Raw genomic sequence first — 115,343 nt, forward strand, 5'->3', positions numbered from 1 at the left:
CTGACGCCGGTAGAGTACCGACGCCAGTTTACCGCCTAGGGTCTTTTTTCAATGTCTACAAAATGGGGTCTTGACCACGCCGGGCTTGGTTCTTTTACAATAGTTATTGATTAATATAACGCTCAAATATTGCGCCAAAATCCTTCTGCTTGTATTGCTCGTGGGATTCTGTCATCCACTCGAAGGCTGACTGTCTGATGCCATTAAACTGTTCGACAAGATTGGCATCCAATTTGTTGGTTTGCCCCAACACGGAGGATGCGAGCTCCAGGCTTTGTTGTGCCTGCTGCAGCTTCAAATTATTCTCGTATGAGATTTCAGCGATTTTGAGCAAAGATTTATAAAGATCCTTAATTTCGCGAATATACTTTTTATGTACGTCAATGGAAAATGGCTGTTCGCCGATTTTGAATTTGATTTCCACGTCCAGGTCCACCGTTCCCGCCGTCTCCATGTACACCTCGCGGATTGGGTAATGCGCATACGGATAACGGGCCAGTACACGCTTCTTGCTGATCGCGCTTGTTCCATCCAGATGAATCAATGCCAGGTTGGTGAAGCAGTACTCGTCCGCCTTGGATTTGATGAGAAAATAAATTCGTTCATTGTCCTCGTGCATGACATAGTCATCCGCGTCCACCTTGTCATAGTCTTCCCGTCTGATGACCGAGCCGATATCGCTGAGTCCCAGCATATCCGCCGCCGCTTTTTTAAACATACCCTTCTCCCCCTCAAAATAACATGTATCGGTATGGATCAAATTACCACCCCATTATAACCCGTCAGTCTTTAGTCCTACAACGCAAAATTTCGACCAAAACAAGAAGACCGATGTCTCAATTCGACACCGGTCTCCTAGGCCCATTCAAGGGTCATTATTCCTTCCCGCACTGTATTCACATTCAAGCCTTTCACCGACCGGGTTCTTATCATCTGTACAATCTGGGGCAGCCAACCGAATGACAGAATTACACCGCCGATGAGCTGCAGCACGGCAAAAAACAAGAAGTGTTCCTCCCTTTTTTGCCCGCATATGCTGTAAGCGGCCTGGGGTTCCGGGAATTAATGTGCCTGCTTCTTCGTAAAGCTTCCACCGGACACGTCAGCCACATCCTCAACGGCGATAAAGGCTTTCGGATCGATATCACGTACGACGGTCTTCAGCGTGGATAATTCCACCCTACTCACGACACAGTAAATCACCTGAGTATCTTCTTTGGTGAAGCCGCCCCTGGCGTACAGGTAAGTGGTGCTTCGTCCCAGGCGGGCCATAATCGCTTCGGCCACCTCTTCATAATCGCTTGTAATAATGGTAACCGACTTGGATTCATCCAGACCTTCAACGACAATATCCATCACCTTCGAAGCGATATAGAAGGTGAAGATCGAATACATTGCCGCATCCCAGCCCAAAATGAAACCGGCAGCGATAAAAATGACCACATTGATGCCCAGAATGACCTGTCCCACGGATGCGTTCGTTCTCCGCGAAATCAGAATGGCCACAATTTCAGCACCGTCCGTCGTCCCTCCTGCCCGCAGCACCAGGCCGACGCCAATACCAAGCAGCAAAGCCCCGAAAAATACCGCCAAAAGGGGCTCCTTGGTAAAAGCCTCCACATGGTGCAGCAATGTAGTTGTAGTGGACAGCACGATGATCCCGTACAGCGCGGAAATGGCAAAGCCCTTGCCAACCTGCTTGAACCCAATCGCAAGAAACGGCAGGTTAATCACAAACAGAAATATCCCGAGAGGGAGGCTGGTCACATTCGTCAGCACCAATGAAATACCGGTAATACCGCCGTCAATGATTTGGTTCGGAACAAGAAACAGCTCCAGTGCCACGCCCGCCAGCACGGCACCTGCCGTAATATAGACGAATTTCAGCAATAAATCGACAGGTCTCATCTTTTTTTTGCGCGTTTTCCCCATGAATCCAATCCTCTCTATGTAGTGAATTACCTATAATTTTAATAGTTAGAAACTGTATAATCAAATGATTTCCTTTCAAAGCGGGGATCATGCAGACATTTTCCGACAGATTTACAGCAAAAAACGCAGCTCCTGTCACCAGAAGCTGCGTCGTACATACAGTTCATCTATATATTACAGTGCGGTTTCTGCCGCCTTCCTTTGCTTCATATAAAGCCTTGTCTGCGTACTCGAACAGCTGGTCAATTTCAGTCGAATGGTACGGAAAACCGGCGATTCCCAGCGAAATTGTAATAGGAATGCCAATGGGAGACTCCGACTTTGCCAGACCTTCCCGCAGCCGCTCAGCCATTGGGAAGCAATCCTCCGGCGAGCTCCCGGGGACCAGGATCACGAATTCCTCTCCTCCCCATCTGCTGCACAGATAGTCCGGCTGTACATAAGTCTGCATCGTCCTGGCGAAAAAGCGCAGCACCTCGTCCCCGGCCTGATGCCCGTAATTGTCGTTGATCACCTTGAATCTGTCGATATCGATCATGACGAGAGAGAAGGACTCCTGTTCTTCCATCCAATGCTCCAGAACAGGCCTCACGGATCTGCGATTCTGCAAGCCGGTCAGCGGGTCTATCATGGCAGTGTATGCCAATAGCTGATTCTGCCTCTGCATCTCATTTACCGAGGAGACAACCGCCCGGGTCAGGAGATCGGCTTCCCGGTTCCAATGCTTCTGGGGCGGAATTTCAAGCAGGGCTGTTCCGGAGGCAGCCTTATTCACCAAATTCGCCAGATTTACAAACGGAGCAGTAAGCCTGCGAGCCAAAAATACCGTGATCGCCATCACCAGCAGAAACGGTGTAATCATATAGAGCACCATTTTCGTGATCTGGCGTTTCTGCTGCTCTGCCACCATGCTGACCGGGGATTGGACAACAATCCCCCATTTATTTTCAGATACCGTCACATAACCGGCCAAGTAGGGATTGTTATAAGTATTGTCAACCAATCCCTGTCCGCTCTGTCCATGCTCCAGCTTCCGGACAACCTCATTCGTGCTGACATCTCTGCCTATTCGTGCCCTGTCGGGGTGGTACACAATTTTACCGCTTGGATCTACAACATAATAGTACGTTCCCGTTGTATCTATGCTGTTGTCGCCAAATATCTCGTGAATGACATTCTCTTCCTGCAAATAGATCGTCCCGCCGATAAATCCTATATATTGGCCCTTCTCATCGAAAACCGGCTCTGACATGAGAACAATCATACGGCCGGTTGAGCTCATATAAGGAGCGGACAGCTCCGGCTGCCGGGAAGTCAGCGCCTGCTTGACCGCCTGGGTGGTTGGCCGCTTTCCGATGACGTCCAGTGAAGATGGGGCAACACTCAATATGAAGCCCCGTTCATCCGCCCAAATAATAGAGTTGAAATAATTGCTGCTGACGTCCAGAAACTCCAGCTGGCTTTGGGCCTCCGCAATGTCCGATTTATCATGAATCTGGTCCGCGACGGCGGACAGACTAGCCCTCATAGTGGAGAACATTGTATCCATCGTGATGGCCATCCGCTCTGCAGACGAATAATTCATCGCCAGTGTTCTTTCATATAAAAGCTGCCGCTGGGATTGATACGAAGCCGTGACGGCAATGGCCATGATCAGAAGAAAGGAGAGAATGACGATACCGGGTAACAATTTCTTGAGTGATATTTTTCCTCGTGGTGTGTGAGCCAAGTATGCATCAACCTTTGATAGTTAAGTCTTGATCCTTCTTCTAGTATAATTCGAACTAATGTTCCTGAACAAGCATTTAAAGCCAGTTTCTCACCACATCTCGGCAAAAGGATAAACCTCGCTTCTCGTTGGCATTATAAAGGGCAGAGGTGATTGCGGGTGGAGCGGCTTCAGCATTGGCTGGATCGGATCATGCATAATTATGTACTTATTGTCGCTGCGGCGCTGATTTACTTTCTGATCAAAGTCGCCATCGGATATGCGGTATACAGGCAGTCTAACCGGAGGCTGGCCCGAATCGAGCAAAAAATAGACAAGCTGTATGATGACCAAAACCGTTGAGAAAGCAGATGAAAGGAGTACATTAATGCATCATGTTTTTGCAAAAGCTGTGGTTGACCATTCATTTATTGGCGGCGCTTGATCCGATACCGACTGCCGAGCCTTTCAATTCCCACGATAATATACATATTCGGATAGACCCTCTGCGCCATCAGCTGCTGTTATATTCCGACGACCAGCTTATCAAGAAATATCCCATTGCACTGGGCAAACCGAATACTCCCTCGCCTGTCGGAGAGTATACCGTGATCAATAAGTACAAAAACTGGGGCAAAGGCTTCGGTACAAGGTGGATCGGGTTGAGCGTTCCTTGGGGAATCTACGGTATTCATGGGACGAACCGGCCTGCCTCCATCGGGCACAACGCAAGCCACGGCTGCATCCGGATGCTTAACCGGAATGTGGAGGAGCTGTATGAATGGGTGAATGTCGGCACCAAGGTGAGCTTTGGAGGACATGTTCTCGGAAGAGCGCTGGAAAATCCGAGGCGGCTGGCCAAGGGCGACAGCGGCGGGGACGTGCAGCTCATTCAGTCCCGTCTGCGGAGCGCAGGATTTTACAACGGAGAGGTCAAAGGCAAATTCAACAGCTCCACCGAGGCCGCTCTCAAAGCCTATGAGCAGCAGAACGGACTTCCAGTGGACGGGGTTGCCGGCATCCAGGACTATCTTTCTCTGGGATTGATTGAATGACCTAGCCTTGATGATGATTTCATTGGTAGAATGAAATCATAAGGGGGCATTTTTCATGAAAACAATCGGATTAATCGGCGGTATGAGCTGGGAGTCCTCTGCTCTTTATTATCAAATCATCAACCAATGTGTAAAAGAAAAATTGGGCGGGCATCATTCTGCCAAAAGCTTGATGTATTCTGTCGATTTTCAGGAGATCAAAGAGCTGCAGCACCAGAACAGATGGGACGAGGCGGCTAATATCCTCATTCATGGGGCGAGAAGTCTGCAGGCAGGCGGAGCCGATTGCATCGTAATCTGTACCAATACAATGCATAAGCTGGCTGATGAGGTCAGCGAGGCCGTTGAGATTCCCCTTTTGCATATTGCGGAGCCTACGGCCCGTTTGATTGTTCAGGCAGGGATCAAGAAAGTGGCGCTGCTTGGCACCAGATTTACGATGGAGCAGGAATTTTATAAGGCCAAGCTGACAGAAGATTACGGTCTGCAGGTTCTTATTCCGAATGAGGCGGATCGCCAATCTGTACATGACATTATCTATAATGAGCTTTGCCTTGGGCAAGTCCGGGCGGAGTCCAAACAAGTGTATCTTGATATTATCGGCCGTCTTGTTCAGGAAGGAGCGGAAGCGGTTATTCTGGGCTGCACTGAAATTACTCTTTTAATTCAGCAGGCGGACTGCCCTATCCCGGTTTACGACACGACGCGTATTCATGCTGAAGCAGCCGTCGAGTTTGCTGTGGGTTAAGAACATGTCCAAATCGAAGCGGCTGATGGAATTAATGATGACGGTGAATCGAAAAAGAAAGTTTACCGTCAAGGAATTGGCTAACGAATTCGGGGTATCGGCGAGGACGATTCTGCGGGACCTGCAGGAGCTGAGCGAGCTGGGAGTTCCTTTATATTCGGAAGTGGGGCCTCACGGAGGCTATCAGGTGCTGAGGGAAAGAGTTCTGCCTCCCATCGCGTTTACAGAGCATGAGGCTGCCGCCATTTTTTTCGCTATCCATGCCCTTCGGCACTACGTGTCCCTCCCCTTTGAAACGGAATCCGCTTCTGTGCTGAGCAAGTTCTACAATTATATGTCCGGTGACATCAGGGACCGGATTGATCAAATGAAGAACCGGGTTGATTTCGTAACTCCGGCAAGACAGGCTGACTCACCCTTTTTGACGGTCCTGCTGGACGCCGCCATTGAGCAAAAGATCGTGCTTATAAATTATGAAGCAAAGGAAGGAAAGACCTGCCGAAAAATACAGCCCATCGGCATCTACGCCAACAATGGCTTATGGTATTGTCCTGCTTACTGCTTTCTGCGCAAAGATTTGCGTGTGTTCCGCTGCGACAAAGTCCAGTCCGCCGAGTACGATGATTCCGGCACGCAACCTGTGGATCTTCGGCATATTCACCTGGGCAACAGAGCGGTATTCGCACACTTGGCGGAAGAACGTGTAAGTATTTATGTGGAGCTAAGCAAAGAAGGAGTGCAGCGTGCTGAGACGGAAATGTGGTTGGCTTCCCTACTGCGTCTACGGGAGGACGGTGGGGGGTGGCTGGAGGGTGAGGTTCCGAAATCGGATATTCCTTATCTGGCCCGGTTATTTATTGGTTGGGGAAATGAAGCGACAGTAAAAGGTCCTCCGGAGCTTATCAAGTGCATGAAGCAGATGCTTGCTGAATTGCTGGCCAAATATGAAGCATTATAATAGCGCCAGCGGTGAACAAAAGGCTGCCCCTCAAGCAACATTACTTGAGGAACAGCCTTTTTTTAGACTTTACTCTTATGCTTTCTTTCTTCTTAGCAAATACAGTCCTGCCAGCAGAATAATGCCACCCGCGAGCAGATAGCCGTACACATGCTTGAGGGGCAGCCGTGCTGACCCTGTTGATCAGCTTCGCCTGAACCATAGATTTATGATGCAGCTCTTATTTGGGCTGATGTCAGGAAAACTGTTGGGCCATGTGCTGGACAAAAGCTTCTTCGCCGATCTCTTTCCTGAGATCCAAAAATGCTTTCGCATCTTCACCGACAACATATCTAAACTGGTTAGTTCCGTCTGTTGCCGCCTGGTAGATGGCCTCCGCAATCACTTCCGGTGAGGATATGTTATCAGCGCCAATTGCCGATTCCTGTAGTGCCTGCTGAGCTATTTCGGAGAATTTTTGATAATCTGTCAAAGACTCATCGGTTATGAGCTCGATAGATCTTCCGAAAAATTCCGTCTTGACCACACCGGGCTCAATCAATTTTAAGCGGATGTTTTGTGAAGCAAGTTCAAAGGATACGGCCTCCGTGAAGCCTTCGATTGCAAACTTCGTTGAGTGGTACAGGGATAATAAAGGAAACCCTATTCTTCCGCCCATCGAAGATATATTGAGGATTAATCCATTGTTCTTGGCTCTAAAATGAGGAAGAATAGCCTTGATCGCCGCCATCAGGCCAAAAACATTGACCTCAAACTGCTTTCGAATTTGCTCGTTTGAAGCCGCCTCGAAGATGCCCATAGCGCCATAACCGGCGTTATTTAAGAGGACATCGATGGTCCCAAACCGCTCTATTCCTGTTTTGATGGCTTCTTGAATGGTTTCTTCCTGCTGAACGTCGAGTCTGGTTACCAGGACATGATCAAGCAGTGTCAGTTCGGTTTCTTTTTCCGGTGAACGCATGGTAGCAATTACATTCCATCCCTGTTCAGCAAAATGCTTGGCCGCTGCTCTTCCAATTCCAGACGATGAACCCGTAATCATGATCGTTTTCATTCTTCATCCTCCTACAAATCATTGGTATTTTTTAAGAACGATAACAGCACAATGCCCGCCAAAACCAAATGAATTCGATATGCCAATATTCAGGTTTTTATTGTTTTCTTGCTTTGTAACCACGTTCAGCTTTATTTCCGGATCAAGATGATCAACGTTTATGGTAGGGGGAATGATGCCTTCTTCCAGGGTTTTCAATAGAGCGATGGCTTGCATTGCACCTGCGGCCCCCTGTGAATGACCTATAGTCGACTTATTTGCAACTACAGGTATTTTTGCAGTTCGCTCTTGAAACAAACGTTGTATAGCTATGGACTCGGAAATATCCCCTACTTTCGTACTCGTCGCATGGGCACTGATGATGTCAACCTCGTCGGTTGTTATACCCGCATCTGACAATGCGTTTTTCATCGCTAAAGATCCGCCCTTTCCTTCCGGATGGCTTGCCACGATATTATACGCATCAGAATTTGATCCATAACCAATGATTTCTCCAAGAATAGGGGCGCCTCTCTTTAATGCATGCTCCAAAGATTCCAGAATCAATATTCCTCCGCCTTCACTGATGACAAAACCGTCACGATCCTCAGCAAAAGGACGGCTGGCCAAAGCTGGTGTATCATTCCTGGTGGAGAGGGCTTTGGCGTTATTAAAGCTGGCAAGTATAAGTTGATTTATAAGAGCTTCACTGCCCCCTGCAAACATGACATCCGCATCATTTCTTTGGATGACCTTATAGGCAGCGCCTATCGCCATGGTTGCAGATGCACATGCGGTTACGAAGGCTAAGGAAGGGCCTAATGCGCCAAAACGAATGGAAATTTGTGATGCTGCCATATTGGATAACATCTTGGCCACCAAGTTGGGACTTACCCTTTTCGATCCACGCTTGTAAAGAAGATCAACATTTTCCAGTATGGTATCCATACCCCCTACAGCTGTCCCCACATATGCCCCTAAACGCTCATGATTGACTTTTTCTAATTGCAATTGGGATTGGGCATAGGCTTGTTCTGCGGCAGCTAACGCAAATTGGGTAAAGCGGTCCAGCGATCTGGCTTCTTTACGTCCCCAAAGCGCTTCGGCATCGAAATCTTTCACTTCACCAGCAATTCTGCTATCCAAATCTGATGCATCAAAAGATTCTATTGTTGAAATGCCCGATTTACCTTCAACTAAATTCCCCCAGAAACTTTCTACACTGTTACCTATCGGTGATACAATTCCCATCCCCGTAATGACGACTCTATTCATTTAATCACTACTTTCCGCCAAATAGTCATAAACAATCTCCGGCATGGATAACGCCAAATCCGTAACAATATGTGATGCGGATACAACCTCAAGCACAGGAAGATCTGCCATCGGGGCCAGCGCATGGGCAAACAATTGCAGCCTGGCCGGAGCCGTCCAGGCACCATGAATGGTCAGATCTTTGATCTGAGCACGCACCAATCGGCATACCTTCGGATTTCCATCATAGTTCGGCACAATTTTGAGCATAAACGTTGGCTGCATAATCTCTTGACGAGCCTTCTCCGGATCAAGAGGTTGGTGTTTATATCCCATTGTTGCCGTGGCCACACGTAAAGACCCGTAGTCTAACGTACCGACTAATGTATCCGAATCAATGTACAGTCTTGGAGAGCCCAGCTTTTTCGGGTATGCACTGATCTCCCGCCCGGAAGCGATCGCAGGATGATTATCCACGTACATGGCATGAAGATATTCGCCCTTCTCACCATTAAAGCTCACCGGTATCACCTGACCCGATTCTGTATAAGCCCCCAAACCGGTCACATCCGGCATATACATGATCTCAAATTTGACCAAAGGCTCGTCAATTTCAAGCGGCTCAGGGACCACACGTCTCAGAGCTTCCAGATCGGTACGATATAAAATGTTCAGATACTCCCGATTGCGAAAATAATAAGGCCCAACGGGAAAAGCAGGAGCCCCCAATGGAGTCGACATTTGCTTAAGCACATCACTTTTCTTCATCTTGTCATCACCTTTCCGCTTTTTTGATTTCCATAAAAATAATTGTCTGGTAATCTTCCACAAAAATATCAACATGTTCGATATCTTCTTTGGGAAGTTCCTCCAATAATTCTTGCATTTGATCCTCATTACGATAAATGAGCCACCAATCCATCACAGCTTCCATATAAGCGATCGTGGGAGAGCCCGGATGATAGTTAATGATTAACAAGCGGCCGCCTGGATTGAGCATCTGGAATAATTTATTCGTTAATCTTTTAGCAATTTTGTCTGAAAGATAATCATATACACCGAGGGAATATATAAAATCAAATGTGGGAAGAGGAACTTTGTTTCTGATGATGTCAACAACTGAGGCTTGGATCGTTTCTCCAAAGTCATTTATGGCTTCCGCAGCAACCGAAAGAGCCTCCTGATCCTGATCAATGGCGACAAATTTTCCAATCGTTTTGTTTTTTACCGCAGCACAATCTGATGTTTCTCTTAAATGACCACAAGCGACGGAGAGAATATAAGGATTCGCAACACGTTCTGATGTTTGATCAATCTTGCCGGAAAGAATACGTCTTCTTTCACGGTTAGCATTAATTGCATGAGCCATACGGTTTAAGTCATAATATAGAAAATCAGCAATCTCTGATTGTTCATTCTCGTAGGGTGACGATTCCAATTTTTCATAGTCATACTGCAAGTCCAGCATTATAGGATCACCTGCATAACCACGCGGTCTTTCAAATGCTCGACGGGATAGTGGTTCTTGCAAGAAAAAATGGCTTATGGAGTGCTGACGATATCGGGGGATAAACTGGGTCCAATCTTCTGTTGAGTACTGTCGACGTATGTTTCCTAATCCATCGTAAAGAGTACTTAATGCTTCAGAGTATTGGCCTTGATTAATCTTCATTTCAACATCTTCAAAAAACTCTTTTTCAATCGTCTGATCCATTAGTTTCCCTCCCTGGAAGACTTTTAACGATTGCGGCATTCCATTCAATTCGGCAGTAGAGCTTTATTTTCTCCTAATTTGAATAAACGTGTTTAAAGATATCCTCGGGGACTGGGTCCGGGGCAAGTTCCGCGTATTCCGCAGCCTCGTCGATTTCCCTGACGATTCGTTCATGAATTTCCTTCTCCGCATGTTCCTCCAATATCCCGGATTCCTTGAGATAACGGCTAAAGGATTCAAGAGAATCGTGCTTCTTTGCTTCCTCTATTTCCTTGCGGGGACGATATCCTTGATCATCGTCATCGCTTGAATAAGGAGCCTGGCGGCAGAGGTCGGCCTCGATCAGCGTAGGGCCCTCTCCTCTATTTGCTCTGTCGACTGCCTCTTTCGTGACCTTGTATACTTCCAGGGGATCGCTGCTGTTCACACGAATGCCAGGAAAGCCGTACCCTTTTGCCCGATCCACAACACTATCAGGTGCCGCCTGCTTCGAGGAGAGGACCGAAAGACCATGCTGGTTATGTTCGCAGAAAAAAATGACCGGAAGCTTGTGTCCTCCTGCAAAGTTCGCTGCTTCGTGAAACTCCCCCCGATGGCTGCCTCCATTTCCAAAAGCGGCTAACACTACAGGATGATCTCCCCGAATTTTGCCGGCCAAGGCGATTCCTACGGCATGCGGGACATGAGTAGCGGTGAGGCCGGAAGTCGAAAGAATACGATTTTTTTTACTGCCATAATGCCCGGGCATTTGCCGCCCGCTGCTGTTCGCAGCTTCGGCCTTGGCAAAAGCGGCAAGCATCAGTTCCTTTGCCGTCATGCCGAAAACGATGGCCATGCCCATATCCCGATCATACGGGCAGAGAAAATCTTTCGTTATATCCAGCGCATGCGCCGCCCCTACCTGTGCGGCTTCATGACCCAGACAAGGGTTGTGGAAAGGGATTTTCCCAGCCCGATGAAGCAACCCCAGCCGTTCGTCGACTTTCCGTGCCAGAGCCATATCCCGGTACATGATCAGAACCTGCTGATTCGACAAACCGAGCTGTTGATGCCTGTTCCCCGCCTTGAAATGCTCGTCTTCGGCTAACATCATGATCCCCTCCCCAACACTATTTTCAGAAGAAAATGGGTCTCATCCCGTTTTCGTCATTTTGCACAACACAAAAAACCTCCCATCTGACCATCATGAAATTTTCTAGAAGTGAATAGACGGAGGTTTCCGACGTATTCGGTAACTGGCTGACATAGAGGATTGTGGTACTTCCGCCTTAGTCCCTATAGCTTTGCGTCACCGCCTTTCAACGGGTTTGCCATTATCGTACAAAGTATAAAGTTGTAATATATTGTATATTATTGCATGATTCTTACTTTATGTGGAACAGGACCTTGCTACCATATTTTTCAACATTCGACAATGTACGAATTCCTGTGCGTTTTTCTGCGTTATGTAGAGACATATGCGTAAATAACGAATTCCATGGTACATTTGATTGGTTTATATTAGAATTTTTTGGGATTTTTTGCACGTTTATCTATGGTTTTTGGAATATGGTAGGAATTTTTCCTGCTCCAGAAACAGCAAGAAAGGCCTCTGACGGACCAGAGACCTTGTGACGTATCTGTGATTTGATTGATATCAAGAAAACTGCTGCGTGATATGTTGCACAAAAGCATCTTCGCCGATCTCTTTCCTGAGCTCCAATAACGCTTTCGCATCTTCTCCAACTACATATCTCAACTGCTTTGTACCGTCCGTCGCCGCCTGATAGATGATCTCCGCCACCAATTCCGGAGTGCATGCGCTGTCCGTCTTAATAATTGCCTCCACCAAGGGCTGAACCGATTCGGAGTATGCCCGATAGTCTGGCAAAGACTCAATGGACAATAAATCGAGAGATCTGCCAAAAAAGTCCGTTTTGACCACACCAGGCTCAATTAGTTTTAACCGGATATTTTGAGAAGCAAGCTCAAACGATAAAGTTTCCGTGAAGCCTTCAATCGCAAATTTAGTTGCATGATAAAGCGAAAATGAAGGCAGCCCCACTCTTCCAGACATCGAAGATAGATTGATGATTACTCCATTGTGATTAGCTCTAAAATGAGGAAGAATGGCCTTGGTCACCGCCATAAGGCCAAAGACATTGACCTCAAACTGCTTTCGGATTTGCTCGTCTGAAGCCGCCTCGAAGATCCCCAAGACTCCGTAACCTGCATTATTTAACAGGACATCGATTGTGCCAAAACGCTCCAGCCCTAACCTCACGGCTTCTTGAATCGTTTCCTGCTGCTCGACGTCGAGCCTCGTTACCAAAACATTTTCCAGAGGCGACAGTTCGGTTTCCCTTTCAGGTGAACGCATGGTAGCAATCACATTCCATCCCTGTTCAGCAAAATACCTGGCTGCAGCTTTTCCAATTCCAGACGATGAACCCGTAATCATAATTGTTTTCATGTTTTGCCCTCCTGCAAATCATTGGTGTGTTTTTTGGGAACGCTCGCAAAACAATGTCATCGAAAACCAAATCAACGGGCTTGCTATGAATCGTACAAAGTATAATGCTGCCATAATGATATTGGATGAGATCCCGTTTTTGAATAGGACATGACTACCAAGTTTTGGGTTGAGGAGAAACTGTCCCCTAAGCCATTCAAACTTGGGGACAGTCTGTTTTTCATCTTTCCGGTTAGGCTTTCTTTCTTCTGAGCAGGAACAGACCTGCAAGCAGAATGAGGCATCCGGCCAGCATATAACCGTACATATTCGTTGCGGTTGCCGGCAGCTTGCTGCCAGTGCCATCCCCGTTGCCGGAAGAACCTCCGCTCTCCGATTCACCCGATGTGCCGGATTGTCCTGTACCTCCAGCCCCACCCGATCCGCCGGATTGGCCGGAATCTATGGAACCGGAATCAGAATCGCCCCAGCCCGGGTTGTTCGGGTTGCCAGTGGAAGCGCCGTCGTTCGGTTCTCCTCCCGGTATGCCGGGATTGCTGCCGCTTCCGCCGCCAATGATGATGTCTTCAGATGGCGTATCCGAATCATCCAGATTATCCCCGCTTACTTCACCTACGTTGCGGATCGTTTGGCCGGGTTGTCCTGCGGCTAGTTTGACCTGGAATACAATCGTATGCCAATCCGTATCCGTAACGTCGCCGAACTGTCCGCTCACCATGCCATTGGCATAAGAGCCTTTGTCATTGTCCAGCGCATCGGTGACAGTCACGCCGTCCACCTTCAGCGAGCCTGGTACATACTCCAGTTCGTCACGCAGGGCATCCGAGATTTCCAGATTGGTCACGACACTGTCCTCGACGGTGTTGCGTGTGCGGATCGTATACTCAATCACATCGCCAACTTCGACGCTGCCTCCGTTCAGGTCTTTCGCCGATTTCTCGGACTCAAGCACCGGGGAAGCCGGTTCAACAGCATCATCATCTTGCGAACCTCCACCGCCGCCACCGCCTGAACCTCCGTTGCCCGGATTTTCAGTTGCAGGTGGGTTTACTGGTGGATTTACAGGAGGCACGATCGGTGGTACTGGTGGATCTACCGGTGGATCAACTGGCGGCTGCACAGGTGGCTCTACCGGCGGAATGACTACAGGCGCTTCTTCCTCAACGACAATTTTCTCCGTCGGCTCGCCTGGTTGCCCAATGTTGTCGCCGGTTACCAGCGCTGTATTTTGAATCACCTGGCCGTCGTAACCCATCTGGATGATGGCTTTAAACTCCAGCGTATGCCAGTTCATATCATCGACATTGCCGAATGAACCATACACTTCGCCGGAGACCGAATGACCAGCATCACTATCTTGCGTGTCCGTCACGGACATACCATCCACCTTCAGGCTGTCCGGTACGTACTCCAGTCCTTCCGGCAGCGTATCGGTAATCGTCAGATTTTCCAGATAGGTATCGTTCACCACTGCTCTTGTACGAATCGTATAAGCCACCGTGTCCCCGACTTCATACGTGGCCTTGCTTGCATCCACGTTCGTTACAGATTTCTCCGATTCAATCTGCGGGTTCCGCGGATAGACTTGTACTTCTTCTCTTGGTCTGCCCGGCGTCCCCACATTATCGCCACTCACCCGGGCGATATTGATCACATCTTTGCCTGCTTGTCCCGGCCGGACCACGGCTTTAAACTGAACGGTGTGCCAATTCGTATCCGAGATGCTGCCAAACTGGCCGACCACCTTGCCGCCGGCATAATAGCCCCTGTCGTCCCCTTCGCTGTCGCTGACGGACACGCCGTCCACACTCAGACTGCCCGGCACATATTCCAGTTCTGCCGGAACCTCGTCCGTAATCGTGAGGTTGCTCACCACACTATCCGCAATCGTGTTGCGGGTCTGAATCGTGTACAGCAGCGTATCTCCGACTTCAGCGTGCTGCGTATCCGTGTTGCCGGGTGCTTTAGCCTGAATCTCGGATGTTTTATCGGACTCCAGGACTGCAAAGCGCGGGTAAATTTCAACCGTCGTGTCCGGTCGATCCGGAGTCTCGACGTTATCCCCATCAACTGCGGCTATATTCGGAATATCCTTGCCCGCCTGGCCAGGCAATACCTTCACCTGGAATGTAACGGTGTGCAAGAGAGTATCCGTCACATCACCAAATTGGCCGACAATTTGGCCGCCGGCATAATGACCGCTGTCGTCTCCCGCGCTATCGCTGACGGAAATTCCATCTACGGTCAAACTGCCTGGCACATACTCCAGGCCTGCCGGAATCGTATCCGATATGGTGAGATTTCGCACCACGCCGTCTTCAATCGTGTTGCGGGTCTGGATCGTGTACAACAGCGTATCTCCCACTTCGGCGTGCTGCGCGTCCGTGTTGCCGGACGCTTTCTCCAGAAGGCTTGCCGTTTTGTTGGACTCCAATGCAACTCCACGCGGATAAATTTCGACAGTAGTGCCCGGTTGATCCGGAGTAGTGACATTGTCCCCGTCAACTGTCGCCGTATTCGGAATATCCTTGCCCGCTTGACCGGACAGCACCTTCACCCGGAAGGTAACGGTATGCCAGGCGGTATCCGTCACATCGCCAAATTGGCCGACAATTTTGCTGCCGTCATAATGACCGCTGTCGTCCCCTTCGCTATCGCTCACGGAAGCCCCATCCACGGTCAAACTGCCCGGCACATATTCCAGACCCGCGGGAATCACGTCGGAAATCGTGAGATTTTGCACCATACTGTCTTCAACCGTATTGCGGGTCTGAATCGTGTACTGCAGCGTATCTCCCGCTTCAGCATGTGCCGCGTCGGTGTTGCCGGGCGCTTTTTCTTGAAGCTCTGCCTTTTTATTGGATTCCAGAACGGCCACACGCGGATAAATTCCAACGGTCGTGCCCGGCTTATCCGGAGTATTGACATTGTCTCCGCTGACTGTCGCCGTATTCGGAATATCCTTGCCCGCTTGACCAGGCAGCACCTTCACCAGGAAGGTAACGCTGTGCCAGGCGGTATCCGTCACATCACCAAACTGGCCCGCGATCTGACCGCCAGCATAGTGACCGTTGTCATCCCCCTCACTATCCGTAACGGAAGTTCCATCTACACTCAGACTGCCCGGGATATACTCCAGTCCTGCGGGAATGGTATCCGAGATCGCAAGATTGGTCACCATGCTGTTATCGATGGTGTTCCGCGTCTGAATCGTGTACTGCAGCGTATCTCCTACTTCGGGATGTGCAGCGTCCGTGTTGCCAGGCGCTTTTTCCTGAATGACCGCCGTTTTGCTGGACACCAGATCGGCTGGGCGCGGATACACCTTGACGATGGTGCCCGGCTTGTCCGGAACCTCGACGTTATCTCCGCCGACTGCCGCCGTATTCAGAATGTCGTTACCCGCTTGGCCAGGCAGCACCTTCACCAGAAAAGTAACGCTGTGCCAGGCTGTGTCCGTCACATTGCCAAACAGGCCCTCGACCTGGCCCCCGGCATAATAACCGACATCGTCTCCTTCAGCATCTGTAACAGACGATCCATCCACACTCAGACTGCCAGGCACATATTCCAGCCCCGCCGGAATCGTATCCGAGATGGTAAGATTGCTAACCGCGCTGTTAACGACCGTGTTGCGGGTCTGAATCGTGTACTGCAGCGTATCTCCCACTTCGGGATGCGCAGCGTCCGTGTTGCCAGGAGCTTTTCCCTGAATAACTGCCGTTTTGCTGGATTCAAGCTCAGGGAAAAGTACCGGTGACACCGTTACATTGCTGTCCGTCTGTTCAGTCTGACCCGATAATAAATTGCCGTAGTGGATTTGAGCCTTATTGTGAATTTGCTTTACTGCATAATCCGAGAGCACTTTCACTTTGAATTGTACAGTAACGCCGTTAGGCAACTGGCTCGCATTGGGCAGGTCACCCAACCGGACGCTGATCTGGCTGCCGTTGAAATCACCCGCATCCGTATCCGCTGCATCCGTCAGTTTGGTGGTGGTTGAACCATTGATCAAGGCTATCGACCCGGGAACATATTCCGTGCCTACCGGAATGGCGTCGGTGAAGCTCGCATCCGCCGCAATGTCTCCGCCTTGATTTTTGACATTGACAGCATACGTTAATTCCGTACCTGCTGTTACATCTCCCGAGGGAGCAACCGTCTTATCTGCGGTTACACATGGCGCTGTCCCCAGGAAGATATCATCGAGAAAGTTTCCGTTCCCTATACTGCCGCTGGCCGTGCTAACCGCCTCAAAACCAAAACGTGTTACAGTTTGGCCTGCCGGAACGGTGTAGCTTCCCGTATAAGTCCCCCATGCATTTTTGCCATCCGACATTTGCCGCTGTACCACAGTATCATAAGGATTAGCCGTTGCCTTTCCAATGCGAAGCTGCATGGTGTCAACCCCGGAGCGCCCCATGTGGGACAAACGCCAGTAGATGGTTTGTCCGGGGACGGTCGCCACATCCTGGTACAGCATGCCGTTCTCAAAAGCATTTAATTCTGCCCATCGGTTGCCATCAGGCGGAGCAGGCCAGGTGTTGGCTCCTGGAGGCATATTCTGCGCCCAGTTCCAGACCTCAATGGTTTTTACTCCATTGTTGGCATCGTCCGTAGTCTTCCATGGTGTCATTTCGGACTCTTTGAAATAGATCCCCGAGGCATTATACGCGGTCCCTCTTGCCGCTCCTTCTTCAAAGCTGCCGTTACGCAACGCTACCGGAGCCGAACAGGGACTGCCCGCCGCCTCGGTTGAAGGGATGAATGCCGATGGCGTAACAGGCAATCCACTAAAGACGAGTAAAAACACGGAAAACGTAATAAAAAGACGCTTAAACAGGCTTGCTCGCCTAATGGAGCGGTTATTCTCCAACTCTCTTCCCCCCTATCGTTATTCTTCAGATGACTGTGCTTTACTAACAGGGAAGCCATTTTTCAGGTTTTGAGCACTTTAAAAATTATGTATTCACCCGATGATCTGTATGTCGATTCTGGCTGTCTTGCGGGTGCAAAGAACTACCTCCCTCCCGGCTAATTGTGCTCAAAACATGTAAGGTGTGTCCACACCTCTTCTGCCCGGCATGTTATTTCAATTTTTAACCAACCGGCAAACCAAGTATAATCTAGCAGTCAAATTTAGACAATATTTTCATATAATTGTATACGAAACGTATCCTGGTCCCATAAAAAAAGCCGCCCCTTAAGCAGCTCACTTGAGGGGCAGTCTCTTAAAGATACATTTTGGATAAATCCGGTGTCTGGAATCGGGAACTAATTCTTTCTGTTTCTTCGCATCAACATATAACCAGCCCCTGCTATGATGACTGCACCAACTGATGCTGAGAGTAAAACAGCATTTTCTGAGTTGTTTGATGCAGGAGGAGTATTCTTGGTGTCTGTTGTTGAGCCACCGGAAGGACGATCAGCAGGATCAATATCAGCATTTTCATTCGCTTCCGCTTCTGCCTGAGCAATAAGCATTTCTCTGAATTCATTTGCATTATACTCGGTGAATGGCTTTAAATTAGGTAAACTTATGCTTTCATCAAATGGTACTACCACATCCTTCCCATCAACATTTGTGACCAAAGCATACAGGCTTAATCTATTATCATAAATAACCTTGCTGTCATGATTAAAGCCTACCAGTTCTTTAGCTTTATGCAAATCATCAACAAAAGTGAAGTCATCTGAAGCTTTTGTTATTCCCTCTGCCTTAGTGTCAGTAAACACTACTCCCTTACTGCCACCGGTACCTTCAAGGGAAAATATGTACCCAGCAAAATCAAAAAAATCATCCTCATATACCGAGGATAGGGCACTAGGTTCAATGACGTAATATTTAACCCCGAGCCTCAGATCCACATCATTTGCCTCTTTCTCACTGGATATTTTAAAACTTTTACTTTCCACTAAAGATGGCTTGAACCTTTCCAAGTCTTTTCTAATTACATCCTCCACCTCTTGTGGGACTTGATCCGATGCATGTACAGCAACTGGAAACAGCAATATTGATACCAAAGCTAATCCGATTATTTTCTTAAACATGTTCTTTCCCACCTCTTTGCCATTCAATGTGGGCTAATTAGACTTTTTTGAAACATCCCCTCTTATTTACTTTTTTCAGAATGCAAGATGATTTTAACACGAAAAGATTGAGAGAGAAGAGAAACATTTGGAATTTATTTGTCAAAATCATAGGTCACGATGAAAATAGAAGGAATTTGCTTCACTACGGGAGTCCATCCGTTTGAAGTTTTAGACTTTAGCTACCGGGTACGAATTTCCTAAAAAAGAACAGCTGCCCCCAAGTAAATCCCCTTGAGAGGCAGCTGTTTTCGCTGTATTCTTTTAAGCTTTCTTTCTTCTCAGCAGGAACAGGCCTGCAAGCATAATGATGAGTCCAGCCAGCAAATAGCCATACATATTCGTTGCCGTTGCCGGCAGCTTGCTGCCATGGCCATCCCCGTTACCGGAGTTTCCTCCGTTCACCGAGTCACCCGAGTTGCCGGATTGTCCTGTGCCTCCAGCTCCCCCAGATCCGCCGGATTGGCCGGAATTTGTGGAACCGGAATCAGATCCTCCCCAGCCCGGGTTGTTCGTGCCGCCGTCAGAAGAACCATTGTTCGGTTCTCCCGGAACGCCGGAATTGCTGCCGCTTCCGCCACCAACCACGATGTCTTCAGATGGCGTATTCGAACCATCCAGGTTATCCCCGGTTACTTCGGCGGTGTTGCTGATCGTCTGGCCATTCTGACCAGCTACCAGCTTCGCCTGGAATACAACCGTATGCCAGTCGGTATCTGTTACGTCACCGAATTGACCGCTCACGGTGCCATTGACATAATGCCCTTTATCACTGTCTTGCGCATCGGTTACGGCAACGCCGTCCACCTTCAGCGTGCCTGGCACATATTGCAGTTCAGCGCGCAAGGCATCGGAAATTTCCAAATTCGTTACGACACTGTCCTCGATGGTGTTGCGTGTGCGAATCGTATACTCAATCACGTCGCCGACTTGAATCGTGCTGCCATTGAGGTCCTTCGCTACTTTCTCAGATTCCAGAACCGGAGTCGGGTCCTTGATCGTAATCTCTTCGCTTGGTTTATCCGGGGTCTTCACGTTATCCCCGTTAACCTCGCCGACATTCTTGATCTTGTCGCCTTTGTCTCCCTTGACAATCTTCGCTTCGAACACCACCGTATGCCAGTTGTTATCCGTTACGGTACCGAAGCTGCCTGTCACCTTGCCATCCACATACTTGCCTTTGTCGCTGTCATTGCTATCCGTTACGGACACGCCGTCTACTTTCAACGTCCCCGGTACGTATTCCAGCTCTTCCGGCAGATCGTCGGAAATGACCATGTTCGTTACACTGCTGTTCGAAATGGTGTTGCGGGAACGGATCGTATACTCGATCGTATCACCAACTTCGATGCTGCCTCCGTTCACATCCTTCGCCGATTTCTCGGATTCCAGCACTGGAGAGCGCGAATCGTCGTCGTCATCGTCGTGCGATCCACCGCCACCGCCGCCACCGCCTGAGCCTCCGTTACCCGGATCTTGTGGATCTGTAGGAGGATTTACCGGTGGAGTCGGTGGTACTTCAACCACAATCTTGTCGGTTGGTTCACCAGGTACTTTAACGTTGTCTCCGGTTACTTTCCCGGTATTCTGGATCGTCTTGCCGCCTTGTCCGTCCTGGATCACCGCCTTGAACTCCAGCGTATGCCAGTTCAGATCTTCAACATTGCCGAATGAACCATACACCTCACCGGAAACGGAATGTCCGGCATCCCCATCCTGCGCGTCCGACACAGACACGCCATCCACCTTCAAGCTGCCTGATACGTATTGCAGTCCTTCGGGCAAAGTATCCGTGATCGACAGATTTTCCAGATAGGTGTCGTTCACGACAGCTCTTGTACGAATCGTGTAAGAGATGGTGTCTCCCACTTCATACGTAGCCTTGCTTGCATCCACATTGGATGCAAACTTCTGTGATTCAATCTGCGGGTTCCGTGGATAGACCTGAACCTCTTCTCTTGGACGGTCCGGAGTATCCACATTGTCGCCCTCTACAGCAGCGATGTTGATAATATCCTTGCCGGCTTGTCCAGGTTTCACGATAGCTCGGAATTCAACCGTATGCATATTCGTATCCGTGACGTCCCCGAACTTGCCAGCAACCTCACCGCCGACATAATGACCGGCATCATCGTCTTCACTATCGGTAACAGACTTGCCATCCACAGTCAGACTACCCGGCACATATTCCAGCTCTGTCGGAACAACGTCTGAAATCGTGAGATTTTTCACCGTAGTACCCGGATTCATATTACGGGACTCAATGCTGTACAACAGCGTGTCTCCCACTTCAGGATGCTCTGCATCAGTATTCCCTGAGGCTTTATCCTGAATGGTTACCGTTTTATTGGATTCCAGCATAGGAAACGTAATCGGCGTTGTAGTTAGATTGGTTTCCTTCTGCTCTTTTTCTTCGGTCAATAAGTTTTCATAGCTGATTTGCGCCTTGTTGTTAACAGATTTCACCGCGTAATCATCCAGCACTTTCACCTTAAATTGCACAGTGACTCCATTACCCAACTTGTCGGTATTCGCCAGATTCCCGATCTTGATGTTGATCTGCTCTCCATCAAAATAGCCTTCATCGGTATCGTCCGCATCCGTCAGATTTTTGGCCGTGGAGCCATTATTCAGGACCATCGATCCAGGGATATATTCCGTTCCTGCAGGGATCGCATCCGTAATGGCCGCATCTGCCGCGACGTCCCCGCCTTCGTTCTTGACGTTAATTGTATACGTCAGCTCACTGCCGGCTTTCACCTCTCCAGGCGGGTCAACTGTCTTGTTGGAGGTTACGCACGGTTCTGTTCCGAGGAAGATATCATCGAGAAAGTTGCCATTTCCCAGACTTCCACTGGCTGTACTAACAGCCTCAAAACCAAATCTTGTTACCGTCTGTCCTGCCGGAACCGTATAAGTACCCGTATAAGTTCCCCATGCCGTGTTTCCGTCGCTCATTTGTTCTTGCACAACAGTGTCGTATGGATCAGCAGTAGCCGCTCCGATACGAAGCTGCATGGTGTCTACCCCTTGCCGTCCCATATGGGACAAGCGCCAATGGATGGTTTGTCCAGGCACTGTTGCTACATCCTGGTACAGCATACCGTTCTCAAAAGCATTCAATTCCGCCCATCTGTTGCCATTAGGTGGTGCAGGATAGGCTGTTTTTATTCCAGCAGGAAGATTTTCAGTCCAGTTCCAGATCTCAATGATCTTCTCACCAGTGGCATCGTCCGTCGTTTTCCATGAAGGAACCTCAGATTCCTTGAAATAGTAACCCGAATTATTGTACGCCGCCCCTCTGGCAGGCCCTTCTTCAAAGCTGCCGTTAAGCAGCGCCACCGGAGCCGAGCAAGGACTATCAGCCGCCTGGGTTGCAGGAGTGAAAGATGGTTGCGCAACAGGCAGAACGCCCAAGATTAGCATAAATACAGAAAATTGAATAAAAAGGCGCTTAAATACGCTTGTTCGCCGTGTGGAGCGGGTATTAACCAATTGTCTCCCCCCAAATTGTTGTTATTTCAGATCACAGGTGCCCGGTTCGACAGTGTCATTCCCTTCTCACCAGCACCGATTTTTCCGTTTTTTTACAAGTACCCGAGTTTATGTATACGCTTGATCTGGTTGTCCAGCGGGCAGAACCCATCCTCCCTCCAAACTCATTCTGAACTTGAGATTGCCGGTTATTACAGTCAACGTGTCCCCCCTCCTCCTCTCCGGCACTATATTTAAAATTTTTAACATCGTTTCACGCCTAGTATAATCTAGCATCCAAATATATACAATATTTTCGCCCAAACATGAGTAATTTGTCATAAGTCCCAGAACAATGCACCACCAGGGTATGACAATGACGAAACTCCTTTTCACACATACAAAACAAGAGCACACCTCGATTTAAAGGCTTGATACAGCGATTTTATGAGGAATGCTACTTTCTTCTCTGGATTTTCCTGTGGGGAGAGAGTAAGATCGTAATGTGAAATTATAGAAAATCTTAAGCACTTTCCGCGAATTCACATTTGCATATTTATACATATTCAGGAGGGAAGACGCATGCGTAAAGTCGCAGGTATTTTATTATCAGTAGCTGGAGCTGGCCTGCTGGCTGTCGGGGCCATGCAATATTTTCAGCATCAAGCCAACCTGAAGGGAGCGATGGCCGAAGCCAACGCGCTGGTCGGCCAGCCTGATATGAGTGTGGCAGAAGAGACACGTCTTACTAAAATATCCAGTCCCACTCCCCTGATCGATAGAAGTGAATTTAAGCCAAAGCAAAACGATGTGATCGGATTGCTCGAAATTCCGAAGCTGAACGAGAATCTGCCGATCATTGAAGGCACGGATGAGGAGATGCTTGCACGGGGAGTCGGTCATTATAGCGCTACGGTGTTTCCTTCGGATGACGAGCAGATTTTGCTGTCCGGACACCGGGACACGGTGTTCCGCAACTTCGGCAAGCTGGCGATCGGGGATCGTTTTATCGTCAAGCTGCCCTATGGTAGCTATGAATACGAGATCAAAAGCACGGATATTGTGGACAAAGACGATACTTCGGTGATTCGTAAAATGGGCAAAGAGGTGCTGGTGGTCTCCACCTGCTATCCGTTTCACTATGTAGGCAGTGCGCCTGAACGATACATTCTGTATGCTTATCCGGTCGATCATGTGAACTCCTGAATTATTAACCTGTATGGAAGGGGTGCTTCGAATGGATGAAGAATTGAATAAAAGAAGCGGAATCCCATTTGAAATTACAGCACAGACCGATCCTTTTTATAACCCGGCTAATATGAAAAGGCTAAAGGAATCCATACAGCAAATGGAGCAAGGGAAGATGGTGCGCAAGTCGATGAGCGAACTGGAGCCGGAAGCGAATGAGTAATTGCATGGGTCCTTACACCAAAAGATTCAGTTTCGGAAAGTCTTTTGCCGTATTATCGCGCTTTACCCCCCTCCCTACCAATTTCCTCATAGAAAGCTGAGCTAGGGTGAGGCTGTTTTTAAATAAACGACCTCAACCCGTGGCTGAAGTTTCTAGTATTACGAAGAAAAAGTATAGAAAGTAAATTCATGCCTGCACAATGTATTCAACCGCATTCTGTGCGCCCCACTCCACTAATCATAAGAAGTAATAGTACATATTACTTCTTATAGGCGGTGCCCTTCATTTCAAGATTGTACTCGTAATAATACAGCAACGGCCATTCAGTATGGTTGCGTGATACAGACCCTGTTGAGTTGATTAAGTTCATAAAACTCTGCGTGACGTATCGATATTAATCCCTATAGGGTATATTTTTGCGAAATACATTCTACAGTATCTTGGAATCATCATATTTTGTCTTTACAATGATTTTGAAAATGGATAGAAAAACAGCATTCAACTTTGCGTGCACGAATACCTACGGTTATCCTATCAGCCATATTTTCAGCAACTGTTCGGCTAGAGAATGAAGGTCCTGGAATCTCCTATTTTGTTACCATAAGGATTATAAAAAGTTTTTCCAAGGAGGAACAGATATGGTCAATGCATTGGAATCGATAGCAGAGCCACTGATTCGATTACGTTTAGAAGTACTCTACAGCGAGCTTCTGGAGGGGCACACAGACTATAAGCAGCTATCTGTTGAGGCGGACGAGCATTTTAGATCAATTCGTGAAGCTATTCCCGATCAACTACAGCATACGGTGTTTCAGTACGAAGATGCCCAAATTTCTCTTCAATCCATCTTAGAAAGAAGTATATACATACAAGGTTTCAAAGACGCTCTGCTGCTCTTTAATGAACTATATAATTCAGATATTTAAGGATCATAGGGTCCTCAACCAACCACGGCTTTTGGAGGATGGCTTCCATTGTGGGCATTCTTTGATGAATCAGCCATCCTTTAGCTTGCTCAGCACACAAAACCCTGCTGGCATAACCAGCAGGGTTTGCCATAACTATTTCTAAGCGCTTAGCAATTATTCCATTTTCCCTCTGAACCAGTTCCTGCTGCCCCCTTACCATCGACCTAAGCCCTGCACATATGTACAAGGCCACTTTTAGTTGAGAACGTATACAGGCCATCCGTTTTATATCTGACTTTTGATGAAGGATCGATGCAGAAAGCGAAAGTAATCTGCTACATATCTAAAACGACCTTCCTTTATCAAGTTATCGATGATGTCCCAATCTTGCTGCGGCATGGTTACGGTGTAGTGTCTTTTGATTCCTCTTTTTGGCTTGGGGCCGGGTTTCTTTCGATCCTTACCTCGGTTATCGACCTGACTTGCCAATCCTCTGACTTCCTTCTCCAAGTTGTTCAGTTGTTTATAAATACTGTGCAGTCTTAATTCATTTTCGAAGGTGATGTCAAGCAGTTCCCTCTCCTCCGTATGGTCATCATTTGCTCCCATTTCATCTTTGTTCATGTTAGTGAACACACGTTCCACCTCGATTTGGATTTGTCTCAGCCGCTTCAAATATTCCATACGCTCTTCTTGACTATTCATTTCGATCATCCTTCGATCTGGAAATTGCCCTAATCGCCATATGCTTTTCATGAAGTTATTAATGAGTTTAGAAGTAGCCATCCTTCAGAACCTTATAAACGTCTGAAGGATGGCAAAGTTGACTTCTATTAGGCTTCTACATTGACCGTAAGGTAGTTGAATTATAGTCGATTAAGCCAGCTTAACTACACTCACATTCAGGCTACCGAATCTTTGTTCTACTTGATTAGCATTCCTAATGTTCAAAGTACTTTGTGCGGGAGTGCTGGGGGTATTAAAAATCACCGTATTACTAAAACTCAGACCGGAGTTACTGGGCTGAGCGGAAAAGTGGCTTGCTACAGTTAATGGCTGATTGTTTAGTGCAAATTGTAGGACCACTCCTCCATTTGCCGGAGTGGCTGTCCCCGAATAACTGGCTAAATACGTTTGATTTGGTGCAAGGGAAATAGTCGGCGAGCTCTGCGTATGTCTGATAGCGCTCCCCCTAAGCACAGTATTGGGTCCTAATGGTATATACCCCCCTGATGGAACTAATTGGTTGGTTGAAAGGGTGTTCAAGCTATTCAACGTGACACCCGGCCCCTGAGGGCCAGTTACTCCTCTTGGACCGGCTGGGCCAGTGGCTCCTCTTGCACCAGCTGGGCCAGCCGCTCCCATCGGACCCGTTACACCCGCCGGGAAATCATGGTTTCTTATTGGACGTGTAGATTTTACGAAGAACAGGAATTCCTTGATCTGGAGCAGGTTTCTGCCATTTATGTAAACGTAATCAACAATTAGCTGAGCAATTCGGGAAAGGGCCTGCAAATAAGCTGCCCGGATGAGGCTGTTCTGAATGCTACTAGCCTCGATCCGGTGCTGATAGAACTTCCTAAACACGGCGAAAGAGGCACGGATTTCCTCTTTCGTACGGGGTTACTTTTGCTGGCTTTTGACAAATGACCGGTGCAGGAAGCGAAAGTAATCCGAGGTATATTTAAAATGGCCCGCCTGAATCATTCCATCGATTATGTCCCAGTCCTCTTGCGGCATGGTCAAGGTATAGTGTCTTTTCACTCCTTTGGGTTTGGGACCGGGTTTCTTTCGAGCTTCACCCAGGTTATCAGTCGGGTTTGCAAGCACTTCAACTTCCTTCTTCAACTCGCTTAATTGTTTATAAATACTTTGCAGTCTCAGTTCATTTTCAATGGTAAAATCTATGAACTTATCGGCCAATTCCTCCGTACGATCCTCCATGTCTCCCGCTTCATTTTTCTTCATTTGAATCAACATCCGTTCCACCACGCTTTGGATTTTATTCAACCGCTCCAAGTAGCCTTTATGTTCATTGTGATCCTTCATTCTGATCATCCTTTGACTTAAAAACCAAGCTCCCTTAATCACCGGGATGCAGTTCGTGAAGTATCCGAGGTTTATGGTTCTAATTTGTTGATGAGGGCCACCCTTCAGGCACGTTGATATGCCTGAGGAGTAGCCATCGGAATCACTACTGCCTGTAAGACAGCAATATGAACCAAGTTATCTCAACTTAATGACGTTTATAGCTGTTGAGCCAAAGTTAGCTGCTGTAGGACTATCATTCTTCAAATATAAGTTACCTCCGCTTGCTCCAGTACTAATAATGCCACTCCCTGCTAAAACCTGCGTTATACGATTACTCGTAGCTACGGCATTAGATCCTGGCACAGTAGTAACAGTTCCATTAACATTAAGAGCCAAAGCAGCTGCTACACCGCCTTGTGCATTGGCATTCGTCCTGTAGTCCACATAATACGTCTGATTCGCGGCCAGATTGATGGTCCCACGTGTGCCCTGTTGGATGGCAGTCCCATTTTGATTCACCCTCGTCGGAGCTGGAACAATAGCATTGGGAAGTGTTCCTGGAGGTGGAGTTCCAAAAACGCTCAAATAATTCTGCGTCACGCCCGGGCCCTGAGGGCCTGTTACACCCCTTGGGCCGGCTGGGCCAGCTGGGCCTCTTGCACCAGCTGGGCCGGTCGCTCCCCGTGTACCCGTTACACCCGCCGGGAAATCGTGGTTTCTTATTTGACGTGTGGGATTTACGAAGAACCGTAATTCCTTGATCTGACGCGGGTTTCCTGCACTTTTGCAACCGTTTTCTTAGAATGGTCAAAAACACTTGTGAAAGGGATAAGCCCCCTTGTCCCGGCAAAAAATATACAAGCCTGCGTGTAGTCCGTTACCTGCAGTTTTTTCTTGAGATCCCTATCATATGAATGGCACTGTTTTCCGATATTTGGTTATGAGTGCATGATTATTTCTAAAGAAACTTTTGTCTTTACGTTTACTGCTCAAGCCTTCTTTATGTATTCACTGTCTCGCTCTTATCTTGCGATTACTCTGATAGGCTACTACAAAATATGTACAAATTGTATCATTCTTTAAGCGCTGGCTAGCCTTATCCTGTGATGGCTTCGGTTCTGTTCGCATGATGTTCGTGACCAATAAAAAATGACGACGGCCCCATTGCTCCTGTTTCACCTTGCGGACCTGTTGCTCCATCTGGGCCCGTTGCTCCATCTGCTCCTGTTGCTCCATCTGGGCCTGTCGCTCCATCTGGACCCGTTGCCCCATCTGCTCCTGTTGCTCCGTCTGGACCCGTTGCTCCGTCTGGACCCGTTGCTCCATCTGGACCCGTTGCTCCATCTGGACCCGTTGCTCCGTCTGCTCCTGTTGCTCCATCTGGGCCTGTTGCTCCGTCTGGGCCTGTTGCGCCGGCGGCTCCTGTCTCACCTTTGGCTCCGGTTTCACCCGCTGGCCCCGTTGGTCCTGCTGGACCGGTAATGCCTACTACTACTCCAGTCGCTCCTGTCGGACCCACTGGACCGGTTGGTCCTCCTGCTGGTCCCGGCGGTCCTGGAGGACCGGTCGGCCCCACAAGATTGGTGGCGTCCAGAGCTGTTTCCAATTTGTTGCTCAGCACAAAGTCTTTATTGATCGTTTCCTGCAGCGTTTTGCGGATGCTGTCATTTACAGCCAATATATCGCTGATGGAAGCAACCGGTCCTGACACACCAGGCAAGGTTCCCAGTACATATTGAAGCTTCTCACCTTCAGCATTCAGAATGTGACTGAGTCCCAACTCCTCCATGGCTATCGAAGCTACGATTAAAGATATGGCGTCGTCTCTTGTGATGGTGATCGTTGGTGTAATGTTAGGCAGATTGGATTGAGACAATAACAATCTCTCCTTTCGTTTGGATTACTCCCAATCTATTCCCCACTGGGTTCCGGGGTGACGGGCATTGGCTTGTTTTCCGCGTTTTATCCCGAAATAGGCTCAAGTGGTCCGGCTACAACGTCTTTCACGATCTATTTATGCAGGAAGATGAAGGCGACGATGGCCAACTGAACGGCCATAGCCGTCGCGCGTCATCGCATATTGCCAATTGGATTTATACCGCCTAACCTAGCAACGTGGCATTGCTGACACTATTGCCTGGACTTGATCCTCAGATACACAAGTATAACCCTCTGGCCCAAGGATCAGGGTACAGTTGGGGTTAGGGACTGGAAAACATGTTGGACCGTTTGGAATGTCTACACATGGTACTGGACCATCATAATTGATTGGCAGACATTGCATAGGGCCGCCGCAAAGAGGAGGCATGTATTCTACACACGTTGGTCCTGTTGGGCCAATCGGGCTCTCGGAATGACACAAAGCCATTTCTAATTTGTTGCTGAGCACCCAGTCTTTCCTCGTCGTTTCTTTCAGGGTTTTGCGGATGCTGTCATTTACAGCTAACAAGTCACTAAGCGTCACTGCGGGCGCGGATACGCCTGGCAATGTGCCCAGCACGTACTGCAGCTTCTCTCCCTCGGCATTCAGAATATGGCTTAATCCCAACTCCTCCATCGCAATGGACGCAATGATCAGGGTGATCGCATCTTTTCTTGTGATGTCGATCGTTGGTGTAATGTTTGGCAAATTGGCTTGTGACAAAATCAACCACTCCTTTGTTTTGGGTGTGCGATAATCTATTCACCCATGTTATCTGCAGGTATGGACAATAGCTGAATGTTGAGAAAACTGGGCGCATACAAATAACCCCGATCCCTGCCGGACCGAGGCTGTTTAATAGTTTGACGTAAATCGTCACTCCAGAAAGCGTCAATAAACCAGTTCTTGTCCCGGTCCGGCATTATGTAATGACCGAAATGATCTCCTCAAGCTTGATCCAGCTGTAATCCTCATCTCCCCGGACCAGCTTGATCTCCCGGAGACCTGTGTTCACGTTGGTCACGATCCCGCGCAGCTCTTCATCATCAAAGGGATTGAATACAACCACGGTAATCGGCATGCGCCGGTTGTAGGATTCGATCAGCGTCTGCTCGATCCGCTGCATTTCCTGGTCATCCAGAACCGGCTTCCCCCTTCTCTCCTGCTCCCTCATATACGCCTGATACGCTTCCCTATGCTCGGGCAGCATCATGCGCGAACTCTCAAACAGCCCGTTGGCTTCGAGCTTCTTGCCCATGGTGTCATCCTCCTATGCCGAATGAATGATGGGAGTCCATGCCAGCACATTGCTTTCGCGGAAAGCGCGCGGCTCACCCGTCTGCAGACAAGTCGCCCGGATCAGGCCATTCTGAATGCTGTGAATCTCAATCCGGCGCTGCGACAGTTTTCCCGAACGATCCATATACACAATCTCCACGGTACGGCCAATGTATTTCGCTGGCAAGCTCCTCACCCTCTTAAGATGTTTGTTCTTATTATATACGAACACACGTTCTTTATCCAACGTAAATATTCGCCAATTGCACGGTTCCTCCGAAAAATATTGCTTCACAGCCGAATAATCCCAAATCGCATAGACCACACTAACACAAGAAAAAATGACAGGTGAGCCTATGCGAATCAAAGGGAAAGCCAAAAGATACCATGCTCTATCAGAGATGAGCAGCAGCGGAACGAACATCCAGACACACATCAGCCCGTGGATTCCATTATGGTGGTCGGCAGCGCTTCCCGGATTCGGCCATTTCTTATTAGGAATTAATTTAACGGCTTACGTGCTGGTGATCTTTGAATTTATAGTCAACTATATGGCGCATATCAATGATGCCATCTATTTCAGTATGCTTGGTGATTTTGAAGGAGCCAAACATGTGATCAACCTCCGCTGGTTTTTTGGATATATTGGCATTTACATGTTTGCGATGTATGACAGTTACCGGAGAGCGGTCGATCAGAACAAGCTGTTTTTATTAGCGTACAGATACACCCAGAATACATCCGCTTCAGAATTAACAAATCTGAACAGGAACTTCATGGATGTCACAAGTCCGGGTCTCGGTTTAATTTGGTCCTTTATTACTCCAGGGACAGGAGCCATCTTTGTGACCAGAACCCCGATCTTTATTTTTGCCATGACCTATTGGGGCATCACCGCTGTTTTTTCACATTGGTTTGAGGGAATTTATTATACGGCCATAGGAGACTTTGAACAGGCCAGGAATGTTTTGCAGCCCGCATGGTTTCTATTCATCCCCTCCATTATCACGTTCTCCATGTATTTCGGGTATCATGACACAGTAAAAGAGAACAAGGCATTCAAACTGTCTCAGGCCAGATATTTGAAGGACAATTATCAAAGCAAAGCATTTAAAAAACCTGTATAGAGGGGATCTCCAGGTGTACATTGTTGCAGCTTGCCAACATTCTTTATATGCAGAACTGCTTGTTTCGGAAATCGAGAATTATGGCATCCCCAGGGAGCAGATCGCTGCCATTCCGCTGGACAGAAGAAACGAGAAGCTCTTATTGTTCGATACCATGCATCATGCCGACGGCCACAGTATGATCGATCTTGCGCTGGTACTGGGAACCATCCTGATGCTGCTTGGCTCCATATATGGTTTTGTGCTGCCTTTTGGCCCTATTATTTGGGCGCTCATGGGATTGATTGTCGGGGGTGTGCTCGGATTTGCAATCAAATGGTTTTTTCTGAAACGAAGAGGCTATAAAATCAACGCCCGCAAAGGCAACACTGAATTAATCATCATGGTCAATTGCGACGCGGCCCAGGAGAAGGACATCGAAGAAATATGTTGGCATCATAACGCACTGGGTGTCGGAAAGCTGAACGATTAATCGATGACATAACAGGAAGCTGATGAATGGAGATTGAATAGTGACCGCACATCATGATCTCGAAAAAGCAAAGGAAATACTCAAGATCGTAAGCACGAATGATTGGCTGGCGCATTCACTGGGGACCTGGCAGTGGTGGCTCCTGCTGGTATCCAGCATTGTTCCATGGATCCTTTGGTGGAAATATGCCGATAAAGAACGGGGAAGAGAGCTTATCATCGTTGGCTTGATAACTATGGTAGTGACCGACACACTCGATAGTCTGGGCACTTTTTTTAACTTATGGGGGTATCCGATTAAAATAACTCCTGTAATTATACAGTACCTCCCAGCAGATTTTGCGGTTTTTCCCGTTACATTCATGTTTCTATGCCAATTTTATAGAAAATGGAGCACATTCCTGGCAGCAACGGTTGTGGTGGCAGCCATATTTTCATATGTTCTGGAGCCTTTGTTTGTATACATGCACACCTACTATTATAACGCTCCATGGAACCATACGTTAAGCTTCATTGGTTTTATCATCACCATAGCCATGATCCGGCTTGGTGCATACCAGCTGCTTAAACGGCTGAAATAATGCATGGTCAGGAATCGAACCAAAATCTTCGTATGATGAGGACAAAGACCCTGGCGTTTTAAGGCGTTGCCTGAATAATTTCAGTGTGGTAACATTACAATAGAAATAAGGGAGGCGCTACACTCCCCCAGGACAACGAGGTGTGCCTCATGGCGCGCGTTTGTTCTGTGGAACAGCAAAGCCCACCGAAGGCCACTCAACCTTTAGCGGTGGGTTTTGCGTTTGTTACGACGCACCAAGAGCTGTCACGGTGTCAATCACCTCCTTTACAGAAGGCTGCGCCGTGACTCCCACCCGTTGTCCAATCCAAATTATAGCACAAATAAGCCCTGGCTAGGTCCTGAGGCTTATATTTTTTTGTATAGTTATCCCCGTACCCAAAGCACTTCCTTATAAGCCAGATAATCTCTAATAATTTCTATTGGCCTCCCCCTATACATAGGATCCTTAGCGTAATTGAAGGCCTTCTTTATAGTCAGAAATACTATCGAAGGGACAAAGATCATGAAATATAAAGTAACTGATACTTATGTATATGTGCTTAATTATCCCGATGTATTATGTTTCCCAAGACCAGCAAAAGACTACGAAGATTTACAAGAACTAGTCAATAACTGTGAAACCTATCAGATAGCACATCCTGACGATTTTGAAGCTTTCGATCACAACGAAGTGACTACACCTTTAGCAGGAGGTAAATTCTATACTCAGGACTCTCTTAGCCCTGTCTTAAAGCTTGTTAATGAAAATAAAAGGTAAAGAACGCAAACATGCTCTGCTAGCGATCTGCCAGCAGAGCCTTGAAAGTTGATAAATATAATGAAATATTTCCTTCGAAAGCATGAATGTATCTTAGTCCGGGCAGCGGGCGATGAAGACGAATTCCAATCCAGGGCGATCCGGGGCATCCCGAATCTCTTCGACAAGCAAGTCAGCGCTAAATAAAGAGGCAATAATATCGGACTTGCTCCGGAACCTCAAAGTCGAATCCGAGGTCAGTACTGTCCCGTCTTTATGAAAAACGAATGTGTGACGGAACGAAACCAGTGGCAGCTGCACATCGAGAAGATCCACCCACGTCTCTATCTTTCCGATTTCAGGCGCTTCAATCACCTGATAAGACTCCTCACGGCTCCAGCCCTTCCAAGCTTCCTTCGAAGGGTCCCGAACCTCGAATACAAGCCTCCCGCCCGGTCGAATTGCACTACGGCACTGACGAAGTGTTGACATCCACTCTTCGTCCGTTACGAAGACTTGCGCGGCGTTTCCGGTCATTGTTATTAAATCCGCCTGTAATCCGACAAGCGCCTCGGCTGTGCCATGAATCCATGTGACCCGATCTGCAAACGCCTTGCGGCCTGCAACCTTGAGCGAAGCTGCGGCCGGATCGATTCCAATAACCTCCTTGCCAAGCGCCGCAAGGCGGCAGGCCAGATTACCGGTTCCACAACCGAGATCAATCACGGATTGAGCACCAAATTCGTCCGCCATTTTAATATACGGGTCAAGATCCGGACGTTCCGCCGAATCAAATAAATCGTAAACATCAGCAAGCCTCGGCTCTTCGAATAACCTGTCAGCCACTATGCTTCCTCCCTGATACCTTTTTATCCTTTCCGCACCTGTAAAGTTGCTTTATTATCAAAGAAGAAATTATACGTTTTCATCTTCATCACTCGCCCTCATAATTGGATAACTAAATGATAATTTGGGTAAAAGTAATTATCAACCATTTTTTAACATTATCCCCGCTCAGCGAACAGAAGCAGCCGCCAAGGAGCTGCAAAACCGCATTGCCTGAATAATATTGGTGTGGTAACATAACAATAGAAATAAGGGAGGCACTAACCCTCCCCCAGAACAACGAGGTGTGCCTCACAGCGCGCACTTGCTCTATCTAGCAGCAAAGCCCACCGAAGGCGGTCAACCTTTAGCGGTGGGTTTTGCGCTTGTTACGTCTTTTTCTGATCCATCGGTAAAGCTTACGAGAGCTAAACCATAGGCTTAGCAATGTCGCGATTACTTTCAAGACCATGTAAAACGCACCAAGAGCCGTCACGGTGTCAATCACCTCCTTTGCAGAAGGCTGCGCCGTGACTCCCACCCGTTGTCCAATCCAAATTATAGCATAAGCAAGCCTCGGGCAGGACCCGAGGCTTGTTTATGCTAACTCCGTCAATTATTAATCAGATTTCGTGTACTATTTATAGTTAACTTTTCCCTAAGTTTTTGGATTTCTAACTTACGATCAAACAATACCTCTGTATAGACTCCATCGTCGGAAATTAAACGCATTAATTTGTCTTCAAAATCAAAATAGTATGTAAACAGCACTTTACTTCCGTCATCTAAATGACATAGACATTCAACATTTAAGCCATCCAAACTCTTGTGAAAATTCACATACTCATAATTCGATAGTTTTGCATTTTCGATTAATTCCGAAGGAAAAAGTATATGGCCGTGTTCCAAATCATAAAGAGTTTTAAATGCCAAATGCATATTTCCCACAACCTTTCTATTTATGTTCAGAGTCAAGAATCTTCTTTACAAGTATGAAAAGATCCTCGATAAGATTTAATGCAGAGTCGTATTCCTCGGGAGACCATGTTGATCTGTCGCTAATACCGACTTGTTCATTTAGTCTATATTCGAGATAGGTTGCAAGCATACCTGCGTTGTTATTAACCTTCTTAGAAATCCATTTGTATTTACCAGTGAAAAGTTTAGATATACTTAACTGGGAACCGTCCATTGGAATATTATATTCCAAAATAATTTCTGGGACCATTTCTTTTTTTATTCTGTCGTCCAGATTTCTCATTTTTCTGAACAAGTATTTATCAGGCCGAAGAATTTTAGACGAGGGTGATCCCTCCTCTTCTCTTCTTACCATCTGTAGCAATGCTTCATCCGGTATGTTTGGCAACAACTCTTTAAGTTTTTTAAGCTTATCTGCTTCTATTTTTTGCCTTCTTTCTCGTTCTTTAAGAAGCTCAGTATCTATAAAACTATCTCGTTCAACTGAACCTTTTCCATCCTCAAAAACACTTCCAGTATGTTTTTCAATCTTTTTTTGAGAAACTCTGTCATTTAATAAAGGATCATCATCGCGAATGTACTTAATTACATCACTTTTTTCTTTCTCCTCTTTGTAAAATTTCCAAAGACTCTCAAGACCTAACTCTTTATGATGAACTACGCAAGCGATATTGTCTTCAGGAGTCTGTACCTCATCAGGATCAATTGCACGCAGAACCCTCCCGACAAATTGTTCGTAAGGGAGTTTGTGCCTAAATGGGCGAAAAATAGCGGCAATGGATAAATACTTATGATCGTATCCTTCGCCCAATTTAGCTACGTGGATGACTACCTGCACTTTATGATTTTCAATTGACCTAAGTCTAATGTTCAATTCTTCCTTCGGCAGCTTACTGTGAACCAATGCCACATCTTGTCCGTTTTTTTCATATAACCGTTGTAATTGTTCCGCATGCCAAATGCTACAAGCAACAGCAATTATTTTATGCGGTACTCCTGTAGACCTTTTTTCATTTAAAATTTTGATACTCTCTTCAACAACTCTTAAACTACATTCCTCCGAAAAAGCAACCGAACGAGTAATCCAATCCTCATCTTTCAAATTCATATCTCTGATCTGCTCTAAGGAAAAAAGTGTATTGTCATTTTTATCAATTGTAAAGAACAATTGATCAGGAACATAATGTATTCTTTCCAAGCTTTTAACGTAATTATTCGCCATAGCCTGACTTAAAGGGTACTTATAAACAAGTTGCCCCTCTATTTTTTCGCCATCTGTTCTCTCAGGAGTACCAGTCACCTTTATTACTTTTGTATTCGAAAAATAAGCAAGAGATGTTTCCCATGTATTGGCGGTAGAGTGGTGAGCTTCATCAATAATGATCATATCAAAAAAATTAGAGTCCACTCTTTTGATAAGGGCACTATCCAATCTTTCCTGTAGTTTATGTATATTAAGAATGACGATATTTGATTGTTCCAGTGCCCAGTCACTTGTCTTTGATTCGTACTCAATGACTGAGGGCAGCTCTTCAAATCGTTCAAAAATCTTTCTTGTCAGCCAAAAATTTTTAGGATGCTCAGGATCCAATGAGTCCAGAACAGCATCTTTGATTACCAACTGTGGAGTTATTATAAGCACTCGACCAAAAGAAATACCAAACGGTAATATTCCCATTAACCCCGTCTTACCAACACCTGTAGGTAAGACAATAATTGCATGGTTCCTTTCCTTATTCATAACAAAGTGCTCATACGTTCTTTGATAGGCGATAATCTGAGGTTCACGTAATTCTTCATTGGACTCGATGTTTGGAATCGATTCAATAAAATAATTAAGATTCAACATGAAACTACTCCCTTTGTCATATGTTTATACTAGAAGATTCGACAGATTGGGACTTTATACCTTTTTCACTGATAATAAATCTAAATTAAACCACACTGGATAAACTCGGCATATTGGAGTATTACGATCATTGAGAAACTCTTGCAAAGGCGATGCAGAAAAAGCACAACCTACAGTCCTTGCGTACAAGTGAACTCTCAATCGCTCTTTTTCTCAATATAGTAAGAATGTTGGAAAGATTCAAAAAGATAGAAAAGGAAAAAGCAAATTAAAATATACAAAGATTAGGTCTTGTTATCAAACGACTTTCGGGCGAATTCGTTATTATGATCTCATATGTCTCTTCTCCTAAAAACCTAGCATTCATCCAATCACTTGGCTCAACTAAAGGGTAGAAAACGAGAAAGCTCAGCTATTTAAAGAAAAAGCGCGGCCTCCGAAAACCAGGAAGCCGCGCCGTGCATAAATATGTAAGTATGCTGGTGAAGGGAATTGAACCCCCGACCTACGCATTACGAGTGCGTTGCTCTACCCCTGAGCTACACCAGCAGAGCCGATAACACCGGCTGACATGATCTGATTATACAACTCTGGACATAAAAATCAAGACGGTTTGATGCCATTATCAGAATATGCCAGTTTGTTGGCAACCGACTGCAGCTTCAGCACGCTGGACGATTCCTTGTCACGGCGGTCATCGATCTTGACGGATGTCGAGACACGCTTTGCCCCTGTCATGAAAGGGGCCTCATGAAGTGCCGCAATCGCGGTAAATACATCGTCCAAGGTGCCTTCGATGATCGTGCTCATAGAGGTAAGCTCATAGGAAATCCCCTTCTGCTGCTGCAGCACGCGCTGCATTTCCGCAACGTAGGTACTGAGACTGGTGCTGCCTGTCCCGATCGGGATGACCGTCACTTCCGCGATAGCCATGTTCCTGCCTCCTTCGATTTTCCGGCACTTGCCACAGCCGGCATGTTTTACATGTATTTTACCAGTCAGCCTCCCCCCAGTTCAAATACAGCAATCCAAAAAATATGCCTTTTCTCACCATACTCGTCCATAGGGCCTAATTACGTCGATTTATATCGTTGCCAAACTCTTTCCTTTGCGGAGAACTCGTTCCATGTGCTATAATCGAGCCTGTGTCATTTTCATTTTTTCGGTTTACAGATACAATATATTGGGTTAAAGTAGATAAGCAGCACCTAAATGTAGTACGGAAGCCAAAATTCGACACCCCCCTGAAGCAGAGCCTCTTTCCTGAAGCCAGGCGCTATTTGGGGTGGCTTGTGTCGACTGATTTATATACTTTCTCTCCGGATCGCTGCCGTTCGGCCCTGTAAAACCGTATTCCCTCCGGCCGTCCGGGGCATCCGCGGCACATCATCTACTGCAAGCAAGGCTTCCGCTCCCAGGTTATTTTTCATCATAAGCATCACCACTGCAGTTCTTCACAAACCGCAGACATCACTGTCCGATACCCGACCCAGTGATAAGAAAAATGAAAGTGAGGAATCTTCCATGCCACAACTCGTAGTTAAACCGAATAATCGTCAGCTTGCTTTTGACGAAATGCGGATTTCCGTTTATGCCGACCGTGTATTGCAGGGACTGAATAAGCTGGATAAGGACCGCCTCATCCGCGGTGTGAACTCCAAGCTGCGCCGGGACGAAGTGACAGGTGATGAAATCAGCAACGCGTTCATCATGTCCGCCCTTGAACTGGTGAGCAAGGATGAACCGGATTGGAAATATGCCGCCGCGCGTTCCCTGCTGACTTCGCTGTACAAGAAAGCGGCCAATAACCGCCGTTATAAATCCTATCCGGACGAGCCTTACGGGGCGTTTTACCCCCTGATTACCGAAATGGTGAAAAAGGGAATTTACCGCGAAGAGCTTCTGGAATGCTACACCAAAGAACAAATCGACGAGCTCGGGGAGCACATTGAACCGAAGAATGACCTCCTGTTCGATTACATAGGGTTATTAACCTTGTCCGAACGCTACCTTGCCAACGATTTCGACGGGAAGGTCATGGAACTGCCGCAGGAACGTTACATGGTCATCGCCATGTACCTGATGCACAAAGAACCTGCCGAGAAGCGTATGGAGCTCGTCAAGGAAGCCTACTGGGCGATGAGCAATATGTACATGACCGCTGCCACCCCTACGATGTCCAATGCAGGCAAAAAGGTGGCAGGTCAGCTCTCCAGCTGCTTCATTGATACGGTGGACGACTCTCTGGAAGGAATCTTCGATTCCAATACGGACGTGGCTCGCTTGAGCAAAATGGGCGGCGGTATCGGCGTGTACCTTGGTAAAGTCCGTGCCAGAGGCTCAGACATTCGCGGTCACAAAAATACCAGCTCAGGCGTCATCCCTTGGATCCGCCAGCTGAACAATACCGCCGTCAGCGTAGACCAGCTCGGTACGCGCAAAGGCGCCATCGCCGTATATCTGGATGTATTCCACAAGGATATTCTGGCCTTCCTGGACCTGAAGCTGAACAACGGTGACGAGCGCATGCGCGCGCATGACGTGTTCCACGGCGTGTGTCTGCCTGACCTGTTCATGGAGCGTGTGGAAGCACGCGGTGAGTGGAGCCTGTTCTGCCCTCACGAAGTGAAGAAAATCATGGGCTGGACCGACGAAAACGGCCGTCCGCTCGGGCTGGAAGATTTTTATGATGAAGAACAGGGCAAAGGCTCCTTCCGTGAAAAATACGAGGAGGCCGTCAATCATCCGCTGCTGCCACGCATTACGGTGCAGGCCATTGATATCATGAAGCGTGTCATGAAATCTCAGCTGGAGACAGGCACGCCTTACATGTTCTATCGCGATACGGTGAACCGTGCGAACCCGAACCGTGCTCATGGAATGGTTTACTCTTCCAACCTGTGCACAGAAATTATGCAGAACCAGTCGCCTACCGTGGTGGAGAAAGAAGAGCTTGTAACCAAGGACGGGCAAACCCGGATCGTCATCTCCAAAATCCCTGGTGATTTCGTAGTCTGCAACCTGAATTCCATCCACCTGGCACGCGCGGTGCCTGCCGGAGTGCTGGAGCGTCTGGTACCGATTCAGGTGCGTATGCTGGATAACGTCATTGACATCAACAACATTGAAGTGCTGCAAGCCCAATACACCAACAGCCAGTACCGTGCTGTAGGCCTGGGTACCTTCGGTCTGCACCATCTGCTTGCACTTGAGGGCATCCGCTGGGAATCCGATGAAGCGGTGGAATTTAACGATAACCTGTACGAGAAAATCAACTACCTTGCCGTCAAATCCAGCATGGAGCTGGCCAAGGAAAAAGGCCGCTACGCGAAGTTCGAAGGCTCCGATTGGGAGAACGGAAATTACTTCACGTCCCGTCATTACACGGACGGCACACGTGAAGGCAAGTTCGTAACGACTTCCGAGTGGCAGGAGCTTGCCGAACAGGTGAAAACGAATGGCGTCCGCAACGCCTGGCTGTTCGCGATCGCACCTAACGGATCGACCTCGATCATTGCCGGTTCGACCGCCAGCATTGATCCGCTGTATGAGCTGCTCTCTTATGAGGAGAAGACGACCTACAAGATTGCCAACCCTGCACCGGATCTGAACGAAAAAACGATCTGGTACTACAAAACGGCGTTCCTGGTGGATCAGCATGCCTCCATCAATATGGCTGCCGCCCGCCAGCGTCATATCGACCAGGGGCAGAGCTTTAACCTGTACGTCCGCCCGGATATCAAGGCTACCGAGTTCCTTGACCTGCATCTGCATGCATGGAAATCCGGCATGAAGTCGACGTATTATGTCCGCAGCCGCGCGTTGACGATTGAAGAGTGTGAAAGCTGTGCGTCATAAACCTAGCCTTTAGATCTTATAAAAGGATTTTTCGATCCCCCTAAATCCCCCTTAGCCAAGGGGGACCCCAGCGGGGCCTGCTGCCCCCTGGACCCCCGCAAATTTGGTGGAGGGAGCTATGACGCAGCATAAAGTTACTGTAGTGTAAGGAGCCGCGTTGTCGAGGCCTGTTTGCTTCGCAAATGTGGCCTCAACACGCTCTACCATGGCGCTTTTAGCAAAAAAGCAGAGTTTTGCTAAAAAAGATAATGCGACTCATAAAGACCTTACGTGTAAAGAGATCATACGTGCAGCAAACTATACGAGTAGCGAACTATATGGGCAGCGAACCATACGCTCAGACTAATAATGAGTAATCCGATTAAACGAGTAACAGACTTGAGTAATAGACATGAGCAAATAGAATCATACGAGCAATCGTTTTGAACATAAATGAAAGCCAGGCTCCCTCTTTCCTGTTTTCCCGCAACGTGAGAGGGGTTTGCTTTTTACGTTTCCTTTTTGAACTAAAAGCTTAAAGCTTTAACTATAAATCAAGCTTAATTAAAGGAGAGAGTCTCCCATGCAATTGCAAAAGATTTTTAACACGGAAGCCCCCAACCGCTCCACCCGTATCATTGAAGGTGAATGCTCCGGCATTTTGAACTGGAACGATATCCGCATGCCGCATATGTACAAGCTGTACAAGGTGCTGCTGCTCAACCACTGGATTGCGGACGAAATTCCGATGTCCAAGGATGCGTCGCAGTTCCCGCTTCTGGATGCGGAAGAACAGCGTACTTTTAAAATCAATATCGGGCTGCTGGCGGTGCTGGACTCCATGCAGACGATGTTTGTCGGCGATGTGAAACGTTACTTTACAGATTCGTCTCTGGAGGCGATTTCGGCCATTATCGGCCAGCAGGAGGTTGTTCATAACCAATCCTACTCGTACGTACTGTCCTCTCTTGTCTCCGAGCAGGAGCAGAAGGAGATCTTTGAATATTGGAAGCATGACCCTGTACTGCTGGAGCGTAATACGTTCATTTCGAAAATTTATCAGGAGTTCCGGGATAATCAGAATCCGCAAACCTTCTTCCAGGCTCTGGTTGCTGACCTGATTCTGGAGGGCATTTTCTTCTACAGCACGTTCGCCTTCTTCTACAACCTGGCGCGCGACCAGAAGATGATGGGGACCAGCCAAATGATTTCTTATATTCAGCGTGACGAAAACCAGCACTGCTATTTCTTCGCGGAAGTGTTCAAGCAGTTGCTCGCCGACTTCCCTGAGCTGAACACGAAAGAGAATATTGATTATGTCTACAAAACGATCGACCGTGCCGTGGAGCTTGAAACGAACTGGGCTCACTATACGCTGTCCGAAGTGCGCGGCATCGACCTGAACGAGCTGTCCGATTATATCAAATACATGGCCAACATGCGCCTGAGACTGCTCGGTCTGGACAAAGCCTATGAAGGCGTCGATGTGAACTGCATGCCTTGGATCAAACCGTTCTCGGATGAAGCCCTGAACGCGACCAAAACCGACTTCTTCGAAGCCAAATCCCGCAACTACGGCAAAGTCGGCGACGATAACGGGTTCGATGATCTGTAAGCCGGTTAAACTTTTATACGGTGAATGATATATCTGTTTAATCTTTTATGTTGTAAAACATCTCTGAAAAAGAACAAACTTACGGGCTCAAAAATCGGAACCCGGACTGGACAAAGGAATGATCCTTATCCGGTCCGGGTTGTTTTTTTGTAACAATGAAACTATTGCCTATGTATTTAATGTAAAAGATAACGAGTTGTTTCTTACCTGCATAGATTAATACTCCTACCCTACCGTGATTCATGAGTTAAGAAGTGTACTTACTAACCAGTTCCTCAAGCGCCTGCTTGACATTCCCCTGAAATAACCCGCCATGATAACAAATAAGCTCCTTGATATCGTATTCAAGCAAGAGCTGCACAGAGCGCACGGCCGCCTCCAAATCCAGGGTAAATTGAGGATTGGCAATCTCCAGCTTCCCCTGCTCAATGACCACGACATCGCCGCCAATCAAGGTTTCGCTTCCAGGCAGATACAACGAGATGTGACCAGGCATATGGCCGGGAGTATGAACAATCTGAACTCCTCCGCACCAGGAAAAAAGCTCATTGCTTTTTACAGTATAATCCACGGGGACAGGCTCAATGGATTCAAGCAAACGGATAAACTGCTCCGCTTGAGGCCTGGCCTCGGGGGGCAAAGATTCCAGCGTTGATTCTGCCTGCACAAGGCGCAGCGACCGGCGGGTCCCCTCCAGGTACGGCTTCTCCATCTCATGGGACACGATCTCAATGTGCGGATATCTCCGCTTGAGCCCGGCAAGCGCGCCAATATGATCCATGTCATGGTGGGTGACAATCAGTTTCGAAATGGATGCAAATGTTACACTATGCCTCGAGAGCGCCCCTTCCAGCAAAGGAACAAAATTCGGATAACCGCAATCGACCAGGATGAAATCATCCTCATCCTGAAGAAGCACCGGGGTAATCACCTGCTTTTGCCCCTCATGTTCAAACTCAATGTCAAGTAAACGATACATTTGCTTCACTCCGATTCTTGCTTAAACTGGGGTTTCTATTCTGGAAGTCATAATACCGCAGGAGCAGTAAAGCAAACAGTTAAAATATGGAATCTAATAATTTAATTCCCGAGCTGCTGCGATCCCGCCCCTTTCCACAGCCTCTATTATACTGTGTTGTGCTTCATCGGCTTAAAGTGTTATTTTAGAAATCATGGATACAGATGTAAGAAAAAGCGGCCCGGGAATTCCCCAGGCCACCCTGTCTCAGTCTATATATTATGATTGTCAATCCACACTTCCGGACCTTGACCCGAATCCACCCAGCCCAGGTTAATCGCTTCCCACAAATACAAGGAAGCCGCCGTTCCGTAAGGCACCCACAGGTGGCCGACCTGCTCCAGATATTTGCGCTGCCCATGCTCAGGCAGCCTGTGCAGCCATCGTGCAGCGCGCTGCAGTCCGGCATCACCCATGACGAGCACGTCCATCCGGCCCAGCGAGTGAATCAGGAACATGTCAGCCGTCCACCTTCCGATCCCTTTCACCGCTGTCAGCGCCACCAGCACCTCATCATTATCCATCCGCGGCAGCCGCTGCAAATCAAGCTCGCCGGAGGTGATCCGGCTGCTTAAATCATGCATATAGCTGATTTTGGTTGGCGAAACTCCAGCCCCCCTCAGCACTTCCGGATCCAGGCTCAGGACCTTGGCGGGCGTCAGAACGCCTGCCGCTTCCTTCAGCCGCGCACGTACCGTAACCGCCGCCTTGACCGAAATCTGCTGGCCGATGATAGAGCGGACCAACGCGTCAAAATAATCCGTCCGCAGCGGAATACGCAGCTCGCCAACAGCATTCATTAACGCTCCCATGCTTGGGTCGGACCCGGCTAGTTTCTGCAGCTGACGGTCCCCAGGGTTCAGGTGCAAACAGACCTGTTCATTCATCTTCTTTCTCCCTCCCGGACATGACCGTGACTCCCTCCATCTATCCTTCAGTTGGAGGACGGGCCACCATGATTCAATGCATATTCTCTCCCTGTTGATCATAGCATTTTTCACCAGGGTTGGCCTATAAGAATAGGCATTGCTCACGTTTCCTGGGCGTACGCATAGACTAGGAAGTAAACAGTTCACCCAGGAGGGACTTATGAATCCCGTATACCCAATTTACAAAAAAGAAACGGTCTGCAAGGAGCAGGTGTTCACCTTCCCTCCTCAGCAGCAGCCGCTCCCGGGCCTGGAAAGCCTCATGAATCCGCGCCCGATCAGCGAGAATCCCTCTTTGCACGGCAGTGGCAGGCTGCATGGCAAAACCGCCCTCATCACGGGAGGGGACAGCGGGATTGGTAAAGCTGCCGCTATCGCCTTTGCCAAAGAAGGGGCGGATGTAGCCATCGCTTATTTAAGCGAACGTTCCGATGCGGAGGAGACGAGACAGCGGATCGAGCAGCACGGGGGCCGCTGCCTGCTGATCGAAACGGATCTGCGGCACAAGGCCAACTGTATCCGGGCGGTTCAGGACACGATTCATACCTTCGGCAAGCTGGATATTCTTGTGAACAACCATGCCGTTCAATATGAAAAAAAGAGTATTATGGACATTTCGGAGGAGCAGCTTTACAACGTTTTTCAGACCAATATCATATCGTTCTTCTTTCTGATCCAGGGCGCGCTGCCTCATCTTGGTCCAGGCTCCTCCATAATCAATACCGCATCCGTTGTGGCTTATGAAGGCCACCCGGTTCTGATTGACTATTCCGCTACCAAAGGAGCGATTGTCACCCTGACACGAACGCTGGCACAATCACTTGCTCCGCAAAAAATCCGTGTAAACTGTGTAGCTCCGGGCCCGGTCTGGACCCCGCTCATTCCAGCATCCATGTCGCCATACAATGTCAGCACCTTCGGTGCGGATACCCCGCTTGGACGGGCTGCACAGCCTTATGAGCTGGCAGCTGCCTACGTATATCTGGCAAGCGATGAATCCTCCTATGTGACAGGAGAGGCGATCCATGTCAACGGCGGGTCTATGGTGACCACTTAAGGAGCAGCGCATGAATCAGGGGCGGCCGCCGGTATGCTGCAGCATTTCGATTTCGCGGAGCATGCGCGGCAGATCGGCAAGCGAATCCATGACCAGATGAGCCCCGGCTCGCTTCAGCAGATAGGCCGCTTCTTTGCGCTGGACCTCATAAGCCGCCTCCCCGGGTCCGATGCCTTCCATGCGGTCCATGAATCCGTCCAGCACGCCGATGGTCCAGACCCCTGCATTCCGTCCTTCCTGCATGTCGGCAAGCGTGTCGCCGACCTTGACCATATCGCTGAGCGGATATACCTGCATGCGGTGCGCATTTTCATAGACCATCCATGGAAAAGGCCGTCCGCTGCTGACTTCGCTGGGCGTCACCGTACAATCCAGCACATTATCCTCCAGCGAACGGCGCGGAACGCTGCCCAGCAAATCGCTGGTGAAGGCCGAGGTTGCTCCGGACTGGATGCGGCGATCGCGGATTTCCTGCAGCGCTTTGTCGAGACCGCTGCAGGGGGTGGAGGATTGCAGCAGGGAACGAAGCACGGGAACAAGCTCCGCATAGATATGATCAACGTCCGCGCGCCCCGGCTCGGTGCCGAAGCGGTCCATCCAGCTTGCCCGCACCTCCGAGAGCCGCAGCGTACCGGCGATATGCTCCCGGATCGTCAGCCCCAGGCCCCGCTTGATGTTCTGCTGACTGACGTCGACACCCATCCAGCGGAATAAATCCTTGATTCCCTGTGAGAGCCGGCGGCCTCCGGGATCCAGCAGCGCGCTTTCCAAATTGAATATGACAGCCTGTATCATGCTTGCCCCGCCTTTCATCGCTGTACGTAAATTCCTATGAAGACCATCCTACACAATAAATGTTAAAAGAAATGCAGGGAACGGTTAGCCTTCTGTAATCTTCACGTCCCGGCATTCCTGCTAACTTTTCGCCGGTATTCATTTAAAGTTACAGAATTTATAACTCAACTTTCGCAGAGGGCAAATCCAATTAAACCTGTGTAGCTGCCGGGTTTTAAAGAGGAATTCAAATCCCCTCCTTGCAAGTTTGCCGATTTCATGCTGCGAAAGTTAAGGCTTGACAGTCATACGCCCGTCGACCGTGGCAAGGCATACAAACTCGCTGTCCGGGAGCTTTGCACGATTATCCTATTGGATCAGGTAAAGAAAAACAAAAAACCGGGAACCAAAAATATACTTTAGGACGTTAAAGAAAACAACGGATCAGGTGAGGCACGAAAATGCCTGTTGTCACGCTATTCAGGACCATCGAATGGTCTATTATTTTTTGGATCGTTCCTTATGGAGAAGCAGATCGATTCGAGATGATGAGGCGATCTTAGGAGAAATCAGAGCGTTTAGGTGATGTGAAACTGACCGAGAGTCTGAGCGAAAGGGATAATCATACAAGGCTGTATAGAGAGACAAAACAGGGATCAGGCAACGGACACCAGACACCAGATACCAAACACTATACCTTATAGACACCCGTCTCACTCTGGATACTAGACTCTGAGCGGGAGTTGAGTTATAAGCAGGAGCTGAGCATTTTCTATAATCGCAAGAAAAAACTTTCGCCAAATGTGGCCTGTCTTCTTTGAATGTACGTCGATGGACGTTTTTCTTTAGTCTCAGGAGGAATCTTTGATGCGAAATATGAACAATAACCGGCCCAATCTGCCCTGGCGGATGGCCGTCGGCCACTATGCGCTGAGCAAGCTTGCCTGCGGCGGCCTTGCCTTTTCCCTGCTGAGTCTGCTCTCACTGCTGCTGCCGCGGCTGCAGATTCCGCTTGCGGCCCTGGCGGGACAGACCTACAACGACGGCTGGCCCATTCAGATCTGGGCCTATGGCTTCGGCCTGCCCGCCGCCCTGGCTGCGGATGCAGTTGCGGAAAGCCTGCACCTGCACATAAAGGATAAAAGCAAACAGGCCGCCCTGTATTTCACAACCGGGTACGGCCTGTTTCTGATGCTTGCTTATTATTCTATGCCCCGCTTCACTGGAATTTCCACGGCAGACGTGTGTGCAGGGATCATCGTTGCCGCTATTTACACGACCTGCCGGAGACGATGGATGCGGGAATCCTTTATCCCGATCATGTTCGCCTTTATCCTGCCCTTGATCTTCATGATCATAGGGCATCAATAATGTCACCGGCGATGACGGAAGCCGGGTTGTTCCGGCGGGCTGCAGCCCGCTCGCCGGCCTGGCCGTGCAGCCGCACGCCGAAGCATGCCGCCTGAGCGGCGTCCAGCCCCTGCGCCAGCAGGCCGGCGATGATGCCTGTCAACACATCGCCTGCTCCGCCGGTAGCCATCCCGGCGTGGCCCGTGGTGTTGACATAGGCGGCACCGTCCGGCGTAGCCACGACGGTGCGCGCGCCCTTCAGCACGAGCGTCACCCCGCACTCGTGCGCATAACGCAGCGCGCAGCCGATGCGGTCGCGCTGCACCTCAGGCGTCGGCACGCCCAGCAGCCGCGCCATCTCCCCCGGGTGGGGCGTCAGCACCACCGGTGCGCGGCCCGGCCGCGTCCAGTCCGCCGCATCTTCGGCGGCGGCCAGGATATTCAGAGCGTCCGCGTCCAGGACAAGCGGAAGCTCTGCCTCTTCCCACAGGCGGCGCAGCCAGCCGGTGTCCCCCGGGAAGCGGCCGAGGCCGGGCCCGACGGCCAGCACGTCCCGCTCCCGCGCGAGCCGCAGCAGCTCATCGGCCGAGCCGGCGTTCCACTCGCCGTCCGGCCCTTGTGCGGCGCCGGCGAGCATCAGCTCCGGCGCGGCGGCGATGACGCGCGGCATCAGCACCTCGGGCAGCGCCCAGGTAACGAGGCCGCAGCCGATGCGCAGTGCAGCGCGCGCGGTCATGAGGCCTGCGCCGCTCATACGCAGGCTCCCCGCCGCGACCAGCACGTGGCCATAGGTGCCCTTATGGCCGTCCGGGTCGCGCTGGCGGCTGACATCGACGCCAAGCGGACTGCGCAGTGTCTCCTCGGTCAGCAGCCGTACGGCGACGCCTTGCTCCGCAGCCAGCCGCTGCGGAATGCCGATGCGCCGCACAACTACGCTGCCGGCGGCTCCCGCGCCCGGATACTGGACAAGCCCCCGTTTCAGAAAGGCCAGGCAGACTGTAACCTGCGCCCGAATGCACGGGTCATGGACCTCGCCGGTATCCGCATCCAGCCCGCTCGGAATATCTGCAGCCACGATGGGCAGCCCGCTGTCATTGGCTGCGGCAATAAGGGCTGCGTAATTTGCGCGCGGGGCACCGCTTGTTCCCGTGCCCAGCAGAGCGTCAATGATGCCGGTGCAGCGGCTGAAGTCGACCGGATCGCGGCCGTACAGGCAGGCCGGTATACCGGACGCCGCAGCTGCATCGCGCTGAACCGCCGCTTCTCCGCTCAGCTCTTCAGGCGGGACGGCATAGATGATGGTGACGCGCAGCCCCGCATCCGTCAGGTGACGTGCTGCTACAAGCCCGTCTCCGCCGTTGTTGCCCTTGCCTGCAAGCACGTACCAGTGCTCACGGGAAGCACGTTCCTGTCCCAGGCTCTCTTCAGCCAGAATCATGCCGCCATGCTCTGGCTTGTCCCCTGCACCGGTCGCAGCTTGCGGCACGGTATTCTGCGCTGCCCCCAAACCGCACAGCTTCAGCACTTCCTCGGCGATAGCTTTCCCCGCGTTCTCCATCAGACTGATGGCGGGAATGCCCAACCTGTCGATCGTATACCGATCCAGCCGCCGCATTTCTTCCGCAGTTACGATCTCCATCTCAATACCTCCCCTTCCGGAAACCCTCTCCAGGATATGCACTCTCCATCAACCTTTCCGAAACACCCCCAATAAAGCAGACCTTAATAACCTACTGTGAACCGGGCGTTCACAAACTGCCCCTCCTCGATCTCATCCACCAGCGCGACGGCATAGTCTTCTACGGAAATCCGGCTGTGCCCTGTCTCATCCGTCACAAGCCAGTCCGTGCCGATCCGGAAACTGCCGGTGCGGCGGCCCGGTTCAATAATGCTTGCTGGACTGAAGTAGGTCCAGGCCACGTCGGAGCCCTGGTAGATGTCGAATGCGTCGGCATGGGCCAGCGCCAGAGTACGGATTTCCTCCGGAAACTCCTGCGTTTCCATCAGCCGCTCCCCGTTCTCCGTCTTCAGACTTCCGGCTCCACCCACCACGATCAGTCGTTCCACCCCGGCGCGGCGGACTCCTTCGATCAACGTGCGCGCCACCTCCAGCAGCTCCTCCTCCGCGCCGAATTTTGGCCCGTAGGCGCTGACCAGCACCTCATGCCCCCGGGCAGCGGATGCGATGGAATCCGGCCGCAAAATATCGGCCTCCACCACCTGCAGACGCTCATCCGTCTCCGTGATTTTTCCCGTATCCCTTACAGCTGCCGTCACCCGATGTCCGCGTCTCAAGGCCTCATGCATGATGGCCCGCCCAATCGTGCCTGTAGCTCCGAACAAAATGATTTTCTTCTCCATGCCGATCCCTCTTTTCTGATTGTCATTGTCTGAATGATTTCCGTGCAGCTACTGCGCCGCTATCTTATTACTTATCCGTAAGCCGTGTTCCTTAAACCACCCGTCCTACTCCCTGCCTTCTTCCATGCTCCATCCCGGCCGCCAGTACATGCCCACCGAGCCGGGGGCCGACAGCCGGAAGCCAAACTTTGCATACAGCCTGTCTGCCGGTACATCAGCAAGAAGAGTGGCAAAGCTTTCGGGAGGTGCCGCCTTCTTCAGATACTTCATAATTTCACTCATCACCAGACGCCCGTATCCTTTCCCCTGGCAGGATGGGCGCACCGCAATATCCGTTATATGAAAAAAACAGCCTCCATCCCCGATAACACGGCCCATGCCCACCAGCTCGCCATCGATGCGCAGGCTGACGGCAAACAGGCTGTTGGGCAGTCCGATGCCGGCTCCCTCCACACTCATCGGAGACAGGCCCGCAGCCTGCCTCAACTCCAAATATTCTTCAACCGTCGGTGTTTCATGCAAAACTTCCGGTTCCATTGTCATCGCTCCCTTTTTCCCGCAGCTCGGCGTGGCATATGTTCCAGGCCTTTAGGCTCTCAAATGATTACTTCTGGTGTCCGAGCGTATTGTAGCAAACCGTGGGCCCCCGTTCAAATCCTGCGGACCTGTTCAATTACAGCTTCCCCCACCAGAAGAAGGTGTAGACGAAACCCAGGCTTCCATCTAATATTAGGTTATTCAGGCTTTATGGCGTGTCAAATTTCATTAAAATAGAAGCTGTTTCATGACGGCTTACCTTGAAACCGCTGTAGTGGATATGTAATAGTGATCTATAGTATAGAAAGGAGGGGCTGTCGTTGACCCCCTTGGAACTAACCGCCTTTTTACCGGATCATCCGGCTGGCGTTCTGGCCTTGCTCACTGCTGCGGCTGGCATGGTATGGCTCTATATCCACAGTGCAGTGCAACTGCGTCTGTCCCGCAGACGGCGGCTGGACGAGCTTCAGGAATCCTTATATCTATATGGAAGACTTGCAGGGCCTCTTCATGCTGCCGTGCACGGACAGCAAGCGGAACACGGCGGGGATTCCGGGCTTGTGAAAGCCCTGCAGGAGTGCAAGTCCGCACCCTATCTGACCCCGTATTTGCAGGAAGAAATCCAGAACTGCCTTGACCGCAGGGACAGCTCCAGAATCTCGCTGCTTCATCGATCGCTGGAACGGGAAATGAACAAGCTGATTGAGGAACGGCGGCTGCTGCTCAAGGAGACTCACGCTCCCGGCTGGGGCTCGGCCCTGTGGAATTTACTGCGTCCGGCCGCTGCGCCTGCCGCCGTTACAGGCCTGGCGCTGCTGACCTGGCGGCTCGTAGCAGAGCTGCAATTGACCGGAACCCCCGCTCCCGGCATGACGCTTCCGATCGTATGGATGAGCTACCTATCCGGTCTGCTGGCCGTCATTTACGCATACCGGCTGTTATGCCTGCCGCGTCAGAACGGAATCGATGTGACGGCCTCCCGTCTGCCAGCCAGTGTGCTGTCCTTCCTGATCGCTGCTGCGGCGCTGTTTCAATGGATCGGCCCGCACGCCTCGCCTTATATTCTGGGTGCTCAGCTTGTCCTGCTTCTGAGCGGATTTACGTTCACCCGCGAGCGTCCGCGCAGCAAACGCCCGTATGCGGGGACCCCTGAGCAGCCAGGACAAGCCCTGCAAGCCTCTCAGACGGATGGGCTGAAAAACCAGGACGCGGATGCGGAGGCGCCAGAGACGTCGTCAACCACCTTGCACCGGTAATTCGGCATTCATTCACTAAGCGCTGCGTTCGTGAAGACGCGGCGCTTGTTTTTTCGCTTTGGATTGTGTCTGTACTGACAGAGGGTTATTATTTATGTAAATGTAAATGAATTATATAAAGTCAAACTATTATAGATGGAGGAAGTATGGAGCTCGATATTTCTGAAAAATCATTGCCCGTGTACGAGGCCCTGGCCAGCGAAGTGCGGTTGAACGTGATCCGGCTGCTGGCGGACTCGCCCATGAACATTCGCGAATTGGCTGAAGCTCTGGGGCTTAGCAGCGCCATCATGACCATGCATGTCAAAAAACTGGAGAAAGCTGCCCTCATTACAACCAAAATGCTGCCAGGCCGCGGAGGTGTGCAAAAGGTATGCTCGCTGGCCGTAGGCAGCATCCATATCACCCTGCCGCTGCATGAGCAGGACACCCGCCAGTTTCATCAGACCGAAATCTCTGTCGGCCATTATACGGATTTCGATATTGAACCGACCTGCGGCCTGGCCACTGTGGAGAAAATCATCGGCGAGTTTGACGAGCCCCGTTATTTCCTGGATTCGGAGCGGGTGAACGCCAAAATTTTATGGTTCGGCCAGGGACATATTGAGTATAAAATCCCCAACTTCCTGCTGGCCAGCCAAAAGCCGGAGGAGCTCGAAATCACCATGGAGCTGTCCTCGGAGGCGCCTTCCACCAACGACAACTGGCCGTCGGATATCTCCTTTTATCTGAACGATGTCAAGCTGGGAGTCTGGACCAGTCCGGGAGATTTCGGGGACAACCGGGGCAAGTATACGCCGTCCTGGTGGCCGGATGTCATCAACCAATACGGGCTGCTCAAGCGGCTGCGGGTGACTGCGGACGGAACTTATATGGACGGCAACCGTATCTCGGATATAACCCTGGATGAAGTGGTGATTGCCCGCAAACAGTGGAAATTCCGCATTGCCGTAAGCGAGGACGCAGAGCACATCGGTGGAGTGACCCTGTTCGGTACAGGCTTCGGCAACTATAACCAGGATATTGTGTTCCGCCTATACTACACGAACATCGACAGCAGCAGCAGAACAGGCCAGGGTAACAACCATTAGTGAAACAAAAGACCATAAAAAAGGCGTATTATCAGCAGCAGAACTTTTGGTAATGACGCCTTTTTTTGAATTGCAAGTCCGTGCCCCTACCTCGCAGGCTTTTGCACAGGCTCTATGCATACCGGGCTTGGAATCTCCAGTACAAATCCCGTGTGCTGCAACCGGCCGCTGTCGCCGTCGATGGCGAAGGAAACGAGATTGCCGCCGTCCTGGTTGGCGGCGATCAGATACCCGCCTGGCAGCAGATTGAAATTGCGCGGTGTGGCGCCCAAGGTCTCCGTCCAATCGATCACCTCAAGCTTCCCGCTGTCCTGGTCGATCCGGAATGCGGCGATGCTGTTATGCCCACGGTTGGAGACATACAGATAACGACCGCATGGCGTCACACGGATATCCGCAGCCGTATTGTCCTGAACAGCCGCTCCTTCCGGCAAAGTAGACAGATGCTGCAACGGCTGAAGCTCGCCGGTCTGCTCGTTATAAATAAACGCCGTAACCGTATTATTCAGCTCATTGGATACATAAGCAAATTTATTGGTCGGATGGAATACCAGGTGGCGGGGGCCTGATCCAGGCGGAAGATGAGCTTCACGATGCGTCACCAGCTTTCCTTCCTCCAGGCGATAGACGACAACCTGATCCAGGCCCAGATCGCATATCATGACATATTGCCCGCTCGGATCTGGCACGATGGAATGGGGATGCGGGCCTTCCTGCCGGTCCTTGCGGATACCTGAGCCGCTATGCTTCACCTGGGCCAGCAAATTCCCAAGCCCTATGTCCGGCAAAATGCCATATACGACGGCATTGCCGCCTGAATAGTTGGTGGCCAGCACATAACAGCCGTCCGAGGTCACGGAAACATAACAGGGATCGGCTCCTTCCGTCGCGCGGCGGTCCAGCATATGCAGCTCACCCGTCCCGGCATCCACTGCATAAGCATATAAATGCCCCTCTGACGTTTCACTCACCGCATACAACCGGGAGCCATCAGGACTCAGCCTCACAAATGACGGTCTCTCGATCCCATCAGTCCCGTTTACAATTCTCATCTCGCCGCTGCTCCCGTCAAGGGCGCACAGATATATCCCTGTGTCCGTGCGGGAGGCGTATGTACCTGTGTAGAAAAAATACTCCTGCTTCTGCTCCATTTTTATCGTCGCCCCTCTCCAATTTCTGCATTTTCCATCCTTCATTATTACCCATGTTGACATGGAAATAAGACCGCTTTTTAATACAGACCTGCAAAAGTAGCAAAAAAAGGCGGTCCTTCTCTCCGAAGAAGCCGCCTTTCTCTGTTGAATCCGATATTAGGTTACTAACTGCCACTTTATACAGCAGGTTCTGTTCTTCTGCCCGCCTTCCAGTTCACAGCCAGCACCAGACTGAGCATGAGGATGGCTGCCCCGAAAATGTAAGGCAGATTAATATGCACATCGAACAGGGTTCCCGCCAGGGCAGGCCCTACGATATTGCCAATGCTCATATAAGCATTGTTCATACCTGCAGCTACGCCTTGCTCGTCGCCCGCCATTTTGGATAATGCCGTATTGATAGCCGGACGAAGCAGCGCCGTAGCCGTGAAGAAAATCAGGGCCACCCCGAGTACATAGTAGAAATTGCCCGAGAACAGCATCAGCACCAGCGAAATCGCCGAGAACAGGAACGACACGGTAATGACAGCCTTCTCTCCGAAACGGCTCAGCACCGGGCCAATGGCGACTGCCTGGATGACAGTGCCGATCAGGGCTCCGATCGTAATGACCAGGGCAATGTCCTGTTCATCATAATGAAACTTGCCTGTTACAAAGAACGGAAACATCGTCTCAAAATGGGACAGGCCAAACGTCAGTGTAAATATCATAATGAGCAGCGCAAAATACGGCTTGCGGAACGAAAGTGCAAACTGCTTGATCACATTCTCCCGCTTAAGCATCGTATTGCGGTGCCTTTGCTGATCCTCAAGCGACAGCGTTTCAGGCAGAAAGAACAGGGAAACCAGTGTAGCCACAAGGGACACACCGGCAGATACATAAAATGGTGCCCTTACTGAAATATCAGCCAGCAGACCACCTACGCCCGGTCCAATGACGAAGCCCAGGGACATCGCCGAGCCGAGCAAGCCCATTCCTTTACCGCGTGTCTCCAGGGTGGTAATATCCGCGATATAAGCCATCATCGGCGGAATCAGAAAGGCCGCCCCGATGCCTCCGATCAGACGGGAAACGTAAAGCATCCACATCGAAGTACCCAAGGCAAAGATAACAGATGAAGCCGTCATGATGATAAGGCCAAGAATAATCAGCTTTTTGCGGCCGTACTTATCCGACCATTCCCCGCCAATAGGGGAAAATATGAACTGTGTAAGCCCGAAGACGGCAACCAGGTAGCCTCCCGCTTCCCCGCTGCCCCCCAGCATGCCCATAAACTCAGGCAGGACAGGAATGATCAGACCGATCCCCAGCATGGCAATGAACATGTTGACCATCAGAATGATCAAAGGCCCGTTCCCTAACTTTGTTGCTGACATAATGCGGTTTCTCCTCCTCGCACGCATCTCTCTTTTCATGTGGAAAGTATGCCTTTCTTGGGTATCAGAGCTCCAAGCTCTTATATATTAATGGAGCGCCCGCCAAAAGACAAACAAAATTATCCAATCGGTGTGCCATCCGGCAGTGGGGCATCCGGCGCCAGCAGCACCACATCTCCCTCACCCGGTACGCCGCCCAGTACCAGTACCTCTGATTGGAAGCCGGCAATGTTACGCGGCGGAAAATTCACAACAGCCACCACCTGGCGTCCGATCAGTTGTTCAGGTTGATACCGCTTCGTAATTTGGGCGCTGGACCGCTTGATCCCCAGTTCCTCTCCAAACTGAATTTGCAGCTTATATGCCGGCTTGCGCGCTTTCTCAAAAGGTTCAGCTCCAATAATGGTGCCGATCCGGATATCCAGCTTCAAAAAATCATCGATTTCAGCCACGGCTCGTCCTCCTTAAGGATATTTCATCCAGCTCATTGCATTATAGCACATATGTTCGCCAATTTGAAAGAAAAAGATGTAAACTAAAATACTCTGTCACGAGTTTCTCGCGGCAGAGTATTCATGAATCTGTTAAAATGTTTTGCCGATCACATGATCCAGCGGGATGAAGCCGATTACACGGCTGTCGTTACTGTTATTCCGGTTATCCCCCATAACGAAAATATATCCTTCGGGCACAACCCATTTCTCGTCATCCGCCTCATCCATGGTCTCCTTGATATAAGGCTCGTTCAGCAGACTTCCGTTTAGATACACCGCATGATCCTTCACTTCGACCACATCGCCGGCCATACCGATGACCCGTTTGACATAAATGCTTTTATTCTTCTCCTCGTCAAACAGTCGTAATAACGGCTGCTCCCATAAATCGTTAACAATACTGCGTTTTTCTTTGACACGGCTGTCAATGATAACAATATCGCCGTGCTTCAACGTTCCCGGGAAGGTGTTGGGAATTTTGGAGACATACAGCTTCTGCTGGTCATGCAGCGTCGGCTCCATCGAATGTCCTTCCACCGTATAAGGCTGGGCAATAAATATGCCGATAAACAATGTGACTGCGATGGCGGCTCCAAAAGTTCCCAACCACCCCAACAGATTCTTCACCAGTTTCATCAGGGCAAAACCTCTCTTATGAATCATGTAGAAATAAGATGAAAGCAAGCACAAAATTTCGTAATTAAAAGTTGATTCTGGTATATTCTTCTTATCAGTATACGTCGGTCTCCGCCGTCCGGTCAATTTGCGGGAGCGGAGCGAGACATGGACCCGTCTTCCACTACATTCAAGTCATTTTCAGGAGAGTGAATCCAACTTGCTTACAGCACTCAAGCAGCTCAAATCATTCCGGATCGTTCAGCTTATATTGGCTGCTTATCAGAAACGAATCGTCAGGATGCTGATTCCCCTGATTATTTTGGCCATTGTGATTTGGCTGGGGAGCCGTGAGCTTCATAATATGAATATCGGACGCATGCTGTTCGAACTGCGGCGTCTTTCGCCATGGACTGTACTTGAGATTGCGCTTTTTTCACTGCTTGCCGCCGCCGTAATGAGCTCCTATGACTTTGTTGTCCGCAGGCACTACCGGATGCCGATATCCGTGGGAGCGACCTTCCGGTACGGCTGGATCGCCAATACCTTCAATAATGCCTGCGGATTTGCCGGGTTTACCGGGGCCGGCCTGCGCGCATTTCTTTATAAAAAAAGCGGCGTTCCGCTTAATGTCATCACGGCCGCGGTTATTTTTCTCTCCCCTGTGGCGATTACGGGGCTGTCTCTGCTCGCGTGGACGGTTCTGGCCCGTCTGTTTCCGGGGGACCAGTTGTTCCATACTTATCCATGGCTGCGGTGGGCCATGTGGGGAATGGCTTTCTACCTGCCGGTGTTCCTGCTTGTTCAGCGCTCGCGCCTGTTCGGCAAATGGTTCAATCAGGGCAAAGGAACCATGCCCTGGACAACCATTCTCGCCTCTGTGGCCGCTTCCTTGCTGGAGTGGCTGTTCGCCGCGCTGGCTTTTGCGCTCGTCGGCGCCCGCGTCCTGCACGGTGTCCCGTTTGACGCGCTGATCGGCGTCTACATCATTGCCGCTACAGCCGGCCTGATCAGTATGACACCCGGCGGCATCGGCGCTTTTGATGTCACGACTCTGCTTGGCCTGCAGCTGCTGGGGGTGCACCCCGATCTTGCTTTGACGGTGCTTCTGCTGTTCCGTTTCTTCTATTTTATCGTCCCTTGGCTCATCGCCCTTGTGATGACGGCGGCCGAAATCATCCCAAGCCGGGAACGGATCGGCGAGCTGGCCGGCTCAGGCTGGAGCTATTCCCTGAATAAATGGCAGCAGATTTGGGCGTGGCCGGGGCAGTTCCGCTTTCTGGCCGACCTCGGCGTCTGGGCGCTGAGCAAGCTGGTGCTTGCTTCCGGGCTCGTGCTTCTGCTGTCCGCGGCTTTACCAGGCCTGCTGTACAGGCTGCGTTTTGCCGAGAAGCTGTTGACCCTGCCCATTATGCAGCTCTCTCATGATATCTCGGTCATCATCGGCATCATGCTGGTCGTGCTGTCGCACGGGATTTCGCTGCGTATCCGGCGGGCGCTTCGCCTTACGCTTGTACTGCTGCTCGCGGGTGCGATTTTTACGTTCATCAAGGGCCTCGACTTCGAGGAGGCTTCCTTCCTGCTTTTCGTGGCCTTGATGCTGTACCTTTCCCGGTCGCGCTTTTACCGTGAAGGGGCTCCGGTAAGCCGTACCAATCTGTTGATTTGGGGCGGACTCACCGTTCTGGTGACGGCGGCCTACCTCCTCATTGGAGTTGGCGGCTACAGCTATTTCCTGCACCGTCTGCCCTTGCGCATGAGCACAAATCTGCTGTTTGACCGCCACCATTTTGGCATCAAAGGTGTGCTCAGTCTGATGTCCGCCTGGGTGTTCCTGACCATGTACCTCATGATGCGCCCCAAACGGGACATCGAAGCGCTGCCGGATAAGGCCGAAATGGACAGGCTGCGGGAATTTATCGCTCATGAGCAAGGAAACTTGCTGACTCACATGCTGTTTCTGGGGGACAAACGGTTCTATTGGGCTCAGAAGGACCAGGTTCTCATCCCATACGCCAGAAGCCGCAACAAACTGGTCGTGCTTGGCGATCCCTTAGGTCCGATGGACAAAGCCAGCGCAGCTATCCAGGAATTCCAAAGCTATGCTGACAGATACGCGCTTGCGGTTGTCTTTTACCAGGCATCCCCGGAGTATCTCCCGATTTATCACGAGAACGGCTACCGCTTTTTCAAGCTTGGGGAGGAGGCACTTGTGCCGCTTGAATTTTTCACTTTATCGGGTAAAAGCAATACACCGCTGCGTACGGTAAGAAACCGGTTCGGCAGAGAGGGCTGCTCGTTTCAAATGGCTTATCCCCCGTTTGACGATAACCTGATCAGCCAGCTGCGGGCCGTATCGGACGTATGGCTTGAGGGGCGAAAGGAAAAAGGCTATTCGCTTGGCTGGTTTAAAGAATCCTATCTCCAGCTGGCGCCGATTGCGCTTGTGCTCGATCCGGAGCAGCGCGTTATCGCCTTTGCCTCCCTAGCCCCTGCTTACGACAATAAACGGACGATCTCCATTGACCTGATGCGCCATCTGCCGGATGCGCCGAACGGAACCATGGATTTTCTGTTCACTCATGTGATGGAGTGGGCACGGGACGAAGGGTATGTGACCTTCAACCTTGGCATGGCCCCACTCTCCAGTGTGGGCCAGACCGAACGCGCGCTGCGCGAAGAAAAGCTGGCACGGCTGGTATTTCAATACGGCGGCCACTGGTACGGCTTTCAGGGCTTGCGCAAATACAAGGAAAAGTTCTCGCCCGTCTGGGAGCCGCGCTATCTCGCTTATCCGGCTTCCGTCTCTTTGCCCATCCTTACGGCAGAGCTTATGTACCTGGTATCACGTAAAATGGACTAGACTCCGGCTGCTTGTCAAAAGAAATGCTGTCCCTAATCGGTCTGAAACATCTGCAGGTTGGAGGGCTGGCATGTTCGGGGCCTGGGTCTGGGTCTAGGTCTGGCTCTGTGCAAGGGATACTTTCGCGGACTGGAGAGACTCTATTTGCGAAAAGAACCTGCTTTCTATCGAGATTTCGGACCTCACAGACCTTATTCAGTTAAATTTCAGGCTTACAGGCGAAAAAATGAGCAGATAACTGCATCTGTGTCCGAATAAAGCAAAATAAGCCGACTTTTACAGTAATAGCGTCTTTCCAGTCCGAAACCCGGACGGATACGAGAGACCATAAACCAAAAGAGGCTGTCCCATATTCAATTGGGACAGCCTCTTTTCACCAACATTTAGCAATCGAGTAGATTCGCACTCTACCTTCCTCTTCCTCTCCAGCCGAATACCTTCAAATGCACAATCGCTTTGCTCCCCCAATGCACCAGCACATAGATAATGATAAACAGCACAAGCAGCGGTTTAAACAATAGCCAGGCAAGCGCCCACACCAGAAAAACCTGCCAAGGCCGCAGCTTGCGCAGCAGCCTTCCCGGATACAATAAAACCTTGAATACCGTGTTGTTTTGCTGCAGGGCTTCCAGGTACTCATCCTGGTACTGTTTATCGTCCGGACTCAAGCGGACGGCACTGCGCATATAGTCCTCTCTCAGACTGTAATCCCCACGCTCCGCCGCCGCCCAAGCCAGGTACATGAGCACGATCGGCTGCTCCGCTCCCTCACGGATCGCCTGTCTGTCCAGGCGCTGCGATTCTTCATCATTGCCCAGCAGTGCTTCCGTATAGCTCATGGACGCCAAATATAACGGCGATTCAGGGCGCAGCTCCAGCGCCAGCAGCAGCTCCTCTTTCGCTTCTCTGAACTTAGACTTTTTGTTAAGCAGCTGAGCTTTTAGAAAGTAATAATGAGGCTCATAAGGGTCGATCCGCAGAGCTTCCTCAACGGACTCATTGAAGGCCTTCATCTCATTCGTCTCAAAATGTACGCGAACACGCACATACCAGGCCAGCTGATGGTCAGGCTCCCGCAGCATCGCTTCTCTGCTCCAGTGCAAAGCCTTCTCATATTCGTTCATCTGATAATAAATTTCCGCCACAAGCGCCATGCCGTCCGGATCTTCAGGCTCCAGACGAAGCTGCCTCTCCGCTTCGGCAAGTGCTTCCTTAAATCTTCTCCACTCGATAAGCTGGTAAGCAGCCGCATAATCGGGCTGATTGAAGACGGTTCCCAAGCTGCAGCTCCTCCTCTCCCGACCGCCTAGCGGATTCCATGCTTCTTCGCGTATTCTAGCACAACCTGGTAATCCTTGTTTACGTCGCTGAACGTGGCATAATTCTTAGCCGTTGCGAACCATTCAAGAGTTGTGGCCTTCCTGTTCTTCGCGGCTTTCTTCAGGTCATTATTCGTTATAGGCTCAATCTTTCCGCTCTCGAAGGTGCGTTCCATGGCCGATTCCACGGCATCCTTGACCACCTGCTCCAGATCAGCGCCCGAGAAAAGCTTGGTATCCGACGCCAGTCTGCCCAAACTTAGATCCTCTGCCGGTTTTCCCGCCAGCTTCAGCTTGAGAATCAGCTCACGCTCCGCTTCCTCCGGCGGCGGAACGAATATCAGGTGATTGAACCGGCCAGGTCGGCGGAGCGCCGGATCCAGATACCATGGAGTATTGGTCGCTCCGATCACAAAGACCTGATCATTCTCCGCCTGCAGTCCGTCCAGCTCCAGCAGCAGCTGGTTCACAAGCATCCGGTCATGATGCTGCCGCATCTGATGACGGTTGCCGCCCATCGCGTCCAGCTCATCTATGAAAATCACACAAGGCTTGTTCTCCCTGGCCTTCTGAAAAATATCATGAAGATTGTGCTCGCTCTGCCCCACATACATGGACAAAATGGCCTGCAGCTCAATGTGCAGGAAGTTTGCGTCAATCTCTCCCGCAACAGCTCTGGCGAGGAAGGTCTTGCCGCAGCCCGGGGGCCCGAACAGCAGCAGGCTTCCCCCGGCTTCTTTGCCATAGGCCGCGAAAATTTCCGGCTGCTGCAGGGGCAGAATAAAATTCATGCGGATTTTCTTCTTCACATCCTCCAGGCCGCCCACGTCCTGAAAAGTCTCCTTCGGCTTTTCCGATTCGACGAGCGATTGATCCTCACTGCTGAACTGGATAAGCTTTAACCTCTTGCGCCTTTGCTCGGCGAGTTCATCATAATCGGACATGCCTGATTCCTCCCCTTCTCTCCCATTGACTTTTAAATTCAGTCTACCATATTTTCGGTAAATTGGTGCCCGCTGCAGCAGCAGAAAAATGTCCCGGGACGGCAATACGGACAAAAAAATGAAAGGGGCAGCTCCAGGCTCGCCCCTTCCATTGAACTTAATCGATATGGTTTTCTTTAGAAGCTTCCGCGGACAACTGTCTCGGACAGCGGCAGACGCCCTGACGGACGGGCAGGCTCCTTTGCCTTGCCTACGGAAATCAGCATGACCGGCACATAACGGCCCGGAATGTTGAACTCCTGCGCCAGCTTATCAGGATTGAATCCGCCCATAGGGCAGGTATCATAACCAAGGGATCTCGCTGCCAGCATGATGTTCTGGGCCGCCAGCGAAGCATTCATAATGGCGGAGTCGCGAGCCACTTGCGGGTTCTGATAAGCGCCGTTGATCTGACCGACCAATGCATCACGGATTTCCGGCTTGAGGAAGCCTGCTTCCACAGCCTGGTTATAAATAACAGCATTGCGGTTCGCCTCCAGATCGCCCAATACAGCGATCGTCAGGCAGCTTTCGGCAACCTGAGCCTGGTTAAAGGCAATAGGAAGCAGCTTCTGCTTGTCAGCCTCGGATTCAATGACAAGGAACTTCCAGTGCTGAAGATTCCAGGCTGAAGGGGCTTCGCTGGCCGCCTTCAGAATCGCCTGCAGGTCCGCCTCCGGCATTTGAAGTCCAGTCTCATATTTCTTTACCGCATGTCTTTCGCTAATGACTCGAAGTGTTTCATTCAGTTCCACTTTGGACATGGTTTACACTCTCCTGTCTCCTTTGTATATGTAACAAAATGATTGTTTTCACTTCCGAAAACAACGTCAGCACAGCATTCTCTGTGTTCACGGCGTTTCCGGAAATGTCCCTATGGCATGCTCTCTGCTTCCTCTGCCTGAACGCGCACTCTGATATCAGCCATTGCGATGGTGTCAAGATAGTACTGTAATTATAAAAATCACAGTTTAAACTGTCAATAAATCGTCAAACTTTATTTTGCAGCTGTATCTCCTTCCTTTCAAATTGACTCTCATCGGCAATAATCCCGGACTGCAGAATCAACCTACTGTTCTTCCTCATTCGCTTATAGTATGATCAATATAACTGCAGCTATGAATTGGAGCTTGAGGTTCCATCACTGAGGCGCAATTTCCTGAAAAAAAAGGAGAACGTTCATGTTCGGAAAAAAATCTGATTTGATGTTATTCTTCGCATGGATCGTCGCGTGTGTGGCGACACTTGGCAGTCTTTTTCTAAGCGAATACCTGGGGTACGAGCCCTGTAAGCTGTGCTGGTTCCAGCGCATACTGATGTACCCGCTCACGGTCTTGCTTGGTATTGCCTACTTTAGAGGGGATTCAGGCATCCGCGTATACATACTTCCTTTATCCGTGATCGGCGGCCTCATCTCCGCTTACCATGTGACTATTCAGCGCATCGCCGCCGCCCGTGCTGCTGCTGCTCCAAGCACCTCCTGCGGCAGAGTGTCCTGCGAGACGGATTACCTGAATTGGTTCGGCTTTATTACAATTCCGATGCTGGCGCTTGTTGCGTTTATCCTGATTATTGCAGCCATGATTGTGATCAGCAGACAGGAAAGAAGACGATGGTAATTCAGCTGGTTAAGCATTCATGCATGAAATGATTAACCTGCTAAACGATTACAGTGTGAAAAGGCGCAGCTCCTATGAGTTACTGCGCTTTTTTCATTCCCAACAACAAGAAGGGCATCAGCTCTGTTTCTAATACGGCTAACTCATGCCACACTCCTTACAAAAAACAAAACTATGACGCCATAAATGCTGATGAGGTGTGACATAATTATGTCAATTGTAAGGAGAACGATCCTGCAGAGGCTGTTAACCGGCGAATTGTGGTATACTTAAAAAGTGAGATTTTACTGCAAGTGCGTGTTCAAAAAGTCAGGTTTTCAGCACCGAGAAGGTTGAATGAAGATAGGGACTGAGGAGCGGAGCGTACTTGGAGTACCTGAGCACCGGAAGGCCCGGCTGAATTCAAGATTCGATGCCGATTCCGCTTCCTGACTTCCTTCGTGATCAAAAGGTGACTTTTTGAACAACCTCTACAAAAACTCGTTGTAGATCCCATTGGAAAGGGGTTCTCAGGTTGCTACACATCAACACTACTTATTTACAGTACGGAGCGACTGTCGGCATGGTGATCATGGCCGTACTTGCGATATTTATTCGCATGAAGGCCAGCCACCGTCCTATAAATGTAAAAAAAATCATTATCCCTCCGCTCGGCATGAGCACGGGATTTTTAATGTTCATTGTCCCCGAAGTTCATATTCCACTGCTGTGGGGAGTCACTTCGTTTCTGGTGGGCTGGTTTATCTTCTCCTACCCGCTCATTCGCAGCACCAAGTTTGAGATGGTGGACGGACAAGTTTTTGTCCAGCGCTCACGGGCTTTCTTCTTTATCCTGCTCGGCCTGCTGGCTGTCCGGATGCTGCTGCATGAGTTTGTCCAGCAATATGTCACCATTCCTCAGACGGCTTCGGTATTCTTTACGCTGGCATTCGGAACGCTGCTGCACTGGCGCCTTTATATGTATATGCAGTACCGCAAACTGTTCCCTGCCGAAACGCCAAACACTCCGGTCAACCCATAAATGGTTCGGTCGGCTTAGCTTGCTTTCACACTGTTTAGTGGGGGCGGGCTTTTTTTATTGCCGCTTCTATGATTACAACCTTGGCTTCAATACTAACGAATGAGCACCACATTGCCCGATACCCATGATTCTTGACAGAACGATCCGAAAAGGGTAGTTTGGTTGGAGAGAAAGGGGGTACACCCGCTTGGCAAGAAACAAGGAATTTGACACAACGCTCGTTCTGCACAAGGCCATGGAGATATTCGGTCACTACGGTTACGAGGGAACTTCACTGCAGGTATTGCTCGAAGGGCTGGGGATCGCCCGCCAAAGCCTGTATGATACCTATGGCACGAAGCGGGATCTTTTCATTAAGGCGGTCAAGCATTATGCGGGTGAAAAATCAGCCGCCGTCGTCGCTTATCTGCAGCAGGCGGATTCCGTCAAAATAGCGATTCATGATATTTTTCACGAGGTTGCCGCTACCCTGAAGGATGAAGCGCGGCGCAAAGAGTGCCTTATTTTGTACAGCGCCATTGATCAGATACCGCACGTTCCTGAAATAGCAGAGTTTTTTGAGCAGGACAGGATTCTGGTGGAGCAGGCGCTTTACGATGCACTGGTTCGTGCCGAACAGCAGGGCGAGCTGAAGCCGGGTCAGGACCTGCACGCACTGGCCAGATATCTGCATTATGCGCGATATGGATTGATCCAGGTGACCAAGCTGACATCCGACCCCAAGGTTTTGGATGACATCGTATCGGTTACGCTCTCCGCATTTTAAAGGGCCCAAGGTCATAGACCCGGGCCCTTTTGTAATGAAGTGACACAGACGTTATTGCTCCGTTAAGAGGATCGGCCCATCCGCCGTAATCGCCAGCGTATGCTCGTACTGGGCGGATAAACCCCCGTCCTGTGTGCGCGCCGTCCAGCCGTCCTCGTCAATCTTGCAGCGGTAGGTTCCGGTATTCAGCATCGGCTCGATGGTGATGACCATGCCCTCCTTCAGACGGGTGCCGCGATGCGGAGGACCGTAGTGAGGCACTTGCGGCTCTTCATGCATGCTTTGACCAATCCCGTGCCCGATGAAATCGCGCACCACGGAGAAGCCCTGAGCTTCCGCATATACCTGAATCGCGTGGGAAATATCCCCGATCCGGTTGCCGACAACAGCCTGCTCGATACCTTTGTACAATGATTCCTTCGTTACGTCCAGCAGCTTCTGCGCCTGCTCGGATACCTGCCCTACCGCATAGGACCAGGCGGAGTCAGCGAGCCAGCCGTTTAAATTCACGACCATGTCAATCGTAACGATATCGCCTTCGTTCAGCGGCGTTTTGTTCGGAAAGCCGTGGCAGATCACGTCATTCACGGAACCGCAGGTTGCATACGGATAACCGTTATACCCCTTCTGCTCGGGAGTCGCCCCGTTTTTTTTCATAAACGCCTCGGCAAAAGCATCAATTTCAAGCGTCGTAATCCCGGGACGGATCATCTTTGCGATCTCCCGGTGACAGGCGGCCAAAATTTCACCGGCCTTCTTCATATTTTCTATTTGTTCCTTCGTCTTCAAAATAATCATGGAGAGTCTCCTTACATTGGATTTGCACCCTTAACACAAGCCGCCGGAATCCGGCTCTCTGTATACTCATTTTGATGCAGTTTATGCGCCCGATATACTATCTGCTATTGTATCGCGAAAAACGGCAAAAGGAAAACACCATCGCACATGAATTTATGTCGCCTGCCCGGGTCATCTTCTTAAAATTTAAATGTTACCGTTTACAGGAATTTAAATTTGTGTATATAATAATTCTAACTTGTATACCTGTATACATGTTGACAAACTTTATAAGAGACAGGAGCGTGAGCAATGTGGATTATCCGGCAGCATGGCTGCAAGGGGCTTCGTTGGGCGAAAAAATCGCCTGTGAGCTTAGACTGCAGATTATCCGGGGACACTATGCTCCAGGCACGGTTTTATCCGAGAACCAGATCGCTGCCGATTTCGGGACAAGCCGCTCCCCCGTAAGGGAAGCCATGAAAGTGCTGTCCGGTGAAGGATTAATTCGCCTTGAGCGAATGGGTGCCGTCGTGATTGGCATGACGCCTGCGGACATGGAGGAGCTGTTTGATGTAAGATTGCTGATCGAGCATTTTGTCGTCAAGCGTCTCGTACATAAAGATACTGCCCCCATCGCAGCCGCGCTGGAACGCCTTACCGACAAGATGGAAGTCGCCTTTAAGCATTGGGATATCGCCGAGTTTTCGCTGCAGGATTTTCTGTTCCATGAAATGCTGGTGCTGGAAGCTGGCCATACACGGATTTTGCATACATGGAACGGCATGAGACAGCTCATCCTTACCGTGATGCTCGCCGCGACGGAACAGCGTTTTTCCATCAAAAGCAACGAGTCGCTCGTCACCATTGCCAAGCACCGTACACTTGCGGCCGCTTTACTGGATGGAGATGTGAAACGGCTGGCTGATCTCGTGGACGATCATTACAGAGACACGCGCAATGCAGTCAATGACAGTGTGCTTTCTCCTTTTCGCGGATCGGCATTTTAGGACTGGTTCCATTTCATTTTATGGTAAACCGCAAAATGAAAGCGCTGCAAAAATGAAATGAAAACACTTTTCCGTTTTCGGAAATGTTTTCATTGGCTAAAGTTGTCGACAAGTATACAAACTAATCATTCAAGGAGGTTTTACCTATGCAATCCCTATTTGGGCTCAGTCATAACGCCAGTTTGTTGATCTGGGCGCTTATCACGATCGTTCTGCTGATTGTGCTCATTGCCAAATTCAAGTGGAATCCGTTCGTCTCCCTTTTGCTCGCAGCGTTTTTCCTCGGGCTGATGAACGGCATGCCTGCTCCTGACGTCATTACTTCCGTGACGAAGGGTCTCGGAGGAACGCTGGGATCGATCGCCATCGTCATCGGTCTCGGTACGATGCTCGGAAAAATGATGGCTGAATCGGGCGGGGCTGAGCGTATTGCCACCACGCTGATCGACCGCTTTGGCGAAAAACGCGTTCATTGGGCCATGCTGCTCGTCGCCTTTATTGTCGGCATTCCTGTATTTTTCGAGGTCGGCTTGATTCTGCTGATCCCTATTCTGTTCACCGTCGCACGTAAAATGAATATGTCCTTGATCAAAGTCGGGATTTCCATGCTTGCCGGTCTGTCCACAGTACACGGTCTGCTTCCGCCGCACCCCGCTCCGATGATTGCGATTGACTCGTACCAGGCCGACATCGGACGTACGATCCTGTACGCGCTGATTGTCGGTATTCCGACCGCTATTATCGCCGGACCGGTATTTGCCAACTGGATCAGCAAAAGGGTGCATGTTACACCAAATCCCGAGCTTGTCGAGCAGTTCACCAATAAAAACGAGCGGGCGCTTCCCGGCTTTGGTATTACATTGTTTACAATTTTGCTGCCGGTTATCCTGATGCTCAGCGGTTCTATCGCCATGATTGCCGATCCTGGCAAGACCAGCGGTTTAACCGTATTTCTCGAATTTATCGGAGACGAAGTCGTGGCCCTGCTGATCGCCACCGTCTTTTCCTTCTTCACGCTGGGTTATGCCCGCGGCTTCAACAAGAATGATCTTGCCCGCTTTACCAGTGAATGCCTTGCGCCGACCGCTTCCATTATTCTGATTATCGGTGCAGGCGGTGCCTTCAAGACAGTTCTGATTGACAGCGGTGTCGGCAAAGCGATTGCCGAAATGGCTACCGGAGCCAACGTTAATGTGATTGTATTTGCTTACCTGGTATCCGCGCTGATTCGTGTCGCCACAGGCTCGGCTACTGTTGCCATGACGACTGCCGCGGGAATTGTCGCTCCCGTGCTTGCCATGACACCTGGTGCCAACCTGGAGCTGGCCGTGCTTGCTACGGGTGCAGGCTCGCTGATTCTGTCCCATGTCAACGATGCCGGCTTCTGGATGATCAAGGAGTTTTTCAACATGACGGTTCCGCAAACGCTCAAAACATGGACCGTTATGGAAACCATTCTCTCCCTTGTTGCCTTCATTTTGATTCTACTGCTGAGTGTGGTAGTGTGAATTAAAGAGCCATACAGCTACGGAATTAGAGAGGAGAATCACCATGGCAAATGTCAATCATATGATCGGCGTGGATATCGGCACAACGAGCACCAAAGCGGTATTGTTTGAAGAGAACGGTACCATTAGAGCGGAGCATAATGTCGGTTATCCCCTGAACACTCCGGTGCCGGCCGCGGCGGAGCAGGACCCGGATGAAATTTTCAAGGCGGTGGTAACGACCATCCGCGAGGTTATGGCCAAGAGCGGCGTGCCGCCACAATCGGTCCTGTTCGTGTCCTTCAGCTCGGCCATGCACAGCGTGCTGGCCGTCGATGAAGGCGGGGCGCCGCTGACCGCATGTATCACCTGGGCGGATAACCGCAGCGCTCATTGGACCGAGGTGCTAAAAAAAGAGCTGAACGGGCAAGCGATCTACCGGCGTACCGGAACGCCTGTCCATCCCATGTCCCCCCTTACCAAGCTGATGTGGATTACACGCGACCTGCCGGATATTGCGGCAAAAGCCCATAAATATATTTCCATCAAGGAGTATGTGTTCGCCCGGCTGTTCCGGGAATACGTTGTAGATCACTCCATGGCCTCAGCTACAGGCATGATGAATCTGGAGAAGCTGGACTGGGATGAAGAAGCTTTGGCGGTGGCCGGAGTCACCAGCAAACAGCTGTCGACACTTGTTCCGACAACGCATATCATGAACGGCTTGAACCCGGTCTACGCCAAGGAAATGGGCCTGCTGGAATCGACACCCTTTGTCGTAGGCGCCAGCGACGGCGTGCTGTCCAACCTGGGCGTTAACGCCATTAAGCCCGGGGTTGTGGCCGTAACCATCGGCACCAGCGGGGCCATCCGCACCGTGGTCGACAAGCCTGTCACCGATCCGAAGGGGCGCTTCTTCTGTTACGCGCTGACGGAGGATCAGTGGGTGATTGGCGGTCCCGTCAATAACGGAGGCATTATTTTTCGCTGGATTCGCGACGAATTCGCCGCCTCTGAGGTTGAAACCGCCAAGCGCCTTGGACTGGATCCCTACCATGTGCTGACCAAAATTGCGGAGCAGGTGCCTCCGGGCTCGGACGGCCTGCTGTTCCATCCTTACCTGTCCGGCGAACGCGCGCCGCTGTGGGACCCAAACGCACGAGGCTCCTTCTTCGGCCTGACCCTGCGGCATAAAAAGGAGCATATGATCCGCTCCGCCCTGGAAGGCGTATTGTTTAACCTCTATACCGTCATGCTTGCCATGGAGGAGGTCATCGACAGACCTTCCGTCATCCATGCTACGGGCGGCTTTGCCCGCTCCGAGCTGTGGCGGCAGCTGATGGCCGATATTTTCGATCAGGAAGTCATCATTCCGGAGAGTCTGGAAAGCTCCTGCCTCGGCGCCGTCATCCTTGGGCTCTACGCGCAAAAGCGAATCGACTCCCTTGAAGCGGTCGGAAGCATGATCGGAACAACACATCGTCACGTGCCGGAAAGAAAAAATGTTGAGGTGTACCGTGAGCTTCTGCCGATTTACATCCGGATTTCGCGGAAATTTGAAGAAGAATTCAGGGTTCTGGCTGATTTCCAGAACAAAATGCTGGGAGATTAATTGCAACCGCTCTGTCCTTCGCACGTATTACCTTTTTAAGTAAAAGCGATTTGGTTCCATGCTGATCAAGGACCCTATACCCAAGGAGGACAAGACGATGCTTAAGAAAATACTGCACCGCCTGATGCATTCCGCTTCCCATTCTTCCCATCGGCGTCATTACAGCAGCTCGGACAGGCGGCATTACAAACGTTACTCCAGCAGTGATCACCACAAAAGGCACCACGGAGGTTACGTCGGAAAGCTGTCTTCATCCGATCTGAAATACGGACACAGCCGCCACGGACACGGATATTACAAGAACAGACACCGCAGCTTCTCAAGCTCCTGAGTCTGGAACATATTTTGAACACGGAAAAGAACAGGCCGTTCTGAACTGCACCCCAACGGTTAGAAACAAACAACACTGAAGGTGCAGTTCATTCGATGTAGCCTGTTCTTTCTTCTTGCTATTTAGTAAAGCAGCCATGCACGGGAGATAATGGCCAGCAAAATCAACAAAACCAGAATGGTCCCCACAGGTCCCCATTCGCCGTAACCGAAGCCAAATCCCGGTTTAATTCCCGGTACATATCCGGGATAACCCCACGGACCGGCACCCGCATATCCGACACCTTTGGTTTTCACTGTCAGAATGCCCCTTTCCGCTGATCGCTCAGTTGGTCTTTAACACAGAATCATCTTATGTAGACGATCGTGCAGGGGGCATAGACAGTATCCCATTTTTCACACTTCATCCTGAAGCACTCGGGACAAACGTCCAAGATCCTGCAGGGCTGCCGCCGAATCCTCGTACCTGGGCCCAAGCTGCAGCAGACGCTCCAGGAAAAGGCGGGTCTCCGGATGCAAATCCAGCTCCTCCTGCCATCCTGCAGACTCCTGTCCGGGGACCGGGTCATAAGAGGAATAGAGCATAAACAGCATGAAATGCCCGATATCATACAGGTCGCTGTACATTGCGGCATCCCTTCGCTGCGGATCGCGTGTTTGTATCATAGAGCCGGGAAATACCTCCTGCGGGTCCTCTCCGATGGCGAGGGCCAGTCCAAAATCGATCAGATGAAGCTCTCCCGCTCGTTGGATCACATTCGGGATGCGGATATCCATATGAACAAAGCCCTGCTCATGCACATAGCGGACCCGCCCCAGCAGCTCCAGCGTGTACAGGACACACTCCTTTTCCGTGAATCTCTGTTCTTGCCCGAAAATCAAATCCTCAAGCGTGCTTCCCTCTATATATTCGGATACCATATATACCTTGTTCTTCGCCAGCTCGATCCAATCGATATACCGGGGAATACAGCGATGGCTCATCTGCTGCAGAATATCCGCTTCCCGCTGCAGCAATTTGACGGCACGGGCTCGCTTGCTTGGCTTGGCCTGTTTGAGGGCTGCGCTCATGCCGGTCTCACTGTCTATGCACAGATAGGTCAGCCCGTAACTGCCAATCCCCAGCAGCCTGACAACCTTATATCTGCCGCCGATCACCTCTCCGGGCTGATGCGGATAATCCATCCACGTTTCACGTACTCTGCGTAAATATGCCAGCAATCCCTTTCCTCCTTGGGCAGACAGGCTTCAGCCCCGTCTTCACCGCCCCATTATATCACGGGCAGGCCAGAGGAGAGGTGAACTCATTAGTGAACATGATTTACGCTTCTCTGCTCTTGCGCGGAAGCAGGCCGAAAATGCTGAACAGCGGGCTCCGTGCCTTCTTTCTGCGCCCCTGATAGCTGCGGAGATTCGTAATGAGCTGCCGATCCCTTTCTTCCTCCGTCTTCTCCTTGATCCAGCGCCGCTGTTCCTCCAGTTGGGCCGTCAGGCTGCTATGCGTCTCCAGCAGCTTTTCCTGCTGCGCCTCCAGCTCGGCAATACGGCGGTGAAGCTCTTCCCACTGTAAAAGGGCGTCTATACGCTCCTGCTCCTGACCGGAGGAGACACCCTCAACAGGAAGCTGCTCCTGGCTGGAGGAGACCTCCACACCAGGGGGATGCTCCTGTTCATGAGAAGGAGCAGGCTTATGCAGCACGGGAACCGCCGCCGTAACCTCTTCCACCAGCGCCATCAGATCAGGTGATGGCTCCTTGGGAAAAGGCAAGGGCTCCTCCTGCTGCCTAAGCTCTGTCAAAACAGCCTCAACCGCATCCGTCATCGTCATATTATTTTCCCGCAGCAGGGACTTGAGGTGACGAAAGCAGTCAACGTCCGCCTCGGTATATATTCTGGATTGATTGACCGCCCGCTCGAAGACATATCCCTTCTCCTCCAAAGCTGCGGCATATTTCCGCAAGGTGCTTGCGCCGACCCCCAATGTCTTGGCAATTTCCGATGTGACTCCAGTTTCCTGCATACGCCATTACCTCCTGTAATTTTAAATTAAACAGGGCGACATTCCAGCATGACGGCCGCACAGCCTCGGGTGGCTTGCCCCGCCCTTTTCACATGCTTTTCCATTTCGGCGATTGTACATAAAATTCCTTTGGCGTAATTATTCTATTATTGCGGATTGCTGAGAGCTTTTGTCAGGGCAGACGTCAATTCTGGTCGATAACGGTCTTATCCGCTTTTGCCGCGTGGAATATTCCCCCATGAATCTGGTGCAATCTCTCTTGCTTGGGGTAATAAATAGTCCATCTGTCCATATTGAATACATAAGATTGAAGCACAATTCCTGTTTAACAGCATGAAGGCGCCGGAACTCTAAACTTGGCAATTGAAGGAGGAATCGATGATGCTGCTTGAAGCCGTGTACCACCATCCGAAACGGAACTGGGCCTTCGGTTATGATGAAGAGACCATTTATTTGCGTCTGCGCGTGAAAAAGAACGACCTTACTGCCGCCTGCGCCCTGACCGGGGATAAATATGACTGGGAGCGGACCCGTGAAGTCATCCCCATGTACAAGCTTGCCAGTGACAGCATGTTTGATTATTACGAGTGCCGGGTCAAACCCTGTTTCCGCCGTTTGCGCTACGGATTCATGCTGGAGGCCGGGGATGAGCGGCTTTGGATGAATGAAAACGGCTTTGTCACGGAGGAGCCGCAAAATCCCGACCGGATGTTTCAATATCCGTTCCTCAACCCGGTCGATATTTTAAAACCTCCCGCCTGGGTTAAGGATGCCGTATTTTATCAGATTTTCCCGGAACGCTTCGCCAACGGGGACCCGTCGAATGATCCGGAGGGGACGGAGCCTTGGGGGGGAGAGCCGCGCAGGGAGAATTTCTTCGGGGGAGATTTGCAGGGCGTGATCGATCATCTGGACTACCTGAACGAGCTCGGCATTAGCGCCATTTACTTTACGCCTGTATTCCTGGCGACAACCAACCACAAATACGATACAGAAGATTATATGAAGGTGGACCCCCATTTCGGGGATATTGATACGCTCAAAAAATTGGTGAACGAGTGCCACCGCCGCGGCATTCGCGTGCTCTTCGATGCGGTGTTCAATCATTCGGGGCGCACCTTTGCCCCTTTCGTGGATGTGCTGGAGAAGGGAGAAAAATCGGCTTATAAAGACTGGTTCCACATTCGCCAGTTTCCCCTGAGGGTCGTAGATGGGGTGCCGACATATGATACCTTTTCATTCGAACCGATGATGCCCAAGCTGAACACGGAGAATCCTGAGGTCAAAAAATATTTGCTGGGCGCAGCGGAATACTGGACCCGCGAAATCGGCATCGACGGCTGGCGGCTGGATGTAGCGGATGAGGTGGATCATGATTTCTGGCGCGAATTCCGGAAAACGGTCAAGGCTGCCAACCCGGAGGCTTATATTCTCGGAGAAATGTGGAATGAATCCTCCGAATGGCTGCAGGGCGACCAGTTCGATGCGACCATGAACTATCCGTTCACCTATGCGGTAAATGACTTTTTTATCAAGCAGGAGGCGGATGCCGAAGACTTTGCCTTCCGGATCGGCAAGCAGATTGCCCGTTATCCCAAGCAAGCGACGGAAGTGGCGTTCAATTTGCTGGACAGCCACGACACCCCCCGCGTTCTGACACTCGCTGGAGGGGATAAGCGAAAGATGCGCCTGGCTGCAGTCTTTCAGTTTACCTACATCGGCACTCCGTGCATTTATTACGGAGATGAAATCGGCCTGGACGGAGGGCCGGATCCGGGCTGCCGCAAATGTATGGAGTGGGATGAAGCAAAGCAGGACCGCGAATTGCTGCGTTTTTACCAGGAGCTGATTGAACTGCGCCGGTCCTACCCTGTCCTGAGAGCGGAGGGCTCGATCACGTTCCTCTCCGCTCAGGCTGACGGTTCGGCCATCGCCTATGAGCGCCGTGGCGCGAAAGAAGTTATTATCGTGCTCCTGAACAGGGATACGAAGGAGCAGGCCGTCTCCTTCCCTATCCATGAAACGGGCTGGGAGCTCCTGTTTGGCCAGTGCAGCTGGACCAATTCGAGCGGCGTACTGAACGCCAGGCTTCCCGGATACGGGTATGCCGTGCTGCGTGTGCCTTTAACGTAAGAAAAACGTCCATCGACGTACATTCACAGAAGACAGACCGCGTTTAGCGGAAGTTTTTCTTGCGATTCCAGGAAGATTATAGCAAGAAGTTTGTTCTTTCTGGAATCTTAAGTGTTGGCTCTTGAGATGCAAAAAAGCGGATGCCCTGAAGACACAATCGGGACATCCACTTTTTCTTGTTCAGGTTAGTGCTTGCGGAGGACGCTGTGAAAGCAGCCGTTCGAACAGCTGGCGCGTAGAGGGCTCGGGGCGGATGCCCAGATCGTCTTCCAGCAGCTTGGTGAAACTGCCGTAATGCTCTTCCGCCGCTTTGTAATCTCCCATGCGGGCATACAGCTCCAATAGCTGGCAGCAAACCTCTTCCGAATAGGGCTCCTTATTCTGCAGAGCCAGCAGCCGCTCGGCTGCCCCCCGGAAGTGGCCTGTACGCATTTCAACTGCCGCGGCGTCCATTACGCCTTTTATATACTTCCTGCGCAGCTTCTCTCTTTTGGAGTAGGCCCAGGGATAATCATGCTCTTCCAAATAATTACCACGGTACAAGCCGAGGACCTGATCCAGCCTGGCCGCGTCCGGCTGCCCGGACGCGTAAATTTCCGCCATGCCCCGCTCAAATTCCTCTACATCGGTCGTACATTCGCCAAGGATAAGCCTGTACCTGTCCAGACTGAATTCCAGCTTGGTGCCGTACACCCATTCTTTTATCGCCTTGCGGATTTGATATATGGAGGTATGCAAATGGACCACGGCCTTATCAGGCGTGTAATCAGGCCACAGCATATTCAGCAGCTCCTGCTTGCTGATCCATTCCCGTCCATTTTGCAGCAGGTAGGCAAACAGCTCCTGAGATTTCAGCGTCCGCCATTTAAAATGCCCGCCGCCAGTACTGCCGGTAACACTGTCTGTAATCTCAAGCCTTTGAAAACAGAGCACATTGGGTTCCCTGACAGGGACAGGCTCTTTGCTTTCTTTGGCCTTCCCGGCGATCCGGTCGATCGTTTTGGCCAATCGCTGGGGATGCACCGGCTTCAGCAAATAATCCAAGGCCTGCAGCTCAAACGCTTCAATGGCATATTCCGAATAAGCTGTCACAAACACCACATGAACGTCGATGTCCAGCTGTTGAATGAGTTCAGCAGCCTCCAGACCACTGATTTCGGGCATGCCGATATCCAGAAATACGATGTCCGCCCGTCCGGACGCCAGATATTCTAACGCAGCCGCAGCGGAATTGAACATTCCCGCCGCCTCGACGCGTCCATCCGCACGCAGCAGCCTTTCCAATTGGATTAAAGCCGATCTCTCATCATCTACCAAAATGGCCTTCATCATGTTAGCGTCCCCACCTTTTGCATAATCAAGCAGTCTCGTTTTAAAGTGAACAAGCAGGTTCGTTATTTCATAATGCAAAACTTCCGTTTCCAGAGCCCGTTACCAGGCAGGCGGGGTATGCGGAATATGGAAGCTCACGATCGTCCCGTCATCAGGCCCACTGCTGATCTGAAGGCCGCTTCCGTAGAGGGAGACGAGTCTGCGATGGATATTCCGCAGTCCCACACCGCCCGCTTCCCCGGTACTGGACAGGATCTGCTCCACTTTCTCGGGCGGTATTCCCACCCCGTCATCTTCTACGACAACAAGTATGCCTTTTTCCCGGGTGCGTATGGAAATTTTAATCATTCCGCCGTTCGCGCGCTGCATAATTCCGTGACGGATTGCGTTCTCCACTATGGGTTGAATGGATAACGGAGGGATCAAAGCCTTGGCCTGTTCCGCAATGTCGAATTCAACCTGAAGCCGCTCCTCGAAGCGGGCGCGTTCCAGCGACAAGTACGAGCGCACAAGCTCCAGCTCCTTATACAGCGGAACAGTCTGATCGCGATTGTGGAAATCAAAGCTGCTGCGCAAATACTGGCTGAGCTCCATCAGCAATTCTATAGCCCGGTCCGGATTCTCCGCACATTCGGAGATAATGACATTCAGGGCATTGTACAGAAAATGCGGCTTGATCTGTGCTTGCAAAAAGGCCATCTCCGAACGGATCGCCTCCTGGGTCGATTCCCGCAAATTAAGCAGGGTGCGCACACGTGCGCGCAATTCCTCGGCATCCACCGGTTTGCGCAGAAAGTCATTCGCCTCTGCCTGCAAGCCGGCATGAATGTCACCGGGGAGATTGCGGGCTGTAAGCAGGAGTACAGGCAGCTCAGCCATGGAGAACCTTCTGCGGATTTCCCGGCACAAATCCAGCCCCGACACGCCCGGCATCATCCAATCGGTGATCACCAGATCGATATGCCTGCTGCCGCTAATGTGCTCCAGCGCTGTCTGGGCATCCTGAACGGCGATTACCCTGCATTCCTCCGACTCCAGCAGGCTAGCCAGCACATGCAAATTCACACTGTCATCATCAACGGCCAGAATCGTATACTTGCTTTTCTTACCGAAACGGGGAGCTCTTCCCGCAGCACTTGCCATCTCCGGCGGCTCTTGTCCCACCGCATCCGGTTCAGAAGCTGAAGCGGCATGTTCTGCGGCAGCCGGCAGCGTAAAGGTGAACAGCGCGCCTGCCCCAAGCTGGGATTCGACCCAAATGCGCCCGCCATGCAGCTCAATCAGCTGCTTCGTCACACTTAGTCCAAGTCCGGTGCCGTTGACAGCCATGTTCTCCGTATGCTCTCCCCGGTGGAAGGACTCGAAAATATCTTCATGAAGCTCCGGTGGAATGCCTATGCCTGTATCCTCCACCCTGATTTCAAGGACCCCGCCGTGAGCGGCTGCGGACACCTTGATTTGCCCACGTTCGGTGAATTTGACCGCATTGCCGAGCAAATTGTAAAGCATTTGCATAAGCCTGTCCTCATCGGCAAGCACGTACGGCAGATGATCCGGGAGCGCGGTGACGAAACGGATTTCCTTGGCGCCGACTGTATGCTCCAGCACCTCCAGTACGGATTGCACCGCTGCTTTCAGGTTGACAGGAGCAGGATGAATAACAAGCCTCCCGTTCTTCAAATTGGAAAAATCCAAAATATCATTTATCAGAAAAGACAAGCGTTTACCTACAGACACGATCAGTTTCAAATTGCGCAATTGCTCTTCATTCTCTCGTCCTTCCCTCCGGTCAGCCATGCCTTGCGCAATATTGATCATCCCATGCAACGGGGTGCGAAGCTCATGGGAGGTATTGGCCAGAAATTCATCCTTCAACCCATCGAGCGTCAGGAGGCGCTGTGACAATAGCTCAACCTCCTCGAAGGTGACGGCGAACCGTTTGGCCAGCAGCAGAGCCTGTGAAAAAATAAATATCAGCGTTTCAAAGGAGACAACTCCCCGCATATCGATCAGCCCCAGCAAATAAGCAACACATAGAAGAACCACCATCATAATGCTAAATATGCCTAACGCCATTAATGTAGTGTCCAGCCTGTTTTTGTTAAATCCTTTAATCAGGACGTATACCACGTACCCTACCCAGCACACATGATAGATAAGCAGCAGCGGCTCCGCACGGGACATCGACACGGTCGGTACTAAGAGAACCATAACAGTCCATATCACTGTTGCCACCGTCGAAAGCTTAAGAATCCTCGGATGAACCATTCCGGGCGAATATACATTGACATAACGGACCAAAAAGAAAAACGCGAGCACGGATGACACCCATTGGGTGCTGACAACCCATTCGTACTGCATTCCGGGAATGGCCCCGATGAGCTTTTCGCCCTGACTTAGCACGTACACCAGTGTTGCAAAGCAGAAACAGCCCATATAAAAGAGTGAGGACTCCCTCCTGCGAAATCTGTAAAGCAACAGGAAAAATATGCCGGGAACAAAGAACCCTGCGGCCAAAATCAGGTCAGTACCCAGGCTGATGTCCCGCGCGTTGCGGATGGTGGCATACTCGCCGAACATGATCTGTCTGACGATTCCACCTGTATAGTAATTATAATTGGATACGTGAATCATCACTTCAACAGTCGATCCGTTCACCCTGAAATATCCGTTATAGGGCCTGTTGCCCGGAACAGACGACGGATCACTCTCTCCCGGTTTTCCTCTGGTCCCCACTTGGCTGCCATTGATATAAATGCTGCTCGCCGTCCGGATATTGATCGTGCGTATACCGAAGAGCTCGTTGTCCTGCTTCGGAACACGGATAAGCAAACGATAGGTCCCGTATCCCGTTCCGCTATTCCCGGGCATGTATGGGTCCCATATACCCGGAACGGACGCATAGCGGTGCCGATGCTCCAGGCCGTCCGTTTTCCAGGACCAGGGATGTAATAATTGACCGGGGTAAAACTCCCATTCTCCATTGAGACTGGCGGCTCCGTTTTTGGAAAAATCCCAGCCACTCAAATCCAGGACGCCCTGGCGGGCACGAGGCAGCTCCACATTCGTGGCCGCTTTGTTAAAAAGGTAATAAGCAGGAAGAACTACGGTTAATAAAAAGAAGCCTGACAAGATGATCCACTGTTTTCTCATAGCTCCATGCCTTTCGTTATAAATATAGGCATCGCCAAAAAGCCCTCATTCATAAAAAGACCCGGTCCTCCCGACCGGGCCTCTCCTGCATCAATTATAACGTTTATTCATGTCCATGGGCATCCCCGGAAAAATTGTGAGAGCCTTCATATCGTCCACATAATTTATCCAGCAACTGAAAATGCTAACAGGAGACGGAACCACCACAGGCTCCGAAAGTTTGGGATTAGGGGGATATGAATGCCGCGTCTGTTGAAGCAAATTTTGTGTATGACACTTGTCTTTTTTGTCACAGTCACCATCTCTGAAACTGCATCTGTAATGGCCTCTTCTGCTCAACCGTATCATTTCGGGTTCAAGAAAAGCAAAAACGGAGAGCTGCCGTCCATTGCCCAGGAGGGCTTCATGAATATCCTGCAGGAGAACGGATCGATCTTTCTGGGAGACACAGAACAGAAAGAGCTGTACCTGACCTTCGATAACGGCTATGAGAACGGATATACGGGAAAAGTGCTTGATGTGCTGAAGGCCAAGAAGGTACCGGCCGCTTTTTTCGTTACCGGCCATTTTGTGCGCGACCAGCCTGAGCTCCTGCGCCGCATGAGTGAAGAAGGCCATATCATCGGCAATCACTCCTGGAGCCACCCTGACATGACAACACTGTCACCGGAGCAAATCCGCACAGAGCTGGACAAGGTGCGCGAAGCGGTCGCAAATGTAACCGGGCAGCAGGAGATGAGCTTTGTAAGACCGCCACGCGGTATATTCAGCGGTAAGGTGCTGGAGGCATGCAAGCAGCTCGGATACACCAATGTGTTCTGGTCCGCAGCCTACCGGGACTGGGAGACGAACAGGCAGCAGGGCGGCGGGCATGCTTATCAGCAGGTCATGTCACAGCTGCATCCCGGCGCTGTCATTTTGCTGCATTCCGTCTCCAGAGACAATGCCGAGGCTCTCTCCTCCATCATTGATGATGCGCGCAAGCAAGGGTATATTTTCAAAAGCCTAAATGAGCTGAAGGTCAAAATTTATCGTTAGTCTGTGTTGCAAAACACGATTGGCAGCACTTTAAACACAAGCAGCCCTGGATTGAAATTTTTAGGGCTGCTTTTTCTCTGCTTTTTATTGGGTCCAAGTAACAATCTTCCATTTCATTCCGTCTGGAGGGAAAAGGGGGTTGAGCTTATGAGCAAAGTCTGGCGAAAGCCGCTGCTGGCCCTGCTCGGGGCGACGGTAATATTAAGTATGCTGTTGGTCGCCAAACCTTCGGTCGTATATGCTTGCTCTTGTGCAGAACCGCCGTCTCCAGAAGAAGCCAGAGCACAGAGCACGGCTGTGTTCAGTGGAAAAGCCGTATCCTTGAAGCAAAGAACCGCTCTTATCGTCTCATCGGGCGATCCCGTCAAGGTTACCTTTCAGGTGAATCGGGTGTGGAAGGGCAATATAGGCAGCACCACCGTCGTAACCACAGCCATGTCATCTGAGAGCTGCGGATATGAGTTTACGGAGGGACAGCAATATCTCGTCTATGCTCGTAATGATCAGTTTTCCGGCGTCCTGCGCACCACCTTATGCGACCGCACGGTCCTTCTTTCCGAGGCTGCAGGCGATTTGCAGGAGCTTGGTCCATCATCGCTGCCCACCGGGCAGAAGAACGCAGCATCCCCGCTGCCGGAGACTCCTCCACCAGCCACACCAAATAAATCAACTACGCATTGGGCTGTCTCCGGATTGATCATCATCGTAGGTCTAACGGCTGTTTTCCTGTACAGAGTGAGAACTCCGCGAAATTGACAAGTGAGTTTTTTAAAGAAAAAAAATATTTTCGAAAAATGGTTGTTAAACCTGCTTCCCCATTACCTATATAAATAAGAGGGCCTCACCAACAGATTGCTGGCAAGTATGCTCTCCCGCCGGGCAGCTGCAGGATGCCCGCCTGCAATCGTACGGTTATTCACTCACTAATAGGATTGGAGGAGTTCGGAATGACGTGCAAACAGGAGAATCTGACAAGCGAAACGACCATCGTACCCGGAAATATTAACATCGACGTGGCCGCGGCCGCCCCGGGTGGCAAACGCAGGCTGATGCTGAGCGACAATCCCGAAACGCTCAAGCCTGAAAGTGTGCCCGGCCAGGATGGCACGCTATGGCATGACGTGGTGCGGACGGATGAGAAGACGGTAAAACACCGCGTCTTCGGCTGGCACTATAACAAGACAGGAGGACCCGTCAAAATCGGCGTAACGGTGGAAAATAAATCCACGGAACGGTTGGAGGTCCGCCACATTGAGCGCGAGCTGCGCATTGTGCCGGAGGACGGCAACTGGATTATCGATGTCGGCCAATGCATCGCCAAATCCTGTCTGGCAGGAACGATGGAGTGCATCCGACCCGCAGACAAGCATAAATTCGGCTGCGGAGTCGCACTGATTGAGCAATTTGAAGCCGCTGAAGGTGATTTGGCCGGATTTGTCTATGATTTTACAGTGGAATTTGCCGAAGGACACGGCCTGCTGGACTATGAGGTGCGCACGGTAGTCAGCAAGGACACATCCGCCGACCTGCGCCTGATCACCTCGGCACCCCTGCCGCTCATGCCTCCGCCGCAGGCACATCCGCGCGGAAGCTGCTGGCCCTTCAGCGAGACGAATGCCGTCATGCCGGAATATGTCGTTGGCACAAGTGCGAACTACCGCGCCTGCGCAGCCCGACGGCTGGACGGGTCCGTGCCTGCCGATTTGCTGTTCACGGCAGCCAGCAGCGAGCTGCAGCCGGCGCTGGATAACCCGGGGCAGTTCGGGGGCATCTACAATGTTACCATCCCGGTTGTCAACAACTCGGACGAGGAGCGGGTGATCCGCATTGACGCCAACCCGCGCGGGGGCGCGTTCGCCGGTGCAGCGAAAATCGACGGCAAGGTCTACGGCATTCCGCTCATGCGAACGAATACAGAAGTATGCCGGCTGGCCGAAATCACCGCGCCACCAGGTGCTTCCTCCTATTCGTTCAGCTTCATGGTGGCAGGCAGCGCCAGCACGCCTCTCGGCATCTATGTGACCACCCTCAAGTAGAGACGCGAAAGTCGAAAGATGCTGCCCTCCTAAAGTAAATAAAGGAAATTCCATGGGCTCTCAAGAAATATAAAGAGGGCCTTTTTTCCTACGCCCAAAGATACAGATGATTACATACGAAGAGGAGCACTATATGAAGAAAGCTGCAGCAACAGTTTTGGCCGTTTCATTTCTTTTCACGGCATCGTTACCTCTGGCTGGTAAATCAGTATCAGCAGCTCAAGCAGTGGTAGAGAACAGCTGGAAAACCGCCAAAATCACAGATGTGATCGACCGCAACAATTATATTCTTGAGGATGGTTCATTATGGACCACCAGCGTCGACGGGCCCGTCCTGGAGCACTTAAATCTGGTGGGTATCACTGCCGGCGAAGGTTCCAGCCATTACGGCTGGACAGGTGAGGGGCAATCCTTATCCTGGAGCACAGTGACAGGTGGGGCTGTGATGCCTGCTCAATCTGCGGGGATCTCAGAAATTTCGGGAGAGGGGCTAGTTATTAAAAAGGACGGCTCTGTTCTCATCGGCGGAAAAACGGTTGAAGGATTATCCAATGTGGTAGATGGCGACAAGCTTGAAGAACAATTTTCGGTCATTACCAATTCGGGAGACGTTTGGTATTCTTCGGGTTACAACGGCTCCAAGCCCCGAATGGTCGGACATGTAGATCATGCCGTTGAGCTTCGGATGAGCACTGCATATGCAGCCGTACTGCAGAAAAGCGGTCGTGTGATCATGCTGGACCTTCTCACTGATGAAGACCCTGTTGAAGTAGGACAGGATATCAACACCATCGTTTGGAAGAAAGGGACACATGTGCTTTATGCCGTCCATCAGGATGGCTCCGTATGGACCTATGATCGTATGGCAGGCTACAAGCCGGTACAGCTGAGCGGAATATCGGATGCGGTCAAGCTGGTCAATTCACCAGACGAGCTTTTTGTGCAGCTGCGTGACGGTTCCTGGACCGGGTACCAGAATGGAAAAAGCACGCCGCTGAATGTTCCGGTGTTAAACAGCGTTTCCCTGATGAGCAGCGCGGCAAATGCAGCTGTCGGTGATACGATCCACCTGCAGGTACAGGAAACCTATTCAAACGGCTATCGGCTCGTCCGCGATTCCGAGGCTGGCGAAATCATCGTGGATCAGACAGAGGTCGCCGAACTTCAGGAACCAGGTACACTTAAGGTGCGAGGTATAGGAAATACGGCTGTGAACCTTCAAACCGGAGGACTCGCCTCCTCCGTTACATTATCCGTTACAACCGTTCAGCCTCTGACCGGCGCTGCCATGCTGAAAGGCAAAGCTTATTTGCCTCTGCAGCCGGTTTTCAAATCACTGGGAGGCACGGTTACGGTTGCGGGACAGCAGTTTACGATTAAACTGGGCAAGGATACTATTGTACTGAAAAAGGGCAGTGCGGAAGCCCTGCTTAACGGGAAACCCGTAACCATGAAAGGAACACTGCAAACGGCAGGCGGACAAGCGGTGTTTCCGGGAAGCCTGATATCCGATTTGAAAAAGGGCACGCTGCAATGGGATACCAAACTTCAACAGGCCATATTAAACATAGGCGGATCCAAGCTGATCATAGAATCCCCCGCGACAGTGAAAATCAAAAAATCCATCGAGCTTGGGAATCTGGTTAATCTGATCGGCAAAAGCTATTGGGTGAACAATTACTACAATGCAGGCGAGCGTTTTGAAAAAGTCACTATCCAGGATATAGAGGTTAGCTATGACGCCATAGGCGTTAGCTCCTTCAGCGTCGTATTCAGAAACCCGGGAGGAAAAATTTATAAAACTCCGTCGCAAATCGGTGCTTCCCGTATACCGGACATGCTGTCCGATTCGGATCAATTCCTGACCTACAACCCTTATCAGAAGTATAACTGGTCAACCGCTGCGTGGAACAGCATCAAAAATAACGAAGTCGATTTCGGAATGAATACCACGCAGGCTGAATTTGCTTGGGGCCGCCCAACATCGATAAGCAAGGAATCAGGTGTAGAGGTATGGGTATATGGTGACAAATCCTTTTATTTTAAGGCGCTTGTTTTTGAAGGCGGAAAAGTAACGGAGATCTTGCTGTAAGCCATATTAAAAAACAACACAAGAAACCTTTCCTTGGTAAATGGAGGTACCACCCAACCATTCTAAAGGAGAGGTTTCTTTGTATATCCACGGACGAATGCTCAACCAGCGCGATGCCCGCTGACAGGCCTCTCCTCGGGCTTACCGAATAAATAACCCTGGGCGAGCGAAACCCCTGCTTGCCGGCAAAACTCAAAATCCTCCCACCGCTCAATACCTTCGGCAAGCACCTGACCCGCAAAGCGGCCAGCCGATTCGACAATCTGGCTGATCTGGCGCTGCTTATCCGCATCCTTGTGGCAGCCGTCGATAATGGCGCGGTCAATTTTGACATAATCAGGCTGGAGCCTGTTCATCGCTTCAAGTGTCGAATAACCCGCACCAAGATCGTCCAGTGCCACAGACATTCCTCTGCTGCGGTATTCATCGAAAATGTGCTGGATCACTTTCATGTCGTCTAGCCGCTCCGTCTCCACCACTTCAAATACAAAGTCCTCCGGATTCAGCGCCAACCGGTCAATCGCATCGAACGTACGGCTGAGGCAATAATGCGAATCATTGATCGAAGAAGGCAGAAAATTGATGAATCTTTTAATGCCCTTGGGAAGCCAGCGTGCGCTCGTTTCGACGGCCGAGATCCGGGCGGCATTGTCAAGGAAAGAGAGCAGGCCTGTTTTGCGGGCAACTTTAAATAGCTCTATAGGCGAAAATGGCCTTACATCAGGCAGCGGACGCAGTAAAAATTCATATCCGATTATCCTGGTGTCAAGATTTACAATAGGCTGCATATAACTCATAAAGCAGCGTTGTAAAATCAAATGCACCATTTCACTGTTCTCGACTCTGGACTTTACGATTTCCGGCGGAGCCCAGGAGTCGTCCACACCACGATCCTCCGCTTTGGACAAATGCACAAGCACACCACCTGACTCATCTTGACCTGTCATTGCGAGCAGCTTCAAGAGCCCTACTAACTCTTCCCTGTTTGAATATCTCAGCTGTACTGTATCATCGGGCAAAACTTCCATTTTGCTAAAAATAGGACCGAGCACTTCTACGAGCGATGGGACAGCTGGGCGGAATCTTAGCAATCCGTGATCGTCGAAAGGCAGTATACCGCTACAGCTGCTGCAATTCATTAGACAATCCCTCCGGAACATTTTTCCTATTTCCGCTTTATTATAGCATGCCGAATAGCACAAAAGAACTATTTTATTGGTTGAATTCGCCAAAATTCGATCTTTTCAAGTAATGTTTTCATTTCCTTTCACTAATATATTTGTGTTATATTCGATTTATTCCCACTGCCTTTGGTAGATTGACCCTACTTATTATAAGGTTGTTCGACAAAAAAGCCGGCATTTGCGCCGGCTTTTTTGGATCAAACCTATGTCACGGAATCTGTATCGTCTGCCCGATTTGCAGACGATAGACATTTTCGATTCCATTCAGCTCCGCTATTTCTTCCCAGCTAACTCCAAACTTCAAACCGATTCTGTACAGGTTGTCACCCTTTTGGATGGTATAGGACGACCCGGACGGCGTCGGCGTTGCCGGAGCCGGCTTGGCTGGAGCAGCTGGCGTGGAAGCCGGCGGTGCTGTCGGTGTCACCGGAGCGGCGGGCGTGTCTTCCGGTTCTGTTTCTTCCGATTCTCCGGAAGCTGTGGCCGACAACAGCTTGTATTTGGCAAAACCATTCTCTCCTGCCCCTTCATAAGTGATGCTTGAGGTGTCGGAAGCCAGGGACTTGGCATCCGGTGAAGAAACGAAGGTTACATCAGCATCGCCAAAAGGCGCGATAGACCAGTTGCCATCAGCCGACGGGTTAATGCTGCCATTTTCACTGATGTAATCAATAATGACCTGACGGCTCTCATCCGGTGAAGCCAGGACGATCCGCTGCCCGTCCGGGTTGGCAAGCTTGGAGGAAGATGCCCGATAGTTGTTCGTGGCAACGATGAACTCCTGCTCGGGATCGATCGGCTTGCCATCATAGCTCAGATTTTTGATCCGGTTGGCGGCAGGATTCACCACATCTCCTTTGCCATCATACTTCGCCGGCCCGGTCACATCAATCTGATAGGTTAACCCGTCAATGACATCAAAGTTATAGGTCGGGAAATCGTTATTAATCAGCTGCTGCTCGCCGCTTTGTCCCGGATGGATTTGATTGAACTGCCCTGCCGACCATTCCAGCCACTCTTTTACCTCGGCTCCTGTAAGCTTCACGGCATATACCGTGTTCGGATAAACGTAGAGATCAGCCACGTTCTTGATGGCGATTGTTCCTGCAGGAATGTTCGTATAATAGGAAGCTCCCGAACGTCCGCCTGCTTTGAAAGGCGCCCCCGCCGACAGCACCGGCAGTCCTGCATACTCGGTTCCGGCAAGCTTCTGCTCCACATACCATTTCTGCGCATTGGTTACGATCTGAACGGAAGGGTCGTCCTCAACAAGGGCAAAATAGCTGTTGATCGGTGCAGTTGTCTTACCAACCGGTCCGCGCACATACTCCAGCGTTTTGGTATGCTCTTCATAAACGGCTTTCACTACATCAGGGTCCGGCTCAGCCAGGGATGCTTTGCTGGTCTTGTCATAGATCGGGCGGGCAACGGATTGCGAGTCCGCGACAGTCCATTTGCCATCCTTCAATTCCAGATCCAGATCGACAACACCCAGGTTGTCCCCCCAGTAACCGGATTCAACAGCCGGCATTCCGTTAATCGTTCCGGCTCCCACATCAACACCTGACATGCCTTCAAAGGCTGCACTTGGAAACACCTTATGAGCATGGCCAAACAGGATGGAATCAATGCCGTCCACCTGGCTCAAATATTTAACCGCATTCTCCATGTTCGGAGTCTCGGGGGTGTCCTCATATCCGCTGTGCACGAGCGCAATCACGATGTCCGCCCCGTCCGCCTTCATTTGCGGAACAAATTTCTTCGCCGTCTCCACAATATCTTTGGCAATAACCTTTCCTTTCAGATTGGCCTCGTCCCATTGATTGATCTGCGGAGGCAGCAGACCGATCACCCCGACTTTAAGCGTGTGCTCCGTCCCGTCCTCGTCAACGACTTTTTTATCGATAATCCGGTATGGCGTAAAATAGTTTTTATCATTGCTTTCATCTTTGTCCCCGTCATCAACATATACATTGGCATTGATGTAAGGGAAATCGGCACCCTTAAGCGCTTTCTGAAGATAATCGAGTCCGTAATTGAATTCATGATTGCCCAGCGTGGCGGCATCATAGTCCAGCAGATTCATGGCTTTGTATACAGGGTGGGTCTCTCCGTCCTTAAGCGGGTCGATTTTCGCCACATAGTCTCCGAGCGGATTGCCCTGAATCAGGTCGCCGCTGTCAAACAGCATGCTGTTCTTGGCTTCCCCCCTCGCCTGCTTGATGAGTGTGGCTGTCTTGGCAAGCCCATATTCGTCTGTCGGCTTGTCCGTATAGTAGTCATAGTTCAGCAGGTTCACATGCAGGTCGGTCGTTTGCATAATACGCAGCTTTACCTCAGCGCTGCCTTCAGCAGCCCAGGTCGGCACGGCCGGCAGTGCAAGCACGTTGAACGCTACAATTGTCGCTGCCAGGCTCTTCAACCCTTTTTTCCGAAATTTCAAGATTAACCCCTCCTAATGTAAGATAAATGCCCATCGATGTACTTTCACAGAAGCCAGACCGCGATAAGCGGAAATTTTTCTTGCGATTATAGAATTGTTCAGCTCCGCTGAAAACTTAAAAATTCTATAATCTAAAAAATAATCAGGCGATTTATCCCTGCATAGGCAGAAGGCAAGACCCACAAGCAATGATTGTAATTTGTGTATGTAAAATCTATGCACACCTCTTGTAAATCTTATCATAAAAAAATCACCTGATTGATTCTCATTCTAATCGAAGCATGAGAAAATGAATAGAGTTTTTATCCCAAACCACGGCTCTGTGTAAGTTAATGTAACATATTGTAACCCAAAGGAAGGCGGTGCCCACCCCGGGTCCGTTAAATCGCCCACTCCCCCCTCTGGACACTCCGGGCGGGAAGGCATATAATCAACGTTAGTTCATCATTACTGAACCCGCAAAATCTTCAACAATGCGGACGCATCCAGGCAGCGGCTTGCCGTCTTGATGCTCCTTCATACAACATGCCAGGGGTGCTGGAATCGGCCGGCTGAGATTGTGTCCCCAGACACTGACCCTTACAACCTGATCTGGGTAATGCCAGCGTAGGAATCGCAATAGAGTGACATGCCTTTTTGGCATCGTCATCCTTTCCTTTGGTAGATTACAGGCGCCCCGGACAACGGGGCGCTTTTTTTGCAGGATCACGGCAGATGACAAGCATTGCAGGAAGAGCACGGGTAATAAAGAGGGGAGAAGAAAAAATGTTTTCTTTGCAAAAATGGGGCCTTGGCGCGGTATGTTCCCTGCTCCTGATTCTGACAGCCTGCGGAGGGCAATCGTCCGCTCCACAGAATACGAATGCTTCCGGACCTTCCGGCGGCGGCGGTTCGGCAACCGGAAAGCTGAAAGACGTAAAGGTGGTGCTGGACTGGACCCCCAACACCAACCATACCGGCTTGTATGTGGCCAAAGACCAGGGATACTATGAACAAGCCGGTCTGAATGTGGAGATTGTACAGCCCGGAGAAGGCGGCGCGGATCAGATGGTCGCCTCCAATGCGGTTCCGTTCGGCATCAGCTATCAGGAAAGCGTGACCCAGGCTCGCACACAGGGCGTTCCGCTCGTCTCCATTGCGGCCGTGATTCAGCATAATACGTCCGGCTTTGCCGCGCCAGTGGATCGCGGCATCAAGTCCCCGAAGGATTTTGAAGGCAAGAAATACGGCGGCTGGGGCTCCCCGGTTGAGGAGGCTGTCATGAAATCCATTATGGAGCTGGATGGTGGCGATGTCAGCAAGGTCCAAAACATCAACATGGGTAATGCGGATTACTTCACTGCAGTCAAGCGTGATATCGATTTCGCCTGGATTTTCTATGCATGGACAGGAATTGAAGCCGAGCTGCGCGGTGAGCAGCTTGATATGCTATATGTCAAGGACTACTCCAAGAGTCTGGACTATTACACACCGGTCATCGTTACAAATGAAGATACCATTAAAAATGACCCCGAGCTTGTAAAAGCGTTCATGAGTGCCACGGCCAAAGGCTATCAATATGCCATTGACCAGCCGGAAAAGGCGGCGGAAGTTCTATCGAAAGCCGTGCCCGAGCTGGATAAAGAGCTTGTACTGGCAAGCCAGAAATGGCTGAGCCCGCGCTACCAGGACGATGCTCCGCAGTGGGGCATCCAGAAGGCGGAGGTTTGGAAGAACTATGCCGATTGGATGTATGAACGCAAGCTGCTTGACAAGCCACTGGAGGCTGATAAAGCCTTCACCAATGATTTCCTGCCGGAAGACGGCAAATCCTGATTTGACCCGGAAAGGAGACGGTTTTCCATGGCTAGCACATTGTTGAGTATTCAGGTGATTCCCAAAACCCCCGGCGGAGAGGACACCATTCCTTACGTCGACAAAGCGATCGAGGTGATCCAGCGCTCAGGCGTCAAACATCAGGTCAATCCGCTGGAGACGACCATGGAGGGCGAGCTGGACGAACTGCTGAACGTCGTGAAGGAGATGCACACAGCGCTCACTGAAGCGGGAATTCCAAGTGTGATTTCCCAGATTAAAATTGCCCACAACCCAAGTGGAATCAGCATGGACAAGCTGACCGAGAAGTACCGTCCATGAGCCGGAAAGAGAGCCTCTATTCCGTGTTCAGAAGCGTGTGGCCGCCCGTTGTGGCGGTCCTCTTCTTTTTGTTGGTATGGCAGGCGGCGGCGGTCTTCCTGCATATTGAACCCTGGATGCTGCCGAGTCCGGCGGACATTGCCTCCGAAGCAGCTGCGCAATCCGACCTGCTGGCGCAGCATACCTGGGCTACCGTCAAACTTACGCTGAGCGGTTTTGCCATCGGCACCGCCGTCGGGCTGCTGCTGGCCGTGCTGCTGCACCTGGTCCCTTTTCTGAAGCGGGCTTTGTACCCGCTGCTGATTCTGAGCCAGAACATTCCCACCATTGCACTGGGACCGCTCTTGATGATCTGGTTCGGCTTCGGTCTGCTGCCCAAGCTGATGGTTATTACGCTGGTCTGCTTCTTTCCTGTGGTTGTTGCGGCCCTGGACGGGCTCACGCAGACGGACCGGCTGATGATGAACTATATGCAAATGTCGGGCGCAAGCCGGATGCGTATCTTCAGCAAGCTTGAGTTGCCGCATGCGCTGCCTCCCCTGTTTTCAGGCATGAAAATAGCGGCCACCTACAGCGTGATGGGGTCTATCGTAGCCGAATGGCTCGGGGCGAGCGAAGGAATCGGCTATTACATGCTGCTGCAAAAATCAGCCTATCGCACGGACCGTGTATTTGCCGCCATTGCCATTATTGTTGCGCTCAGCCTGATCATGTTCCTGATCATTGCGCTGATGGAAAGGCTGCTGATCAGATGGCGGCCTGAGCAAAAATAGGAAATAAACCGGCTTGGCATACGGAATCCGCCTGCGAAGGAAGGAGTATGAGAAAATGATCTTGAATGGTCTGTCCGCAGAGCCCCAACTGGATGGAAAAGAAAGTAACGGCATGGGTGGCGGAGAAAAAGCAGCTCTGAATGTAAATCGGGTGAGCATCGCTTTCCGGCAGCGGAAAAATCAGCTCCCCGTGCTGAAGAATATTTCCCTGACCGTGGAACGCGGAGAGTTCGTCTCGCTGCTTGGTCCTTCCGGCAGCGGCAAAAGCACGCTGTTTCACCTGATCGGCGGACTGCTGACACCGAATCAGGGGAATATTTATATGGACGGTGAGGATGTAACGGGGACGCGCGGACGGATCAGCTACATGCCGCAGCAGCCCGCCCTGTTCCCGTGGCGAACGACGCTGGATAACGTCCTGCTCGGGCAGGAGAATGCGCCGGGTTCGGTCAAGGGGACGCGCCGGGAAGCCCGCGAGGAAGCCCGCCGCCGGCTGGACGAGGTCGGGCTCGGCAAATTCGCCGATGCGTATCCGTACACGCTGTCCGGAGGCATGCAGCAGCGCGCAGCCTTTCTGCGGGCCATGCTGAGTCCGCAGGAGCTGATGCTGCTCGACGAGCCGTTCAGTGCCCTGGACGAACTGACACGCGCGGACATGCAGCAGTGGCTGCTGCAGATGTGGGAGCGCAACCGCCGTTCCGTGCTGTTCATTACGCACAGCATCGAGGAGGCGTTGCTGCTGTCCGACCGCATCTACGTGCTGTCCGCCAGACCGGCATCGGTGCTGCAGGTGATGGATGTTCCTTTTGCAAGGCCGCGGCAGGAGGATATAACTGCAGACCAGAACTTTGTGGAACTGAAGCATGAATTGAGCCGCCGGATGCGGGAGGAAAAAGCGAAAATCACAGCCGCATGGGAAGGTGACACCGTATGAGCCTCTTTGCCCCATTAATCGACGCCCATATTCATCTGGACAGCTATTCAGATGAAGAGCGGGAAGCTCTCCTCTCTTCCATGGGCGAGAACGGCGTGGAAGCGGTCATTGCTGTCTCCATGAATCTTCCGTCCTGCGAAGCCAATTTGCGCCTTGCTTCCGAACGGCCCGGCATGATCCTTCCGGCGTTCGGCTTTCATCCCGAGCAGCCTTTACCCGGCCCGGCAGAGCTGGACCGATTGTTCAGCTGGATGGAACGCCACGCGGACCGTATGATCGCCGTAGGGGAAGTCGGGCTGCCTTATTACACCGCCCAGGAAGCTGTGAGAAAGGGAAGCTCTTTTGACCAAAGCGGTTATGTTGAGCTTCTGGAGCGGTTTATTCTGTTTGCCAAACAGCACGACAAGTCTGTGGTGCTGCACGCCGTATACGAGGACGCGGATATCGCCTGCACGCTGCTTGAACGGCATCAGGTCACCAGGGCCCATTTCCATTGGTTCAAGGGCAGTCCAGCCACTACCCGGCGAATGGCCCGAAATGGATATTATATCTCTTTCACGCCAGACCTGCTGTATGAGCCGGAGATCCGGGCATTAGCGGAAATGTATCCTCCGTCGCAAGTGATGGCAGAAACGGACGGCCCGTGGCCATTTGAAGGGTCTTTCAGCGGGCAGACAACTCATCCGCGAATGACGGCCGACGTCATTCGGGCGTACTGCGGCATCCATGGAATGGCCGAGGCAGAGGGCAGACAGCTGTTCCATAACAATACCCGCCGTTTTTACCTGCTGTAGTCTCCCTCTCACCGCTTGTATCCGCGAAAGCCCTGCCATATATCTCTTTTGCTGCAGCTCAACCAGCCGCGGCGCTTCCTTCCGGTGAGCCGGCATGGTTAGATACCGCAGCGGCCTTTACCAGCCTGTCATACTGCTCCGACAGCTCGGAGAAGAGCTGTTCGCCAAGGGCCGTCCAGCGGGCATGCTGCCGCAGAGTATCCAGCGCCTGCCCGATTTGGGCCAGCACCTGCTGCGTTCTGTCCCTGATATCCGCGGCATGCGGAACGACCTCTGCGACCCGCTCATACCACAGCGCGATGCGCACGAACACAAAGAGGCCGTGCAGGATACCTTTTACCGGGCGCAAATCCTCCCGCCAGGGCGAAGGATACCGCTCATCCGCGCTGTTCAACAGCAGATCATCCAGCTCAAACAGCTGGTCCAGCCGGGCATGGCCGAATTCATGAATCAGGTTTTCCGTTGTCCACATCAGATCGCTGCGGTGAGACATGAATACCGCTCCCTGGAACAGGTTGATGGTCACTGCCCCGATCTCCCCGGTATTCAGGAGGTACACCGCCCTCACATGTGCAGTCACCTCCCGATACATTTGCGGCCAGACCGCCTGGATCAGGTCCATAGCTTTCTCGTAATACCACATATCCGCCAGCGACAGGGACCGGATTGGCGGCAGAGACGGCCTTCCCCTGCCATAGGACTGGATGATCTCCGGCAATTCCCGCTCCGTAAAGGCTTCAATCAGCGGATCGGAGCCGCCGAACTGTACGCCGCCATGCTCATAGCAGCCAAGCCGCCTCAGTATCGGGGCGGTTATCTCCTTTTCACCGGTCAGCTCGGAGAACCCGACCACAAATTGCCGCTCCCCAGCGGATATTGTTACCATCTCACCCGTCCTGGTAAATGTAACCCGCATCTCCTTCGCTTCCGCGCCGAGATCCACCACTGTAATACATCCCGGAAAATACACGACACCCTCCGCATCCGCCCGCAGCACCGCTGTTTCCGGCCCTTCCTGATGCTTCCACAGAGGGATAAGGACCAGGCGGGAAAATTCCTCCAGCAGCCGCTCCCTGACAGGCTTTTCCGGAACTGCACCTTGAAAAGCGGGAAACAACCGGGTGTCCGTCCAATTCACCAGCACAGGATGCATGAGCTCTCGGTAATGCTCCTCGACCAGCATGCTGTCCCAGCGCGGCTGATCTCCATCCTGCTCCGCGCATGCCTGCAGACAATGCTTCAGCTTCTCCATCCGGCGCTTCACCATCAAGGTATATACAAAATCATTTTTCATTTCGGACGGCTGTACAAATCTGAACATGCTACATAACCTCCTTGGTTGTGGCCCCTGCCTCCGCAGCGGCCGGATGATATGCCGACACATCCGAATCCTTGCGAATGGCCGGGTTCAAGACCATCAGCACAATTACCACAATCCCGAATATCCCCACAACGCCGAAAAAGCTCCTCACAGGAATCCATGACAACAGCATGCCTGTAAGCATCATCGCGAGCGGACGCGAGCCTTCTGTCAGCACCCTCATCATGCCGGCCGCACGCCCCAGCACAGGCCGGGGCACCTTAAGCATAAACAGCGTCTGCAGCGTCACATTGGCCAGCGGACTGCCCAGCCCGGCGACAAACACAAACATCGCTTCCCATACCAGCCCCCGAATCCAGAACAGCATGCCCAGCCCGGTCATCAGCAGACCAAGGCCTATCGACATGGTGACGATATAGGGCAACCTTCTTACGAGTCCCGTTACTACCGCGCCTGCGGCAATCCCGATAAAAAAGCAAATCTCCAGCACCGCAAGCTCGGATGAATCACTCACCATAAGAGGAAACAGCAGTGCGGTGGGCGACAGCATGAAATTGATCAGCATAATGTAAATAATCAGATTGCGCAGCAGAGGCTGCGTCATAATCGTATCCAGCCCTTCCTTGAAATCAGCGGCCAGACTGGCAAAGCTCATCTTCTCTTCCTTCCGTTCCGTCATACGTTCATCCCGTACCAGCGTCAGGAGCAAGCAGGAAATAAAAAATGTAGCCGCATTAAAACCGAAGGCATGAGCCGTACCAAAGGTTAGCAGAAATGCCCCAAGCGCGGGAGCCGTCAATCCAACGACGGTCTGTACCAGCTGTGACACGCTTTGGGCCTGAAACATATAGGCGTCAGGCACAACGTTCCGGACGGTCACCGCTCTGGCCGGACCGAAGAATGCCGTGAAGGATGACAGCAGCAGAGCCGCCATGATCAACTGGTACGGCTGCAGCAGCCCGGTGGCCCAAAGCAGGATGACCAGTACGATAATGCTCCCGCGTGCAATATCACAGCAAATCAGAATTTTCCGCTTGCTGCTGCGGTCCACAATGACACCAGCGAACATTCCCAGCAAAATAAGCGGCAGCGTTTCGGCAACGAGCAGGACGGACATCCATAAGGCGCTTCCCGTAAGGAGCTTCATCAGCCAAATCAGTGCAATGGCATAGACGCCGTCCCCAATCACCGACACCGTCTGGGACATCAGCAGCAGCCGGTAATTGCGGATGGAAAACAACGCTTTGTAGGAGGCTTTGTTTCCGGTATCAGACACAGTTTCCTGCCGAGGTTCCTGGGAATCCATCCCCGTCCTCCTTCCGATTCAATTACTGGGCGTCGGGCCACGGAAAATGGATACAGCGAGCGTATGCCATTCACAATCCGGATCGTTTGAAACCAGATTTTCATCGTCAAACTCCTGCTGAAGCTCTTTAAGTCTCGCCATGTACTCATCGACCCGGGAGACTGGCACCTTCGCATGCACCATACCCATATGAAAGAGATCTCCCCGGTTCATATTGGTGAGCAGGGCTGTTTTGACGACTCCGAGAATATACAGGGCGGCGGACAGCCGCTCCGAGTCGCTGTAGCTGCTGCCCACCAGCAGGTGAAACGTATCCGCCTTGGAGGAATAACATTTCTCTACAATTCCGCCGCTGACTTTTTCTGAATGCAAAGTAATAAATTCCTGCTTCAGCATGCTGTCGAGAATATAATTCATTTTGGCCCTCGAACAGCCGAGCCGGTCGGCCAGCTCTCCAGCGGTGGAAGGTTTATCCATAATGCTCAAAAAAACCTCCAGCCCCCTGTCTTTAATAAGCCGCTCCAAAAGCTCCGGTTTTCCCTCTACTTCACTGCCGCTGCCGTATTGCGATGGCGTCATGAATTCATCCTCCTTACAGTAAAATGGCCAGCTCCTCTGAGCCTACCCCGAGGGCCGACAGGGCCATACGATCCTGAGTGAACAGCTCGCAAGCGAACGACTGCAGCTCTTCAGCGGTCAGGCGCTCGATTTCGACCCGCTCCAGATCAATGAAGAAGTCTCTGTTCAGAAGCGCGTAACGGCCCGTAATCTGCAGCAGCTTGGCGTCATTGCCGGGAACCTGCATCAGGTTTGTAATTCTTGCCGCCTTCACCCGCTGAAGCTCCTCCTCTCCAACGGCACCCGTTTTCAACTCCTCCAATACGGATAAGATCGCCTCGTAAACCTCCTTGATCTGATCCCGGCGGCAGTTCACCTGGATGCTCAAATATCCGCTGAGCGCATAACTTTGCGCATAGGAGAAGACCAGATAGGCAAGCTCCCGCTTTTCCCGCAGCTCCACATGCAGGCGTGACTTCAGCCCCGAGCCCAGAATGACGGACAGAAGATTCATCAGCTGCCTTTCCTGGGAATGAAAGGGAGCGCCCACAAAGGAAATATTCAAGTCTACCCTCGGATTGGCAGTAGGCAGGCCAAGGATGCTCGGTTCGATTTCAATGACCACATCCTTCTGCTTCCCCTGGTATTTCCAATCGCGAAAATGGCGGCCCACCTGATCGATGACTTCTTCAGGCTCCACATTGCCCTGGACAATCATTTGGGTATTATTCGGAATGTAGTAGTGATGAAGCCTCTCTTCGATCTGCTCCCGGTTGAAGCCAAGAATATTGTTTCGGTTCCCGATCACAAATTGCCCCAGAGAGCGGTTGCCCCACAGGGCTTGCTCCACCAGCTCTTCCTTGATTCTGCCCGAGGAAAAATAGCTTTCCGCTTCATGAAGGATAATATTGCGCTCATGCTCCAGACTCTCCGGACTTACGCTGCTGTTCATGACAATGCTGGCCAGACATTCGATCATCATCGGCAGATACTCCCGCTGGGCAGACAGTGTACAGCGTGTCATCTCCTTGCCAGTGAACGCCTCATACAGTGCGCCGCGGTCCATTAATCCGCCCAGCAGCTGACGGGCATGGCTGTTCATATTCGTATAATTAAAGGACACATGCTCAATAAAATGGGAGATGCCATTCACCTGATTCTCTTCGTTCTTGACACCATGATTGATAAATACGCCGATATTCATTGTTCTTGCATGGGGTATTTTGCGTATGGTCACCTGCAGGCAATTTTCAAAAACAGCTTTAGTCACCAGCTCAGAGAACATCCTATGATCCTACTCCCTTCCCCGGATGGGTATCACATGGACCCTGCACCGCAAAAAGCGGCAGAGCCGCTGCTTGTAAAGCGGCCCCCGCTTTCCGCATCTTTCAGACTGCTGCTTGTTAGATGGACACACTTACAGATACCTTAACGGCATCCTGAATCCCTTGTTCTCCGATTTTGTTCTCCTCGGCGGCTCCCAGCAGCGCTTCGGACAGCGCCGAATCACTGATGATCACCTCTCCCTGACTGTTTACCGTAAATGCCTCCGGGCTGAGCGTTAACTGTTTTTTCTCCTGTGCCATTCCAATCTCTCCTTTGTTATAAAGTGGATAATAAAATGACCGACAGCGCTACCTACCGAATAACGTTCATACCCGTTTTTTTGATCCTCACCTCCTCAAAGGGTGATCCCACGTTATGCCAAGGTTTCAGGACAGGGCACTAAGCTGATTCTCTCCCCTTTCGCTTGCGGCGGACAGCTCCCTTAAACGCTGCAGTCCGGCTGTCTTCGGTGTATAGGTCCCCAGCGAAACGGCCAGGGCCAAATAAACCTCGCCCTCAGTTACCATCCAGCGTCGCTCCACAAACCGTTCCAGACAATGCCTGACCTCGTCCTCATGGACAGTAAGTCCCTGCTCCCGCAAGCGGATGACGATGTTCGGGACAGATATCATATTGTCGCACGCTTGATATATCGCTGTTTCATGAAATGTAAGCAAAGACGTCGGCTGCCCGGAAGCAAAGCGTGTATCCACAAGAATGATGCGGTCATCCTTGAGTACGGAAAAGAACTCGCTCTCCCCATGCTCGGTCTGCCAGTTCTGGACAGCCTGGCGCATACGAGAGGTATACGAAAACGGGTTTTGATCGTCTGTGTAGTCAAAATCAAAGTGGTAGGCCATCTGTGCCAACTGTTCGGAAGGAAGTGCAGGATAGATCAGTTCATAGGAACGAAGCGGACGGATGTTGTGGATCCCGTAGGCTTCGGGATTCATGAAGTACGGACTGAAACGGTCAAGCCGGATGGGTGCGGTCCCTCCCGGGGGCGTCAGGTGGGTCAAAGACGGGATCAGCTCCGCAGCGGCATCATATTCCCATTCGTTCTCGCCGGGAAACCCGTACAGGAAATTCCAGAGTGGCGTGACCGAGTATTCGGAGCACCATTTGAGCAGACGGACGTTCTGGAGCATGCTTACCCCTTTTTTCATCAGCTTCAGGACGGATGTGATCATACTCTCAATGCCAGGCTGCACGTAATGGAATCCGGCTTCCTTGAACAGTTTGATTTGCTCTTTGGTCAGGTTCGCCTTTGTTTCATAAAACATGTCAAGATCAAGCTCATTGTCCCTGATGACCGGAAGCACCGTCTTGAAATAGTTCATGTCTATGATATTATCCACGGCTGTCGCTTTATTCGTATACCTTCCGTACCGCTCTTTCAAATACATGATTTCGTCCAGAGCCCGTTCTGGCGACTTACTGCGAAAGCTCATAGTGGAGCCATTGAGTCCGCAAAACAGACAGTGTGATTTTTGTCCCCACCAGCAGCCTCTGGAGGATTCAAAGAGAAAACGGCGTCTGGTCTTGTGATCAGGCAGGCCTAACCCGTCAAATTGTGCAAAATAATCATCGTAATCCGGGTAAGGGAGAGAGTTCATGTCATGAATAGGCGGAGAAGAGGCCGTCTGCTCCGGATGTTGTCCATCAACCGCGGAGCGAAGGATAATGCCGGGACCGGCACTTGCCGCCGGATCCCCGGTATCTCGGAGACGCTCCATGAAGGAAATAAAAGATTGGTCTCCTTCACCCGAGCATACCGCATCAATGAAGCTGAAATTGCGAAGAGTCCCAAGTCCCATCGGGCTCTCAACATTGGAGCCGCCGAAGATGATCAATTTGTCGGGAAAGCGGGATTTCAAAAGTTTAGCCATGCTTAGGGAGGCTGTATTTTGCTCAAATACCGTAGTAAAACCGATGACATCGTAGCGGGTCCAGTCATAATCGGCCAGGCAGCTCTCCAGAAAAGAGTCCACCTTGGCACGCACATCCAGCAGACGCTGAAAAGCCTGTCCTTTATTGGAGGAATTCCTTCTGAATCGGGAATACGTTGTTATAAGATAATCCTTATATTGTTCGAACGTATCTTCCCCATCAAATAACGATTGTGAGAAAATCCAATCCCCCGCCAGCGCATTGGTCGGGTACGTTGAGTTTTCGGCAAAGCAGTCATACTCCTCCAAGCCGATCAGAGCTGCGAACTTCAGATTCAGGTACAAGGTATCACAGTCAATACCACGGCTGCGCAGTCCGGACTGGAGCAGACCGAGCCCAATCGATGGCCGATAGGCCGAGGCAAAAGGCATGCTTACGAGCGCAACATGCATAACGTTCCTCCTCCTGCTTGCAAGCTTGAAATTCGACGGCTTCCGACCTTGACTGGACCGGGTGCGAACACAAGATTAGGCCGGAGCGGGCAAAGCTTAATAGTTTCCGCCTCTACAGGGCCTGACAGGATGCGAGGAGCGTTGGAAGGTAGGCATAATATGTGTAAATGATTTCCGTTTTGTCCATTGTAATTTGAACATCTCTTGATTTCAAGCAAATTTTTGCAGACTGAATTAAAAATATTTTCCTGCAAGCTTAGTAAGCATTTTTAACCTATTCTGGCGCGTTTAAGAATACGTCAATCGACGTACTTTCTAAAGAGGACAAACCGCATCTAGCATAAGAGGCAGTCCCCTAAGTCATCACAGATAACCGGAGCTGCCCCTTTATTCATTGCAGACTGACGCGGTTCGTCCCGCTGCACCTCACTGCTTCAGAAATCCCTTTTGCTCAAGAAAGCTCTTCATGTGAAGACGCACCGGTTCGGTCAACCGCACGGCCATAATCTCGGACCACGGGGTCGTCCGTTCACCGCCCGTACGCTCAGACAAATAGCGGCTCATCGTCTCGTCATACAATTTCACCTGCTCCATTGTCTGGTTGGGATCGTAGCCGTTCATATGCAGCACGGCAGCCTGCGGCAGACGAGGGCGCAGCCCAGGCTCCTGGTCAGGCACGCCCACGCACATGCCGAACACCGGATAGACCAGCTCAGGCAGACCAAGCAGCTCAGCTACTTCGGCAATATTGTTGCGAATGCCTCCAATATAGACAATTCCCAGGCCCATCGACTCCGCGGCAATGGCTGCATTCTGGGCTGCCAGCGCGGCGTCGATCGTGGCGACGATGAAATTTTCCGTTGAATCCTCATAGGAGGTCTGATCGGGCTTATGCTGCTCCGTCACGCGCTTCAAGCGGTACAGATCGGCGCACCAGACGAGGAACACAGGACACTGCTCCACATACGCCTGACCTCCGGCCAGCGCGGCAAGCTGCTTTTTCAGCCCAGGCTCCGTTACCGCAATGACCGAATAAGCCTGCACATTGCTGGAGGATGACGCCATTTGCGCCGCAGCCACGATGGATGCCAGCTGCTGCTGCGAAACCTCATCCTCTTTGAATTTACGGATTGATTTATGGTTCATCAAAACGGACAGCGTTTCGTTCATGCTTCCTTCACCCCTAGTCCTAAAAAGATAAACCGTACCGCTTCTGCAGCGATAATGTCGACTCCTGTCTTCTCATCATCAAACACATCTTCAAAATTGACCATATGTTTGTGGGACAAAGCCACACTCATCACCATGACCAGGGCATTGGTTGCCGAACCGAAGGAAAATACTCCTTCTTCCTTTCCCCTGAGCAACAGCGATCTTACCTGCCCCCAGACTTCGACCAGAACATTCATGACCATCTGCCTGCGTGGCGAGCGCAGCAACATTTCCTGTTGGATCATAAAGCTAAGCTCCCGATCCTGGTAAGTCAATCGAATAATGCGTGAAACCAGCAGACGAATACCTTCGATGGGGTCCAGATCGGCGAAATTTACACTTTTCAGCTCCTTAACGGGAAAAAAGTGCTCAAATACCGCCTGATATACGCCCTCTTTTCCCCCGAAGTGGTAGGATACCAGCGCAATGTTGGCACACGCCTCCTCACAAATCTGCCGCACGCTTGTTCCGTCGTACCCGTGCTGGGCAAACAGCTTTTTGGCCGCCAGCAAGATGCGCATTTTGATATCCGGTTCCGTCTGCGTCATTTTCCCCTGATCCCCTTCGTCATATGCTAGTCCCTATTATGTAGCTTTGCTAAAGGGGAATCAAGCGGTCCTCGGGAAGCATAGCTCCCCAAGGAGATTCGCCCCCCGCTTTTTATGCAGTCTCCGGCATTACCGCGGGAGCCGCTGCCGGCTTTCTCTTCAGAGCTGTTGCCAGAAGGGCAACCGCCAGACATACGGCCAGAATGAGTGCAAGCACTCCTGCCGCATGGCCGGCGCCCGGACCTCCCAGCTGCAGGCTCATAATCCCATTGACCGCATAGGTGGCCGGTAAAAACGCTCCGAGGTGCTGATAGAAGCCATTCAACATTTCACGCGGCACCATCGCTCCCGAGGATACAAGCTGGATGGACAGCATGGTGATGTTGAAGAACATGCCCGGCATGCCGAATACAATCAGGAACATTTGGGTGAAGAACATAAAGGTCAGCATCAGAAGCGCCTCATACAGCCACAGCAGCCCGAAGCCCTGTTCCATCTGCCCTCCCAACACGGTGATCAAGGCCGTCCCGACAAGTGAAACTACCAGCGCAGATCCCACATTAATCAGCACACGTGCACCAAATTTACTCCATTTTCCGGCCTGATTACCCAACGCCATTGTGGACTGCTGAAGATTAAGCCCCATGATCATGGAGCCCACAAACGTAGCCAGAACCATCATCATCGGCACCATTTGGTTGTTCATCCCGTTCACCGGGTGAATAGACGTGACATGCGATTCCACTTTCCCGGTTAACGAACGGGCCGTTTGTTCCGCTGCAGCCGCAGGCATATTGGCTTGGGTAAGTATCGCCTCCGTTCCATGCTCGGCCGCCTGGCTGTTGATCGTGGCAGTCACGCTCTGCTCAACGCCCTGCATGATGCTCTTAATCGTCATCGGGTTGGCTTCATTGATGGTGTACCGGATTTCCGCCTTCTCCGTTGGTGATGTCAGCCGGGCTGTAAAATCCGCCGGTATCTCCATCACCATCTGCAATTCCCTGTCATTGAGGCGCTTTTGCGCTTCCGTTGCCGTCAGTCCGGTTACGATTTGAAAAGGCAATTTGCCTTCCAACTCTTGGGCAATCGTCTTGCCTGTGTCCGAATCCTCGTTGACTATGGCAATTTTCAGATTGCTGCTGCGTTCGGTTACTCCACTATATGCGGTCATCCAGATAACACTGAAAATGATCTGGAACATCAGAGCGGTAATAATGCCAACGATAGTCATCGGCTTGCGAAAATAAAGCTTTAATGCTGTAAGCATATTTCATCCTCCAAATTTTATTTAATCAACCGTTTAAATCAAACGTTTGTTTAAAATATATTAGTTCTGAAACTCTATGTCAATATTTTTATGTAATTTTCATATTAAATTTACAAGGTAAAATCATTGCAGTTTTCCCTCTGTACTTAAGTCAAAACACAGCAGCAAAGCCCATGTTTGCTGCCGCAAAGCAACTAAACACGGGCTTCGTCAGAGCTGTAGAAGTGCAGCCCTCGCTTCAACAAGTCTGACAAGGTACACTTCTAACCACAAACTATTCTAATGGGTGCCACAACCGCTAATGGTTCCAAGAACGTTGATTTCAAATTATAGCGGTTGCCATGGAGCTTATTTATGCTTGACCGGGGCATTTTCGTCTAGATTAAGCAAAATAACAGCAGTCACAGCCGCTAGAATTTAGAAAAGGTCTTTTTTCGTAAAATAGCGGCTGCTACACCCGTTAGATTTCTGGCAGGCGAAATATCGGCTCGAAAACCTGAGCTTTTGCGGAAATCTGAAAGTATTAAGACTACAAGTTGTCTTGTGCAGGGGTTAATGATACGCCCCCTCACAGCTTCACCCGCTGCAGCCGCAGCGCGTTCAGCACCACCGAGACCGAGCTGAACGCCATCGCCGCTCCCGCCAGCCACGGCGCCAGGAACCCGAGCGCTGCAATCGGAATGCCGATGACATTGTAGGCTAAAGCCCAGAACAGATTCTGCTTGATATTGGCCATCGTGCGGCGGCTCATCATGATCGCGTCCGGTATGCTGTTCAAATCGCCGCGCATCAGCGTAATATCCGCCGCCTCCATCGCCACATCCGTGCCCGTGCCCATGGCCATGCCGACATCCGCCGTAGCCAAAGCAGGCGCATCGTTAATGCCGTCACCGACCATGGCGACTGAACCGCCAAGCTGCTGCAGCTTTTTCACCTCATCCGCCTTTCCTTCCGGCAGCACTTCGGCCAGCACACGCCGGATTCCGGCCTGCTCCGCCACCGCCTGCGCCGTCCGCTCGTTGTCGCCGGTGATCATCAGCACCTCGACCCCCATTTCATGCAGACGGGACACGGCTTCGCGCGAAGTATCCTTAATCGTGTCGGCTACAGCGACAAGTCCTGCATACCGGTCATCCACGGCAATGATCATGGCCGTCTTGCCGCTGCTTTCCAGCTGCTCCATCATCTCGCCTACCTGCTGATCAAGCTGCACATTTTCCCGCTCCATCAGTCTGCGCGTGCCTGCCAATACCGTGCTGCCCTCAACAACAGCCCTGACGCCATAACCCGGGATGCTCTCAAAGGCGGAAGCCTCCGGCAGCTCCACGGAGCGGGCCGCAATCCCGGCGACAATGGCTTCTGCCAGCGGATGCTCCGACCCCTTCTCCGCAGCTCCCAGCAGGCGGAGCAAACGCTCTTCCGGCATATCGGACGCGGGAATCATGTCCGTCAGCTCCGGTTTGCCGTTCGTAACGGTGCCCGTTTTATCCAGCACCACCGTACGAATATTCCGTGCCGCTTCAAGGTGCTCTCCGCCCTTGAACAGGATGCCGTATTCGGCCGCCCGCCCCGAGCCTGCCATAATCGATGTCGGCGTAGCAAGCCCCAGCGCGCACGGACAAGCGATGACCAGCACGGCAATCGCCTTCTCCAGCGAGCCTGCAAAATCACCCGGTGTAGCGAAGAAGTACCAGATCGCAAAGGTCACCAGCGCGATGCCCACGACAATCGGGACAAAAATGCCCGAGATGACATCCGCAATCCGCTGAATCGGAGCTTTGGAGCTTTGCGCTTCCTCTACCACCCTGATAATACGCGCCAGCGTGGTGTCCGCGCCTACACGAGCCGCGCGGATCTTCAACAGCCCGTTCTTATTGAGGGTCGCGCCGGTTACCGGATCGCCCGGCTGTTTCTCGACCGGCAGACTTTCCCCGCTCAGCATCGATTCGTCCACCGCCGAGCGTCCTTCCATGACTTCTCCGTCAACCGGAACCTTTTCTCCCGGACGCACGATCAGGATATCACCGACCACCACCTGCTCGACAGGCACATCCAGTTCTTGTCCGTCCCTTACAACACGGGCCGTGCGTGCCTGCAGCCCCATCAGGCTTTTAATGGCATCGGAGGACCGGCCCTTCGCCACGGCCTCAAACCACTTGCCTACCAGAATCAGCGTAATGAGAACCGAGCTGGTCTCATAATACATTTCAACCTGGCCGTGTCCGTGCATTCCAACTGACTCCAGGGTGAGGTAAAGGCTGTAGAAGTAAGCGGCGGAGGTCCCGAGCGCCACAAGCACATCCATATTGGCGCTGCCGCTGCGCAGTGCTTTGAATGCGCCCACATAGAACTGCCAGCCGATAATGAACTGCACGGGTGTCGCCAGGATGAGCTGGAACCATGGATTCATAAACAGCTCAGGCACATAGATGCCGGAGGTGAAGCTGAAGTGCCCTACCATCGCCCACAGCAGCGGCAGCGACAGGATAGCGGAGATCATCCACTTCCATTGCTTGCGCCGGATTTCGCGCCGGCGCACATCGGAGATATCCGTGCCTTCCGCCTGGGGCACTGCACCATAGCCAAGCTGCTCCACCTTTTTCACAATGTCCCCGCTGCTGACCGTACCCGGCATATACTCCACATGCGCAGTTTCCAGCGCCAGGTTTACACTGGCCGAGGTCACGCCAGACATTCTCGACAATCCCTTCTCGATCCGGGTCGCACAGGCGGCGCAGGTCATTCCGGTAATATCAAAATCCGCCTGTTCCACGGCCGTCCCGTAACCGAGAGAGCCGATTTTATCACGCAAGCCCTGAAGATTCGTGACCTCCGGATCAAAGGTTACCGTCGCCTGCTCCAAAGCCAGATTGACATTCGCCTCCGCTACTCCTTCCATCCGGCTAAGCCCTTTTTCAATCCGGGTGGCGCAAGCCGCACACGTCATGCCTGTAATATGAAGCGTTGTCTGCTCCCTTTCTTCCGCTTGTGCGCTCATTTCCCATCTTCCTCCTCTATCTCAAATACCCCCATGGGGTATAATTCCTTCCTTAAAGAAGGAGCTCCACTGCCTGAAGCTCCCCCATCGTTTTTGCCAAAGGCCCGGTGTCTGCCCTTCTTGTTTCAAACTACATCATAGCCCTGATCTTCTATAGCATCCTTAATTGCCTTCAGCGTTGCTTTATTCTCATCAAATTCAACCTCCACGGTCTTGGAAGCAAGATCGACTTTGGCATTGCCCCCTGCATTTTTTACGGCTTTCTCCACAGCATTAACGCAATGGTTGCAGGACATGCCCTCTACATTCAGCTTAACTTGTGTCATTGTTCATTTCCTCCCCGGGTATTTATTTCATCAGTTTCTTTACAGTAACCAAAAGCTCATCAATAACTTCATTTTCTCCCGCCTGTATGCGTTCGATCACACAGCTCTTCATGTGTCCCTCAAGCAGCAGCTTGCCGACTCCGTTCAAAGCAGATTGAACAGCCGCAATCTGATTCAACACATCGTCGCAATATGTGTCTTTCTCAATCAATCCCTTGATGCCGCGGATCTGTCCTTCAATCCGGTTCAACCGGGATGTCAAGCTGTTCTTCAGTTCAGGAGAATGATGGCTGCGCCTGACCGCCGTCTCTTCGCCGCCGTCAGTGTGGCCGCAAGCATGGACACCGCCTTCAGCCTGCATCACATCTGTTTCCATTTCAGGCTGCTTCACTGGCTGTTCCCTCCCCCAATATGTTGTACACACATCATAATATACCCCCACGGGGTATGTCAAACCCATTTTTTTAGATATCAGCAAAAGTATAAACTCCCTGGAATAGTCATCCTGATATTGAAAAAAAACTTCCGCTAAATGCGGTCTGTCCTCCAGCCAAAAATATCCATAAAAACAGTAGAAATTACCCATTCCGCTTTACTTTATTACGGCATAGTATCCACATTATTTCATTTTCTGCGAAAATTCGCGTTTTATTCTCACTTGTCAACAAATTGTTTTGCGCAAAAATGTAAGAAATTAAGAGTTATTTTGAAGGATTTTGTTGAATCCGCTCACGTTGTATCATCACTAATACAAAACATGTTACGGGGGATACGCTATGGTATATGATGGAGTGCTGCTCGGCTTGATTGTCGGCCTGTTCAGAGGCGGATTTCGTCAGGGCTTGACGGGATTAAGCAATATCCGGCTGACGGCGGGCTGGATCTTCCCTATGCTGCTGCTCGTTCAGTTTGGCATTTTTTATTTCCAGGAAAGCTCCGCCTTTCTGGCTTCCATTAACGGTTATTTGTTTATGGCCGTATATGTGGCAGGACTTGTATTCCTCTGGCTGAACAGACGTCATTCCGGCTTCTGGCTCATCCTGGTCGGCGTGTTCCTGAATTTTCTCGTTATGGCTGTCAACGGCGGGCGCATGCCGGTATCTTTGGACGCTTCCTCCGTACTGGGTCCTTATTATGTCGAGCTGCTGCAGTCCGGAGATGCCGTATCCAAGCACTTTATGATGAATGAAAGCACCCGACTTTCATTTCTGGGAGATATCATCCCTCTGTCTGCCCCTTATCCCCGCACCCAGGTGATCAGCGTTGGCGACGTCGTCATGAATGTTGGCATATTTCTCTTCATTCAGAGCGTCATGGTTGTCAAAAAGAAAAAAGTGAATGAACAGGTGAATCCGCATCATGCCTAACATACAGCATACTACGGTGAAGGGAGGGAGAACATGATGAAAAATATCAAATATTCACGCATTGTCGTAAATGCCGTTATTATCGCTTCCGTTGTTATCGCTCTGACTTCCGGATACAAGATTGGCGGTTAATGATTTGGATCCATTTACCCAGACAGGCCGGAACCGGCCTGTTTTTTCGTGTATTCCCCTCCTCCAACGCCGATTTCCGCCCTCATCATCGCAAATGAAGTAGATTTTTCGGACAGACCCTGATATGTTAAACATCAAGACCCCCTAACAAGGCAGGAGAATAATACCCATGGGATTATTGAAATCTCTCCATCAGCGCATCACGCCTACCGGCATCTACACTTTTGTGATATGCCTCGCTGGTGCCGCAGTATTTGCATATACGAACAAGTGGTCCTTTTTGCAGTATTCTTCCTTGGAATGGGTTACCGTCTATTCCATGCTGGGAGCCGTGCTTATCCTTGAGTACTTCACTTTTCAGCTACCGCCCGCAAGCAACAAGCAGTCCATGGACTCGTCCGTATATCTTGCCTGCATATTCGTGCACGGCAGCGAAATCGCCATCTTCATCCTGCTGCTGACGAGCGTGATTGCGGCGATCCGGGATTACAAGCTTTCCTGGTGGAAGCATTTTATCAATTTTTCCATTTACGCTTTGTCAATTTTTTCAGCAGCCTCCGTTTTTCAATGGGCAGGAGGGTCTCAGGGACCGCTTGATGACGGTTATATCATCGCTTATGTTTTGTCCATGCTCAGCTATTTTGCGGTAAATACCTTCACCCTGGGGCTATACTTCTACTTGGCCTACGAAGGATCGCTAAAGCAGCTGCGGCGGGCTTTCGTCGCCGAATCTTTGCTTGTGTACCTCTGCACCCTGATTCTGTCGCTGGTGCTAACCGTGCTTATTTATCACAACGGTATTCTGGGGCTGGTGCTGTTCCTGGGACTGAGCATGCTGCTGTCACATGCCTTCAAGAAGCTGTTTGATATGTTCAGGGATGTGGAAGAAAAGTCCATTGTGGACCGCCGAACGGGTTTGTATAATCACAGTTTTTTTGAAAATGCGCTCGAATCCGAGCTCAAGACCGCAAGAAAAGACAAGCTTCCCCTGTCTCTTGCCTTAATAGATATCGATGACTTCAAGAAGTACAACGATCAATTCGGCCATCTGAAGGGAGATCAGCTGCTCGGATTTTTGGGAAACCTGTTAAAGAAGGAAACGGAGAACACCAGAATAACCGCCTCCAGATACGGCGGAGAGGAATTCACCCTGTTGATGCCGGGATATTCTGCCGAACAGGCCTATGAGGTGATCAATCGCATCCGTAAGAAGCTGAACGATTCGCATTATGAAGGGGTGGAGATTTTCCCGCACGGGTGCCTGTCCTTCTCGGCCGGCATTTCCGAATATCAGGCCGGTATTTATGATAAATCCCAGCTGGTCGACCAGGCTGACAAGGCCTTGTATTATGCAAAGCGTCAGGGGAAAAACGTAGTCCATCTGTTCGGCAGCTACAATGAGGCGGAGCGTGAAATTGACCTCGCCCAGGAAATCAGGGACATTGAGCAGCAGCTCAGCCTGTTTCTGTACAAGGATATCAATACCTTTAAGCATTCCAAACGTGTATTCAAATACGCTATGGATATCAGTGAAGTGCTTGGGCTGGGACAGGAAGAAAAGCGTCGTTTCGTACTCGGCGCACTGATCCATGACATCGGAAAGCTGGAAATTCCCTGGGATATCCTGAACAAAAAAGAAAAGCTCACCCCTGAAGAATGGACACTCGTGAAGGGGCATGTTACCTGGGGCAGACGGATCGTTGAAGCAAACGCACGCTTTGAAGAGCTGATTCCGTTCATCGAGCTGCATCATGAGCGATATGACGGTACCGGTTATCCTTACGGCTTCGCGGGGGATGAGATCCCGCTGCTGTGCAGGATGCTTACGATTATCGATTCCTTTGACGCGATGACGTCGGAAAGGCCTTATCAGCAGACGAAAACGTTCGAGCAGGCACTGGAAGAGCTGCGCGCCTGCTCCGGAACGCAATTTGATCCCGAGCTTACCCGTATTTTTATCCGTTATATCAAAGGCTCTTATCTGTCCTCATCCCATATCCGTTCGCTTCAATAGCTCCCGCTTTACACTCTTCGGCGGGGGTTTTTGTTTTGCTGCCTGGGATTAGCCGTCGTGAACACATATAATTTAAGAAAAAGCTGGACTTAAGGAGAATATATGAAATACAGACGACTCAAATGGATGATTCTTATCATTCCAACCATTACTGTCGGCTTGTGGGAGTATGTGAGGCATCAGTATCTGTTGCCTTTCATTTCGATGGAGACAGGCAACTGGCTGACTCCAGTCATTATGTTTGTCATCAGTGTAACGCTGCTCAGGCGCCTGTTCACCCTCATGGAGGCATCCAGAGCCGAGCTTGAACGGGAACGTGCTGCCAAGGATGTGCTGCAGGCCAGAGAAATGCTTGCACGCGAGCTGCATGACGGCATTGCTCAGTCGCTGTTTCTGCTGTCCGTCAAAATCGATAAAGCCGAACGCAGCATCGGCTCCGCCGCAGATTCATCACATTGGAGCGGAATCCGCAAAACGCTGCATGAGGTGGACAGATACGTCAGGCAGTCCATCTCCAACCTGCGCGATCTTCCACATTATCCGGACCGGACGGTTCTTCCCTCTATGCTGCACCGGGTCCGGGAGACAGCCGATGATGTTTACCCGCAGGCCGCCGTGGAGTGGGACATTGCTGATGAAGCTTTGACGGCTCGTGAACAGGCCGAGCTGCTCGCCTGCATCCGGGAAGCGCTGCTGAACGCCCGCAAGCATGCCCAGGCCAGCCTGATCAGCATCCGCGGCATCCAGGATGGACAGCAGCAGGGCTGGAGAATGGTCGTCGAAGATAACGGCCGCGGCTTCGCGAGCGACCCGCTGGACAGGGCGGACAGGTACGGGCTGCGCATTACGAGGGAACGCGCGGAGCAGATGGGATGGGCGTTCTCATTTGAACGGCACAACGATAGGACCGTGATGAAAATTTCAAAAGGGGGACAAGCCCAATGAATAGAACAAGAGTGCTGGTCGCGGACGATTCGGCCCATGCGCGTGAGGCCATCTCCGATATTCTGGCGGAAGACGGGGCTTTCGAGATCATCGGGGAGGCGTCCGGCGGAGAGCAGGCTCTTCGCATGACAGAGGAGCTGATGCCGGATTTAATCCTGATGGATATCCGCATGCCGGATATGGACGGGTTGGAGGCGACCGGACTGATCAAGATGCGTTTTCCATACGTAAAAATTGTAATCATCACCGTATCCGACGATGCAGCCCATTTATTCGAAGCGTTGAAACGGGGGGCGCAGGGGTATTTGCTGAAAAACCTGTCCCCCTCCACCTGGCTGGAGTACCTGCGGGCTGTAGTCAGTGACGAAGCGCCGTTGAGTCAGGAGTTGGCATACCGCATTTTGCAGGAATTCCCGGCCCCTCCGAAACGGACGGCAGCAGGCCAAAGTCTGACACCCCGCGAACGGGAAATCCTGAACTGGGTGGCATCCGGACAGACGAACAAAGAAATCGGGGAAGGGCTCGGCATCTCGGAGCAGACCGTCAAAAATCATTTAAAAAACATCCTGCACAAATTACAGCTCGAAAACCGCGTCCAGCTCACACGTTACGCCCTGGAACAGGGACTGGTCGACCGCAGTATGCGGCCCCGCAGCTAAGCAGACAGGCACAGATCCGTGCCTGTCCAGTTCAGATTTCCGACTTTCATAATGCTCCGCGATACCACTGATGAATGAAAATTTTGTCTGACAGGCACCAACGATCCGGTGCATCGCTAATTGTTGCTCCCTCGGTTCGTCAATAATAAAGAATGATCAGGAAGAAAACGGTACTTCTCTACCTGTATGTGATATTTTTCATATTTCCGTCATATTTGCATCCATAATTCAAGCGGGATATAGCCCGATGTGGGGATGTCCCCTTTTTTACGAAATACTATAATGAACATTCATCGAGATTACATATCGAAATATTTTCCGGAGGTGCATCTATGAACCGCAGCATTCGAGCCGTGTTGAGAGCCGGCTTTACGGGCCTTGGTTTGGCGCTGCTTTTTCTGTTTCCGCATATGGCTTGGGCTCACGCTTCACTTGTGGACTCCAATCCTGCCGCCAATGAGGTGCTCAACGAGCCGCCCACCAGCGTCGAGATGACCTTCAGTGAGCAGTTGCAGCCCGCATTTCTGTCCGTACAGGTGAGGGGCACTGACGGCTCAAGAGTGGATACAGGAGACGCAGCGCTGTCCCCAGGCGATGCTGCGGTGGTTACAGCCAGCTTGAAGTCCAGTATACCGGACGGCGTTTATACCATAACCTGGCGAGTGCTGTCCGCCGACGGACACCCTATTCAAGGGGTTATTCCTTTCCAGATCGGCACTGCGGGTGAGATGCCGAGCGGAACCGGAGCTGCCGCCCCCTCTCCCCTGGCCCGCCCTGATCTTGTTGCCGTACGCTGGCTGCTCTATGCGGGTTTGTCCCTATTGTTCGGGCTGCTGTGCTTCCGGCTTTACGTGTGGCGCAGCCATAACGAGAGCGACAATCCCTGGTTGAAGGCGGGGGTGGCTCGCTTGCAGGCGCTGATCTGGACTGGCTTTGCCATAACCGCTGCGGCGGTCTTGGTCAGCCTGCCCTTGCAGGTCTCCTGGGATGCCGGGGTGCCAGTAGCCCGCGCCTTTTCCCCGGCGTTAATCGGCGAAGCCCTTCAGTTCACAACTGCAGGCAAGGTCTGGTTTGTCCAGGTCATGATCCTGCTGCTGCTCAGCGTACTGCTGCTGTACGTTTTTGACTATAGCCAGCCTGAGCGCAAGCGGCTGTTGTGGTCCCATGCAGCGGTCATCCTGATCCTCGGCGTCATGCTGGCTAAAGCCTTCACAGGCCATGCGGCGGCGGCCCCAATCCCGGCTTTGACCATCACCGCCGACTTCGTTCATCTGGTGGCTGCATCCTTCTGGATTGGCGCGATCGCTGCCATGATCCTGTACTTGCCGTCGGCCACGCGGCAGCTTCCCGCCGCGGAGAGCGGGCGCATCCGGAACGAGACGATGCGGCGCTTTGCCGGGTGGGGCATGACGGCAGCGGCAGCCCTGCTCGCGACAGGCATCTATACCGCTCTGATGTACCTGCCTTCGCTTGACGCGCTTGTTACAACGGGCTATGGCTATACGCTGCTGGGCAAAACAGCACTGCTCATCGTCATGCTTGCCTTCGCCGCTTACCAGTTCCGGCTTGTCCGCCGGCCGGCCGGTCACGAACAGAACGGAGCTGCCGGCCGCTGGGAGCTCTCCGTAGGTATCCTCGTGCTGCTGCTGGCCGCACTGCTCACCCATCTGTCCCCGACAGTGGAGGCAGAGACCGGTGCGGAAGGCGGCCCCTTCCGGCAGACAGCCGCTGCCGGCAGCTATACGGTCGAGCTGGCTGTTGATCCGGCCAGAGTAGGAAGCAACAGCTTCCAGGTCTGGTTCCGCGATAAGGGCGGAGAGCCTGTTGCCGGCATTCAGCAGGTAACGCTGACGCTGACCCCTGAGGCCGGCGGCGGACAAAGCCAGGAAATCGTCATTCCCGGCCAGGCCGCCCAGCCTTTCAAGGCCAGTGAGCTGCTGGCGGCCTCAGGCACCTGGACCGTGCGGGTGCATGCGCTGACCGGCTCCCTCGATTCCATCGATGCGGATTTTGAGCTTCCTGTTGCCGGTCCGTAACACGACCCCTGAAGAGCCGGCAGTATCTTCTCAAACTTCAGGGCAGCAGCCTTAAATTTGAATTTTAAAAGGAGAATTAAACTGATGAATATGCACTATCGGCCATTCAAAAAGAAGTTTATGAAATTATCCTCGGTTTTTTCCACAGCCGTAGCGGGGGTGCTGCTGTTCGCCGGCATTGCCAGCGCGCATGTCACTGTCTCCCCTTCCGTCTCGCAGCCGGAGGCCTGGGAAACCTATACGATCAAGGTGCCTGTCGAAAAGGATGTGGCTACCACGAAAGTAGCCCTAAAAATTCCGGAGGGCGTGGAGTTCAAGCAATATGAACCGGTACCAGGCTGGAAGGTCAGCACAACAGCCGATGACGCCGGGAACGTCAAAACCGTGACCTGGACCGCTGAAGGGGATGGGATCCTGGCTGGCCAGTACCAGCGCTTCAGCTTTGTGGCCGTAAATCCGTCCGCGGAAACAAAGGTTGCCTGGGATGCCTTCCAGTATTATAAGGACGGAAGCATCGTTGAATGGACAGGCGACGAAGGGTCCGACCTTCCTCATTCCGTGACGACCGTGACGGCGGAGCCCACAGCAGCGGAGAAGCAAAGCGGGGATAGCGATGCCAAAACAGGACATGATGGTGCACCTGGTTCAGCCGGTACCAATGAAGGAGAGCAGACTGGTGCTGACAACAGCGCTGCTTCCTCACAAGCAGCTCCCGCAGCAGAAGCGGCACCAGCCTCTTCCGGAGTGCAAACCGCCACGCTTGTGATCAGTATTGCTGCCCTTGTATTATCCATTGCGGCCCTTCTCCGTGTATTAAGGAACCGGCGATAGCAGAGATATACACATACAGCGAAATACTTAGGGGCTGACCCATAAGTCAATTTATGATTTCATAAGCCCACTTAGTGTTATATCTGGATGAAAAAAGGACCTCGTTTCCCACTTAATAGTGAGATTTGAGGTTCTTTGACTTTTATCTAACCAAAATCACCAATGGGCGATTCCTTTTCTTGTTAAGGCAGAGGGATATGCACACAGCAGCGGAAAGAACGAAGCGATTCCGGATAAGCGGCAGCGTTCGCCTTTGTCCCCGAATTTCATCCGATTAAGAATATAATCACGGAAATTCGGGGGCAACAGCTATTGCAGGAACGATTCGTTTTTGGAGCGCCTCAGAACGGACAAAAGGAGAGTCGCTCATTCTACTCTACAAGCATGCGAATTCCCGTAAGCACGATACCGATCAAAAAGCCGGTCAGCGCCCCGTTGATACGAATCCACTGCAGATCCTGTCCCAGCTTGTCTTCCATAAGCGCAATCAGTGTGGCATTATCCATCTTCTCCACATTTTCTCTGACCAGATCGCCGATCCGGCTGTGGTTCCTCTCCACCAGTCCGGTAATGGCCGAGATAATCTGCTCGTTTACCTGATCGAGCAGCTCCTCGTCCTTGTGAAGATCCTCAAGCAGCCGCGCACACAGCGGAAGGATATGCGTCTGTACATAAGTCCCGTCTTCCATATAGGCCAGCAGGCGGCTGCGCAGCTCTTCCAGCTTGCCCAGCACCATTTCTTCCCCCTTCCAGGAGGCGGCTTGTTCATTTTTCCAATCATTCAGTCTGGTATGAACCGCGCTGTCCGACGCCAGCTTCTCAATCTGTCCCTGCAAGCCTGTCAGCAGGGCATCCCGTCGTGGATGATGCTCCATCTGCAGTTCATATACTCTTGCCAGCAGAAACTGGCGGATCATTTCCCCCATGCGCTCCTCATTAAGGTAGCCAAGAAACGCATTGACCGCGAACTGCATCAGCCCGCTTAGCTGCAAGCCCGAAATGGCCTGCATCCCCATCGTTCCCAGTGTCATGACGGACTCTGGCTTCACCAGCCAAGATTCCGCCTGCTCGAGCGCATAATCCAGCGCCTTCTGATCATAACCATGTTCAAATGTCTGCTTGGCCAGCGATTCGAGCAGTGCGCCCGCATCCAGGTATGTAATCTGCCTGCGGATTTCCTCTGTAATGACAGGAGCCATACTGTCCAACGGCAGTCGGCTGACGAGCCGTTTCGCCAGCGTATCGATGGCCTCCGCCGCTTTTGGGGATGCAAGCGCCTGCTCCGCCCCGTTCAGCAGCATTTCGGCCAGCTGAATATCCCTGATTTTGGCCGCGATGCTTTCTTTATTCAAAAGATTATTCTCCACCGTGCTCACCAGCGCATCTGTCAGCTTGCTCCGGTTCTTGGGAAGCAGCGCCGTATGCGGAATCGGAATGCCCAGCGGATGGCGGAACAGCGCCGTAACGGCGAACCAGTCCGCCAGACCGCCAACCATTCCGGCCTCGAATGCACCTGCCAGCAGGCGCACAGCGCCGTACTGCTGAAATGGAAGGGATGCCGCAAATCCCGCCCCCATTATGACAAGCGACCAGGTGGCCGCTTTTTTCGTCTGTCTTTTCTGTTTCGGTTTTGCCATGATCTATCCTCCAAATAGTGCCCCTATAACTGAAAATACCCTTTGGCACCATATTATCATCGTACGGCAAAAATCCCAAACTGCAGCCTTCATTATCAACCAACTTCTGCAGCAAGAAGTTTCGGTTCATGGCAAAAAAGGGACTTTCCGCCAGTCCCCAGACCATGCGTCAGTCCCTTTTTCTTAACTCCAATTCAGATTAATATGTCATTCCTGCGGACGGGAATACAGCTTGAAATCATCAAAATGGAAACCCGGGGCCACCACGCAAGTAACGAGCACAGGCTCATCGCCGAGCGGACGGGCTGTCTGCCATACGCCTCCCGGAACAAGCGCCTGCGGGGATTCTCCCTTCTCTACGTCAGCACCTACAATAATGACCGTTTCCTCGCCAGGCTCTTCGCCGCTGCCGCCCAGCTTCAGCTCAATGGGGCTCCCGCTGTGATACAGCCAGAGCTCATCGGAGTGCACTACATGCCACTCGGAAAATTCACCGGGATGGAGCAGGAAATACGTGGAGGACGCCGCAAAGCGGGGACCGGAATACGCATCCGGCAGCACCGGTTTCGGAATTTGGAAATTGGCCTTCCACATTTCCTTGTACCATCCGCCTTCAGGATGCGGTTCCATATGTAATGCCGCCACCAGCGGGGAAATAGGTTT

General features: G+C 51.2%; 101 protein-coding genes, 1 tRNA gene and 2 riboswitches (1 of these 104 running past the window's edge). Of the genes, 41 read left to right on the plus strand and 61 right to left on the minus strand.

Features of this window, described 5'->3' with window-relative positions:
• Positions 1–103 precede the first annotated feature (103 nt).
• The 4 genes from ACE5KN_RS25275 to ACE5KN_RS25290 form a co-directional block, all read right to left on the minus strand.
• A complete protein-coding gene (locus ACE5KN_RS25275; RefSeq protein ID WP_375526246.1) occupies positions 104–718 on the minus strand; it encodes a PH domain-containing protein in 615 nt (204 codons plus the stop codon).
• Positions 719–855: 137 nt separating this feature from the next.
• The gene (locus ACE5KN_RS25280) at positions 856–1,005 is read right to left on the minus strand and encodes a PQ-loop domain-containing transporter (protein ID WP_375526247.1); all 150 of its coding nucleotides are present in this window, start codon (positions 1,003–1,005) and stop codon (positions 856–858) included.
• Between the two features lie 57 nt (positions 1,006–1,062).
• Positions 1,063–1,932, minus strand: a complete 870-nt coding sequence (locus ACE5KN_RS25285; protein WP_375526248.1) for a YitT family protein — start codon at positions 1,930–1,932, stop codon at positions 1,063–1,065.
• A gap of 163 nt (positions 1,933–2,095) precedes the next feature.
• The gene (locus tag ACE5KN_RS25290) at positions 2,096–3,622 is read right to left on the minus strand and encodes a sensor domain-containing diguanylate cyclase (RefSeq protein ID WP_375526249.1); all 1,527 of its coding nucleotides are present in this window, start codon (positions 3,620–3,622) and stop codon (positions 2,096–2,098) included.
• A gap of 231 nt (positions 3,623–3,853) precedes the next feature.
• Between ACE5KN_RS25290 and ACE5KN_RS25295 the strand changes: the two genes are divergently transcribed.
• Genes ACE5KN_RS25295 through ACE5KN_RS25310 form a run of 4 tightly spaced genes read left to right on the plus strand, consistent with a single transcriptional unit; the run spans position 3,854 to position 6,401 of the window.
• Positions 3,854–4,003 (plus strand): hypothetical protein, encoded by a 150-nt coding sequence (locus ACE5KN_RS25295; protein WP_375533179.1) that lies wholly within the window; start codon positions 3,854–3,856, stop codon positions 4,001–4,003.
• Between the two features lie 32 nt (positions 4,004–4,035).
• Entirely contained in the window at positions 4,036–4,695 is a 660-nt protein-coding gene (locus ACE5KN_RS25300; protein WP_375526251.1) for a L,D-transpeptidase family protein, read from the plus strand.
• 55 nt (positions 4,696–4,750) lie between these two features.
• Entirely contained in the window at positions 4,751–5,443 is a 693-nt protein-coding gene (locus ACE5KN_RS25305) for an aspartate/glutamate racemase family protein (protein WP_375526252.1), read from the plus strand.
• A 4-nt stretch (positions 5,444–5,447) separates the two neighbouring features.
• Complete coding sequence (locus ACE5KN_RS25310) at positions 5,448–6,401, plus strand: helix-turn-helix transcriptional regulator (RefSeq protein WP_375526253.1); 954 nt, start codon at positions 5,448–5,450, stop codon at positions 6,399–6,401.
• A 75-nt stretch (positions 6,402–6,476) separates the two neighbouring features.
• Here the strand turns inward: ACE5KN_RS25310 and ACE5KN_RS25315 are convergent, their stop codons facing one another.
• The 10 genes from ACE5KN_RS25315 to ACE5KN_RS25360 form a co-directional block, all read right to left on the minus strand.
• Positions 6,477–6,551 (minus strand): LPXTG cell wall anchor domain-containing protein, encoded by a 75-nt coding sequence (locus ACE5KN_RS25315; protein WP_375526353.1) that lies wholly within the window; start codon positions 6,549–6,551, stop codon positions 6,477–6,479.
• 85 nt (positions 6,552–6,636) lie between these two features.
• Positions 6,637–7,455: an SDR family oxidoreductase gene (locus ACE5KN_RS25320; protein ID WP_375526254.1), complete on the minus strand. Its 819-nt coding sequence runs from the start codon at positions 7,453–7,455 to the stop codon at positions 6,637–6,639.
• A gap of 18 nt (positions 7,456–7,473) precedes the next feature.
• Positions 7,474–8,709, minus strand: coding sequence for a beta-ketoacyl-ACP synthase II (gene fabF, locus ACE5KN_RS25325; protein WP_375526255.1), 1,236 nt, complete (start codon positions 8,707–8,709; stop codon positions 7,474–7,476).
• Positions 8,710–9,456: an acetoacetate decarboxylase gene (locus tag ACE5KN_RS25330; RefSeq protein ID WP_375526256.1), complete on the minus strand. Its 747-nt coding sequence runs from the start codon at positions 9,454–9,456 to the stop codon at positions 8,710–8,712.
• 7 nt (positions 9,457–9,463) lie between these two features.
• Positions 9,464–10,402, minus strand: coding sequence for a class I SAM-dependent methyltransferase (locus tag ACE5KN_RS25335; RefSeq protein WP_375526257.1), 939 nt, complete (start codon positions 10,400–10,402; stop codon positions 9,464–9,466).
• Between the two features lie 73 nt (positions 10,403–10,475).
• Complete coding sequence (locus ACE5KN_RS25340) at positions 10,476–11,492, minus strand: thiamine pyrophosphate-dependent dehydrogenase E1 component subunit alpha (protein WP_375533180.1); 1,017 nt, start codon at positions 11,490–11,492, stop codon at positions 10,476–10,478.
• A gap of 137 nt (positions 11,493–11,629) precedes the next feature.
• Positions 11,630–11,724: riboswitch (cyclic di-GMP riboswitch) on the minus strand.
• Positions 11,725–12,038: 314 nt separating this feature from the next.
• On the minus strand, positions 12,039–12,854 hold the full coding sequence (locus tag ACE5KN_RS25345) for an SDR family oxidoreductase (protein ID WP_375526259.1): 816 nt from the start codon (positions 12,852–12,854) through the stop codon (positions 12,039–12,041).
• A 232-nt stretch (positions 12,855–13,086) separates the two neighbouring features.
• Complete coding sequence (locus ACE5KN_RS25350; protein ID WP_375526260.1) at positions 13,087–17,730, minus strand: isopeptide-forming domain-containing fimbrial protein; 4,644 nt, start codon at positions 17,728–17,730, stop codon at positions 13,087–13,089.
• A 398-nt stretch (positions 17,731–18,128) separates the two neighbouring features.
• Entirely contained in the window at positions 18,129–18,905 is a 777-nt protein-coding gene (locus ACE5KN_RS25355; protein WP_375526261.1) for a hypothetical protein, read from the minus strand.
• Positions 18,906–19,208: 303 nt separating this feature from the next.
• On the minus strand, positions 19,209–22,370 hold the full coding sequence (locus ACE5KN_RS25360; RefSeq protein ID WP_375533181.1) for an isopeptide-forming domain-containing fimbrial protein: 3,162 nt from the start codon (positions 22,368–22,370) through the stop codon (positions 19,209–19,211).
• Positions 22,371–23,000: 630 nt separating this feature from the next.
• Between ACE5KN_RS25360 and srtD the strand changes: the two genes are divergently transcribed.
• From srtD to ACE5KN_RS25375, 3 genes are all read left to right on the plus strand, one after another.
• A complete protein-coding gene (gene srtD / locus ACE5KN_RS25365; protein ID WP_375526263.1) occupies positions 23,001–23,624 on the plus strand; it encodes a class D sortase, LPxTATN-specific in 624 nt (207 codons plus the stop codon).
• Positions 23,625–23,655: 31 nt separating this feature from the next.
• The gene (locus tag ACE5KN_RS25370) at positions 23,656–23,829 is read left to right on the plus strand and encodes a hypothetical protein (protein ID WP_375526264.1); all 174 of its coding nucleotides are present in this window, start codon (positions 23,656–23,658) and stop codon (positions 23,827–23,829) included.
• Positions 23,830–24,467: 638 nt separating this feature from the next.
• Complete coding sequence (locus tag ACE5KN_RS25375; protein WP_375526265.1) at positions 24,468–24,755, plus strand: hypothetical protein; 288 nt, start codon at positions 24,468–24,470, stop codon at positions 24,753–24,755.
• A 267-nt stretch (positions 24,756–25,022) separates the two neighbouring features.
• Here ACE5KN_RS25375 and ACE5KN_RS25380 read toward each other — a convergent pair whose 3' ends face one another.
• The 6 genes from ACE5KN_RS25380 to ACE5KN_RS25405 form a co-directional block, all read right to left on the minus strand.
• Positions 25,023–25,442, minus strand: a complete 420-nt coding sequence (locus ACE5KN_RS25380; RefSeq protein ID WP_375526266.1) for a hypothetical protein — start codon at positions 25,440–25,442, stop codon at positions 25,023–25,025.
• A 918-nt stretch (positions 25,443–26,360) separates the two neighbouring features.
• Positions 26,361–26,786: a hypothetical protein gene (locus tag ACE5KN_RS25385; RefSeq protein ID WP_375526267.1), complete on the minus strand. Its 426-nt coding sequence runs from the start codon at positions 26,784–26,786 to the stop codon at positions 26,361–26,363.
• A gap of 1,078 nt (positions 26,787–27,864) precedes the next feature.
• Positions 27,865–28,644: an alpha-helical endospore appendage domain-containing protein gene (locus ACE5KN_RS25390; RefSeq protein WP_375526268.1), complete on the minus strand. Its 780-nt coding sequence runs from the start codon at positions 28,642–28,644 to the stop codon at positions 27,865–27,867.
• A gap of 231 nt (positions 28,645–28,875) precedes the next feature.
• Positions 28,876–29,412 (minus strand): alpha-helical endospore appendage domain-containing protein, encoded by a 537-nt coding sequence (locus tag ACE5KN_RS25395; protein ID WP_375526269.1) that lies wholly within the window; start codon positions 29,410–29,412, stop codon positions 28,876–28,878.
• A gap of 199 nt (positions 29,413–29,611) precedes the next feature.
• Entirely contained in the window at positions 29,612–29,947 is a 336-nt protein-coding gene (locus ACE5KN_RS25400) for a YolD-like family protein (RefSeq protein ID WP_375526270.1), read from the minus strand.
• 12 nt (positions 29,948–29,959) lie between these two features.
• Complete coding sequence (locus ACE5KN_RS25405) at positions 29,960–30,154, minus strand: hypothetical protein (RefSeq protein WP_375526271.1); 195 nt, start codon at positions 30,152–30,154, stop codon at positions 29,960–29,962.
• A 214-nt stretch (positions 30,155–30,368) separates the two neighbouring features.
• Between ACE5KN_RS25405 and ACE5KN_RS25410 the strand changes: the two genes are divergently transcribed.
• From ACE5KN_RS25410 to ACE5KN_RS25425, 4 genes are all read left to right on the plus strand, one after another.
• Complete coding sequence (locus ACE5KN_RS25410; protein ID WP_375526272.1) at positions 30,369–31,094, plus strand: hypothetical protein; 726 nt, start codon at positions 30,369–30,371, stop codon at positions 31,092–31,094.
• Positions 31,095–31,107: 13 nt separating this feature from the next.
• Positions 31,108–31,566 carry a hypothetical protein gene (locus ACE5KN_RS25415; RefSeq protein WP_375526273.1) on the plus strand — a complete coding sequence of 153 codons (459 nt, stop codon included), beginning with the start codon at positions 31,108–31,110 and terminating at the stop codon, positions 31,564–31,566.
• Positions 31,567–31,606: 40 nt separating this feature from the next.
• Complete coding sequence (locus tag ACE5KN_RS25420) at positions 31,607–32,146, plus strand: CBO0543 family protein (protein WP_375526274.1); 540 nt, start codon at positions 31,607–31,609, stop codon at positions 32,144–32,146.
• A 504-nt stretch (positions 32,147–32,650) separates the two neighbouring features.
• Positions 32,651–32,905, plus strand: a complete 255-nt coding sequence (locus tag ACE5KN_RS25425; RefSeq protein WP_375526275.1) for a hypothetical protein — start codon at positions 32,651–32,653, stop codon at positions 32,903–32,905.
• 93 nt (positions 32,906–32,998) lie between these two features.
• On the opposite strand, the gene ACE5KN_RS25430 is transcribed toward ACE5KN_RS25425, so the two are convergent.
• From ACE5KN_RS25430 to ACE5KN_RS25455, 6 genes are all read right to left on the minus strand, one after another.
• Positions 32,999–33,730 (minus strand): class I SAM-dependent methyltransferase, encoded by a 732-nt coding sequence (locus ACE5KN_RS25430; RefSeq protein ID WP_375526276.1) that lies wholly within the window; start codon positions 33,728–33,730, stop codon positions 32,999–33,001.
• Between the two features lie 591 nt (positions 33,731–34,321).
• On the minus strand, positions 34,322–34,648 hold the full coding sequence (locus ACE5KN_RS25435; RefSeq protein ID WP_375526277.1) for a hypothetical protein: 327 nt from the start codon (positions 34,646–34,648) through the stop codon (positions 34,322–34,324).
• 16 nt (positions 34,649–34,664) lie between these two features.
• Positions 34,665–36,536, minus strand: coding sequence for a DEAD/DEAH box helicase (locus ACE5KN_RS25440; RefSeq protein ID WP_375526278.1), 1,872 nt, complete (start codon positions 36,534–36,536; stop codon positions 34,665–34,667).
• A gap of 477 nt (positions 36,537–37,013) precedes the next feature.
• Positions 37,014–37,085 (minus strand) — tRNA-Thr (locus tag ACE5KN_RS25445).
• A 54-nt stretch (positions 37,086–37,139) separates the two neighbouring features.
• A complete protein-coding gene (locus ACE5KN_RS25450; RefSeq protein WP_375526279.1) occupies positions 37,140–37,469 on the minus strand; it encodes an MTH1187 family thiamine-binding protein in 330 nt (109 codons plus the stop codon).
• Positions 37,470–37,840: 371 nt separating this feature from the next.
• Positions 37,841–37,969, minus strand: coding sequence for a hypothetical protein (locus tag ACE5KN_RS25455; RefSeq protein ID WP_375526280.1), 129 nt, complete (start codon positions 37,967–37,969; stop codon positions 37,841–37,843).
• Between the two features lie 91 nt (positions 37,970–38,060).
• On the opposite strand from ACE5KN_RS25455, the gene ACE5KN_RS25460 reads away from it, so the two are divergent.
• Together ACE5KN_RS25460 and ACE5KN_RS25465 are read left to right on the plus strand one after the other, a co-directional pair.
• On the plus strand, positions 38,061–40,394 hold the full coding sequence (locus tag ACE5KN_RS25460) for a ribonucleoside-diphosphate reductase subunit alpha (protein ID WP_375526281.1): 2,334 nt from the start codon (positions 38,061–38,063) through the stop codon (positions 40,392–40,394).
• 562 nt (positions 40,395–40,956) lie between these two features.
• Positions 40,957–41,988 carry a ribonucleotide-diphosphate reductase subunit beta gene (locus ACE5KN_RS25465; RefSeq protein ID WP_375526282.1) on the plus strand — a complete coding sequence of 344 codons (1,032 nt, stop codon included), beginning with the start codon at positions 40,957–40,959 and terminating at the stop codon, positions 41,986–41,988.
• A 247-nt stretch (positions 41,989–42,235) separates the two neighbouring features.
• Here ACE5KN_RS25465 and ACE5KN_RS25470 read toward each other — a convergent pair whose 3' ends face one another.
• Positions 42,236–42,967 carry an MBL fold metallo-hydrolase gene (locus ACE5KN_RS25470; RefSeq protein ID WP_375526283.1) on the minus strand — a complete coding sequence of 244 codons (732 nt, stop codon included), beginning with the start codon at positions 42,965–42,967 and terminating at the stop codon, positions 42,236–42,238.
• Positions 42,968–43,218: 251 nt separating this feature from the next.
• Complete coding sequence (locus ACE5KN_RS25475) at positions 43,219–43,893, minus strand: DNA-3-methyladenine glycosylase family protein (RefSeq protein ID WP_375526284.1); 675 nt, start codon at positions 43,891–43,893, stop codon at positions 43,219–43,221.
• Between the two features lie 202 nt (positions 43,894–44,095).
• Between ACE5KN_RS25475 and ACE5KN_RS25480 the strand changes: the two genes are divergently transcribed.
• Entirely contained in the window at positions 44,096–44,992 is an 897-nt protein-coding gene (locus ACE5KN_RS25480; RefSeq protein ID WP_375526285.1) for a glucose 1-dehydrogenase, read from the plus strand.
• 15 nt (positions 44,993–45,007) lie between these two features.
• On the opposite strand, the gene ACE5KN_RS25485 is transcribed toward ACE5KN_RS25480, so the two are convergent.
• Complete coding sequence (locus ACE5KN_RS25485) at positions 45,008–45,787, minus strand: HAD hydrolase-like protein (protein WP_375526286.1); 780 nt, start codon at positions 45,785–45,787, stop codon at positions 45,008–45,010.
• A gap of 846 nt (positions 45,788–46,633) precedes the next feature.
• On the opposite strand from ACE5KN_RS25485, the gene ACE5KN_RS25490 reads away from it, so the two are divergent.
• Positions 46,634–47,137, plus strand: coding sequence for a hypothetical protein (locus tag ACE5KN_RS25490; RefSeq protein ID WP_375526287.1), 504 nt, complete (start codon positions 46,634–46,636; stop codon positions 47,135–47,137).
• Here the strand turns inward: ACE5KN_RS25490 and ACE5KN_RS25495 are convergent.
• From ACE5KN_RS25495 to ACE5KN_RS25505, 3 genes are all read right to left on the minus strand, one after another.
• Positions 47,121–48,755 carry an NAD(P)H-hydrate dehydratase gene (locus ACE5KN_RS25495; protein WP_375526288.1) on the minus strand — a complete coding sequence of 545 codons (1,635 nt, stop codon included), beginning with the start codon at positions 48,753–48,755 and terminating at the stop codon, positions 47,121–47,123. The genes ACE5KN_RS25490 and ACE5KN_RS25495 overlap by 17 nt on opposite strands.
• Before the next feature lie 83 nt (positions 48,756–48,838).
• On the minus strand, positions 48,839–49,477 hold the full coding sequence (locus tag ACE5KN_RS25500; RefSeq protein WP_375526289.1) for an NAD(P)-dependent oxidoreductase: 639 nt from the start codon (positions 49,475–49,477) through the stop codon (positions 48,839–48,841).
• A 105-nt stretch (positions 49,478–49,582) separates the two neighbouring features.
• Positions 49,583–50,014, minus strand: a complete 432-nt coding sequence (locus ACE5KN_RS25505; RefSeq protein WP_375526290.1) for a GNAT family N-acetyltransferase — start codon at positions 50,012–50,014, stop codon at positions 49,583–49,585.
• Between the two features lie 320 nt (positions 50,015–50,334).
• Here ACE5KN_RS25505 and ACE5KN_RS25510 point away from each other — a divergent pair, with 320 nt between their 5' ends.
• Together ACE5KN_RS25510 and ACE5KN_RS25515 are read left to right on the plus strand one after the other, a co-directional pair.
• Positions 50,335–51,270, plus strand: a complete 936-nt coding sequence (locus ACE5KN_RS25510; protein ID WP_375526291.1) for a hypothetical protein — start codon at positions 50,335–50,337, stop codon at positions 51,268–51,270.
• Positions 51,271–51,416: 146 nt separating this feature from the next.
• The gene (locus ACE5KN_RS25515; RefSeq protein ID WP_375526292.1) at positions 51,417–52,361 is read left to right on the plus strand and encodes an ArsR/SmtB family transcription factor; all 945 of its coding nucleotides are present in this window, start codon (positions 51,417–51,419) and stop codon (positions 52,359–52,361) included.
• Between the two features lie 86 nt (positions 52,362–52,447).
• Here ACE5KN_RS25515 and ACE5KN_RS25520 read toward each other — a convergent pair whose 3' ends face one another.
• The 4 genes from ACE5KN_RS25520 to lepB all read right to left on the minus strand — a co-directional run bounded on the left by ACE5KN_RS25520 (position 52,448) and on the right by lepB (position 56,021).
• Positions 52,448–53,512: a lactonase family protein gene (locus tag ACE5KN_RS25520; protein ID WP_375526293.1), complete on the minus strand. Its 1,065-nt coding sequence runs from the start codon at positions 53,510–53,512 to the stop codon at positions 52,448–52,450.
• A gap of 179 nt (positions 53,513–53,691) precedes the next feature.
• Positions 53,692–54,891 carry an MFS transporter gene (locus ACE5KN_RS25525; protein WP_375526294.1) on the minus strand — a complete coding sequence of 400 codons (1,200 nt, stop codon included), beginning with the start codon at positions 54,889–54,891 and terminating at the stop codon, positions 53,692–53,694.
• 119 nt (positions 54,892–55,010) lie between these two features.
• The gene (csaA, locus tag ACE5KN_RS25530) at positions 55,011–55,343 is read right to left on the minus strand and encodes a chaperone CsaA (RefSeq protein WP_375526295.1); all 333 of its coding nucleotides are present in this window, start codon (positions 55,341–55,343) and stop codon (positions 55,011–55,013) included.
• 132 nt (positions 55,344–55,475) lie between these two features.
• Positions 55,476–56,021 (minus strand): signal peptidase I, encoded by a 546-nt coding sequence (gene lepB, locus ACE5KN_RS25535; RefSeq protein ID WP_375526296.1) that lies wholly within the window; start codon positions 56,019–56,021, stop codon positions 55,476–55,478.
• 199 nt (positions 56,022–56,220) lie between these two features.
• Between lepB and mprF the strand changes: the two genes are divergently transcribed.
• Complete coding sequence (gene mprF, locus ACE5KN_RS25540; protein ID WP_375526297.1) at positions 56,221–58,863, plus strand: bifunctional lysylphosphatidylglycerol flippase/synthetase MprF; 2,643 nt, start codon at positions 56,221–56,223, stop codon at positions 58,861–58,863.
• A 407-nt stretch (positions 58,864–59,270) separates the two neighbouring features.
• Here mprF and ACE5KN_RS25545 read toward each other — a convergent pair whose 3' ends face one another.
• The 3 genes from ACE5KN_RS25545 to ACE5KN_RS25555 form a co-directional block, all read right to left on the minus strand.
• Positions 59,271–60,143 (minus strand): tetratricopeptide repeat protein, encoded by an 873-nt coding sequence (locus ACE5KN_RS25545; protein WP_375526298.1) that lies wholly within the window; start codon positions 60,141–60,143, stop codon positions 59,271–59,273.
• A gap of 26 nt (positions 60,144–60,169) precedes the next feature.
• The gene (locus ACE5KN_RS25550) at positions 60,170–61,126 is read right to left on the minus strand and encodes an ATP-binding protein (RefSeq protein ID WP_375526299.1); all 957 of its coding nucleotides are present in this window, start codon (positions 61,124–61,126) and stop codon (positions 60,170–60,172) included.
• A gap of 176 nt (positions 61,127–61,302) precedes the next feature.
• Entirely contained in the window at positions 61,303–61,929 is a 627-nt protein-coding gene (locus tag ACE5KN_RS25555) for a nitroreductase family protein (protein WP_375526300.1), read from the minus strand.
• 417 nt (positions 61,930–62,346) lie between these two features.
• Between ACE5KN_RS25555 and ACE5KN_RS25560 the strand changes: the two genes are divergently transcribed.
• From ACE5KN_RS25560 to ACE5KN_RS25570, 3 genes are all read left to right on the plus strand, one after another.
• Positions 62,347–62,784 carry a disulfide oxidoreductase gene (locus ACE5KN_RS25560; protein WP_375526301.1) on the plus strand — a complete coding sequence of 146 codons (438 nt, stop codon included), beginning with the start codon at positions 62,347–62,349 and terminating at the stop codon, positions 62,782–62,784.
• A 514-nt stretch (positions 62,785–63,298) separates the two neighbouring features.
• Positions 63,299–63,805, plus strand: a complete 507-nt coding sequence (locus tag ACE5KN_RS25565; protein ID WP_375526302.1) for a CcdC family protein — start codon at positions 63,299–63,301, stop codon at positions 63,803–63,805.
• A gap of 187 nt (positions 63,806–63,992) precedes the next feature.
• Complete coding sequence (locus tag ACE5KN_RS25570) at positions 63,993–64,571, plus strand: TetR/AcrR family transcriptional regulator (RefSeq protein ID WP_375526303.1); 579 nt, start codon at positions 63,993–63,995, stop codon at positions 64,569–64,571.
• A 51-nt stretch (positions 64,572–64,622) separates the two neighbouring features.
• Here ACE5KN_RS25570 and map read toward each other — a convergent pair whose 3' ends face one another.
• Positions 64,623–65,369 (minus strand): type I methionyl aminopeptidase, encoded by a 747-nt coding sequence (gene map, locus ACE5KN_RS25575; protein ID WP_375526304.1) that lies wholly within the window; start codon positions 65,367–65,369, stop codon positions 64,623–64,625.
• Positions 65,370–65,662: 293 nt separating this feature from the next.
• On the opposite strand from map, the gene ACE5KN_RS25580 reads away from it, so the two are divergent.
• The 4 genes from ACE5KN_RS25580 (at position 65,663) to ACE5KN_RS25595 (ending at position 69,788) form a co-directional block, all read left to right on the plus strand.
• Positions 65,663–66,358: a GntR family transcriptional regulator gene (locus ACE5KN_RS25580; protein ID WP_375526354.1), complete on the plus strand. Its 696-nt coding sequence runs from the start codon at positions 65,663–65,665 to the stop codon at positions 66,356–66,358.
• A 146-nt stretch (positions 66,359–66,504) separates the two neighbouring features.
• Positions 66,505–67,866 (plus strand): GntP family permease, encoded by a 1,362-nt coding sequence (locus ACE5KN_RS25585; protein ID WP_375526305.1) that lies wholly within the window; start codon positions 66,505–66,507, stop codon positions 67,864–67,866.
• Positions 67,867–67,909: 43 nt separating this feature from the next.
• On the plus strand, positions 67,910–69,457 hold the full coding sequence (gntK, locus tag ACE5KN_RS25590) for a gluconokinase (protein ID WP_375526306.1): 1,548 nt from the start codon (positions 67,910–67,912) through the stop codon (positions 69,455–69,457).
• A 97-nt stretch (positions 69,458–69,554) separates the two neighbouring features.
• Positions 69,555–69,788, plus strand: a complete 234-nt coding sequence (locus ACE5KN_RS25595; RefSeq protein WP_375526307.1) for a hypothetical protein — start codon at positions 69,555–69,557, stop codon at positions 69,786–69,788.
• Positions 69,789–69,910: 122 nt separating this feature from the next.
• Here the strand turns inward: ACE5KN_RS25595 and ACE5KN_RS25600 are convergent, their stop codons facing one another.
• From ACE5KN_RS25600 to ACE5KN_RS25610, 3 genes are all read right to left on the minus strand, one after another.
• The gene (locus ACE5KN_RS25600; RefSeq protein WP_375526308.1) at positions 69,911–70,084 is read right to left on the minus strand and encodes a hypothetical protein; all 174 of its coding nucleotides are present in this window, start codon (positions 70,082–70,084) and stop codon (positions 69,911–69,913) included.
• A gap of 99 nt (positions 70,085–70,183) precedes the next feature.
• On the minus strand, positions 70,184–71,008 hold the full coding sequence (locus ACE5KN_RS25605; RefSeq protein WP_375526309.1) for a serine/threonine protein kinase: 825 nt from the start codon (positions 71,006–71,008) through the stop codon (positions 70,184–70,186).
• Between the two features lie 100 nt (positions 71,009–71,108).
• The gene (locus tag ACE5KN_RS25610) at positions 71,109–71,807 is read right to left on the minus strand and encodes a MerR family transcriptional regulator (RefSeq protein WP_375526310.1); all 699 of its coding nucleotides are present in this window, start codon (positions 71,805–71,807) and stop codon (positions 71,109–71,111) included.
• Positions 71,808–72,188: 381 nt separating this feature from the next.
• Here ACE5KN_RS25610 and ACE5KN_RS25615 point away from each other — a divergent pair, with 381 nt between their 5' ends.
• A complete protein-coding gene (locus tag ACE5KN_RS25615; RefSeq protein ID WP_375526355.1) occupies positions 72,189–73,940 on the plus strand; it encodes an alpha-glycosidase in 1,752 nt (583 codons plus the stop codon).
• A 180-nt stretch (positions 73,941–74,120) separates the two neighbouring features.
• Here the strand turns inward: ACE5KN_RS25615 and ACE5KN_RS25620 are convergent, their stop codons facing one another.
• Complete coding sequence (locus ACE5KN_RS25620) at positions 74,121–75,272, minus strand: response regulator (protein WP_375526311.1); 1,152 nt, start codon at positions 75,270–75,272, stop codon at positions 74,121–74,123.
• Between the two features lie 99 nt (positions 75,273–75,371).
• Positions 75,372–78,425 (minus strand): hybrid sensor histidine kinase/response regulator, encoded by a 3,054-nt coding sequence (locus ACE5KN_RS25625; RefSeq protein WP_375526312.1) that lies wholly within the window; start codon positions 78,423–78,425, stop codon positions 75,372–75,374.
• 270 nt (positions 78,426–78,695) lie between these two features.
• Here ACE5KN_RS25625 and pdaA point away from each other — a divergent pair, with 270 nt between their 5' ends.
• The 4 genes from pdaA (at position 78,696) to ACE5KN_RS25645 (ending at position 83,591) form a co-directional block, all read left to right on the plus strand.
• On the plus strand, positions 78,696–79,463 hold the full coding sequence (pdaA, locus tag ACE5KN_RS25630) for a delta-lactam-biosynthetic de-N-acetylase (protein WP_375526356.1): 768 nt from the start codon (positions 78,696–78,698) through the stop codon (positions 79,461–79,463).
• Positions 79,464–79,610: 147 nt separating this feature from the next.
• Positions 79,611–80,219, plus strand: coding sequence for a hypothetical protein (locus ACE5KN_RS25635; RefSeq protein ID WP_375526313.1), 609 nt, complete (start codon positions 79,611–79,613; stop codon positions 80,217–80,219).
• 191 nt (positions 80,220–80,410) lie between these two features.
• A complete protein-coding gene (locus ACE5KN_RS25640) occupies positions 80,411–81,499 on the plus strand; it encodes a hypothetical protein (RefSeq protein WP_375526314.1) in 1,089 nt (362 codons plus the stop codon).
• A gap of 133 nt (positions 81,500–81,632) precedes the next feature.
• A complete protein-coding gene (locus ACE5KN_RS25645) occupies positions 81,633–83,591 on the plus strand; it encodes a stalk domain-containing protein (RefSeq protein WP_375526315.1) in 1,959 nt (652 codons plus the stop codon).
• A 101-nt stretch (positions 83,592–83,692) separates the two neighbouring features.
• Here the strand turns inward: ACE5KN_RS25645 and ACE5KN_RS25650 are convergent, their stop codons facing one another.
• Positions 83,693–84,538, minus strand: a complete 846-nt coding sequence (locus tag ACE5KN_RS25650) for an EAL domain-containing protein (RefSeq protein ID WP_375526316.1) — start codon at positions 84,536–84,538, stop codon at positions 83,693–83,695.
• A 445-nt stretch (positions 84,539–84,983) separates the two neighbouring features.
• Positions 84,984–87,218: a bifunctional 2',3'-cyclic-nucleotide 2'-phosphodiesterase/3'-nucleotidase gene (locus ACE5KN_RS25655; protein WP_375526317.1), complete on the minus strand. Its 2,235-nt coding sequence runs from the start codon at positions 87,216–87,218 to the stop codon at positions 84,984–84,986.
• Positions 87,219–87,738: 520 nt separating this feature from the next.
• Positions 87,739–87,849, plus strand: a riboswitch (TPP riboswitch).
• Between the two features lie 134 nt (positions 87,850–87,983).
• Here ACE5KN_RS25655 and ACE5KN_RS25660 point away from each other — a divergent pair.
• The 5 genes from ACE5KN_RS25660 (at position 87,984) to ACE5KN_RS25680 (ending at position 91,855) form a co-directional block, all read left to right on the plus strand.
• Complete coding sequence (locus tag ACE5KN_RS25660; RefSeq protein ID WP_375526318.1) at positions 87,984–89,033, plus strand: ABC transporter substrate-binding protein; 1,050 nt, start codon at positions 87,984–87,986, stop codon at positions 89,031–89,033.
• 27 nt (positions 89,034–89,060) lie between these two features.
• Complete coding sequence (locus tag ACE5KN_RS25665) at positions 89,061–89,354, plus strand: MTH1187 family thiamine-binding protein (protein WP_375526319.1); 294 nt, start codon at positions 89,061–89,063, stop codon at positions 89,352–89,354.
• Complete coding sequence (locus ACE5KN_RS25670; protein WP_375526320.1) at positions 89,351–90,127, plus strand: ABC transporter permease; 777 nt, start codon at positions 89,351–89,353, stop codon at positions 90,125–90,127. Before ACE5KN_RS25665 ends, ACE5KN_RS25670 begins: the two co-directional genes overlap by 4 nt.
• Positions 90,128–90,239: 112 nt before the next feature.
• Positions 90,240–91,061, plus strand: a complete 822-nt coding sequence (locus ACE5KN_RS25675; RefSeq protein ID WP_375526357.1) for an ABC transporter ATP-binding protein — start codon at positions 90,240–90,242, stop codon at positions 91,059–91,061.
• On the plus strand, positions 91,058–91,855 hold the full coding sequence (locus tag ACE5KN_RS25680) for a TatD family hydrolase (RefSeq protein ID WP_375526321.1): 798 nt from the start codon (positions 91,058–91,060) through the stop codon (positions 91,853–91,855). Before ACE5KN_RS25675 ends, ACE5KN_RS25680 begins: the two co-directional genes overlap by 4 nt.
• 58 nt (positions 91,856–91,913) lie before the next feature.
• Here ACE5KN_RS25680 and ACE5KN_RS25685 read toward each other — a convergent pair whose 3' ends face one another.
• The 12 genes from ACE5KN_RS25685 to ACE5KN_RS25740 all read right to left on the minus strand — a co-directional run bounded on the left by ACE5KN_RS25685 (position 91,914) and on the right by ACE5KN_RS25740 (position 105,420).
• Positions 91,914–93,176, minus strand: a complete 1,263-nt coding sequence (locus tag ACE5KN_RS25685) for an aKG-HExxH-type peptide beta-hydroxylase (RefSeq protein WP_375526322.1) — start codon at positions 93,174–93,176, stop codon at positions 91,914–91,916.
• Position 93,177: 1 nt separating this feature from the next.
• Positions 93,178–94,482 (minus strand): MFS transporter, encoded by a 1,305-nt coding sequence (locus ACE5KN_RS25690; protein ID WP_375533182.1) that lies wholly within the window; start codon positions 94,480–94,482, stop codon positions 93,178–93,180.
• 18 nt (positions 94,483–94,500) lie between these two features.
• A complete protein-coding gene (locus ACE5KN_RS25695; protein WP_375526324.1) occupies positions 94,501–95,061 on the minus strand; it encodes a hypothetical protein in 561 nt (186 codons plus the stop codon).
• A gap of 13 nt (positions 95,062–95,074) precedes the next feature.
• Positions 95,075–96,325: a M16 family metallopeptidase gene (locus ACE5KN_RS25700; protein ID WP_375533183.1), complete on the minus strand. Its 1,251-nt coding sequence runs from the start codon at positions 96,323–96,325 to the stop codon at positions 95,075–95,077.
• Between the two features lie 118 nt (positions 96,326–96,443).
• On the minus strand, positions 96,444–96,626 hold the full coding sequence (locus tag ACE5KN_RS25705) for a hypothetical protein (RefSeq protein ID WP_355325691.1): 183 nt from the start codon (positions 96,624–96,626) through the stop codon (positions 96,444–96,446).
• 126 nt (positions 96,627–96,752) lie between these two features.
• Positions 96,753–98,708, minus strand: a complete 1,956-nt coding sequence (locus ACE5KN_RS25710; RefSeq protein ID WP_375526326.1) for a RiPP maturation radical SAM C-methyltransferase — start codon at positions 98,706–98,708, stop codon at positions 96,753–96,755.
• Between the two features lie 426 nt (positions 98,709–99,134).
• Positions 99,135–99,878, minus strand: coding sequence for an oxygen-insensitive NADPH nitroreductase (gene nfsA / locus ACE5KN_RS25715; RefSeq protein ID WP_375526327.1), 744 nt, complete (start codon positions 99,876–99,878; stop codon positions 99,135–99,137).
• On the minus strand, positions 99,875–100,468 hold the full coding sequence (locus tag ACE5KN_RS25720) for a TetR family transcriptional regulator (protein ID WP_375526328.1): 594 nt from the start codon (positions 100,466–100,468) through the stop codon (positions 99,875–99,877). The genes nfsA and ACE5KN_RS25720 overlap by 4 nt, the downstream gene beginning before the upstream one ends.
• A 112-nt stretch (positions 100,469–100,580) precedes the next feature.
• Positions 100,581–101,735, minus strand: a complete 1,155-nt coding sequence (locus tag ACE5KN_RS25725) for a YhgE/Pip domain-containing protein (protein ID WP_375526329.1) — start codon at positions 101,733–101,735, stop codon at positions 100,581–100,583.
• A gap of 568 nt (positions 101,736–102,303) precedes the next feature.
• Positions 102,304–104,733 carry a heavy metal translocating P-type ATPase gene (locus ACE5KN_RS25730; RefSeq protein WP_375526330.1) on the minus strand — a complete coding sequence of 810 codons (2,430 nt, stop codon included), beginning with the start codon at positions 104,731–104,733 and terminating at the stop codon, positions 102,304–102,306.
• 125 nt (positions 104,734–104,858) lie between these two features.
• A complete protein-coding gene (locus tag ACE5KN_RS25735; RefSeq protein ID WP_355325708.1) occupies positions 104,859–105,059 on the minus strand; it encodes a copper ion binding protein in 201 nt (66 codons plus the stop codon).
• A gap of 22 nt (positions 105,060–105,081) precedes the next feature.
• Positions 105,082–105,420, minus strand: coding sequence for a metal-sensitive transcriptional regulator (locus ACE5KN_RS25740; protein ID WP_375526358.1), 339 nt, complete (start codon positions 105,418–105,420; stop codon positions 105,082–105,084).
• Positions 105,421–105,835: 415 nt separating this feature from the next.
• Here ACE5KN_RS25740 and ACE5KN_RS25745 point away from each other — a divergent pair, with 415 nt between their 5' ends.
• From ACE5KN_RS25745 to ACE5KN_RS25770, 6 genes are all read left to right on the plus strand, one after another.
• Positions 105,836–106,426 carry a DUF5317 domain-containing protein gene (locus ACE5KN_RS25745; RefSeq protein WP_375526331.1) on the plus strand — a complete coding sequence of 197 codons (591 nt, stop codon included), beginning with the start codon at positions 105,836–105,838 and terminating at the stop codon, positions 106,424–106,426.
• Between the two features lie 301 nt (positions 106,427–106,727).
• Positions 106,728–108,572 (plus strand): bifunctional diguanylate cyclase/phosphohydrolase, encoded by a 1,845-nt coding sequence (locus ACE5KN_RS25750; protein WP_375526332.1) that lies wholly within the window; start codon positions 106,728–106,730, stop codon positions 108,570–108,572.
• A 102-nt stretch (positions 108,573–108,674) separates the two neighbouring features.
• Positions 108,675–109,517: a sensor histidine kinase gene (locus ACE5KN_RS25755; RefSeq protein WP_375526333.1), complete on the plus strand. Its 843-nt coding sequence runs from the start codon at positions 108,675–108,677 to the stop codon at positions 109,515–109,517.
• Positions 109,514–110,176, plus strand: a complete 663-nt coding sequence (locus tag ACE5KN_RS25760) for a response regulator (RefSeq protein ID WP_375526334.1) — start codon at positions 109,514–109,516, stop codon at positions 110,174–110,176. The genes ACE5KN_RS25755 and ACE5KN_RS25760 overlap by 4 nt, the downstream gene beginning before the upstream one ends.
• Before the next feature lie 332 nt (positions 110,177–110,508).
• Positions 110,509–112,212 carry a copper resistance CopC/CopD family protein gene (locus tag ACE5KN_RS25765; RefSeq protein ID WP_375526335.1) on the plus strand — a complete coding sequence of 568 codons (1,704 nt, stop codon included), beginning with the start codon at positions 110,509–110,511 and terminating at the stop codon, positions 112,210–112,212.
• A gap of 84 nt (positions 112,213–112,296) precedes the next feature.
• A complete protein-coding gene (locus ACE5KN_RS25770) occupies positions 112,297–113,043 on the plus strand; it encodes a YcnI family copper-binding membrane protein (RefSeq protein WP_375526336.1) in 747 nt (248 codons plus the stop codon).
• A 371-nt stretch (positions 113,044–113,414) separates the two neighbouring features.
• On the opposite strand, the gene ACE5KN_RS25775 is transcribed toward ACE5KN_RS25770, so the two are convergent.
• On the minus strand, positions 113,415–114,680 hold the full coding sequence (locus ACE5KN_RS25775) for a DUF445 domain-containing protein (RefSeq protein WP_375526337.1): 1,266 nt from the start codon (positions 114,678–114,680) through the stop codon (positions 113,415–113,417).
• 207 nt (positions 114,681–114,887) lie between these two features.
• A protein-coding gene (locus ACE5KN_RS25780; RefSeq protein WP_375526338.1) for a cupin domain-containing protein crosses the window boundary here: on the minus strand, positions 114,888–115,343 show its 3' portion. Its footprint extends 6 nt past the window's final position; the window shows 456 of its 462 coding nt (coding positions 7–462); the start codon falls outside the window, past its right edge; it ends in the stop codon at positions 114,888–114,890.

The organism is Paenibacillus terreus (assembly GCF_042138595.1).
GTDB lineage: Bacteria > Bacillota > Bacilli > Paenibacillales > Paenibacillaceae > Paenibacillus > Paenibacillus terreus.

Excerpts from the sequence above, each read along its gene's own strand:
- ACE5KN_RS25275 (WP_375526246.1), bottom strand. The coding sequence starts at position 718 with ATGTTTAAAAAAGCGGCGGCGGATATGCTGGGACTCAGCGATATCGGC.
- ACE5KN_RS25285 (WP_375526248.1), bottom strand. The coding sequence starts at position 1,932 with ATGGGGAAAACGCGCAAAAAAAAGATGAGACCTGTCGATTTATTGCTG.
- ACE5KN_RS25295 (WP_375533179.1), top strand. The coding sequence starts at position 3,854 with ATGCATAATTATGTACTTATTGTCGCTGCGGCGCTGATTTACTTTCTG.
- ACE5KN_RS25300 (WP_375526251.1), top strand. The coding sequence starts at position 4,036 with ATGTTTTTGCAAAAGCTGTGGTTGACCATTCATTTATTGGCGGCGCTT.
- ACE5KN_RS25305 (WP_375526252.1), top strand. The coding sequence starts at position 4,751 with ATGAAAACAATCGGATTAATCGGCGGTATGAGCTGGGAGTCCTCTGCT.
- ACE5KN_RS25310 (WP_375526253.1), top strand. The coding sequence starts at position 5,448 with ATGTCCAAATCGAAGCGGCTGATGGAATTAATGATGACGGTGAATCGA.
- ACE5KN_RS25320 (WP_375526254.1), bottom strand. The coding sequence starts at position 7,455 with ATGAAAACGATCATGATTACGGGTTCATCGTCTGGAATTGGAAGAGCA.
- fabF (WP_375526255.1), bottom strand. The coding sequence starts at position 8,709 with ATGAATAGAGTCGTCATTACGGGGATGGGAATTGTATCACCGATAGGT.
- ACE5KN_RS25330 (WP_375526256.1), bottom strand. The coding sequence starts at position 9,456 with ATGAAGAAAAGTGATGTGCTTAAGCAAATGTCGACTCCATTGGGGGCT.
- ACE5KN_RS25335 (WP_375526257.1), bottom strand. The coding sequence starts at position 10,402 with ATGGATCAGACGATTGAAAAAGAGTTTTTTGAAGATGTTGAAATGAAG.
- ACE5KN_RS25340 (WP_375533180.1), bottom strand. The coding sequence starts at position 11,492 with ATGTTAGCCGAAGACGAGCATTTCAAGGCGGGGAACAGGCATCAACAG.
- ACE5KN_RS25345 (WP_375526259.1), bottom strand. The coding sequence starts at position 12,854 with ATGAAAACAATTATGATTACGGGTTCATCGTCTGGAATTGGAAAAGCT.
- ACE5KN_RS25355 (WP_375526261.1), bottom strand. The coding sequence starts at position 18,905 with ATGTTTAAGAAAATAATCGGATTAGCTTTGGTATCAATATTGCTGTTT.
- ACE5KN_RS25360 (WP_375533181.1), bottom strand. The coding sequence starts at position 22,370 with ATGCTAATCTTGGGCGTTCTGCCTGTTGCGCAACCATCTTTCACTCCT.
- srtD (WP_375526263.1), top strand. The coding sequence starts at position 23,001 with ATGCGTAAAGTCGCAGGTATTTTATTATCAGTAGCTGGAGCTGGCCTG.
- ACE5KN_RS25370 (WP_375526264.1), top strand. The coding sequence starts at position 23,656 with ATGGATGAAGAATTGAATAAAAGAAGCGGAATCCCATTTGAAATTACA.
- ACE5KN_RS25375 (WP_375526265.1), top strand. The coding sequence starts at position 24,468 with ATGGTCAATGCATTGGAATCGATAGCAGAGCCACTGATTCGATTACGT.
- ACE5KN_RS25380 (WP_375526266.1), bottom strand. The coding sequence starts at position 25,442 with ATGAATAGTCAAGAAGAGCGTATGGAATATTTGAAGCGGCTGAGACAA.
- ACE5KN_RS25385 (WP_375526267.1), bottom strand. The coding sequence starts at position 26,786 with ATGAAGGATCACAATGAACATAAAGGCTACTTGGAGCGGTTGAATAAA.
- ACE5KN_RS25400 (WP_375526270.1), bottom strand. The coding sequence starts at position 29,947 with ATGGGCAAGAAGCTCGAAGCCAACGGGCTGTTTGAGAGTTCGCGCATG.
- ACE5KN_RS25410 (WP_375526272.1), top strand. The coding sequence starts at position 30,369 with ATGAGCAGCAGCGGAACGAACATCCAGACACACATCAGCCCGTGGATT.
- ACE5KN_RS25425 (WP_375526275.1), top strand. The coding sequence starts at position 32,651 with ATGAAATATAAAGTAACTGATACTTATGTATATGTGCTTAATTATCCC.
- ACE5KN_RS25435 (WP_375526277.1), bottom strand. The coding sequence starts at position 34,648 with ATGCATTTGGCATTTAAAACTCTTTATGATTTGGAACACGGCCATATA.
- ACE5KN_RS25440 (WP_375526278.1), bottom strand. The coding sequence starts at position 36,536 with ATGTTGAATCTTAATTATTTTATTGAATCGATTCCAAACATCGAGTCC.
- ACE5KN_RS25450 (WP_375526279.1), bottom strand. The coding sequence starts at position 37,469 with ATGGCTATCGCGGAAGTGACGGTCATCCCGATCGGGACAGGCAGCACC.
- ACE5KN_RS25455 (WP_375526280.1), bottom strand. The coding sequence starts at position 37,969 with ATGATGAAAAATAACCTGGGAGCGGAAGCCTTGCTTGCAGTAGATGAT.
- ACE5KN_RS25460 (WP_375526281.1), top strand. The coding sequence starts at position 38,061 with ATGCCACAACTCGTAGTTAAACCGAATAATCGTCAGCTTGCTTTTGAC.
- ACE5KN_RS25465 (WP_375526282.1), top strand. The coding sequence starts at position 40,957 with ATGCAATTGCAAAAGATTTTTAACACGGAAGCCCCCAACCGCTCCACC.
- ACE5KN_RS25470 (WP_375526283.1), bottom strand. The coding sequence starts at position 42,967 with ATGTATCGTTTACTTGACATTGAGTTTGAACATGAGGGGCAAAAGCAG.
- ACE5KN_RS25475 (WP_375526284.1), bottom strand. The coding sequence starts at position 43,893 with ATGAATGAACAGGTCTGTTTGCACCTGAACCCTGGGGACCGTCAGCTG.
- ACE5KN_RS25480 (WP_375526285.1), top strand. The coding sequence starts at position 44,096 with ATGAATCCCGTATACCCAATTTACAAAAAAGAAACGGTCTGCAAGGAG.
- ACE5KN_RS25485 (WP_375526286.1), bottom strand. The coding sequence starts at position 45,787 with ATGATACAGGCTGTCATATTCAATTTGGAAAGCGCGCTGCTGGATCCC.
- ACE5KN_RS25490 (WP_375526287.1), top strand. The coding sequence starts at position 46,634 with ATGCGAAATATGAACAATAACCGGCCCAATCTGCCCTGGCGGATGGCC.
- ACE5KN_RS25495 (WP_375526288.1), bottom strand. The coding sequence starts at position 48,755 with ATGGAGATCGTAACTGCGGAAGAAATGCGGCGGCTGGATCGGTATACG.
- ACE5KN_RS25500 (WP_375526289.1), bottom strand. The coding sequence starts at position 49,477 with ATGGAGAAGAAAATCATTTTGTTCGGAGCTACAGGCACGATTGGGCGG.
- ACE5KN_RS25505 (WP_375526290.1), bottom strand. The coding sequence starts at position 50,014 with ATGGAACCGGAAGTTTTGCATGAAACACCGACGGTTGAAGAATATTTG.
- ACE5KN_RS25515 (WP_375526292.1), top strand. The coding sequence starts at position 51,417 with ATGGAGCTCGATATTTCTGAAAAATCATTGCCCGTGTACGAGGCCCTG.
- ACE5KN_RS25520 (WP_375526293.1), bottom strand. The coding sequence starts at position 53,512 with ATGGAGCAGAAGCAGGAGTATTTTTTCTACACAGGTACATACGCCTCC.
- ACE5KN_RS25525 (WP_375526294.1), bottom strand. The coding sequence starts at position 54,891 with ATGTCAGCAACAAAGTTAGGGAACGGGCCTTTGATCATTCTGATGGTC.
- lepB (WP_375526296.1), bottom strand. The coding sequence starts at position 56,021 with ATGAAACTGGTGAAGAATCTGTTGGGGTGGTTGGGAACTTTTGGAGCC.
- ACE5KN_RS25550 (WP_375526299.1), bottom strand. The coding sequence starts at position 61,126 with ATGTCCGATTATGATGAACTCGCCGAGCAAAGGCGCAAGAGGTTAAAG.
- ACE5KN_RS25555 (WP_375526300.1), bottom strand. The coding sequence starts at position 61,929 with ATGTCCAAAGTGGAACTGAATGAAACACTTCGAGTCATTAGCGAAAGA.
- ACE5KN_RS25560 (WP_375526301.1), top strand. The coding sequence starts at position 62,347 with ATGTTCGGAAAAAAATCTGATTTGATGTTATTCTTCGCATGGATCGTC.
- map (WP_375526304.1), bottom strand. The coding sequence starts at position 65,369 with ATGATTATTTTGAAGACGAAGGAACAAATAGAAAATATGAAGAAGGCC.
- ACE5KN_RS25585 (WP_375526305.1), top strand. The coding sequence starts at position 66,505 with ATGCAATCCCTATTTGGGCTCAGTCATAACGCCAGTTTGTTGATCTGG.
- gntK (WP_375526306.1), top strand. The coding sequence starts at position 67,910 with ATGGCAAATGTCAATCATATGATCGGCGTGGATATCGGCACAACGAGC.
- ACE5KN_RS25595 (WP_375526307.1), top strand. The coding sequence starts at position 69,555 with ATGCTTAAGAAAATACTGCACCGCCTGATGCATTCCGCTTCCCATTCT.
- ACE5KN_RS25610 (WP_375526310.1), bottom strand. The coding sequence starts at position 71,807 with ATGCAGGAAACTGGAGTCACATCGGAAATTGCCAAGACATTGGGGGTC.
- ACE5KN_RS25615 (WP_375526355.1), top strand. The coding sequence starts at position 72,189 with ATGCTGCTTGAAGCCGTGTACCACCATCCGAAACGGAACTGGGCCTTC.
- ACE5KN_RS25620 (WP_375526311.1), bottom strand. The coding sequence starts at position 75,272 with ATGATGAAGGCCATTTTGGTAGATGATGAGAGATCGGCTTTAATCCAA.
- ACE5KN_RS25625 (WP_375526312.1), bottom strand. The coding sequence starts at position 78,425 with ATGAGAAAACAGTGGATCATCTTGTCAGGCTTCTTTTTATTAACCGTA.
- pdaA (WP_375526356.1), top strand. The coding sequence starts at position 78,696 with ATGACACTTGTCTTTTTTGTCACAGTCACCATCTCTGAAACTGCATCT.
- ACE5KN_RS25635 (WP_375526313.1), top strand. The coding sequence starts at position 79,611 with ATGAGCAAAGTCTGGCGAAAGCCGCTGCTGGCCCTGCTCGGGGCGACG.
- ACE5KN_RS25640 (WP_375526314.1), top strand. The coding sequence starts at position 80,411 with ATGACGTGCAAACAGGAGAATCTGACAAGCGAAACGACCATCGTACCC.
- ACE5KN_RS25645 (WP_375526315.1), top strand. The coding sequence starts at position 81,633 with ATGAAGAAAGCTGCAGCAACAGTTTTGGCCGTTTCATTTCTTTTCACG.
- ACE5KN_RS25650 (WP_375526316.1), bottom strand. The coding sequence starts at position 84,538 with ATGACAGGTCAAGATGAGTCAGGTGGTGTGCTTGTGCATTTGTCCAAA.
- ACE5KN_RS25660 (WP_375526318.1), top strand. The coding sequence starts at position 87,984 with ATGTTTTCTTTGCAAAAATGGGGCCTTGGCGCGGTATGTTCCCTGCTC.
- ACE5KN_RS25665 (WP_375526319.1), top strand. The coding sequence starts at position 89,061 with ATGGCTAGCACATTGTTGAGTATTCAGGTGATTCCCAAAACCCCCGGC.
- ACE5KN_RS25670 (WP_375526320.1), top strand. The coding sequence starts at position 89,351 with ATGAGCCGGAAAGAGAGCCTCTATTCCGTGTTCAGAAGCGTGTGGCCG.
- ACE5KN_RS25675 (WP_375526357.1), top strand. The coding sequence starts at position 90,240 with ATGGGTGGCGGAGAAAAAGCAGCTCTGAATGTAAATCGGGTGAGCATC.
- ACE5KN_RS25680 (WP_375526321.1), top strand. The coding sequence starts at position 91,058 with ATGAGCCTCTTTGCCCCATTAATCGACGCCCATATTCATCTGGACAGC.
- ACE5KN_RS25685 (WP_375526322.1), bottom strand. The coding sequence starts at position 93,176 with ATGTTCAGATTTGTACAGCCGTCCGAAATGAAAAATGATTTTGTATAT.
- ACE5KN_RS25690 (WP_375533182.1), bottom strand. The coding sequence starts at position 94,482 with ATGGATTCCCAGGAACCTCGGCAGGAAACTGTGTCTGATACCGGAAAC.
- ACE5KN_RS25695 (WP_375526324.1), bottom strand. The coding sequence starts at position 95,061 with ATGACGCCATCGCAATACGGCAGCGGCAGTGAAGTAGAGGGAAAACCG.
- ACE5KN_RS25700 (WP_375533183.1), bottom strand. The coding sequence starts at position 96,325 with ATGTTCTCTGAGCTGGTGACTAAAGCTGTTTTTGAAAATTGCCTGCAG.
- ACE5KN_RS25705 (WP_355325691.1), bottom strand. The coding sequence starts at position 96,626 with ATGGCACAGGAGAAAAAACAGTTAACGCTCAGCCCGGAGGCATTTACG.
- ACE5KN_RS25710 (WP_375526326.1), bottom strand. The coding sequence starts at position 98,708 with ATGCATGTTGCGCTCGTAAGCATGCCTTTTGCCTCGGCCTATCGGCCA.
- nfsA (WP_375526327.1), bottom strand. The coding sequence starts at position 99,878 with ATGAACGAAACGCTGTCCGTTTTGATGAACCATAAATCAATCCGTAAA.
- ACE5KN_RS25720 (WP_375526328.1), bottom strand. The coding sequence starts at position 100,468 with ATGACGCAGACGGAACCGGATATCAAAATGCGCATCTTGCTGGCGGCC.
- ACE5KN_RS25725 (WP_375526329.1), bottom strand. The coding sequence starts at position 101,735 with ATGCTTACAGCATTAAAGCTTTATTTTCGCAAGCCGATGACTATCGTT.
- ACE5KN_RS25730 (WP_375526330.1), bottom strand. The coding sequence starts at position 104,733 with ATGAGCGCACAAGCGGAAGAAAGGGAGCAGACAACGCTTCATATTACA.
- ACE5KN_RS25735 (WP_355325708.1), bottom strand. The coding sequence starts at position 105,059 with ATGACACAAGTTAAGCTGAATGTAGAGGGCATGTCCTGCAACCATTGC.
- ACE5KN_RS25740 (WP_375526358.1), bottom strand. The coding sequence starts at position 105,420 with ATGCAGGCTGAAGGCGGTGTCCATGCTTGCGGCCACACTGACGGCGGC.
- ACE5KN_RS25745 (WP_375526331.1), top strand. The coding sequence starts at position 105,836 with ATGGTATATGATGGAGTGCTGCTCGGCTTGATTGTCGGCCTGTTCAGA.
- ACE5KN_RS25750 (WP_375526332.1), top strand. The coding sequence starts at position 106,728 with ATGGGATTATTGAAATCTCTCCATCAGCGCATCACGCCTACCGGCATC.
- ACE5KN_RS25755 (WP_375526333.1), top strand. The coding sequence starts at position 108,675 with ATGAAATACAGACGACTCAAATGGATGATTCTTATCATTCCAACCATT.
- ACE5KN_RS25760 (WP_375526334.1), top strand. The coding sequence starts at position 109,514 with ATGAATAGAACAAGAGTGCTGGTCGCGGACGATTCGGCCCATGCGCGT.
- ACE5KN_RS25765 (WP_375526335.1), top strand. The coding sequence starts at position 110,509 with ATGAACCGCAGCATTCGAGCCGTGTTGAGAGCCGGCTTTACGGGCCTT.
- ACE5KN_RS25770 (WP_375526336.1), top strand. The coding sequence starts at position 112,297 with ATGAATATGCACTATCGGCCATTCAAAAAGAAGTTTATGAAATTATCC.
- ACE5KN_RS25775 (WP_375526337.1), bottom strand. The coding sequence starts at position 114,680 with ATGGCAAAACCGAAACAGAAAAGACAGACGAAAAAAGCGGCCACCTGG.